The 110,957-nt window shown below is 59.8% G+C and carries 118 protein-coding genes, 1 tRNA gene and 2 pseudogenes (2 of these 121 only partly in view); 74 read left to right on the top strand and 47 right to left on the bottom strand.

Annotated elements, in window-relative coordinates:
- The 3 genes from antC to antA all read right to left on the bottom strand — a co-directional run.
- A protein-coding gene (gene antC / locus C4J85_RS22685; RefSeq protein WP_124410761.1) for an anthranilate 1,2-dioxygenase electron transfer component AntC crosses the window boundary here: on the bottom strand, positions 1–880 show its 5' portion. Its footprint begins 128 nt before the window's first position; 880 of the gene's 1,008 nt are visible here — the first part of the coding sequence; its start codon is at positions 878–880; its stop codon lies off the left edge, out of view.
- Between the two features lie 132 nt (positions 881–1,012).
- Entirely contained in the window at positions 1,013–1,504 is a 492-nt protein-coding gene (gene antB, locus C4J85_RS22680) for an anthranilate 1,2-dioxygenase small subunit (protein WP_124368337.1), read from the bottom strand.
- The gene (gene antA, locus C4J85_RS22675; protein WP_124410760.1) at positions 1,504–2,895 is read right to left on the bottom strand and encodes an anthranilate 1,2-dioxygenase large subunit; all 1,392 of its coding nucleotides are present in this window, start codon (positions 2,893–2,895) and stop codon (positions 1,504–1,506) included. The genes antB and antA overlap by 1 nt, the downstream gene beginning before the upstream one ends.
- Before the next feature lie 312 nt (positions 2,896–3,207).
- Between antA and C4J85_RS22670 the strand changes: the two genes are divergently transcribed.
- Positions 3,208–4,200, top strand: coding sequence for a helix-turn-helix domain-containing protein (locus tag C4J85_RS22670; RefSeq protein ID WP_124410759.1), 993 nt, complete (start codon positions 3,208–3,210; stop codon positions 4,198–4,200).
- Between the two features lie 131 nt (positions 4,201–4,331).
- Here the strand turns inward: C4J85_RS22670 and C4J85_RS22665 are convergent, their stop codons facing one another.
- Positions 4,332–5,207: a LysR family transcriptional regulator gene (locus tag C4J85_RS22665; RefSeq protein WP_124410758.1), complete on the bottom strand. Its 876-nt coding sequence runs from the start codon at positions 5,205–5,207 to the stop codon at positions 4,332–4,334.
- A 114-nt stretch (positions 5,208–5,321) separates the two neighbouring features.
- On the opposite strand from C4J85_RS22665, the gene C4J85_RS22660 reads away from it, so the two are divergent.
- From C4J85_RS22660 to catA, 3 genes are read left to right on the top strand one after another with little or no spacing between them, the layout of a single operon-like run.
- A complete protein-coding gene (locus tag C4J85_RS22660; RefSeq protein ID WP_124410757.1) occupies positions 5,322–6,449 on the top strand; it encodes a muconate cycloisomerase family protein in 1,128 nt (375 codons plus the stop codon).
- 12 nt (positions 6,450–6,461) lie between these two features.
- A complete protein-coding gene (gene catC / locus C4J85_RS22655; protein ID WP_124410756.1) occupies positions 6,462–6,752 on the top strand; it encodes a muconolactone Delta-isomerase in 291 nt (96 codons plus the stop codon).
- Positions 6,753–6,793: 41 nt separating this feature from the next.
- Positions 6,794–7,723 (top strand): catechol 1,2-dioxygenase, encoded by a 930-nt coding sequence (gene catA, locus C4J85_RS22650; RefSeq protein ID WP_124410755.1) that lies wholly within the window; start codon positions 6,794–6,796, stop codon positions 7,721–7,723.
- Between the two features lie 125 nt (positions 7,724–7,848).
- Here catA and C4J85_RS22645 read toward each other — a convergent pair whose 3' ends face one another.
- A complete protein-coding gene (locus C4J85_RS22645) occupies positions 7,849–8,322 on the bottom strand; it encodes an Lrp/AsnC family transcriptional regulator (RefSeq protein ID WP_124368330.1) in 474 nt (157 codons plus the stop codon).
- Between the two features lie 143 nt (positions 8,323–8,465).
- On the opposite strand from C4J85_RS22645, the gene kynU reads away from it, so the two are divergent.
- Complete coding sequence (gene kynU / locus C4J85_RS22640; protein WP_124410754.1) at positions 8,466–9,716, top strand: kynureninase; 1,251 nt, start codon at positions 8,466–8,468, stop codon at positions 9,714–9,716.
- Between the two features lie 155 nt (positions 9,717–9,871).
- On the top strand, positions 9,872–11,278 hold the full coding sequence (locus C4J85_RS22635; RefSeq protein WP_124410753.1) for an amino acid permease: 1,407 nt from the start codon (positions 9,872–9,874) through the stop codon (positions 11,276–11,278).
- Here C4J85_RS22635 and C4J85_RS22630 read toward each other — a convergent pair.
- Positions 11,224–12,120: a LysR substrate-binding domain-containing protein gene (locus C4J85_RS22630; protein WP_124410752.1), complete on the bottom strand. Its 897-nt coding sequence runs from the start codon at positions 12,118–12,120 to the stop codon at positions 11,224–11,226. The two genes, C4J85_RS22635 and C4J85_RS22630, sit on opposite strands and share 55 nt — an antisense overlap.
- A 92-nt stretch (positions 12,121–12,212) precedes the next feature.
- Between C4J85_RS22630 and C4J85_RS22625 the strand changes: the two genes are divergently transcribed.
- From C4J85_RS22625 to C4J85_RS22610, 4 genes are all read left to right on the top strand, one after another.
- Positions 12,213–12,980 carry a sulfite exporter TauE/SafE family protein gene (locus C4J85_RS22625; RefSeq protein WP_124408162.1) on the top strand — a complete coding sequence of 256 codons (768 nt, stop codon included), beginning with the start codon at positions 12,213–12,215 and terminating at the stop codon, positions 12,978–12,980.
- A 29-nt stretch (positions 12,981–13,009) separates the two neighbouring features.
- The gene (locus C4J85_RS22620) at positions 13,010–13,906 is read left to right on the top strand and encodes a LysR family transcriptional regulator (protein WP_124410751.1); all 897 of its coding nucleotides are present in this window, start codon (positions 13,010–13,012) and stop codon (positions 13,904–13,906) included.
- 103 nt (positions 13,907–14,009) lie between these two features.
- Positions 14,010–14,903 (top strand): NAD-dependent epimerase/dehydratase family protein, encoded by an 894-nt coding sequence (locus tag C4J85_RS22615; protein WP_124410750.1) that lies wholly within the window; start codon positions 14,010–14,012, stop codon positions 14,901–14,903.
- Between the two features lie 372 nt (positions 14,904–15,275).
- Positions 15,276–16,721: a SulP family inorganic anion transporter gene (locus tag C4J85_RS22610; protein ID WP_124410749.1), complete on the top strand. Its 1,446-nt coding sequence runs from the start codon at positions 15,276–15,278 to the stop codon at positions 16,719–16,721.
- A gap of 2 nt (positions 16,722–16,723) precedes the next feature.
- Here C4J85_RS22610 and C4J85_RS22605 read toward each other — a convergent pair whose 3' ends face one another.
- A complete protein-coding gene (locus C4J85_RS22605; RefSeq protein ID WP_124364376.1) occupies positions 16,724–17,098 on the bottom strand; it encodes a lysozyme inhibitor LprI family protein in 375 nt (124 codons plus the stop codon).
- 245 nt (positions 17,099–17,343) lie between these two features.
- On the opposite strand from C4J85_RS22605, the gene C4J85_RS22600 reads away from it, so the two are divergent.
- Genes C4J85_RS22600 through C4J85_RS22585 form a run of 4 tightly spaced genes read left to right on the top strand, consistent with a single transcriptional unit; the run spans position 17,344 to position 21,442 of the window.
- A complete protein-coding gene (locus C4J85_RS22600) occupies positions 17,344–18,693 on the top strand; it encodes a gluconate:H+ symporter (RefSeq protein WP_256657813.1) in 1,350 nt (449 codons plus the stop codon).
- A gap of 25 nt (positions 18,694–18,718) precedes the next feature.
- Positions 18,719–19,579 carry a MurR/RpiR family transcriptional regulator gene (locus C4J85_RS22595; protein WP_124410748.1) on the top strand — a complete coding sequence of 287 codons (861 nt, stop codon included), beginning with the start codon at positions 18,719–18,721 and terminating at the stop codon, positions 19,577–19,579.
- A gap of 1 nt (position 19,580) precedes the next feature.
- Positions 19,581–21,044, top strand: coding sequence for an amidohydrolase family protein (locus tag C4J85_RS22590; RefSeq protein ID WP_124410747.1), 1,464 nt, complete (start codon positions 19,581–19,583; stop codon positions 21,042–21,044).
- Positions 21,045–21,073: 29 nt separating this feature from the next.
- Positions 21,074–21,442 carry a glyoxalase superfamily protein gene (locus C4J85_RS22585; RefSeq protein ID WP_124410746.1) on the top strand — a complete coding sequence of 123 codons (369 nt, stop codon included), beginning with the start codon at positions 21,074–21,076 and terminating at the stop codon, positions 21,440–21,442.
- A gap of 627 nt (positions 21,443–22,069) precedes the next feature.
- Here C4J85_RS22585 and C4J85_RS28090 read toward each other — a convergent pair.
- Together C4J85_RS28090 and C4J85_RS28085 are read right to left on the bottom strand one after the other, a co-directional pair.
- Positions 22,070–22,663, bottom strand: a pseudogene (locus C4J85_RS28090) (methyl-accepting chemotaxis protein); the annotation flags it as partial.
- 309 nt (positions 22,664–22,972) lie between these two features.
- Positions 22,973–23,989, bottom strand: a pseudogene (locus tag C4J85_RS28085) (methyl-accepting chemotaxis protein); the annotation flags it as partial.
- A gap of 301 nt (positions 23,990–24,290) precedes the next feature.
- Here C4J85_RS28085 and C4J85_RS22575 point away from each other — a divergent pair.
- On the top strand, positions 24,291–24,908 hold the full coding sequence (locus C4J85_RS22575) for an FKBP-type peptidyl-prolyl cis-trans isomerase (protein WP_124364370.1): 618 nt from the start codon (positions 24,291–24,293) through the stop codon (positions 24,906–24,908).
- A gap of 135 nt (positions 24,909–25,043) precedes the next feature.
- Here C4J85_RS22575 and C4J85_RS22570 read toward each other — a convergent pair whose 3' ends face one another.
- From C4J85_RS22570 to C4J85_RS22560, 3 genes are all read right to left on the bottom strand, one after another.
- A complete protein-coding gene (locus tag C4J85_RS22570) occupies positions 25,044–25,301 on the bottom strand; it encodes a hypothetical protein (protein ID WP_124368318.1) in 258 nt (85 codons plus the stop codon).
- Positions 25,302–25,460: 159 nt separating this feature from the next.
- Positions 25,461–25,802 carry a zinc ribbon domain-containing protein YjdM gene (locus C4J85_RS22565; protein WP_017254008.1) on the bottom strand — a complete coding sequence of 114 codons (342 nt, stop codon included), beginning with the start codon at positions 25,800–25,802 and terminating at the stop codon, positions 25,461–25,463.
- 188 nt (positions 25,803–25,990) lie between these two features.
- The gene (locus C4J85_RS22560; protein WP_124410745.1) at positions 25,991–26,959 is read right to left on the bottom strand and encodes a polyprenyl synthetase family protein; all 969 of its coding nucleotides are present in this window, start codon (positions 26,957–26,959) and stop codon (positions 25,991–25,993) included.
- 239 nt (positions 26,960–27,198) lie between these two features.
- Here C4J85_RS22560 and rplU point away from each other — a divergent pair, with 239 nt between their 5' ends.
- The 7 genes from rplU (at position 27,199) to C4J85_RS22525 (ending at position 32,839) form a co-directional block, all read left to right on the top strand.
- The gene (gene rplU, locus C4J85_RS22555) at positions 27,199–27,513 is read left to right on the top strand and encodes a 50S ribosomal protein L21 (protein ID WP_003176051.1); all 315 of its coding nucleotides are present in this window, start codon (positions 27,199–27,201) and stop codon (positions 27,511–27,513) included.
- Positions 27,514–27,547: 34 nt separating this feature from the next.
- The gene (gene rpmA / locus C4J85_RS22550; protein ID WP_003176049.1) at positions 27,548–27,805 is read left to right on the top strand and encodes a 50S ribosomal protein L27; all 258 of its coding nucleotides are present in this window, start codon (positions 27,548–27,550) and stop codon (positions 27,803–27,805) included.
- A gap of 193 nt (positions 27,806–27,998) precedes the next feature.
- Positions 27,999–29,222 (top strand): Obg family GTPase CgtA, encoded by a 1,224-nt coding sequence (cgtA, locus tag C4J85_RS22545; protein WP_124364368.1) that lies wholly within the window; start codon positions 27,999–28,001, stop codon positions 29,220–29,222.
- A gap of 109 nt (positions 29,223–29,331) precedes the next feature.
- Positions 29,332–30,450, top strand: coding sequence for a glutamate 5-kinase (gene proB, locus C4J85_RS22540; protein WP_124369024.1), 1,119 nt, complete (start codon positions 29,332–29,334; stop codon positions 30,448–30,450).
- Between the two features lie 15 nt (positions 30,451–30,465).
- Positions 30,466–30,930 carry a CreA family protein gene (locus C4J85_RS22535; protein WP_124364367.1) on the top strand — a complete coding sequence of 155 codons (465 nt, stop codon included), beginning with the start codon at positions 30,466–30,468 and terminating at the stop codon, positions 30,928–30,930.
- Between the two features lie 102 nt (positions 30,931–31,032).
- Positions 31,033–31,515: a glutathione peroxidase gene (locus tag C4J85_RS22530; RefSeq protein ID WP_124410744.1), complete on the top strand. Its 483-nt coding sequence runs from the start codon at positions 31,033–31,035 to the stop codon at positions 31,513–31,515.
- A 220-nt stretch (positions 31,516–31,735) separates the two neighbouring features.
- Positions 31,736–32,839, top strand: coding sequence for an NADH:flavin oxidoreductase (locus C4J85_RS22525; protein ID WP_124410743.1), 1,104 nt, complete (start codon positions 31,736–31,738; stop codon positions 32,837–32,839).
- On the opposite strand, the gene C4J85_RS22520 is transcribed toward C4J85_RS22525, so the two are convergent.
- Both C4J85_RS22520 and cysZ read right to left on the bottom strand, forming a co-directional pair.
- On the bottom strand, positions 32,808–34,010 hold the full coding sequence (locus C4J85_RS22520; RefSeq protein WP_124410742.1) for a glycosyltransferase family 1 protein: 1,203 nt from the start codon (positions 34,008–34,010) through the stop codon (positions 32,808–32,810). The two genes, C4J85_RS22525 and C4J85_RS22520, sit on opposite strands and share 32 nt — an antisense overlap.
- Before the next feature lie 54 nt (positions 34,011–34,064).
- Positions 34,065–34,829: a sulfate transporter CysZ gene (cysZ, locus tag C4J85_RS22515; RefSeq protein WP_124368314.1), complete on the bottom strand. Its 765-nt coding sequence runs from the start codon at positions 34,827–34,829 to the stop codon at positions 34,065–34,067.
- Between cysZ and C4J85_RS27550 the strand changes: the two genes are divergently transcribed.
- Together C4J85_RS27550 and trxB are read left to right on the top strand one after the other, a co-directional pair.
- Positions 34,828–34,995, top strand: a complete 168-nt coding sequence (locus C4J85_RS27550) for a hypothetical protein (protein WP_164485271.1) — start codon at positions 34,828–34,830, stop codon at positions 34,993–34,995. The genes cysZ and C4J85_RS27550 overlap by 2 nt on opposite strands.
- Before the next feature lie 127 nt (positions 34,996–35,122).
- A complete protein-coding gene (gene trxB, locus C4J85_RS22505) occupies positions 35,123–36,085 on the top strand; it encodes a thioredoxin-disulfide reductase (protein ID WP_003194076.1) in 963 nt (320 codons plus the stop codon).
- 125 nt (positions 36,086–36,210) lie between these two features.
- On the opposite strand, the gene C4J85_RS22500 is transcribed toward trxB, so the two are convergent.
- Genes C4J85_RS22500 through C4J85_RS22475 form a run of 6 tightly spaced genes read right to left on the bottom strand, consistent with a single transcriptional unit; the run spans position 36,211 to position 39,137 of the window.
- Positions 36,211–36,552 carry a HopJ type III effector protein gene (locus C4J85_RS22500; RefSeq protein ID WP_124408148.1) on the bottom strand — a complete coding sequence of 114 codons (342 nt, stop codon included), beginning with the start codon at positions 36,550–36,552 and terminating at the stop codon, positions 36,211–36,213.
- Positions 36,545–36,841 (bottom strand): DUF1244 domain-containing protein, encoded by a 297-nt coding sequence (locus C4J85_RS22495; RefSeq protein ID WP_124364360.1) that lies wholly within the window; start codon positions 36,839–36,841, stop codon positions 36,545–36,547. Before C4J85_RS22495 ends, C4J85_RS22500 begins: the two co-directional genes overlap by 8 nt.
- Before the next feature lie 16 nt (positions 36,842–36,857).
- A complete protein-coding gene (folX, locus tag C4J85_RS22490; protein ID WP_124410741.1) occupies positions 36,858–37,229 on the bottom strand; it encodes a dihydroneopterin triphosphate 2'-epimerase in 372 nt (123 codons plus the stop codon).
- Positions 37,230–37,231: 2 nt separating this feature from the next.
- Positions 37,232–37,792 (bottom strand): GTP cyclohydrolase I FolE, encoded by a 561-nt coding sequence (gene folE / locus C4J85_RS22485; RefSeq protein WP_124364359.1) that lies wholly within the window; start codon positions 37,790–37,792, stop codon positions 37,232–37,234.
- Positions 37,793–37,811: 19 nt separating this feature from the next.
- Positions 37,812–38,522 (bottom strand): dihydromonapterin reductase, encoded by a 711-nt coding sequence (folM, locus tag C4J85_RS22480; RefSeq protein WP_124364358.1) that lies wholly within the window; start codon positions 38,520–38,522, stop codon positions 37,812–37,814.
- Between the two features lie 57 nt (positions 38,523–38,579).
- Positions 38,580–39,137, bottom strand: a complete 558-nt coding sequence (locus tag C4J85_RS22475) for an antibiotic biosynthesis monooxygenase (RefSeq protein ID WP_124371811.1) — start codon at positions 39,135–39,137, stop codon at positions 38,580–38,582.
- 211 nt (positions 39,138–39,348) lie between these two features.
- Between C4J85_RS22475 and C4J85_RS22470 the strand changes: the two genes are divergently transcribed.
- Positions 39,349–40,308: a MerR family transcriptional regulator gene (locus C4J85_RS22470; RefSeq protein WP_124410740.1), complete on the top strand. Its 960-nt coding sequence runs from the start codon at positions 39,349–39,351 to the stop codon at positions 40,306–40,308.
- Positions 40,309–40,310: 2 nt separating this feature from the next.
- On the opposite strand, the gene C4J85_RS22465 is transcribed toward C4J85_RS22470, so the two are convergent.
- Together C4J85_RS22465 and C4J85_RS22460 are read right to left on the bottom strand one after the other, a co-directional pair.
- Positions 40,311–40,916, bottom strand: a complete 606-nt coding sequence (locus C4J85_RS22465) for a hypothetical protein (protein WP_124368309.1) — start codon at positions 40,914–40,916, stop codon at positions 40,311–40,313.
- Between the two features lie 57 nt (positions 40,917–40,973).
- Positions 40,974–41,441, bottom strand: coding sequence for a PAS domain-containing protein (locus C4J85_RS22460; protein WP_124364354.1), 468 nt, complete (start codon positions 41,439–41,441; stop codon positions 40,974–40,976).
- A 129-nt stretch (positions 41,442–41,570) separates the two neighbouring features.
- On the opposite strand from C4J85_RS22460, the gene C4J85_RS22455 reads away from it, so the two are divergent.
- The 7 genes from C4J85_RS22455 (at position 41,571) to C4J85_RS22425 (ending at position 51,335) form a co-directional block, all read left to right on the top strand.
- Positions 41,571–42,026 carry a flavodoxin gene (locus C4J85_RS22455; protein ID WP_124410739.1) on the top strand — a complete coding sequence of 152 codons (456 nt, stop codon included), beginning with the start codon at positions 41,571–41,573 and terminating at the stop codon, positions 42,024–42,026.
- 189 nt (positions 42,027–42,215) lie between these two features.
- Positions 42,216–42,998: a class II aldolase/adducin family protein gene (locus tag C4J85_RS22450; protein WP_124410738.1), complete on the top strand. Its 783-nt coding sequence runs from the start codon at positions 42,216–42,218 to the stop codon at positions 42,996–42,998.
- Positions 42,998–43,900: an alpha/beta fold hydrolase gene (locus C4J85_RS22445; protein ID WP_124368306.1), complete on the top strand. Its 903-nt coding sequence runs from the start codon at positions 42,998–43,000 to the stop codon at positions 43,898–43,900. Before C4J85_RS22450 ends, C4J85_RS22445 begins: the two co-directional genes overlap by 1 nt.
- A gap of 127 nt (positions 43,901–44,027) precedes the next feature.
- Complete coding sequence (locus tag C4J85_RS22440) at positions 44,028–44,939, top strand: SDR family oxidoreductase (protein ID WP_124410737.1); 912 nt, start codon at positions 44,028–44,030, stop codon at positions 44,937–44,939.
- A 482-nt stretch (positions 44,940–45,421) separates the two neighbouring features.
- Positions 45,422–47,203, top strand: coding sequence for a DUF1302 domain-containing protein (locus C4J85_RS22435; protein ID WP_124364349.1), 1,782 nt, complete (start codon positions 45,422–45,424; stop codon positions 47,201–47,203).
- Between the two features lie 25 nt (positions 47,204–47,228).
- Positions 47,229–48,587 (top strand): DUF1329 domain-containing protein, encoded by a 1,359-nt coding sequence (locus C4J85_RS22430; RefSeq protein ID WP_124364348.1) that lies wholly within the window; start codon positions 47,229–47,231, stop codon positions 48,585–48,587.
- A 246-nt stretch (positions 48,588–48,833) separates the two neighbouring features.
- Positions 48,834–51,335: a LuxR C-terminal-related transcriptional regulator gene (locus C4J85_RS22425; RefSeq protein ID WP_124410736.1), complete on the top strand. Its 2,502-nt coding sequence runs from the start codon at positions 48,834–48,836 to the stop codon at positions 51,333–51,335.
- Here C4J85_RS22425 and C4J85_RS22420 read toward each other — a convergent pair.
- Positions 51,332–52,207, bottom strand: coding sequence for a helix-turn-helix domain-containing protein (locus C4J85_RS22420; protein WP_124411225.1), 876 nt, complete (start codon positions 52,205–52,207; stop codon positions 51,332–51,334). The genes C4J85_RS22425 and C4J85_RS22420 overlap by 4 nt on opposite strands.
- A 136-nt stretch (positions 52,208–52,343) precedes the next feature.
- Here C4J85_RS22420 and C4J85_RS22415 point away from each other — a divergent pair, with 136 nt between their 5' ends.
- Positions 52,344–53,246 carry a DMT family transporter gene (locus C4J85_RS22415; protein WP_124371803.1) on the top strand — a complete coding sequence of 301 codons (903 nt, stop codon included), beginning with the start codon at positions 52,344–52,346 and terminating at the stop codon, positions 53,244–53,246.
- A gap of 94 nt (positions 53,247–53,340) precedes the next feature.
- Here C4J85_RS22415 and norR read toward each other — a convergent pair whose 3' ends face one another.
- Positions 53,341–54,885, bottom strand: coding sequence for a nitric oxide reductase transcriptional regulator NorR (norR, locus tag C4J85_RS22410; RefSeq protein ID WP_124410735.1), 1,545 nt, complete (start codon positions 54,883–54,885; stop codon positions 53,341–53,343).
- Between the two features lie 147 nt (positions 54,886–55,032).
- Between norR and hmpA the strand changes: the two genes are divergently transcribed.
- From hmpA to C4J85_RS22330, 15 genes are all read left to right on the top strand, one after another.
- Entirely contained in the window at positions 55,033–56,214 is a 1,182-nt protein-coding gene (hmpA, locus tag C4J85_RS22405) for an NO-inducible flavohemoprotein (RefSeq protein ID WP_124410734.1), read from the top strand.
- A gap of 220 nt (positions 56,215–56,434) precedes the next feature.
- Positions 56,435–56,941, top strand: coding sequence for a disulfide bond formation protein B (locus C4J85_RS22400; RefSeq protein ID WP_124410733.1), 507 nt, complete (start codon positions 56,435–56,437; stop codon positions 56,939–56,941).
- Between the two features lie 791 nt (positions 56,942–57,732).
- Positions 57,733–58,674, top strand: coding sequence for a ubiquinol oxidase subunit II (gene cyoA, locus C4J85_RS22390; protein ID WP_124410732.1), 942 nt, complete (start codon positions 57,733–57,735; stop codon positions 58,672–58,674).
- Positions 58,675–58,677: 3 nt separating this feature from the next.
- Positions 58,678–60,696, top strand: coding sequence for a cytochrome o ubiquinol oxidase subunit I (gene cyoB / locus C4J85_RS22385; RefSeq protein ID WP_124410731.1), 2,019 nt, complete (start codon positions 58,678–58,680; stop codon positions 60,694–60,696).
- A 3-nt stretch (positions 60,697–60,699) separates the two neighbouring features.
- Complete coding sequence (locus tag C4J85_RS22380; RefSeq protein WP_010206435.1) at positions 60,700–61,326, top strand: cytochrome o ubiquinol oxidase subunit III; 627 nt, start codon at positions 60,700–60,702, stop codon at positions 61,324–61,326.
- Positions 61,326–61,661: a cytochrome o ubiquinol oxidase subunit IV gene (gene cyoD, locus C4J85_RS22375; RefSeq protein WP_124410730.1), complete on the top strand. Its 336-nt coding sequence runs from the start codon at positions 61,326–61,328 to the stop codon at positions 61,659–61,661. Before C4J85_RS22380 ends, cyoD begins: the two co-directional genes overlap by 1 nt.
- 11 nt (positions 61,662–61,672) lie before the next feature.
- Complete coding sequence (gene cyoE / locus C4J85_RS22370) at positions 61,673–62,560, top strand: heme o synthase (protein ID WP_124410729.1); 888 nt, start codon at positions 61,673–61,675, stop codon at positions 62,558–62,560.
- 101 nt (positions 62,561–62,661) lie between these two features.
- Positions 62,662–63,360 (top strand): 7-cyano-7-deazaguanine synthase QueC, encoded by a 699-nt coding sequence (gene queC, locus C4J85_RS22365; RefSeq protein ID WP_124410728.1) that lies wholly within the window; start codon positions 62,662–62,664, stop codon positions 63,358–63,360.
- Between the two features lie 235 nt (positions 63,361–63,595).
- Positions 63,596–64,681, top strand: a complete 1,086-nt coding sequence (locus C4J85_RS22360; protein ID WP_124410727.1) for a pyridoxal phosphate-dependent aminotransferase — start codon at positions 63,596–63,598, stop codon at positions 64,679–64,681.
- 197 nt (positions 64,682–64,878) lie between these two features.
- Complete coding sequence (locus tag C4J85_RS22355; protein WP_124371798.1) at positions 64,879–65,595, top strand: LuxR C-terminal-related transcriptional regulator; 717 nt, start codon at positions 64,879–64,881, stop codon at positions 65,593–65,595.
- A 250-nt stretch (positions 65,596–65,845) separates the two neighbouring features.
- Positions 65,846–66,910 carry a fatty acid desaturase family protein gene (locus C4J85_RS22350; protein ID WP_124364337.1) on the top strand — a complete coding sequence of 355 codons (1,065 nt, stop codon included), beginning with the start codon at positions 65,846–65,848 and terminating at the stop codon, positions 66,908–66,910.
- A gap of 4 nt (positions 66,911–66,914) precedes the next feature.
- Positions 66,915–67,886, top strand: a complete 972-nt coding sequence (locus C4J85_RS22345; RefSeq protein WP_124368295.1) for a proline dehydrogenase family protein — start codon at positions 66,915–66,917, stop codon at positions 67,884–67,886.
- Positions 67,887–67,899: 13 nt separating this feature from the next.
- Complete coding sequence (locus tag C4J85_RS22340) at positions 67,900–69,150, top strand: ATP-grasp domain-containing protein (RefSeq protein WP_124364335.1); 1,251 nt, start codon at positions 67,900–67,902, stop codon at positions 69,148–69,150.
- Complete coding sequence (locus tag C4J85_RS22335) at positions 69,150–70,352, top strand: MFS transporter (protein ID WP_124371795.1); 1,203 nt, start codon at positions 69,150–69,152, stop codon at positions 70,350–70,352. Before C4J85_RS22340 ends, C4J85_RS22335 begins: the two co-directional genes overlap by 1 nt.
- 1 nt (position 70,353) lies before the next feature.
- The gene (locus C4J85_RS22330; RefSeq protein ID WP_124410726.1) at positions 70,354–71,475 is read left to right on the top strand and encodes an aminotransferase class V-fold PLP-dependent enzyme; all 1,122 of its coding nucleotides are present in this window, start codon (positions 70,354–70,356) and stop codon (positions 71,473–71,475) included.
- A gap of 9 nt (positions 71,476–71,484) precedes the next feature.
- Here the strand turns inward: C4J85_RS22330 and C4J85_RS22325 are convergent, their stop codons facing one another.
- The 8 genes from C4J85_RS22325 to C4J85_RS22290 all read right to left on the bottom strand — a co-directional run bounded on the left by C4J85_RS22325 (position 71,485) and on the right by C4J85_RS22290 (position 78,520).
- Positions 71,485–72,201, bottom strand: a complete 717-nt coding sequence (locus C4J85_RS22325) for a hypothetical protein (RefSeq protein ID WP_124410725.1) — start codon at positions 72,199–72,201, stop codon at positions 71,485–71,487.
- A 102-nt stretch (positions 72,202–72,303) separates the two neighbouring features.
- Entirely contained in the window at positions 72,304–72,558 is a 255-nt protein-coding gene (locus tag C4J85_RS22320) for a Txe/YoeB family addiction module toxin (protein ID WP_124408130.1), read from the bottom strand.
- Positions 72,555–72,809, bottom strand: a complete 255-nt coding sequence (locus C4J85_RS22315; protein ID WP_124368289.1) for a type II toxin-antitoxin system prevent-host-death family antitoxin — start codon at positions 72,807–72,809, stop codon at positions 72,555–72,557. Before C4J85_RS22315 ends, C4J85_RS22320 begins: the two co-directional genes overlap by 4 nt.
- A 93-nt stretch (positions 72,810–72,902) precedes the next feature.
- Positions 72,903–74,153 (bottom strand): aspartate aminotransferase family protein, encoded by a 1,251-nt coding sequence (locus C4J85_RS22310; RefSeq protein WP_124410724.1) that lies wholly within the window; start codon positions 74,151–74,153, stop codon positions 72,903–72,905.
- Positions 74,154–74,258: 105 nt separating this feature from the next.
- Entirely contained in the window at positions 74,259–75,272 is a 1,014-nt protein-coding gene (locus C4J85_RS22305; RefSeq protein WP_124408128.1) for a diguanylate cyclase domain-containing protein, read from the bottom strand.
- A gap of 117 nt (positions 75,273–75,389) precedes the next feature.
- A complete protein-coding gene (locus tag C4J85_RS22300; RefSeq protein WP_124410723.1) occupies positions 75,390–77,282 on the bottom strand; it encodes an alkaline phosphatase D family protein in 1,893 nt (630 codons plus the stop codon).
- A 113-nt stretch (positions 77,283–77,395) separates the two neighbouring features.
- Positions 77,396–77,602: a hypothetical protein gene (locus C4J85_RS22295; protein ID WP_124410722.1), complete on the bottom strand. Its 207-nt coding sequence runs from the start codon at positions 77,600–77,602 to the stop codon at positions 77,396–77,398.
- Positions 77,603–77,731: 129 nt separating this feature from the next.
- Positions 77,732–78,520, bottom strand: coding sequence for a VacJ family lipoprotein (locus C4J85_RS22290; protein ID WP_124410721.1), 789 nt, complete (start codon positions 78,518–78,520; stop codon positions 77,732–77,734).
- A 164-nt stretch (positions 78,521–78,684) separates the two neighbouring features.
- On the opposite strand from C4J85_RS22290, the gene C4J85_RS22285 reads away from it, so the two are divergent.
- Both C4J85_RS22285 and C4J85_RS22280 read left to right on the top strand, forming a co-directional pair.
- On the top strand, positions 78,685–79,395 hold the full coding sequence (locus C4J85_RS22285) for a response regulator (protein WP_124410720.1): 711 nt from the start codon (positions 78,685–78,687) through the stop codon (positions 79,393–79,395).
- Positions 79,392–80,711 carry an ATP-binding protein gene (locus tag C4J85_RS22280; protein WP_124410719.1) on the top strand — a complete coding sequence of 440 codons (1,320 nt, stop codon included), beginning with the start codon at positions 79,392–79,394 and terminating at the stop codon, positions 80,709–80,711. Before C4J85_RS22285 ends, C4J85_RS22280 begins: the two co-directional genes overlap by 4 nt.
- Before the next feature lie 18 nt (positions 80,712–80,729).
- Here C4J85_RS22280 and C4J85_RS22275 read toward each other — a convergent pair whose 3' ends face one another.
- The 3 genes from C4J85_RS22275 to C4J85_RS22265 all read right to left on the bottom strand — a co-directional run bounded on the left by C4J85_RS22275 (position 80,730) and on the right by C4J85_RS22265 (position 84,158).
- Positions 80,730–82,973 carry an ATP-binding protein gene (locus C4J85_RS22275; RefSeq protein WP_124410718.1) on the bottom strand — a complete coding sequence of 748 codons (2,244 nt, stop codon included), beginning with the start codon at positions 82,971–82,973 and terminating at the stop codon, positions 80,730–80,732.
- Positions 82,970–83,584, bottom strand: coding sequence for a biliverdin-producing heme oxygenase (locus C4J85_RS22270; protein ID WP_124410717.1), 615 nt, complete (start codon positions 83,582–83,584; stop codon positions 82,970–82,972). The genes C4J85_RS22275 and C4J85_RS22270 overlap by 4 nt, the downstream gene beginning before the upstream one ends.
- A gap of 193 nt (positions 83,585–83,777) precedes the next feature.
- Positions 83,778–84,158, bottom strand: a complete 381-nt coding sequence (locus C4J85_RS22265; protein ID WP_124364322.1) for a response regulator — start codon at positions 84,156–84,158, stop codon at positions 83,778–83,780.
- 225 nt (positions 84,159–84,383) lie between these two features.
- On the opposite strand from C4J85_RS22265, the gene C4J85_RS22260 reads away from it, so the two are divergent.
- Entirely contained in the window at positions 84,384–84,758 is a 375-nt protein-coding gene (locus C4J85_RS22260) for a cytochrome c family protein (RefSeq protein WP_124410716.1), read from the top strand.
- Here C4J85_RS22260 and C4J85_RS22255 read toward each other — a convergent pair.
- The 3 genes from C4J85_RS22255 to C4J85_RS22245 form a co-directional block, all read right to left on the bottom strand.
- Positions 84,697–85,146 (bottom strand): hypothetical protein, encoded by a 450-nt coding sequence (locus tag C4J85_RS22255; RefSeq protein ID WP_305955166.1) that lies wholly within the window; start codon positions 85,144–85,146, stop codon positions 84,697–84,699. The genes C4J85_RS22260 and C4J85_RS22255 overlap by 62 nt on opposite strands.
- A 145-nt stretch (positions 85,147–85,291) precedes the next feature.
- Positions 85,292–85,579 carry a colicin E3-like toxin immunity protein gene (locus C4J85_RS22250; protein ID WP_124410715.1) on the bottom strand — a complete coding sequence of 96 codons (288 nt, stop codon included), beginning with the start codon at positions 85,577–85,579 and terminating at the stop codon, positions 85,292–85,294.
- 14 nt (positions 85,580–85,593) lie between these two features.
- Positions 85,594–86,757 (bottom strand): S-type pyocin domain-containing protein, encoded by a 1,164-nt coding sequence (locus C4J85_RS22245; protein ID WP_124410714.1) that lies wholly within the window; start codon positions 86,755–86,757, stop codon positions 85,594–85,596.
- 185 nt (positions 86,758–86,942) lie between these two features.
- On the opposite strand from C4J85_RS22245, the gene C4J85_RS22240 reads away from it, so the two are divergent.
- Both C4J85_RS22240 and C4J85_RS22235 read left to right on the top strand, forming a co-directional pair.
- The gene (locus tag C4J85_RS22240) at positions 86,943–87,413 is read left to right on the top strand and encodes a helix-turn-helix domain-containing protein (protein WP_124405219.1); all 471 of its coding nucleotides are present in this window, start codon (positions 86,943–86,945) and stop codon (positions 87,411–87,413) included.
- Positions 87,410–87,985 (top strand): PIN domain-containing protein, encoded by a 576-nt coding sequence (locus C4J85_RS22235; RefSeq protein WP_124371779.1) that lies wholly within the window; start codon positions 87,410–87,412, stop codon positions 87,983–87,985. Before C4J85_RS22240 ends, C4J85_RS22235 begins: the two co-directional genes overlap by 4 nt.
- Positions 87,986–88,103: 118 nt before the next feature.
- On the opposite strand, the gene C4J85_RS22230 is transcribed toward C4J85_RS22235, so the two are convergent.
- Entirely contained in the window at positions 88,104–88,475 is a 372-nt protein-coding gene (locus C4J85_RS22230) for a PH domain-containing protein (protein WP_124405218.1), read from the bottom strand.
- A gap of 136 nt (positions 88,476–88,611) precedes the next feature.
- Here C4J85_RS22230 and C4J85_RS22225 point away from each other — a divergent pair, with 136 nt between their 5' ends.
- Positions 88,612–89,247, top strand: coding sequence for a LysE family translocator (locus C4J85_RS22225; protein ID WP_124410713.1), 636 nt, complete (start codon positions 88,612–88,614; stop codon positions 89,245–89,247).
- A 1-nt stretch (position 89,248) separates the two neighbouring features.
- On the opposite strand, the gene C4J85_RS22220 is transcribed toward C4J85_RS22225, so the two are convergent.
- Positions 89,249–89,992: an NBR1-Ig-like domain-containing protein gene (locus C4J85_RS22220; protein ID WP_256657811.1), complete on the bottom strand. Its 744-nt coding sequence runs from the start codon at positions 89,990–89,992 to the stop codon at positions 89,249–89,251.
- A gap of 182 nt (positions 89,993–90,174) precedes the next feature.
- Here C4J85_RS22220 and C4J85_RS22215 point away from each other — a divergent pair, with 182 nt between their 5' ends.
- Complete coding sequence (locus C4J85_RS22215) at positions 90,175–90,981, top strand: 2OG-Fe(II) oxygenase family protein (protein WP_124410712.1); 807 nt, start codon at positions 90,175–90,177, stop codon at positions 90,979–90,981.
- Between the two features lie 25 nt (positions 90,982–91,006).
- A complete protein-coding gene (locus C4J85_RS22210) occupies positions 91,007–91,654 on the top strand; it encodes a LysE/ArgO family amino acid transporter (RefSeq protein WP_124410711.1) in 648 nt (215 codons plus the stop codon).
- Here the strand turns inward: C4J85_RS22210 and C4J85_RS22205 are convergent.
- Positions 91,616–91,945: a hypothetical protein gene (locus C4J85_RS22205; RefSeq protein ID WP_124405215.1), complete on the bottom strand. Its 330-nt coding sequence runs from the start codon at positions 91,943–91,945 to the stop codon at positions 91,616–91,618. The two genes, C4J85_RS22210 and C4J85_RS22205, sit on opposite strands and share 39 nt — an antisense overlap.
- A 190-nt stretch (positions 91,946–92,135) precedes the next feature.
- Here C4J85_RS22205 and C4J85_RS22200 point away from each other — a divergent pair, with 190 nt between their 5' ends.
- A complete protein-coding gene (locus C4J85_RS22200; RefSeq protein ID WP_256657425.1) occupies positions 92,136–92,507 on the top strand; it encodes a hypothetical protein in 372 nt (123 codons plus the stop codon).
- Positions 92,508–92,577: 70 nt separating this feature from the next.
- On the opposite strand, the gene C4J85_RS22195 is transcribed toward C4J85_RS22200, so the two are convergent.
- From C4J85_RS22195 to C4J85_RS22180, 4 genes are all read right to left on the bottom strand, one after another.
- Positions 92,578–92,913, bottom strand: a complete 336-nt coding sequence (locus C4J85_RS22195; protein ID WP_124410710.1) for a hypothetical protein — start codon at positions 92,911–92,913, stop codon at positions 92,578–92,580.
- A gap of 129 nt (positions 92,914–93,042) precedes the next feature.
- Entirely contained in the window at positions 93,043–94,152 is a 1,110-nt protein-coding gene (locus C4J85_RS22190) for an SEL1-like repeat protein (protein ID WP_124405213.1), read from the bottom strand.
- 112 nt (positions 94,153–94,264) lie between these two features.
- Positions 94,265–95,089: a GIY-YIG nuclease family protein gene (locus C4J85_RS22185; protein WP_124405212.1), complete on the bottom strand. Its 825-nt coding sequence runs from the start codon at positions 95,087–95,089 to the stop codon at positions 94,265–94,267.
- 131 nt (positions 95,090–95,220) lie between these two features.
- Positions 95,221–95,940, bottom strand: coding sequence for an endonuclease NucS domain-containing protein (locus C4J85_RS22180; RefSeq protein WP_124405211.1), 720 nt, complete (start codon positions 95,938–95,940; stop codon positions 95,221–95,223).
- A gap of 217 nt (positions 95,941–96,157) precedes the next feature.
- Here C4J85_RS22180 and C4J85_RS22175 point away from each other — a divergent pair, with 217 nt between their 5' ends.
- The 3 genes from C4J85_RS22175 to C4J85_RS22165 all read left to right on the top strand — a co-directional run bounded on the left by C4J85_RS22175 (position 96,158) and on the right by C4J85_RS22165 (position 97,874).
- Positions 96,158–96,691, top strand: coding sequence for a hypothetical protein (locus C4J85_RS22175; RefSeq protein WP_124405210.1), 534 nt, complete (start codon positions 96,158–96,160; stop codon positions 96,689–96,691).
- Positions 96,681–97,052, top strand: a complete 372-nt coding sequence (locus C4J85_RS22170) for a hypothetical protein (protein WP_124405209.1) — start codon at positions 96,681–96,683, stop codon at positions 97,050–97,052. Before C4J85_RS22175 ends, C4J85_RS22170 begins: the two co-directional genes overlap by 11 nt.
- A 513-nt stretch (positions 97,053–97,565) precedes the next feature.
- Entirely contained in the window at positions 97,566–97,874 is a 309-nt protein-coding gene (locus C4J85_RS22165) for a DUF3077 domain-containing protein (protein ID WP_124405208.1), read from the top strand.
- Positions 97,875–98,038: 164 nt separating this feature from the next.
- Here C4J85_RS22165 and C4J85_RS22160 read toward each other — a convergent pair.
- Positions 98,039–98,123 (bottom strand) — tRNA-Leu (locus C4J85_RS22160).
- Between the two features lie 108 nt (positions 98,124–98,231).
- On the opposite strand from C4J85_RS22160, the gene queA reads away from it, so the two are divergent.
- The 6 genes from queA to C4J85_RS22130 all read left to right on the top strand — a co-directional run bounded on the left by queA (position 98,232) and on the right by C4J85_RS22130 (position 104,308).
- Positions 98,232–99,281: a tRNA preQ1(34) S-adenosylmethionine ribosyltransferase-isomerase QueA gene (gene queA / locus C4J85_RS22155; RefSeq protein WP_124410709.1), complete on the top strand. Its 1,050-nt coding sequence runs from the start codon at positions 98,232–98,234 to the stop codon at positions 99,279–99,281.
- A gap of 5 nt (positions 99,282–99,286) precedes the next feature.
- On the top strand, positions 99,287–100,402 hold the full coding sequence (gene tgt / locus C4J85_RS22150; protein WP_162279259.1) for a tRNA guanosine(34) transglycosylase Tgt: 1,116 nt from the start codon (positions 99,287–99,289) through the stop codon (positions 100,400–100,402).
- Between the two features lie 43 nt (positions 100,403–100,445).
- Entirely contained in the window at positions 100,446–100,784 is a 339-nt protein-coding gene (gene yajC / locus C4J85_RS22145) for a preprotein translocase subunit YajC (RefSeq protein WP_003175975.1), read from the top strand.
- A gap of 62 nt (positions 100,785–100,846) precedes the next feature.
- Positions 100,847–102,718, top strand: coding sequence for a protein translocase subunit SecD (secD, locus tag C4J85_RS22140; RefSeq protein WP_124410708.1), 1,872 nt, complete (start codon positions 100,847–100,849; stop codon positions 102,716–102,718).
- Positions 102,719–102,727: 9 nt separating this feature from the next.
- The gene (secF, locus tag C4J85_RS22135) at positions 102,728–103,642 is read left to right on the top strand and encodes a protein translocase subunit SecF (protein ID WP_124368263.1); all 915 of its coding nucleotides are present in this window, start codon (positions 102,728–102,730) and stop codon (positions 103,640–103,642) included.
- 123 nt (positions 103,643–103,765) lie between these two features.
- The gene (locus tag C4J85_RS22130) at positions 103,766–104,308 is read left to right on the top strand and encodes a glycine zipper 2TM domain-containing protein (protein ID WP_005791197.1); all 543 of its coding nucleotides are present in this window, start codon (positions 103,766–103,768) and stop codon (positions 104,306–104,308) included.
- A 221-nt stretch (positions 104,309–104,529) separates the two neighbouring features.
- On the opposite strand, the gene suhB is transcribed toward C4J85_RS22130, so the two are convergent.
- Positions 104,530–105,345, bottom strand: coding sequence for an inositol-phosphate phosphatase (gene suhB / locus C4J85_RS22125; RefSeq protein WP_003175971.1), 816 nt, complete (start codon positions 105,343–105,345; stop codon positions 104,530–104,532).
- 145 nt (positions 105,346–105,490) lie between these two features.
- Between suhB and trmJ the strand changes: the two genes are divergently transcribed.
- The 8 genes from trmJ to hscA all read left to right on the top strand — a co-directional run.
- Entirely contained in the window at positions 105,491–106,261 is a 771-nt protein-coding gene (gene trmJ / locus C4J85_RS22120; RefSeq protein WP_124368262.1) for a tRNA (cytosine(32)/uridine(32)-2'-O)-methyltransferase TrmJ, read from the top strand.
- A 2-nt stretch (positions 106,262–106,263) separates the two neighbouring features.
- A complete protein-coding gene (gene cysE / locus C4J85_RS22115) occupies positions 106,264–107,046 on the top strand; it encodes a serine O-acetyltransferase (RefSeq protein ID WP_124371767.1) in 783 nt (260 codons plus the stop codon).
- Between the two features lie 299 nt (positions 107,047–107,345).
- Positions 107,346–107,837, top strand: a complete 492-nt coding sequence (gene iscR, locus C4J85_RS22110) for a Fe-S cluster assembly transcriptional regulator IscR (RefSeq protein WP_003194020.1) — start codon at positions 107,346–107,348, stop codon at positions 107,835–107,837.
- A gap of 50 nt (positions 107,838–107,887) precedes the next feature.
- Positions 107,888–109,102, top strand: a complete 1,215-nt coding sequence (locus C4J85_RS22105; protein ID WP_057723964.1) for an IscS subfamily cysteine desulfurase — start codon at positions 107,888–107,890, stop codon at positions 109,100–109,102.
- 99 nt (positions 109,103–109,201) lie between these two features.
- Positions 109,202–109,588, top strand: a complete 387-nt coding sequence (iscU, locus tag C4J85_RS22100; protein ID WP_003175965.1) for a Fe-S cluster assembly scaffold IscU — start codon at positions 109,202–109,204, stop codon at positions 109,586–109,588.
- 28 nt (positions 109,589–109,616) lie between these two features.
- Complete coding sequence (gene iscA, locus C4J85_RS22095; RefSeq protein ID WP_003209680.1) at positions 109,617–109,940, top strand: iron-sulfur cluster assembly protein IscA; 324 nt, start codon at positions 109,617–109,619, stop codon at positions 109,938–109,940.
- 8 nt (positions 109,941–109,948) lie between these two features.
- Positions 109,949–110,470: a co-chaperone HscB gene (hscB, locus tag C4J85_RS22090; protein WP_124410707.1), complete on the top strand. Its 522-nt coding sequence runs from the start codon at positions 109,949–109,951 to the stop codon at positions 110,468–110,470.
- Between the two features lie 51 nt (positions 110,471–110,521).
- Positions 110,522–110,957 carry the start of a Fe-S protein assembly chaperone HscA gene (gene hscA, locus C4J85_RS22085; RefSeq protein ID WP_124368260.1) on the top strand. 1,427 nt of this gene lie beyond the right edge of the window, so only the first 436 of its 1,863 coding nucleotides appear in the window; it begins with the start codon at positions 110,522–110,524; its stop codon lies off the right edge, out of view.

The raw sequence follows: 110,957 nt of genomic DNA, 5'->3' as shown, positions 1-110,957 counted from the left end.
CCCGTAATTCGGCCAGGTCGAAATGTTCGGTGAGGTAGCCGCGCTTGCCGGTCCACTGAGTCGAGGCGTCGCTGAGCACTTCGGTGTAGCGAAAATTCGCGATCTTCGACGCATAGCCATTGATGCGCGCGGCTTCGCACAGATCCTGCTCAGTGCGCACGCCATAGTAAAGGTGCACCGGTTGATCGCAGCCGCGGGCGACCAGCTCATCGAGCATGCCCAGCAACGCCGACAACCCGGTGCCGCCAGCGACCAGCACCAGCGGTTGAGTAACGTGCCGCAGGTAGAACGCCCCCAGCGGCGCGTCCATCAACACCTCATCGCCCACCTGGCACCGTTCGCGCACGTAGTTGCTCATCACCCCATCGGGCAACAGGCGCACCAGGAACTGCACTTGATCGCCCGGTAGGTTGGCGAAGGAATAGGAACGCCAGCTGTCGGTACCGGGCACCGCCAGCCGCGCGTATTGGCCCGGTAGAAAATCCAGCGCAGCGTCCACCTGCAGGCGCAGAATTGCCGTACCGGCCGACACCAACTGCACCTCGCTTACCGTGCCGCGCACCTGCACCGGACCCGGCGCGTTGCACAGGCTCGAATCGAAGTCGAAGTAGAAGGTGGCGTCGGACTGCACCCGCGTCTGGCAACTGAGCATTTTGCGTTGTTGCACGTCGAGGCTCGACAGCGCTTCTTCGTCGACATAATCCTGGGTGTAATCGCCGGATTCGCAGCGCCCCTGACAGGTGCCGCACACGCCTTCGCGGCAGTCCAGTGGGATGTTGATACCGTTGCGCAAGGCAGCGTCCAGCAGGAGTTCATGGGTGCCCACCGGGAAGAACAAGGTCTTGCCGTCGGCGAAACTGAAAGCCACTTTGTGATTCATCTATACGACTCCGTATAACCTTGTGGCGAGGGAGCTTGCTCCCGCTGGAGTGCGCAGCGCTCCCAAGCATTTGGGGCCGCTACGCTGCCCAGCGGGAGCAAGCTCCCTCGCCACAAGGTGGGATGTGCTTGATCAAAGATGATAGAAGTCCAGCACCGAGTTGATGGTGTCGTTCAGCAATAACGCGTGCTTGCGGGTGATCAGCCAGCTGTCGCCGTGTGGCTTGAGGCGGTAAGTGGCCTGCCCGTAGAACTGCTCCGAAGTCGCCAGCCGGTAGAACAGCGTGTGCCAATTCAACTTCACGTCCAGCTCGCCGCCCGCCAACTCGACAATGCGCACGTTGTTGATCAGGTGCAGGGTGCGCGGCATCGGCGTGGCCGAGGCGGCCTTGCCGGTACGCAGGCGGAATACCCGGTCCTCCAGCCCTGAGCGGTTGGCGTAATAGATCAACGACATCTCGCGCTTGGGGTCCTGGGTGTAGACATGTTCGGAGTCCCATTGCGGCAGGTGGAATTCGCTCTGTGGGTCGAACAGCTGTACATAGGCATCCCAGTCCTGGGCGTCGCACAGTGCGGATTTGCGGTAGAAGAATTGCTCGATCTGGTACTGCAACTGCGCATTCATCACTGCACCTCCCGCAGTTTCAGCGCTTGCTGGTCCAAGCCGTTGAGCAGGAATTGTTGCCAGTTGCGGTGCTGGTTGACGTACAGGCCTTCGTGGGTGAATTCGGTGCCGGTCATGGCCGGCTGGATACCGATGGCTTCGCTGTTGGGTGTCGGCCCGGTCTGCCAGCGGTGGCTGCCGCGCGAAATATCGCTCCAGCGCTCCAGGCGGCCCTGGAAACCGCGCTGGGCTTCGCGAAACTCCACCAGGTCATCCGGCGTGCCCATGCCCGACACATTGAAAAAGTCCTCGAACTGGCGAATGCGGTTTTCGCGGTCGGCGTCGGACTCGTGCTTCACCCCCAGGCACTTGCTGATGATCTCGGTCTTGTTCCACGCCAGCGGGCGGATGATGCGCAGTTGGGAGCTGATCTGGTCGAGAAAGAACAGGCTCGGGTAGATATTCAGGTTGCGCAGGCGGTGCATCATCCATTCGGCCTTCTGCTGGCCGTGTTCGGCCACCAGGCGCGGCATGATGGTGGCGTAGCCGGAGCGTACGCTGGGGTTGGGCATGTCGCTGAACAACAGGCTGTGGCCGTTGTTGAAGGCGAACCAGCCGTCATCGGTGTTGGCGTCGCCGGCGCCGAGCTTGCTGTAGTCCAGGGTGGTGCCGGCACTGGCGCCGTTTTCGCTGTTCACCTGCTGGCGATGCTGCACCGTGGCTACGTAGTTGTAGTGCACGGTGCTGACGTGATAACCGTCCAGGCCGTTTTCGTTCTGCAGCTTCCAGTTGCCGTCGTAGGTGTAGGCCGACTTGCCCGGCAGCACCTCCAACTCACCCGTGGCAGACTGCGCCACCATCATGTCGAAGAACACTTTGGCATCGCCAAGGAAGTCTTCCAGGCTGTCAGTGCCGTTCACGTCGAGGCTGATAAACACAAAGCCCTTGTAGCTGTCGATGCGCGCCTTTTTCAGGCCGCGGGTGGCTTTGTCGAAACCTTCCGGGTATTCCCCCGGCGCCTTGACCTTCACCAAGCGGCCATCGCTTTTATAGCACCAGGCGTGAAACGGGCAGGTGAACGTGGACTGGTTGCCCTTGCCCACGCGGGTGAGGGTGGTGCCGCGATGCTGGCAGGCATTGATCAGCGCGTTAAGCCGGCCTTCGCCGTCGCGGGTGATGATCATCGGCTGGCGCCCGGCGCGCATTGTCACGAAATCGTGGTTATTGGCCAGTTCGCTTTCGTGGCAGGCGTAGATCCAGTTCTTCTCGAAGATCAGTTCCATTTCCAGGTCGAACAATTCGGGCTCGGTGAACATGTCGCGGGCAATGCGGAACACTTCATCGGCCGGGCGAAAGTCCAGGCAACTTTCGATAAAGGTTTTCCACTGCTCGACGTTTCTTGCACCACTCATGGGAGGCACCTTGTTTGATCAGGGCTAATCGGTGGTTCATTAGAGGCAGCGGTGCAGGGTGCGGGCTATCCGCTTAATCGGGGAAGATGGGCCGCAAAGTTGGGCGGTAAATACCCAGCCCGGTGCGCAGCGGTGACGTGATGCGCTACTGTCATTGCGGGTAAGGGCCGAAAACAGCCGGGCGTTATCCACTTAGTCGACCTTTGCTATCCACCCAGTGAGCACTGCGCTGGCGTGGCGTGGAACTTGCTGTCGAACCCTGACGACGCGCCGCCAGAGCGCGCAAACGCCTGACCGCCGTGGGTGCACCTGATGAATAGCCAGACACGCGATATCCGTATTCAACGCTTCGACCTCGAGGGCGCCTGCAGCTGGATGTGCGGCATCTGCGGGCCCCATCGTTTGGCCACGGCCACGCCGGAACGCCTGCGCTTTCACCACAGCGCCAATGTGTTCAAGTCCCGCGCCACTACCCTGGGCGTGATCGAATACGGCACCGACGTGACCATCGACATCGAAGACGCCGAGCACTTCAGCAGCTACAGCCTGAGCCTGCCGTTGATCGGCGAACAGGAGCTGAGCAAGAACGGTGAGCGCCTGAGCTCCAACCGCGACCAGGGGGTGATCATTTCACCCCACGAACATCAGGTGCTGGCGATTTCCGGTGACTGCCGTAAGCTGCAGGTGGTGATCACACGCGCGGCCATGAGCGAGTCGCTGGAAGGTTTGCTGCAACGGCCGATCGAGGCGCCGCTGCGCTTCGAACCGGTGATGGATGCGGTCGACGGCGCCCCGGCCTCCTGGTGGCGCATGGCGCGCTACTTCATTGCCGAGTTTGAGCACGGCAGCGCGCTTTATGAGCAAGCGGCGTTTACCCGGGATCTGGAAAGCTCGCTGATCAAGGGCTTGATCCTGGCCCAGCCGAACAACTATTCCGAAGAACTGCGCGACGTGCTGGGCGTGAAGCTGCCGCACTACCTGATCCGGGCGCGCCAGTACCTGCACGACAATGCGCGCGAGGCGGTACACCTGGAAGACTTGGAGGCGGTGGCCGGCGTGTCGCGCTTCAAGCTGTTCGATGCGTTTCGTAAATACTTTGCGCTGTCGCCGATGGCGTATTTGAAGAAGCACCGGCTGGCGGCGGTGCGCCAGGAAATCCTCGAGCAGGGTGACACGCGTACCATCTCCGAAATCGCCCTGGGCTGGGGTTTTACCCACTTGGGACGGTTCTCGGCGGAGTACCGCAAACTGTTCGATGAGGCCCCCAGCCAAACCCTGCAACGCAAGCGCCTGCGCCATCTCTGAAAACCATGGAGATCAAAGGTGGGAGGGGGCTTGCCCCCGATGGCGGTTTATCAGTGACAGATGTACTGACTGACACTGCGCTATCGGGGGCAAGCCCCCTCCCACATTGGAATTGCGGTGTTTGCAAGATTTCACAGCAGCTCTTCGACCAGTTGCAGGCAATGACTGAGCCCCGGCGACTGGTCATTCACCCGTCGGCTGAGAATGATCGGCGAGGTCGCGGTGGCTTCCACTATCGGTGTGTAACCAATATCCGCCCGGTGCAGCACCTGGACCGACGCCGGTACCAGCGTCACGCCCATGCCGGCGCCCACCAGGCCGATCGCGGTCTGCAGCTCGTTGGTCCACTGCGCCACGTTAAGGCTCAGGCCATGGGCATCGAACAACGCGATCACGTGGTCGGCGTAGCTGGGTCGCGGGTTGCCGGGGTAGAGCACAAAGGGTTCGGCGGCCAATTGCGCAAGGCTCGCGGGCGCACCCAGCAGGGGATGACCACTGGGCAACACCGCTACCAGCCGGTCTTGCACCAGCACACGCTGGACGATGGCCGGGTCGTCGATGCGGATCCGCCCGAAGCCCACATCGATGCGCCCGGCCTTGAGGGCTTCGACCTGCTGCACGGTGGTCATCTCCGACAAGCCCAGTTCCAACGCCAGCGACTCATGGGTGCGCAGTCGCCGAATCAGTTCTGGCAGCACGCCGTACAAGGTCGACGGCGCAAAGCCGATGCCCAGCCAGGTCTTCTCGCCCAGGCCGATGCGCCGGGCGTTGTCGCACACCGTGCCCAATTGCTCGAGCAGCACATTGGCGTGCTCATAGAAAAACCGCCCAGCCTCGGTCAGCCGCAGCGGTCGGCCGCGTTCGAGCAGTACCACGCCCAATTCGTCTTCCAATTGCTGGATCTGCCGACTCAACGGCGGCTGGGCGATATGCAGGCGCTCGGCGGCACGGGTGAAGTTGAGGGTCTGCCCCAGCATCTGGAAATAGCGCAGGTGACGCAGTTCCATAGTGGCTCCTTTAATACCTTCAGGGTATCGAACCAGACCAATTCTATATTGGAACCCTTCAACCACGCAGCACAGAATCGGCTCAAACCTATAAAGAACCCAACGGGTATTGCTATGCCGATTTGCCCCATCACGTCGATCGAAACGGTCATCGTCGATCTGCCCACCATTCGCCCGCACACGCTGGCGATGCACACTATGCAAAACCAGACCCTGGTGATCATCCGCCTGCGTTGCGCCGATGGCATCGAGGGTATCGGTGAGTCCACTACCATCGGTGGCCTGAGCTATGGCAACGAGAGCCCCGAGAGCATCAAGGTCAACATCGACCAGCACGTCGCGCCGCTGTTGATCGGCCAGGACGCGAGCAATATCAACGCCGCCATGTTGCGCCTGGAGCGTAGCATCCGCGGCAATACCTTTGCTAAATCGGGTATCGAAAGCGCCTTGCTCGATGCCTTCGGCAAGCGCCTGAATATGCCGGTCAGCGAACTGCTCGGCGGGCGCGTGCGCGATGCCTTGCCGGTGGCCTGGACCCTGGCCAGCGGCAACACCGCCCAGGACATTGCCGAGGCCGAGAAGATGCTCGACCTGCGCCGCCATCGCATCTTCAAATTGAAGATCGGTGCCGGTGCAGTCGACCGTGACCTTGCCCACGTACTCGCGATCAAGCGCGCGCTGGGTGAACGCGCCAGTGTGCGAGTCGATGTCAACCAGGCCTGGGACGAGGCCGTAACCCTGCGCGCCTGCAAGGTGCTGGGAGACGGCGGTATCGACCTGATCGAACAGCCGATCTCGCGCAATAACCGCGGCGGCATGGCGCGGCTGAATCTGTCGAGCCCGGCGCCGATCATGGCCGATGAGTCCATTGAATGCGTCGAGGATGCCTTCAACCTGGCCCGCGAAGGCGCGGCCTCGGTGTTCGCTCTCAAGATCGCCAAGAACGGCGGCCCGCGTGCGGTATTGCGCACGGCGGCGATTGCTGAAGCGGCGGGGATCGGCCTCTACGGCGGCACCATGCTCGAAGGCGGCATCGGCACCCTGGCCTCGGCACACGCCTTTCTCACGCTGAACACGCTGGCCTGGGGCACCGAACTGTTCGGCCCGTTGCTGCTCACCGAAGACATCCTCACCGAACCGCTGCTGTATCGCGACTTCGAGCTGCATGTCTCCACCGCGTCGGGCCTGGGCCTGGCGATCGATGAAGAGCGCCTGGCGTTCTTCCGTCGGGATAAACACTAAGAGGCGCCTGCCATGTTGTTCCACGTAAAAATGACCGTGAACCTGCCGCTCGACATGCCCCCCGAGCGCGCCGCCAACCTCAAGGCCGAAGAAAAAGCCCTGGCCCGGCACCTGCAGCAAGAGGGCAAATGGCGTCACCTGTGGCGCATCGCCGGGCACTACGCCAACTACAGCGTGTTCGATGTCGAGAGCGTGCAAGACCTGCATGACACGCTGATGCAACTGCCGTTGTTTCCCTATATGGCTATAGAAGTGAATGCGCTGTGTCGGCACCCGTCGTCGATCCATGACGACGACCGCTGAGCCTTTTTTGCACCCGATAATTACAAGATGAGGATTGCACCATGTCCATCCGACTGTCCCAGACGGCCCACGCCCAGCAGTTTCTCGAACAAGCCAGCGGCAATCTCAATGATGGCGGCAACCCGCGCACCAAGGCGCTGATCTACCGGATCCTGCGCGACACCGTGAACATCATCGAAGACCTGGAAGTGACCCCGCAAGAGTTCTGGAAGGCGGTCAACTACCTCAATGAGCTGGGCAAACACCAGGAAGCCGGCTTGCTCGCCGCCGGGTTGGGCCTGGAGCATTACCTGGACCTGTTGATGGACGCCGCCGACATCGAAGCCGGCAAATCCGGTGGCACGCCACGCACCATCGAAGGCCCGCTGTACGTGGCCGGTGCGCCGTTGTCCAAGTACGAAGCGCGCCTGGATGATGGCACGGACGATGCCGTACCGCTGTTCATGCGCGGGCAGGTGCGCGACACCGACGGCAAGCCGTTGGCGGGGGCGATTGTCGATGTGTGGCAGGCCAATACCGGCGGCACGTATTCGTGGTTCGACCCGACGCAATCGGAGTTCAACCTGCGCCGACGCATCGAGACCGACGCCCAGGGCAACTACCGTTTTCGCAGCATCGTGCCGTCCGGCTACGGCTGCCCGCCGACCGGGCCGACCCAGCAGCTGCTCGACCAATTGGGCCGTCACGGGCAGCGTCCGGCGCACATTCACTTCTTCATTTCGGCGCCGGGCCATCGGCACCTGACCACCCAGATCAACCTGTCGGACGACCCGTATCTGCATGATGACTTTGCCTACGCCACGCGCGATGAATTGATCGCCGAGATTCGCTTCAGTGACGACCCGCAACTGGCGCGGGAGTTTGGCGTGGAGGGGCGGTTTGCGCAGATTGATTTTGACTTTGAATTGCAGCCCGCCACTGCGCCGATGGAGCAACAGCGCATGCAGCGAGTCCGAGCTCTCGAAGACTGAACGCGGTCAAAAAAATGTGGGAGGGGGCTTGCTCCCGATAGCGGTGGGTCAGTCAGTAAATATGTCACTGACCCACAGCTATCGGGAGCAAGCCCCCTCCCACATTTGCACAGTGGCGTTGCTGGTTATTTGCGCACAACCAGATCCAGCACCTCATCCCGATCCTTGATCTTCTGCAACACAATCTCCGAGCGGATATCCATCACCCCCGCCGTGCGGTTCAGGTGGTTAACGATAAAGTCCGAAAAGTGCTTGAGGTTGCGCGCCTGTACCCGCAGCACATAGTTGCTCGCGCCGGTGATCACATAAGCACTGGCCACCTCCGGCCAGCCCTGCACTTTCTGGATGAACGTCTCATGCCAGTCTTCCACATCCTGGCGCAACGACAGGTGCACGATGGCTTCCAGCTCAATGCCCAACTGCTCGGCATTGAGTACCGCGCGGTAGCCGCTGATCACGCCTTCGCTCTCCAGCAGGCGCAAACGGCGCAGGCAGGCGGAGGGCGACAACGCGACTTTTTCCGCCAGTTCCTGGTTGCTGATACGGCCATCCTGTTGCAGGAAATGCAGGAGGCGCAGGTCGGTGGCGTCAAGAATCATGGTTGGCATAAATCCGCGTGTTTGCAGGTTAAATTCGAATTTCCTACAGCTTAAATAGCCCTTCACCCACCACTTTGCACGAAAATTCTGTAAAAGTTCGTTCATTATTTGCTGCATATTCCCGATAAAAACCAGGACCACCCATGACCACCCGAAGCCATTGCCAAGCCCTCGATACCCAGGATGCGCTGGCGCCATTGCGCCGCGAATTTGCCTTGCCCGAGGGCGTGATTTACCTCGACGGCAACTCCCTGGGCGCGCGCCCGGTGGCGGCGTTGGCGCGGGCGCAACAGGTGATCGCGCAGGAGTGGGGCGATGGCTTGATTCGCAGCTGGAACAGCGCGGGCTGGGCGGATTTGTCCCAGCGCCTGGGCAATCGCCTGGCGCCGCTGATCGGTGCGCGGGAGGGCGAAGTGGTGATCACCGATACCACCTCCATCAACCTGTTCAAAGTCCTCAGCGCCGCGCTGACCGTGCAGCGCCAGCGCCAGCCGGCGCGCAAGGTGATCGTCAGCGAAGCGAGCAACTTTCCCACCGACCTGTACATCGCCGAGGGTCTCGCCGAGTTGCTGCAACAGGATTACTCGTTGCGCCTGGTCAACAGCCCGGACGAACTGCCCCAGGCCATCGATGAGGACGTGGCGGTGGTGATGCTTACCCACGTCAACTACAAGACCGGCTACATGTACGACATGCGTGCGCTCACTGCCTTGAGCCATGAATGCGGCGCGCTGAGCATCTGGGACCTGGCCCATTCGGCGGGCGCGGTGCCCATCGACCTGCACGCGGCCGGCGCCGATTATGCGATTGGCTGCACCTACAAATACCTCAATGGCGGCCCCGGCTCCCAGGCGTTCGTGTGGGCCAACCCGGCGTTGGTGGACCTGGTGCGCCAGCCGCTGTCCGGCTGGTTCGGGCATACCCGCCAGTTCGCGATGGAATCCAACTATGCGCCGAGCGCCGGCATCGCCCGCTACCTGTGCGGCACCCAGCCGATCACCTCGCTGGCCATGGTCGAGTGCGGCCTGGAGATTTTCGAGCGCACCGATATGAGCAGCCTGCGCAGCAAATCCCTGGCCTTGACCGACCTGTTTATCGCCCTGGTCGAAGCGCGCTGTGCCGCCCATCACCTGGTGCTGATCACACCCCGTGAACATGCCCGGCGCGGCAGCCATGTCAGCTTCGAACACCCGCAAGGCTATGCAGTGATCCAGGCCCTGATCGCCCGTGGTGTGATCGGCGACTACCGCGAGCCGCGCATCATGCGCTTCGGTTTTACCCCGCTGTACACACGCTTTACCGACGTGTGGGACGCCGTGGAGATCCTCGGGGACATTCTCGACAACACCACCTGGGACCAGCCGCAATTCAAGGTTCGCCATAGCGTCACCTGAATACACCCAGATCCAAATGTGGGAGGGGGCTTGCTCCCGATAGCAGTGTGTCAGTAGGCATATCAGTGCCTGACACACCGCTATCGGGAGCAAGCCCCCTCCCACAGGGGATCTGTGGCAACAGCAGCAATCACAATAATAAAGGGGCCCGCCACGTGACCACGCCAGACAACGGCTTTGCAGACATTACCCACCGCGAACTGGGCCTGAGGCGCCAGCTCACTTCGGGCCAGATGAGCATGATCGCCATCGGCGGCGCTATTGGGACCGGGCTGTTCATGGGCAGCGCCTATGCCATCGGCTATGCCGGGCCCAGCGTGTTGCTGAGCTACGCCATCGGGGCGTTGATTACCTTGATCTTGATGGGGTGCCTGGCGGAGATGACGGTGGCCCATTCCACCTCCGGCTCCTTTGGTGCCTACGCCGAGTTCTACATCAGCCCGCTGGCCGGGTTCCTGGTGCGGTATGCCTACTGGGCGGCAATTGTGTTGGCGGTGGGGGCCGAGGTCACGGCGGTGGCGATGTACATGAAGTACTGGTTCGCCAACGTGCCGGAGTGGGTGTGGATCGTGTCGTTTTCCAGCGTGCTGATCCTGCTCAATGCGATCAGCGTGAAGACCTTCGGCACCTTCGAATACTGGTTCTCCACCATCAAGATCAGCGCCATTGTCGGCTTCATCATCCTGGCACTGTACGTGGTGTTCGGCTCCGGCAATGCGGATTACGGCGTGCAGAACTACACGGCCCATGACGGGTTTTTCCCCCATGGGGTGAGCGGCATGTGGGTGGCGGTCATCGTGTCGATCTTCAGCTACTTGAGCGTGGAGATGATCGCGGTGGCGGCCGGCGAAGCGGCCGACCCGGAGCGGGCGGTGAAGAAAGCCTTTCGCGCGACCATCGTGCGCCTGGTGGTGTTCTACCTGCTGACCCTGGCGCTGATGCTCGCCATCGTGCCGTGGAACCAGGCCGGCCAAGCCCAGAGCCCGTTCGTCACGGTGATGCAGACCATCGGCATTCCCGGCGCCACCGGGGTAATGAATTTCGTGATCCTGATCGCGGCGTTGTCGGCGATGAACAGCCAGCTCTACATCACCACACGCATGATGTTCAGCCTGTCCCGCGCGGGTTTTGCGCCCAAGTCCATGGGCGCGTTGAGCAAGAGCGGCATCCCGCTCAATGCCTTGCTGCTGTCCAGCTCCGGTATCGCGCTGGCGACCTTGCTCAATCTGGTGTACCCGGAAAGCGCGTTCACGCTGATGATGGCGATCTCGATGTTCGGCGCGATCTTCACCTGGTTCATGATCTTCCTCACCCACCTGTTTTTCCGGCGCTACCGCAAGCGCCACGGCGGGGCGAAGTTGTCTTTCGAGCTGCGCCTGTTTCCCTACAGCACCCTGCTGGGGCTGGTGCTGATGGGCGCGGTGATGATCACCACGTATTTTACCGAGGCGTTCAAGATGACCCTGGTGTTTGGCGTGCCGTTCCTGCTGATCCTGAGCGCGGTGTACTACGGGTTTTTCCGCAAGGGCAGGGCCAAGGCGTCGAACAAGGCCCTGGCATAACCCGGCAGGTGGTCGAACGAGCGTGCGCAGAGCAGCAAGTGGCGACAGGCCCAGTCCTCCTTGAGCGGCTGGGCCTTGATGCGAACGTCCGGCGGCCAGCGGTCCAGGGCGGCCTTGGGCACGATGCCCAGGCCCGCGCCCCGGGCGACCATGCGAATCACCCCATCGAAGCCCTCGGCGCGGATCCGCGTTTGCAGGCGAAACCCCGCATGCAGCGCCTGTTCCTCCAGGTACGCCGCCAAGGCACTGCTGGCGGCGAGACCGACGTAGTCATGTTGCAGGCTGTCGATGAAACTCGCTGTGCCGGCTGCCAGCGGATGCTCCATGGGCATGATCAGCACCAGCGGATCGTCGTGAAAGGGCAGGGTCTGCAGCCCGGAGCTGTCCACCGCATCGGAGATGATCCCCAGGTCGGCCGTGCCTTGGCGCAGGGCTTGGGTGATCCGCAGGCTGGGCAGCTCCTGCAGGTCGATATCGAGGTTGGGGTGCTCGCACAGAAAATCCGCCAATCGCTCCGGCAGGTATTCGCTCAGGGCCGTGGTATTGCACAGCAGGCGCACCTGGCCTTTGACGCCGTTGGCGTACTCAGCCAGGTCTTGTTGCAGATGCTCGGCCTGTTGCAGCAGCAGGCGGGCGTGGCGGCCCAGGGCTTTGCCGGCGGGTGTCGGGGCGACGCCACGGCGGCCACGCTCCAGGCATTCGACGCCCAGTGAAGCCTCCATCGCCCGAATGCGTGCGCTGGCGGCGGCCAGGGATAAATGGCTGCGGGCGGCGCCGGCGGTGATGTTGCCGGCGTCCAGTATGTGCAGGTAGAGGCGCAGGTCGATCAGGTCAAAGTGCATGCTCAAGATTTCCTCTGCCTCACCCAAAACAAGAGGCTGCCTCAGTATATGGCGAATTTCCAACGGTTCATCAAAACCGCACAATTGTGTTCATGACGACTTTATTGGCTTTCTACCAAACCCTCGGCCCGGCCCTGACCGTGCTGGTGATCGGCACTTTCCTGCTGGCCGGCACGGTGAAGGGCGTGATCGGCCTTGGCCTGCCCACCGTGGCCATGGGCATGCTCGGCCTGGCTATGTTGCCGGCACAGGCTGCCGCGTTACTGATCATTCCTTCGACGGTCACCAACCTCTGGCAACTGGCGTTGGGCGGGCATTTGAGGACTTTGCTCAAGCGCCTGTGGCCGATGCTGTTGCTGATTTTTCTCGGTGCCGGCCTGGGCACGCTGTGGCTGGGCATGGACGCCGGGCCGTGGGTGGTGCGCGCGTTGGGCGGGGCGTTGTTGCTGTATGCGGTAAGTGGATTATGCCTGCCCACTTTCCAGGTCGGGCCGCGCACCGAGCGCTGGCTGGGCCCGCTGTGTGGGCTGATCACGGGCCTCATCACCGCGGTCACCGGTGTGTTCGTGATTCCCGCAGTGCCCTATCTGCAAGCTCTAGGCTTGAGCCGTGATCAGTTGGTGCAGGCGCTGGGGCTGTCGTTCAGCGTGTCGACCCTGGCGTTGGCCGCCGGTCTGGCCTGGCGCGGTGCGCTCGGCGGCGGTGAAGTCGGTGCGTCGTTGTTGGCGCTGGTGCCGGCCTTGCTGGGCATGTGGCTGGGCCAGGCGTTGCGCCAGCGCATCAGTGCGCTGTGGTTCAAGCGGGTTTTTTTCACCGGCATGGCGCTGTTGGGAGGCCATTTGTTGCTGAGTGGTCAATAATGAGCCCGAGCCCATAACCAGGACCGCCCGTGAAAGCCCGATCCGATGAACTGCAGATATTTGTCAGCGTGATTGAATGCGGCTCGATTTCCGCCGCCGCCGAGCAGGTTGGGCAGACGCCATCGGCGGTCAGTCGCACCTTGTCGCGCCTGGAAGCCAAGCTCGATACCACCCTGATCAACCGCACCACGCGGCGCATGGACCTGACCGAGGAGGGCCGGTATTTCTTCGAGCAGGCCAAGGTGATCCTGGCGCAGATGCAGGCGCTGGAAGAGCGCCTGTCGTCACGCCAGAAAAAACCGGCCGGGCGGCTGCGCATCAATGCGGCAGTGCCGTTCATGCTGCACGGGATCCTGCCGTACGTCGGCGAGTTTCGTGACCTGTACCCAGACATCCAGTTGGAGCTCAACAGCGACGACGTGATCATCGACCTGCTGGAGCAAAGCACCGACATCGCCATTCGTATCGGCACCCTGGCCGACTCGACCCTGCATGCCCGCGCTCTGGGTAGCACGCCGCTGCACATCCTGGCCAGCGCCGACTACCTCAAGCAACACGGCACACCGAGCACCGTCGCCGAATTGGCCGAGCATACTTTGCTGGGCTTCACCCAGACCGACACGCTCAACCATTGGCCGCTGCGCCATGGCGAGGGCGACCGCTGGCTGATCCAGCCGGGCATTGCCGCGTCCAGCGGTGAAACCGTGCGCCACCTGGCTTTGCAGGGGCAGGGCATTTGTTGCCTGTCCAACTTCATGACCCACGAAGACATCGAGGCCGGGCGCCTGGTACCGCTGCTGGAAGCATTCAACAGTGGCTATCGCCAGCCGATCCATGCGGTGTATTACCGCAATTCGCAACTGGCGTTGCGTATCCAGTGTTTCCTGGATTTCATCCAGGCCAAGCTGGCACGTTATGCGGTGTGATTCGTGACTGGCGCGCAAGAGTGAATTGGCCTGTACGGGGTTATTCGACGCCAGGGCGTGCTTGATACTGGGGTCATCACTTACCCAGTCAGGAGCACTCTCCATGAATGTATTCGTTACCGGCGCAGCCGGTTTTATCGGCGGCTCCATCGCCACCGGCCTGGTCAAGGCCGGCCACGCCGTCACCGGCCTGGTGCGCAGCGCCGAGCAAGCCGCGCAAATGACGGCACTGGGCATCACTTCAGTGATCGGCACACTGGATGACGCCGCTGTATTGACCGAGCAGGCGCAGCACGCCGATGCGGTGATCAATGCCGCCAGCAGCGACCACCGTGCGGCTGTCGAAACCCTGCTGGCCGCCTTGAAAGGCTCCAACAAGGTGTTCCTGCATACCAGCGGTTCGAGCATCGTTGGCGATGCGTCGGGCGGCAAGGCCAGTGAGGTCGTCTACTTCGAGGACTACCTGCCGGAGCCGACCGTCGACAAGGCCGCTCGCGTGGCGATCGATAACCTGATCCTGGCCGCTGCCCAGGAAGGTGTGAATTCGGCCGTGATCTGTAACACCCTGATCTATGGCCACAGCCTGGGCGTGAAGCGCGACAGCGTGCAATTGCCACGCTTGCTCAAGCAGGCCCGCAAGAGTGGAATCGTGCGCCACGTGGGACCGGGGCAGAACATCTGGTCCAACGTGCATATCGAAGACGTGGTCGCGCTGTACCTGCTGGCGCTGACGAAGAATGTGCCGGGCACGTTCTACTTCGTGGAAAGCGACGAAGCCTCGTTTATCGACATGACCACGGCCATCGCGCAAGCGCTTGAACTGGGCGAACCGCAGGATTGGCCGTTGGCCGAGGCCGAAGCCGAGTGGGGTTATGAAATGGCCAACTATGGCCTTGGCTCCAACAGCCGGGTGCGCGGCAAGCATGCCCGTGAGCTGCTGGGGTGGGCGCCGAAGCGTACGTCGGTGGTGGAGTGGATTCGCCACGAGATGGTGTGATGTTCGCTTGATATTGAGGTGAGGCTATCGGGGGCAAGCCCTAATGCCGGTCAGTTAAGAAGTAGCAGGAGCGAGAACTAACTTGTGGCGAGGGAGCTTGCTCCCGCTGGGGCGCGAAGCGGCCCCAAACAATGGGACTGCTGCGCAGTCCAGCGGGAGCAAGCTCCCTCGCCACAGGTTCGGTGTCGCCTTAACTGACTGGCATTAGGGCAAGCCCCCTCCCACACTAGACCGCGTCGCACCGGCTGTACTCGGTCAAATGTGGGAGGGGGCTTGCTCCCGATTGGCCGCGCCTCGGTCCCGAAGGCTAGCCCCGCGCCGCTCAATTCCGTACCATTCCTCGCCTCATCCCCCGCAACTCCTTGGTACTCCATGAAGCTCACCCGTCTGCGCGCCGATGCCCTGGCCGGCCTCACCACGTCATTTGCCTTGCTGCCCGAATGCATCGCCTTTGCCTTGGTGGCCCATCTCAACCCGTTGATGGGGCTTTACGGCGCTTTCATCATTTGCACCCTCACCGCATTGTTCGGTGGTCGCCCCGGTATGGTGTCGGGGGCGGCCGGTTCGATGGCGGTGGTGATCGTGGCGCTGGTGGTGCAACACGGCGTGGAATATTTGCTGGCGACGGTGTTGCTGGGCGGGTTGATCATGGTCGCTTTCGGCCTGTTGCGCCTGGGCAAGCTGGTGCGCATGGTGCCGCACCCGGTGATGCTGGGGTTCGTCAACGGCCTGGCGATTATCATTGCGCTGGCGCAGTTGGAGCACTTCAAGAACGGTGAAACCTGGCTCAGCGGTACGCCGTTGTACGTGATGGCCGGGCTGGTCGTGGTGACCATGGCCATCGTCTACCTGCTGCCACGCCTGACCCGCGCCGTGCCACCGGCCCTGGTGGCGATCCTCGGCGTGGGCCTGGCGGTGTACCTGCTCGGCCTGCCCACCCGCACCCTGGGCGACATGGCGCACATCGCGGGCGGCCTGCCGACCTTCGCCCTACCGCAGATTCCCTGGACCCTGGAAACCCTCGGCATCATCGCGCCGTATGCGTTCCTGATGGCCATGGTCGGCCTGCTGGAAACCCTGCTGACCCTCAACCTCACCGACGAGATCACCGAAACCCGTGGCTACCCCGACCGCGAAAGCGTGGCCCTGGGCGCGGCGAATATGGTCTCGGGCCTGTTCGGCGGCATGGGCGGTTGCGCGATGATCGGGCAAACCGTGATCAACCTCAGTTCCGGCGGGCGTGGACGTTTCTCCGGGGTGTTCGCCGGGGTGATGATCCTGCTGTTCATTCTGTTTCTGTCGCCGCTGATCGAGCGGATTCCGCTGGCGGCGCTGGTGGGGGTGATGTTCGTGGTGTCCCAGCAGACCTTTGCCTGGGCGTCGTTGCGGGTGATCAACAAGGTGCCGCTCAATGACGTGCTGGTGATCATGGCGGTGACGGTCATCACCGTGTTCACTGACCTGGCGACCGCAGTGCTGTGCGGCATCGTGATCGCGGCGCTGAACTTCGCCTGGCAACAGGCCCGTGAGCTGTATGCCGATGAACACCTGGAAGCCGATGGCAGCAAACTTTATCGTCTGCACGGCACGTTGTTCTTTGCCTCGACCACGCCGTTCCTGAATCAATTCGACCCAGCCAACGACCCGGCCCAGGTGACGCTCGATTGCCGGCACCTGAGCTTCGTCGATTATTCAGCGATTGCTGCGCTGATGACCTTGCGCGAGCGCTACCGCAAGGCGGGCAAGCATGTGCGCGTGCTGCATTTGTCGGAGCGCTGCAAGAAGCTGCTCAAGCGTGCGAAGGTTCAACACGACTAGGGTTACGGCCCGACCAGGTCTTCCAGTTCCTGGGCGCGGGTCTGGGTCATGTCCAGTACGCAGCCGGAGCCGTTGACCTGGTCGATGGTGCCGCCAGTGGCACTGCCGGCAAAGGCGCAATTGGCGTCACGGTATTTGATCCACAGGCGCTGCAGGTCCTGCAACTGGTCCTTGCGGTTGCCTTCCTGAGCGGCCAGCGCGGTCTTGTAAGCCTTGTTCAGCCGGGCATCCTGCACCTTGGCCTCCTTGACGTTGCAACCGACCATCTCGGCGGTGGTGTTGGCGCCGTCCATGCATTTTTTCAGCGCCGGGTTATCGGCGGCGGCGGCGCTGCCGCACAGGGTAATCAGCAGGGCGGCTAGTGTGAAACGCATCATGTTCGGTTCCTGGCAGCAGTGGATGTGCATTCTATGACTCAACCGCGTGGGTTGAGTTTCCAGCTTTTTCTGGTCCTCATGTAAGAACACTCCTCGAATTTTCATACGGCGGTGTCGGGCATATCCCACCGCGACAGCGCTTATCCCTGGGCGAAAATTACTTTCATATAATTTGAAAATCATCCTCGGTAATGATTTATGAGTTTCACAACCTATTCGACGTGACCCTTTCCGAGGAGTACCGCATGGCCGCATCACCGGGCTTCGGGCTATTGGCATACGCTGCCATCGCCATCATTGCTTTGATCGTGCTGATTGCACGTTACCGACTCAACCCGTTTATCGTTATCACGCTGGTGTCCATTGGCCTGGCGCTGATGGCCGGGATGCCGGCGGACACCATCATGGGCTCGTACGAAGCGGGGGTCGGCAAGACCCTGGGGCATATCGCTTTGGTGGTGGCGCTGGGCACCATGCTCGGCAAGATGATGGCCGAGTCCGGTGGCGCGGAGCAGGTGGCGCGCACGTTGATCAACCGTTTCGGCGAACGCAATGCCCACTGGGCCATGGTCTGCATCGCGTTTCTGGTGGGGCTGCCGCTGTTTTTCGAGGTGGGTTTCGTGTTGCTGGTGCCAATCGCCTTTACCGTGGCGCGGCGCGTGGGCGTGTCGATCCTGATGGTCGGCCTGCCGATGGTCGCCGGCCTGTCAGTGGTGCATGCGCTGGTGCCGCCGCATCCGGCGGCGATGATGGCGGTGCTGGCCTATAACGCCTCGGTTGGGCAGACCGTGCTGTATGCGATTCTGGTCGGTGTTCCTACGGCGATCATCGCCGGCCCCGTGTATGCCAAGTTCATCGTGCCGCGCATTCACCTGCCGGCGGAAAACCCGCTGGAACGACAGTTCATCGAGCGTGAACCGCGCACCCGTCTGCCGAGCTTCGCACTGACCATGGGCACCATCCTGTTACCGGTGGTGCTGATGATGATTGGCGGCTGGGCCAATGTGATTTCCACGCCGGGCACCGGCTTCAACCAGTTCCTTTTATTCATCGGCAACTCGGTAATCGCGCTGCTCGTGGCGACCCTGGTGAGTTTCTGGACCCTGGGGCTGGCCCAGGGCTTCAACCGTGAGTCGATCCTCAAATTCACCAATGAATGCCTGGCGCCGACGGCGAGCATCACCCTGCTGGTGGGCGCGGGCGGTGGCTTGAATCGCATCCTGGTGGACGCCGGTGTCACCCACGAAATCCTTGGCCTGGCCAATGCGTTCCAGCTGTCGCCGCTGGTGATGGGCTGGTTGTTCGCCGCGCTGATGCGGATCGCCACGGGCTCGGCCACGGTGGCGATGACCACGGCCTCCGGCGTGGTCGCGCCGGTCGCCCTGGGCCTGGGTTATCCACACCCGGAATTGCTGGTACTGGCGACCGGTGCGGGTTCGGTGATTTTTTCCCACGTCAACGACGGCGGCTTCTGGCTGATCAAGGAATACTTCAATATGACGGTGATCCAGACCTTCAAGACCTGGACCGTGCTGGAGACGTTGATTTCGGTGGTTGCCTTCGCTCTCACCTACGGCCTGTCTCTGGTTTTATGAGCCGCATCCTGTCACTCGGAGCCCCATGGACATCCTCTACCAGATCCGCGCCCGCCAGGCGTCCTTCAGTGCCGGCGAAGGGCGTATCGCCAAGCTGCTGCTCGATGACGTGGGCTTTGCCGCGTCGGCCAGCCTGGAAGCGTTGTCGCAACGGGCCGAGGTCAGTACGGCGACCTTGTCGCGCTTTGCCCGCAGCGTCGGTTGCCGCGACTTGCGTGACCTGCGCCTGCAACTGGCCCAGGCCAGCGGCGTGGGCAGCCGCTTTCTCGACCCGGCGGGGTTGCCGGAACAGTCGGCGTTTCATCGGCAGATTCTCGGGGATATCGAAGCGACGCTGCGCCAGCACCTGTCGGGGTTCAATCAAGACAGCTTTGTCGATGCGGTGAGCCTGTTGGGCAAGGCGCGGATGATCCACGCGTTCGGCATGGGCGGCCCGTCGAGCCTGTGCAGCGATGAGTTACAGGTGCGCCTGGTACGCCTGGGCTATCCAATTGCAGCCTGCCATGACCCGGTGATGATGCGCGTGACCGCCGCGACCCTGGGGCCGGAACACGCGTTGATTGTCTGCTCGCTGACAGGTCTTACGCCTGAACTGTTGGATGTAGTGACGCTGGCGCGCAGCTACGACGCGCGCATTGTCGTCATCACGCTTGCAGGTTCCCCGCTGGCCGAGTTGGCGGATGTGCTGCTGCCGCTGCAACCGGCTGAAACCAGTTTTATCTACAAACCCACGGCTGCGCGCTACGGCATGCTGCTGGCTATCGACCTGCTTGCCACCGAGCTGGCGCTGGCCATGCCTGACGCCAACCAGGAGCGCCTGCGCCGGATCAAGCTGGCCCTGGACGACTATCGCGGCGGCCCCGACAGCCTGCCGCTTGGAGACTGATATGAAGTACGACACGCTGATTCGCCAGGCGCAGATCATTGATGGCAGCGACACTGCGGGTTATGTCGCTGACGTGGGCGTACGTGATGGGCGCATCGAGGCGATCGGCGACTTGTCCACAGCGATGGCCGAGCATGAAATCGACGCGACAGGCCGCGTATTGGCGCCGGGGTTTATCGACGTACACACCCACGATGACACGGTGGTTATCCGCCATCCGCAGATGCTGCCCAAACTCAGCCAGGGCGTGACCACGGTGATTGTCGGTAACTGCGGCATCAGCGCCTCACCGGTCAGCCTGCGCGGCAATCCGCCCGATCCGATGAACCTGCTGGGCAACGCCGACGCTTTTGCCTACCCGCGCTTTGTCGACTATCGCGCCGCAGTGGAACGCGCCCATCCTGCAGTCAACGTCGCCGCCCTGATCGGCCACACGGCACTGCGCAGCAATCATATGGACGACCTGCACCGCACGGCCACGGCCCCTGAAATCACAGGCATGCGCATGCAGTTGCAGGCGAGTCTGGAGGCCGGAGCCCTGGGTTTATCCACTGGCCTTGCCTACGCCAGCGCCTTCAATGCAGACACCGACGAGGTGCTGCAACTGAGTGAAGAGCTGACGGCTTATGGCGCGGTGTACACCACTCACTTGCGCAGTGAATTCGAGCCGGTACTGGAGGCAATGGACGAAGCGTTCCTGATTGGCCGGCATGCCAAGGCCCCGGTGATTATTTCCCACCTCAAGTGTGCTGGTGCGGGAAATTGGGGGCGCAGTCCGCAACTGCTGGCGGCACTTGAAGCGGCGGCGAAAACCCATCCGGTAGGGTGTGATTGTTATCCCTATGCGGCCAGCTCTTCGACTCTGGACCTCAAGCAGGTCACCGATGCGTTCCGTATCACCATCACCTGGTCCACACCGCATCCTGAAATGGGCGGGCGTGACCTGCAGGACATTGCCGCCGAGTGGGATGTTTCGTTGATGGACGCAGCCCGCCGCCTGCAACCGGCGGGAGCGGTGTACTACGGGATGGACGAGGCGGATGTGCGGCGCATTTTGGCGCACCCTTTGTCGATGGTCGGGTCGGATGGGTTGCCTGAAGACCCGTTTCCCCATCCGCGCTTGTGGGGCGCGTTTCCTCGGGTGCTGGGGCATTTCAGCCGGGATGTCGGATTGTTCCCGTTGCACACCGCTGTGCACAAAATGACCGGGCTGTCGGCGGCGCGTTTTGGCCTGGCTGAGCGCGGCGAAATTCGTGAAGGGCACTGGGCTGACCTGGTGTTGTTCGACCCGTTACGCGTGCGGGATGTAGCGGACTTCAAAGAACCACAGCGGGCAGCCGAGGGCATTGATGGCGTGTGGGTCAACGGTGTGTTGAGCTACAGCGAAGGGCAGGCGACGGGGCAGCGCTCGGGTCGATTCCTGGCGCGCAACGGGGATTTGCGTCGGGGTTTTTCGCCTCTATAGTGGGTGCTTTCAAACAGGGAGCCATCGCGATGCACTTAGGAAAAGTCACCCCCATCCTGCGGATTTTCGACGAGGCCAAGGCGCTGGAATTCTATGTCGACTTTCTCGGGTTCAAGGTCGACTGGCAGCATCGTTTCGAGGCGGATTTTCCGTTGTACCTGCAAGTGTCGCTGGGCGAGTGCGTGCTGCATTTGTCCGAGCATCATGGCGATGCGTCGCCGGGCGCAGCGGTGCGTATCCAGGCGCAGGAGGTAGACGCGTACCAGCAGCAATTGCAGGCCAAGGGCTACCGCTATGCCAAGCCTGGCGTGGAGGAAACAGCTTGGGGCTCGCGGGAGATGAGTATCAAGGACCCGTTTGGGAATCGGCTGGTGTTTGTCGAGGAGGGGGAGAGCTGAGAGGTAAATTGCAGACAATAAAAAACCGCCTTAGTAGGGCGGTTTTTTTTGCAATCCAGTGAGTGGCTGGATCGCGATCTCAAAGATGCATTGACCTGCAGGCGGATATTAACCTTGGTCTTATCATCACGCAAGATTGACCGGTGGCCAGTGCCCATCGATTATCAAACTTCTCTCTCAGTCGAAAAATTCTGCAATAGATCCCACGAACAATACTGGATATTTGGCCACTGCTTGTCACACCTTCACGTGGAGTTTTGGGTAGTCTCTCCTTCGTTCCGCGTTTGTCGCTTTTGGGTGCGCCGGGTATGCGCGCGATTTTCGGACCGACCGCCACGGGCTAGTAATCCGTGCCGGATTCAAGCGGAAGGCCCATCAACCCGGCCGCCTCAAAGATGCATTGACCTGCATCCAAAGGCCCACATGTTCCGGTAAGTGCGCTGGAGGTAAGGCCCAACTCACGGAGGGCCGAGTATGTCTAAGTTTGCACGACGTACATGGAACCTCGTAGTGAACTGCCTGCGTGCTTATCACGTATGGAAGTTTCTGCGGGACAGCTTCGACGACCATTAAGGTTTGAGAAGTGGAGCCGCCTCGGTTAATCCCGAGGCGGCTTTTTTTGATTTCTTACACCCGGAAATGACTGACCATCTGCTGCAACTGGCTGCCCAAACGCGCCAATTCCACGCTCGACTTGGCCGTCTCGTCGCTCGCCGTAGCGGTCTGCTCCGACACATCGCGTACGTTCACAATGCTGCGGCTGATCTCTTCGGCCACGGCGCTCTGCTCTTCGGCGGCGGCGGCGATCTGCTGGTTCATCGACTGGATATTCGACACGGTACGGGTGATATTTTCCAGCGATACGCCAGCCTTGCGCGTCAGCTCGACGCTGCTGTCGGTGAGGCTGCGGCTGTTGTTCATCACGTTGGCCACTTGTTGGGTACCGTTCTGCAAGCCGGCCACCAGGCCTTCGATTTCCTCGGTGGATTTTTGCGTGCGCTGGGCCAGGCCACGTACTTCGTCGGCGACCACGGCGAACCCACGACCGGCTTCACCGGCGCGCGCTGCTTCAATCGCTGCGTTGAGGGCCAGCAGGTTGGTCTGTTCGGCCACGGCCTTGATCACATCCATCACGCTGCCGATCTTGTTGCTCTCTTGTTGCAGGTGGGCCATGGCGTCGGTGGAGCGCGCCACTTCAGCCGCCAGGCGTTCGATCTGGGCGATGGCCTCGGCCACAACTTTATCGCCCGCGCGCGCTTGGCCGTCGGCATCGGCGGCGGCCAGTGAGGCCTGTTCGGCGTTGCGTGCCACTTCCTGCACGGTGGCGGTCATTTCATGCATCGCCGTAGCGACCTGGTCGGTCTCGATCTTCTGGCTGTTGACGCCGGCGCTGGTCTGCTCGGTCACGGCCGACAACTCTTCGGCGGCGCTGGCGATCTGGGTCACGCCATCACGAATCCCGCTGATCAATTCGCGCAAGGTGGTGCCCATGCGCTGGATGCCTTGTTGCAGCACGCCCAGTTCATCACGGCGAGTCACCTGGATGTTGTGGCTCAAGTCGCCGGAGGCGATGCGTTCGACCACCGCCAGGGTGTCTTGCAGCGGACGGGTGATCTGGCGAGTGATCACCAGCGCCGCGATGATGCCCACCAGCAGGGCCAGCAACGTGCTGATCAATTGCAGGCTACGGGCCTGGGCGCTTTCGGCGTCGCGACGTTCCAGCTGGATGTCGTACAGCTTGTCGCTGATCGTGACGATATCGGTGCCTTGGGTGGTCATCTCGGCACGGGCGGTGACGATGTTGGCGTTGGCGGCCTTGTAGCTCTGCACGGCGCTGCGATAGGCACCGAGTGCGGTGTCCAGCGCGGCCAGCGCGGTTTGCTGGCTGGTGCCGAAGACGGCGTTGAGGCTTTTCAAGCTCGCGATGGCTTTGTCGATTTGTGCAGCGGCGCGGGCTTCGTTTTCTGCGTTGACGGTGTTGGTGTAACCCCGCACTTCGTAGCGCGCCAGCATGAACTCTTCCTTGGCGTCGGTCACGGCCTGGAACTGAGCGAAACGCTCCGGGCTGTCGGGCATTTGCTGCACGCTGGTGTCCAGGGCGTTGATTTGTGCGTTGGCGATGTCGGCTTTGTCGCCCATGACCTGGCGCGCAGCGTTGCCGTTGCGATAGGCCTCGCGCATTTTGTTCAAGGACTGCTGATAGGCCGTGATGACGGCTTTCTGTTCATTGAGCAGCTTGAGGTTTTCCGGGCTCTTGAAGCTGTCCAGCAGTTTTTGTTGCTGGGCGGCGAAGGCGTCGAGGCTGGTCTGCACGTTCTGCGCCACGGCTTCGTCACCGTTGGCCAGCATGTATTGCAGGCGCACGATGCGCAGCTTGGTCAGCGAGGCATTGAGCTGGGTGATGTCGCTCATCCAGTTGCTGCGGTCGATCAAACCGCCCAGGCTGGTCCAGCCGGTGAGTGCCAGGATCGAGGTGAGGACCAGTACCAGGCCAAAGCCCAGGCCGAGTTTGAGGTTGACGCTGATGTTACCGAACCAGCTGTTCATCGAAAGCTCCTTGAGAGTGATGTCTGTCTGCTGGACGGGGTGTTGTTGTTTGAGCCAGCCAAGATGTGTAGGGCTGTATCGGCGGCAAAGGGCAATTCTGAAATACTTTTCTCGCTGGCCGTCGAAAGGGCGCTCGATCCATGCCGGGACCGGGACAATGATCGGATACCAGCGCTACGCCCCGGCGCTTCGGCAGCCGGGGAGGGGGGCTGATCATGGGCCGGTCTTGTGTGCTAGTCTGCGGGCCCTTTTAGTTTTGGATGGCACGGGAAGCCGTGCTGTCCTACAGCGGAGCCTCTTCATGTCCGAAGTTAATCTGTCCACCGACGAAACCCGCGTCAGCTACGGTATCGGCCGTCAGTTGGGCGACCAACTGCGCGACAACCCGCCACCAGGCGTCAACCTCGATGCAATCCTGGCCGGCCTGACCGACGCGTTCGGCGGCAAGCCAAGCCGTGTTGACCAAGAGCAAATGGCGGCCAGCTTCAAGGTGATCCGCGAAATCATGCAAGCTGAAGCCGCGGCCAAAGCTGAAGCCGCTGCAGGCGCCGGCCTGGCATTCCTGGCTGAAAACGCCAAGCGTGACGGCATTACCACCCTGGCTTCGGGCCTGCAATTTGAAGTGCTGACTGCCGGTGATGGCGCCAAGCCGACCCGTGAAGACCAAGTGCGTACTCACTACCACGGCACTCTGATCGACGGCACTGTATTCGACAGCTCCTACGAGCGTGGCCAGCCTGCAGAATTCCCGGTGGGCGGCGTGATTGCCGGCTGGACCGAAGCCCTGCAGTTGATGAATGCCGGCAGCAAATGGCGCCTGTACGTGCCGAGCGAACTGGCTTACGGCGCTCAAGGCGTTGGCAGCATCCCGCCGCACAGCGTTCTGGTGTTCGACGTCGAGCTGCTCGACGTTCTGTAAGACCTGCTGTTGATCACCTGTAGGAGCGAGCTTGCTCGCGAAAAACGTCAACGATGACGCGGGCATCCTGGATGAACGCGTTGTTTATGCGGTCTTCGCGAGCAAGCTCGCTCCTACAGCATTTTGCAGGGTGGTTCATGGGTGGAACTTGCCAGTGAGCTCCGTCGCCGGGCGCAACGCTCGGGCATAGCAGAATAAAAACAGGTTCCTCACCACTTCCTTCAGCACCCCAGGCTCACTGGAGCTCAGGCCATTCACGTCCAGGTCGCCCTGGTCCTGCAGTTCATTCAACGCTTCTTCTTCCAGCACAGCACAGACTTCGCCGGTTTCCCGATGCAGGATCCGCAGGTAGGGGTGTGGGCGGTCCAGCCAGGCGTCTATCAAATAAGTCATGGTCGTTCTCCTTGATGGGTTTCAATGAGAATAATTCTTATTCGTAGAATAGCAAGTGCCTATTGGCGGTTTGCGCTTTTTTCTGTGTGGAGATTGAGGCGGGTCAAGCAACAGGGCGAAACGCCATCCCACGGCGGGCGTGGGATGGTTGCAGCACGATCAGACTTTACGCACGAACTCAGACTTGAGTTTCATCGGGCCGATGCCGTCAATCTTGCAATCGATATCGTGGTCGCCATCGCACAGGCGGATGTTCTTGACCTTGGTGCCGACTTTCACCACCAGGGAAGTGCCCTTGACCTTGAGGTCCTTGATCACGGTGATGGTGTCGCCGTCCTGCAGGACATTGCCCACAGAGTCCTTCTTCACGGTTTCATCGCCGGCTGCTTCGGCCTCGCCATTGGCGGACCACTCATGGGCGCATTCCGGGCAGATCAGCTGGGCGCCGTCTTCATAAGTGTATTCGGAATTGCATTTCGGGCAGGGTGGCAACGTGCTCACTAAAGCTCCTTGAGAGTCAGGATGGCTAAAAGTCGCACATTATATAGGGGATTGTGGTCTTGCAGGTTGTATGAAATCCAAATGTGGGAGGGGGCTTGCTCCCGATGGCGGTGTAACAGCCAACTTATCCATTGGCTGACACACTGCCATCGGGAGCAAGCCCCCTCCCACATTGGCCCGCGTGTATTTTAGTGCGTACGCGCGACCGCAAACTCACTCAGCTCAACCAATGCGTCCCGGTATTCGCTGGCGGGCAGGGCTTGCAGGCACTGGACCGCACGGGCTACGTAGTCACGCGCCAGTTGCGCGGTGTACTCCAGCGAGCCGGACGCTTCGACGGCGGCGCGAATGGCTTCCAGGTCTTCGATCCCGCCTTTCTGGATCGCCTTGCGCACCAGGGCGGCCTGTTCCGGCGTGCCTTCGCGCATGGTGTAGATCAGCGGCAGGGTCGGTTTGCCTTCGGCCAGGTCGTCACCGACGTTCTTGCCCAGAGTCTCGGCGTCGCCACGGTAGTCGAGCAGGTCGTCCACCAATTGGAACGCCACGCCCAGGTGGTCGCCAAAGGTGCGCAGCGCTTCGGCCTGTTCGGCGGTCGCGCCACACAGCGCGGCGGCGCTATGGGTGGAGGCTTCGAAGAGCATCGCGGTCTTGCCGCGAATCACTTCCATATAGGTTTCTTCGGTGGTGCTGGCGTCGCGTACCTTCGACAGCTGCAACACTTCGCCTTCGGCGATGATGCGTGTGGCCTGTGAAAGAATTTTCATCACCGGCATCGAACCCAGTTCGACCATCATTTCGAACGAGCGCGAGTACAGGAAGTCGCCCACCAGCACGCTCGGGGCGTTGCCCCACATGGCGTTGGCGGTCTCGCGACCACGGCGCATACCGGACATGTCGACCACGTCGTCGTGCAGCAGGGTGGCGGTGTGCAGGAATTCGATGGTGGCCGCCAGCAGGCGCAGGTCATCGCCTTCGCGGCCCAGGGCCTTGCCGCACAGCAACACTAATAAAGGACGCAGGCGCTTACCGCCCGCCGACGTAATGTAGTCGCCAATTTTGGCGACCAGCGGCACTTTAGACGTCAGCTGCTGCTTGATGATGCCGTCGACGGCGCTAAAATCGTCCGCGACCGCGCGGTAGAAAGCTTGGGGTTGCATCAGCGACAGTCGCTCCAGAAGGGTTGCGCGGCATGCTAGGACCCATGCCCCTGGGTGTCAAGGCGCGATGGACGGCCTCTTGCAACGCGTCTATTGCTTGCGTACAATCGCGCACCCTGAACTTCCTGGGCAGCACCTGCCTTACGCAATTGCATTCGGGACGTCCATCCCATGCAGCCATGCCAGCCAATACCTCTTCTTATAAAGCGCTGGGTGAGCAGGATTATCGGAGAAATACCATGTCGTACGCAGTAATTGTTACTGGTGGCAAGCAATACAAGGTCGCCCCAGGTGAATACCTGAAGATCGAAAAACTGGAAATCGCTACTGGCGAATCCGTTACTTTTGATCGCGTTCTGTTGGTCGCCAATGGCGATGACGTGAACATCGGCGCTCCAGTTGTTGCTGGCGCTACCGTTGTGGCTGAAGTGATCTCCCAAGGTCGTCACGATAAAGTCCGCATCATCAAGTTCCGTCGTCGTAAGCACCACATGAAGCGTATGGGCCACCGCCAGTGGTACACCGAGATCAAAATCACCGGTATTCAGGCTTAATTTCAGCCTAATTCCTCACTAGGAGAATTGACTCATGGCACACAAAAAAGCTGGTGGTAGTACCCGTAACGGTCGCGACTCAGAAGCCAAACGCCTTGGCGTGAAGATGTATGGCGGCCAGAAAATCATTCCGGGCAACATCATCGTGCGTCAGCGCGGCACCCAATTCCACGCCGGTTACGGTGTTGGCATGGGTAAAGATCACACCCTCTTCGCGAAAATCGAAGGCGTGATCAAGTTCGAAGTAAAGGGCGCGTTCAACCGCCGTTACGTGAGCGTTGTCGCAGCTTAATTGCGAGATCGCTGGAAAAGCCCTGTCTTGCGACGGGGCTTTTTCGTTTGTGGAGTGAGTCTCTTGCAAAGCTGTTTGTAATGGCGAGGGCAGCAGGTTTTGCAGTCGTTGCTTGAGGTCGCTGCGCTCATTTTTGCAAGAGTCTTATGTCTTGGTTTCTTAAGCTCGTCCGTGCGGCGAGAGGCGTTTTGTTATGAAGTTCGTTGATGAAGTTTCCATCCGAGTAAAAGCAGGCGACGGCGGTAACGGTTGCATGAGTTTCCGTCGCGAAAAGTTCATTGAAAACGGTGGCCCAAACGGCGGTGACGGCGGCGACGGCGGTTCCATCTACATGATGGCCGACGAAAACCTCAACACCCTGGTCGACTACCGTTACACCCGGCACTTCGATGCCGAGCGTGGCTCCAACGGCGGCAGCACCGACTGCACCGGTAAAAAAGGTGAAGACCTGGTACTGCGCGTACCGGTCGGCACCACGATCATCGACTCGGCCACCCAGGAAGTGATCGGCGACCTGACCAAGGCCGGCCAGAAGTTGATGGTTGTGCAGGGCGGCTGGCACGGGCTGGGTAACACCCGGTTCAAGTCCAGTACCAACCGTGCACCGCGCCAGACCACGCCGGGCAAACCGGGCGAGCAGCGCGACCTCAAGCTGGAAATGAAAGTACTGGCTGACGTAGGCCTGCTGGGCCTGCCGAACGCCGGCAAAAGTACCTTCATCCGCTCGGTGTCGGCCGCCAAGCCGAAAGTCGCCGACTACCCGTTCACCACCCTGGTGCCAAATCTGGGCGTGGTCAGCGTCGACCGTTGGAAAAGCTTCGTGGTCGCCGACATTCCTGGCCTGATCGAAGGCGCTTCCGATGGCGCGGGCCTGGGGATTCGCTTCCTCAAGCACTTGTCGCGCACCCGTTTGCTGCTGCACCTCGTCGACATGGCGCCGCTGGACGAAACCAATGCTGCCGATGCCGCCGAAGTGATCGTCAGCGAACTGACCAAGTTCAGCCCGGCCCTGGCCGAGCGTGATCGTTGGCTGGTGCTGAACAAGTGCGACCAGATCCTTGAAGAAGAGCACGAAGAGCGCGTCAAGGAAATCGTCGACCGCCTGGAGTGGGAAGGTCCGGTCTACGTGATCTCGGCCATCGCCAAAGAAGGCACCGAGCGCCTTTGCCGCGACATCATGCGTTATCTGGAAGACCGCGCCGACCGCCTGGCGGCCGACCCGGTCTTCAAGGCCGAACTCGCCGAGCTCGACCAGCAGATCGAAGACGAAGCCCGTGCCCAGCTGCAAGCGCTGGACGACCAGCGTGCCCTGCGCCGCAGCGGTGTGAAGTCGGTGCATGACATCGGCGACGATGATTGGGACGAGGAAGACGTGGATGATGAAGACGGTCCGGAAATCATTTACGTGCGCGACTGATTCGTTGCGATAAACTTGAACGCCGCTCCTTTGGAGCGGCGTTTTGGTATCCGGGTATAACGTTATGGCGGCGCTGGGTCGCGCGGCCCCCACTCTAAGGTTGAAGATGATGCGGAGCAAAGTGACAGGTGCGCAGCGCTGGGTCGTAAAGATCGGCAGCGCGTTGCTGACGGCCGATGGCAAGGGGCTCGATCGCGCAGCCATGAGCGTCTGGGTCGAGCAGATGGTGGCCTTGCATGAGGCCGGTGTCGAGTTGGTGCTGGTCTCGTCCGGGGCGGTTGCCGCCGGGATGAGCCGCCTCGGCTGGACCGCGCGACCCAGCGCGATGCACGAACTGCAAGCCGCCGCCGCCATCGGCCAGATGGGCCTGGTGCAAGCCTGGGAATCGAGCTTTGCCGAGCACGGCCGCCACACGGCGCAGATCCTGCTGACCCACGACGACCTGTCCGACCGCAAGCGCTACCTCAACGCCCGCAGCACCTTGCGTGCGCTGGTGGAGCTCAAGGTCATCCCGGTGATCAACGAGAACGACACGGTGGTCACCGACGAAATCCGCTTCGGCGACAACGACACCCTGGCTGCCCTGGTGGCCAACCTGGTGGAAGCCGACCTGCTGGTGATTCTCACCGACCGCGACGGCATGTTCGACGCCGACCCGCGCAACAACCCTGATGCCCAGCTTATCCATGAAGCGCGCGCTGATGACCCGGCGCTGGACGCCGTGGCCGGCAGTGTCGGCGGCGCCTTGGGCCGTGGTGGCATGCAGACCAAGCTGCGCGCCGCCCGCCTGGCCGCGCGCTCCGGTGCCCACACCATCATCGTCGGCGGGCGCCTGGAGCGCGTGCTGGACCGTCTCAAGGCCGGGGAGCGCATCGGTACGCTGCTGTCGCCCGAGCGCGGCATGCTGGCGGCGCGCAAGCAGTGGCTGGCCGGGCACCTGCAAACCCGTGGCACCCTGGTGCTCGACGCGGGAGCGGTGTCGGCGTTGTCCCAGGGCAACAAGAGCCTGCTGCCGGTGGGCGTCAAGTTGGTGCAAGGCAGCTTCCGCCGCGGCGAGATGGTGGTGTGCGTGGCGCCGGATGGTCGTGAGGTCGCCCGCGGCCTGGCCAACTACAGCGCCCTTGAGGCGCAGAAGATTATTGGACAATCGTCTGAAGCGATTGTCGGACTCTTGGGCTACATGGCGGAACCGGAACTGGTGCACCGCGATAACCTCATTCTGGTTTAAACGAAGGAATACCCGATGCGCGTAATGAAGGGATTGCTTGGCCTGTTGCTCGCCATGCCACTGCTGGCCTCGGCCGAAGAGATTGCCCAGGTCTCGACGGTGTTCAAGTTTGTCGGCCCCAACGACCGGATTGTGGTCGAAGCGTTTGACGACCCCAAGGTCGATGGTGTGACTTGCTATCTGTCCCGTGCCAAGACCGGTGGCGTCAAAGGCGGCCTGGGCCTGGCCGAAGACCGCGCCGAAGCCTCGATTGCCTGCCGCCAGGTCGGCCCGATCCACTTCAAGGGCGAGCTCAAGGACGGTGACGAAGTGTTCAAGGAACGCACCTCGCTGGTGTTCAAGACCATGCAGGTGGTGCGTTTCCTCGACAAGAAGCGCAACACGTTGGTGTACCTGGTCTACAGCGACCGCCTGATCGAAGGCAGCCCGCAGAACGCGGTGACGGCGATCCCGATCCTGCCGTGGCCGACCGCTCAGTAACCTGCAGGCGGGTTTTGTTACGGGCGTCTATAATTGCGGGCTTGCGGGTTGTAAGCTCAAGGCGTCGCGAGGCGTAGAAAAATAGGATATCTGGAGTTCGTCATGAGTGCTTTCCACGACCTGAAACTCAAAGCGTTGGATGGGCAAGAGCTGCCGCTGGCGCCTTTCAAGGGGCAAGTTGTGCTGGTGGTCAACGTGGCCTCCAAATGCGGCCTGACCCCGCAATATGCGGCGTTGGAAAACCTCTATCAGCAGTACAAGGACCGGGGTTTCACCGTGCTCGGCCTGCCGTGCAACCAGTTTGCGGGCCAGGAACCGGGCACCGAGGAACAGATCCAGCAATTCTGCAGCCTCAACTATGGGGTGACCTTTCCCCTGGGCAGCAAACTCGAGGTGAACGGGCCGGAGCGTCACCAGCTCTACCGCCTGCTGGCGGGCGAGGGCGCTGAATTTCCTGGGGATATCACCTGGAACTTCGAGAAATTCCTGCTCGGCAAAGATGGCCGCGTGCTGGCGCGTTTTTCGCCACGTACGCCACCGGACGATCCATCGATCATCCAAGCCATCGAAAAGGCCCTGGGCTAAGCCGCACTCACTGTAGGAGCTAGCTTGCTCGCGAAAATCGCCAACGATAACGCGTGTGCTCTGGATATGCGCGGCGTCCTCGGGTCTTTCGCGAGCAAGCTCGCTCCTACAGGTATTCGGTTGCTTTTATTGCCTTAATCACCCAGATCAATAGTGCTACCCAGTCCGTTGCGGCGCCCATATTATCCACATCATAAATCCGTCTTATGTGGAGTGCTCCATGCCTGTCCAAGCCTTGTTCAAACCATTCCAGCTCGGTGCACTGCAACTGTCGACCCGCGTGGTCATGGCGCCAATGACTCGCTCGTTCTCCCCGGGTGGCGTGCCCAACGCCCAAGTGATCGAATACTACCGCCGTCGCGCCGCCGCCGGTGTAGGGCTGATCATTACCGAAGGCACCGTGGTCGGCCATCAAGCCTCCAACGGCTACCCCAACGTTCCGCACTTTTACGGCGAAGCGGCGTTGGCCGGCTGGAAGAAAGTGGTCGATGCGGTCCACGCCGAAGGCGGCAAGATTGTTCCGCAGTTGTGGCATGTGGGCGCCGTGCGCCGTATCGGTACCGAACCTGACGCCAGCGTGCCAGCCTACGGCCCGATGGAAAAACTCAAGGATGGCAAGGTAGTCGTCCATGGCATGACCACCCAGGACATCAAGGACGTGATTAATGCGTTCGCCCAGGCGGCCAAAGATGCTCAACGCATCGGCATGGACGGTGTGGAAATCCACGGCGCCCACGGCTATCTGGTCGATCAGTTCTTCTGGGAAGGCAGCAACCAGCGTACCGATGAGTACGGCGGTAGCCTGACCAACCGTTCACGTTTCGCTATCGAACTGATCCAGGCCACCCGTGCTGCGGTCGGCCCGGATTTTCCGATCATCCTGCGTTTTTCCCAGTGGAAGCAGCAGGACTACACCGCGCGCCTGGTGCAAACTCCCGAGGCGTTGGGCGAATTCCTCAATCCGTTGTCCGACGCTGGCGTGGATATTTTCCACTGTTCCACGCGCCGGTTCTGGGAGCCCGAATTCGAAGGTTCCGACCTCAATCTGGCCGGCTGGACCCGCCAGCTGACGGGGAAACCGACGATCACCGTGGGCAGTGTCGGCCTGGATGGCGAGTTCCTGCAGTTCATGGTCAACACCGACAAGGTCGCGCAGCCGGCCAGCCTGGAGAACCTGCTGGAGCGTTTGAATAACGACGAATTCGATCTGGTCGCCGTGGGTCGTGCGCTGCTGGTGGATCCGGATTGGGCCGTGAAGGTGCGCGAAGGTCGCGAGGCCGACATTCTGCCGTTCAGTCGTGAGGCGTTGACGAGCCTGGTGTAAGCGACGCCAGGGCGGGCACCGGAGGCCCGTCCTTGCATACATCGCGCAGCTGACGCTCGAATTGCTCGATGATCGCCGGCCATCCTTGGCGACTGGCGTGTTGCCGGGCATTGAGCCGCGCTCGGCGCAGCGTCTCGCGCTCTTCCAGCAGCCACACGGCCGCATCGCAAAACGCGTTCTCATCCCCCGGCATCGCCAGCACACCGTTGTAGCCGTGGCGAATATGCTGGGTCGCGGCTGCCTGGTCGTAGGCCACCACACCCAGCCCGGACGCCATGGCTTCCAGCACCACATTGCCGAATGTTTCGGTCAGGCTGGGAAACAGAAATAGATCGCCCGAAGCGTAATGCCGCGCCAGTGCTTCACCGCGCTGGGCGCCGCAGAACACCGCGTCGGGCAAATCGCACTGCAACAGGCTGCGCTGCGGGCCATCGCCGACAATCACCAACTTGAGCCGCCGCGATGGATAGGTGGTCTGCAACGTATCGAAACAGCGTTTGAGCAGCCCGAGGTTTTTCTCTTGGGCCAGGCGTCCTACGTGCAGCACTACAATGTCGTCGTTCTCCAAACCCCAGCTCGCACGCAAAGCATCGTCGCGTTTGGCCGGATGGAACAGTTGGCTATCGACCCCCCGCGACAGCATGCCAAGACGCTCGAAGTGCCGGCGCTCCAGCTCCAGGCGCTGACTCGCGCTGGGAACCAGGGTCAACGTCGACCGGTTATGAAACCAGCGCAGGTAATGGGTGACCAGGCGACTCAACAGGCTCAAGCCGTACTGGTTCGAATACTGTTGAAAGTTGGTGTGGAAGCCGCTGACCACGCTGATGCCCAAGCGCCGCGCCGCGCGTAACGCCGACAAGCCCAACGGCCCCTCGGTGGCGATGTACAACACATCCGGACGCTGCCGGGTCCAGCGGCGCAGGAGTTTGTGCATCGACGATTGGCCCCACTGCAGCCCTGGATACCCCGGTAACGGCCAGCCGCGGCACAGCAGCAACTCATCGTCACTCGGCCGGCTCTGGTCGACGCCTTGGCGGGGACGCACCAGTTCGACTTGATGGCCGCGCGCGCGCAAACCGTCGCACAGGCGGCCAAGGGTATTGGCCACCCCGTTGATTTCCGGCGGGAAGGTTTCGGTGATCAGGGTGATGTGGAGCGAAGCTGTCGTCATGACCCACAGTGTCGCTGCGGGCCATGTCTTCATTGTGTCACTGGGATGATGGATTTATGACCGGGCCACCTGTTGCCCGGCCATCGCTTCGGCACCTTGCTCGCGCACCCAGAACAACGTCGCCCCGGCCACCGCCGCCGGCATCATCAGCAAGTTGACCACCGGCACCAGCAGCACCAGGTAGACGATCCCGCCAAAACTCATGCTCTGCCAGCGCTTCTGGCGCAGCCAGGCGAGCATTTCGTTCCAGCCCAGCTTGTGGTTGTCGGCCGGGTAGTCGATGTATTGGATCGCCATCATCCACACGCCGAACAATAGCCACAATGGCGCGGCGATCAGGTTGACCACGGGAATGAACGACAGGATGAACAGGCCGATGGCCCGTGGCAGGAAGTAGCCGAGCTTGCGCATTTCCCGGGCCAGGGTGCGCGGGATCATCGCGATCAGCTCGGCCCAGCTGAACGGTGGGAAGTCGTCGGTGCCACGCACCACGATCTCGACTTTCTCCGCGAGAAAACCATTGAATGGCGCGGCGATGATATTGGCGAGCATGGTAAAGGTGAAAAACACCATCAACACCACCAGCACCACGAACAGCGGCCACAGCAGGTAATTCAAAAAGCTCAGCCAGCCGGGCAGCGTGGGCATCAGGTGGTCGACCCACAGGCTGAATTGGTGGCCTGCAAAGTAGATCAGGCCGACGAACAGCACCAGGTTGATCGCCAGCGGCAGCAGTACGAACAGGCGCAGGCCGGGGCTCAACACCAGTTTGAGGCCTTCGCGCAGGTATTGCGGGCCGGAAAGAGCGGGGGCAGGCATGGAAGACTCCGAGCAGAAGGGCGAACGCGCCGACCTTACCGGCTTTGCCGTGGCGGTGAAAGTAGCGACATCAGCGGTTACACCTGAGTGGACAAGAAGGTCGATCAAACCGGTCGACTGCATAGAGACCACCTATGAGCTGGATTGTTATTCCGTATTTCCTTAATCTTGCCCCCCTCTATACGCTGCACCCATTATTTTCAGGATCTGCGAGTTCAAGCCTTCCCCAAGTGCTTCGCGGTCCTTTTTTATTCCAGCCGTCTTGTTGTCCGGGCGGTCGATAGGAGTGAGTCATGTCTGATACCCGTCATTCGCGAGTGATTATTCTCGGTTCCGGCCCTGCCGGTTACAGCGCTGCGGTCTACGCTGCCCGCGCCAACCTCAAGCCGCTGCTGATCACCGGCATGCAGGCGGGCGGTCAGCTGACCACCACCACCGAAGTCGACAACTGGCCGGGCGACGTCCACGGCCTGACCGGCCCGGTGCTGATGGAGCGTATGAAAGAACACGCCGAGCGCTTTGAAACCGAGATCGTGTTCGACCACATCAACAAGGTCGACTTTTCCAAGAAGCCTTACAGCCTGACAGGCGACAGCGGCGTGTACACCTGTGACGCGTTGATCATCGCCACCGGCGCCAGCGCCCGTTACCTTGGCCTGCCATCGGAAGAAGCGTTCATGGGCAAGGGTGTTTCCGCCTGCGCGACCTGCGACGGTTTCTTCTATCGCAACAAGCCAGTGGCTGTGGTCGGTGGCGGCAACACTGCGGTGGAAGAGGCGCTGTACCTGGCCAACATCGCCAGCACCGTGACCCTGGTGCACCGCCGCGAAACCTTCCGCGCCGAGAAGATCCTGATCGACAAGCTGCACGCCCGTGTCGCTGAAGGCAAGATCATCCTCAAGCTCAACGCCACGCTGGACGAAGTCCTGGGTGACAACATGGGCGTGACCGGTGCGCGCCTGAAGAACAACGACGGCAGCTTCGACGAGCTGAAAGTCGACGGCGTATTCATCGCCATCGGCCACACCCCGAACACCTCGTTGTTCGAAGGTGTGCTGGAAGCCAAAGACGGTTACCTGGTGGTGCAGGGCGGCCGTGAAGGCAATGCCACTGCTACCAACATCGAAGGCATCTTCGCGGCCGGCGACGTGGCTGACCACGTCTACCGCCAAGCCATCACCTCGGCCGGCGCCGGTTGCATGGCGGCCCTGGACGCCGAGCGTTACCTTGACGGTCTGAAAGACGCCTCGTTCTAAGCAGCACTGCAAAACAAATGTGGGAGGGGGCTTGCTCCCGATAGCGGTGGTCCAGTACCCAATGTACTGACTGACACACTGCTATCGGGGGCAAGCCCCCTCCCACATTTTGATTTGTGTATGACTCAGGATCTGCGCGTCAGTGGCTGTGCGGTGAATTTCACACCGGCCAGACCATGGGCGATCAACGCGCGGATATTTCCGTGGTCACTGCCCTCCGGCGTAGCCACCACTGAGCGGTAATGCTCGCCAAACGCCAGCAACGCTTCCTGATCGCTCAACCCTTCCAGCAACGCCAATCCAAGTGTCTTGCACGAACCTTCGTTCTGGCCGGCGGCGTTTTCGACATCGCCGTTGGTGAATGCTTGTGGCTGGTAGTCATAACCGGTGGCGACGAACGCCAAGGTGTCGGCGAAGGCATGGGTACCGCTGGTGAGGCTGGCGCGCAGGGTGTTCAGGTCAGTCATGGGCTTTTCCTTTGGCAAACGCCGCGTGTTGGTCGGCGCTGGCTTCTTTCTGGTATTGGGCTTTCCACTCGGCGTACGGCATGCCGTACACCACTTCACGGGCGTCATCGAGGCTCAGTTCGATCTGGCGCTCATCGGCCTCGGCCTTGTACCACTTGGACAGGCAGTTACGGCAGAAGCCGGCCAGGTTCATCAGGTCGATGTTCTGTACATCCTTGCGGCTGTCCAGGTGTGACACCAGCCGGCGAAAGGCGGCGGCTTCGAGTTCGAGGCGTTGTTGGTCGTTCATAGGGCTCACTTGACTATCAGCGGCTGGCCGCCAGAGTGATCGAAACCGACTCGGCGAAGCGCAGCGCATGGGGTTTGTCGACTTCGACTTCGGCGTACAGCACCGAGTCGTTGCTCATCACCAGGTCGAGCAGCTCCTGGGTCAGGCGTTCGAGCAAGGCGAAGCGGTTGCCTTCGACGTGGGCAATGATGGCCTTGGTGATGGTGCGGTAGTTCAGCGCGTGGTCGATGTCATTATCGCGCACGGCTTCCTGGGCGGCATACAGGATGGTCAGGTTGATCAGCACATCCTGCTTGTTGAGGATTTCGTCCTCGTTGATGCCGATAAAGGTGCGCAGGCACAGGTCCTTGACCCGGATGCGCGCCATGCCTGGTTGAAGTTGTGGCATTGCTACTTGCTCCGTCCAATCAGTTGCAGGAACTCCATGCGCGTGGTGTTCGACTCGCGGAACGCGCCGAGCATCACCGAAGTGTTCATGGTTGAATTCTGTTTTTCCACGCCGCGCATCATCATGCACATGTGCCTGGCTTCGATCACCACCGCCACGCCGGCGGCCTGGGTCACGTCCTGGATGGCGTCGGCAATTTGCCGCGTAAGGTTTTCCTGGATCTGCAGGCGCCTGGCGTACATGTCGACGATGCGCGCCAGTTTCGACAGGCCCAGCACCTTGCCGGTCGGAATGTAGGCCACATGGGCCTTGCCGATAAAGGGCAACAGGTGGTGCTCGCACAGCGAGTACAGCTCGATGTCCTGGAGGATCACCATCTCGTCGTTATCGGAGGCGAAGAGCGCGCCGTTGACGATTTCTTCCAGGTTCTGCTCGTAGCCATGACACAGGTATTGCATCGCCTTGGCGGCGCGCTTGGGGGTGTCGAGCAAACCTTCGCGTTCCGGGTCTTCGCCCAGGCCTTTGAGGATTTCGCGGTAATGGTGGGGCAGGGACAAGGTCATACAACATCCTCAAAACGGCTTACTTGATATGCCGCCCGCCGTTGACGGTCAGGGTGGTCCCGGTGACATAGGGGTTGTCCAGCAGGTAACGCACGCTCTGGTAGATCACCTCAGGCCCGGGTTCGATGCCCAGCGCCGACTTGGCCAGGACCTTGGCACGGTAGGCCGCGTCGTCGCCTTCATTGAACATCACCATGGCCGGCGCGATGCCGTTGACCTTGATCAGCGGCGCGAACTCTGCGGCGAACGACAAGGTAAGGCTGTCGAGCCCGGCCTTGGTGGCGCAATACGCGATGTGCTGGCGGCTGCCCTTGCGTACCACGTCATCGCTGATATGCACGATATCGGCCGGTGTCGAACGTTGCAGCAGGGGTGAACAATGCCGGTTGATCAGGTACGGCGCAAGCATGTGCACGCTGAACATGTCGGTAAAGGCGTGGCTTTCGTCGTCAGGCGTTTCCGCGATCCAGGCCGAGGCGTTGTGGATGATCGCGCGCAGCGAGTCGGTGTGGGCCTTCAACTCAGTGATGAACGCCACAATCCCCGCTTCGCTGGAAAAATCGGCAAACAGGCCGACCGCACCGCGTTCGCGCAGCAGTTGCACACCTGGGCGTTCGCTGCGGTAGCTGAAGATGACCGATTGCCCTGCATCCAACAGACGCTCGGCGCAATACAGGCCGACGCGCTGGCCGGCACCGGTGATCAGGATCGGGGCGTTGGTTGCAGTCATGGGAGGCTCTAGTCGCTGGCAGGTGGAAACTATACCAGCGACCCGTCTCCCCTGTACTCAGGCAGCGGCTTCGCTGGCCTTGCGCGGTGGCGTGGGATGCAGCCAGTTCGCCAGCAAGTGCGTCGACAGCGGAATAAAGAAGTACACCATCAGCGGTGTGAGCGCCAAGGTGCTGACCAGCACCCGGCTGAACAGGTCCAGTTCGCCGAGCAAGGGTGCCAGGCCAAAATTGAACAGCAGCGACACCGGGAAAAACGCCAGCCAGATCGCCACCGCCTGTTTCCAGCGGGGTGGGCGGGCTCCCACAGCGCCAAACCAGCCATCGATGCCGCTCACGCGGTGCTCGGACGGGTCGGCAAACAGTTCGCTGCCACGGCTCAGCCAGGCACTGCGCGAAGCGGAAAATTCCCAGGCATGCAGGGTTTTTTCGTCGGCGAAGCGGAAGATGATCTGGAATTCATCGTCATTGGGCGGCGGGGCCAGCACGCCGGAACCCAGGTAACCGGGGAAGTCGGTGGCCAGTTGTTCGCCTTCGCGCAGCCAGGCCATCAGCTCTTCATAGCGACCTTTGGCCACGCGGCGCGCGACCATCAAGGTGACGGGTGAGGTAGACATGGTATATCTCCAAATGTACGGGTGCGCTGAACCGGGTAGGTGGCGCACAAAGAGGCGGCCGGGTGAGGCCGCTCTCTTAAAAAACAGGCAAGGATTATTCCTCTTTTGCCGAAATACACCAGAGACGTTGGTCCGATAAGTACGGCCTTGAAAAAGACAGGTTGATAAGCGTTAAATACCCTTCAGCCAGCATTGCCACATTTGGTCACCAATGCCCTTGATTACTGCTCCGATTGATAGCCTTTCGCGTCTGATTTCGACAGATTCAGATCAGCTTTTTCCGATTCGGGAAGTCTCGAGATTGACAGGCGTAAACCCGGTCACGCTGCGAGCGTGGGAGCGGCGCTACGGGCTGATCCAGCCCATGCGCACCGAAAGCGGGCACCGTCTCTACTCCGCGGCCGATATTGAGACGGTCCAGCGTATCCTTGATTGGACTGAACGCGGCGTAGCGGTGAGCAAGGTTGGCAAGATTCTGGCGCGTGACGATCAACAGATCGAAGCGATTCGTGCCGAGCGCCACGCGGCCGAAGACAGCGAATGGCCGCAGTGGCGAGCCCGGCTGATGCATGCCATCAGTGCGTTCGACGATCGTCAGTTGGAGAGCGTGTACGGCCAGATTTTCGCTACCTATCCCCTGAGCATTGCGTTTCAGGACATTCTGATGCCGTTGTGGCGCGACTTGCTGCGCTACCAGGGCCGTTTCGGCCAGGCCAGTGAATGGCTGTTTTTCGATTCTTTTCTGTGCATGCAGACGTTGCTGCGCGCGCAGGTGGCAAGCGCATCGCCCGCCCCCCAGGTATTACTGAGCGCCCTGCCGGGCGAGTGCCGCAAATTGGAGCTACTGGTGGCGGGGCTGTTGATGAGCCGGGAGGATTTGCCCGTGAAAGTGCTGGGCTTGGACCAGCCGGTCGATGAGTTGACCCTGGTCTGTGAAAAGATCCGCCCCCAGGCGCTGGTCATGTTCTCCAATCACTCGCATAAGCATGACCTGGCTGCGCGTCTGAACCGCTTGGCGTTGACCCTGGACTGCCCGCTGTTTCTCGCAGGCGCTGCATCGGACCTGTTGCAGGCCGATCTGGCCGGCACGTCCATCGGCTGCCTCGGCAGCGAAGGGCGCCAGATGCAGCGCCGTTTGCAGCAGTTTCTCAGTGGCGGCCTGGATACCTGATCTCAGGCATGCACATGGGGATGCACCAGACGATGCTGGTGCAGGATGAATTGGCGCAGGCGCTCGATTTCACCTGCGTCACTCTGATTCAGACGGTAGGCAAACAGGCCCCGGGCGGTTTCCCGCTCCAGCGTGCCACGCAACGCAATACGTTCGTAACCGGACGGACTGAACCATAAAGAAAAGGTTTTCGGCGGTCTGGCTCGGCCACGCCCTTCCACCAGCACACCCTTGAATGACACTTCGTGCACCCACAGCGCACTGGCGTAGCCCTTGATGTTCTCCAGGGCCACCGGTGTTTCAAGGGCCAGGCGCCACGGGCGGATCATCGGCCCGTCTTCAAAGATACTCGGCACGCCCAGGCGCAGATGCACCGCATGAAACTCATCTTCCACCAGGTGCAGGGGAAAGGTCAGTTGCTGGTTATCGAACTGCGCCTGGATGGTGACTTGGTCGTGAGCGGCCAAGCGCGTGAGCAAATCGCGAATCTGCGCACCGCCATTCACCGTCAGGCTCGACCATGCATCCCGCAGGTTGAGCTGCGGGTTGTGCTGCATGTCCTGGATAAACGCCAGTTCGTCCTGGGTCAAAAGAGCATCGCGGTGCATGGATATAGCTCAAAGTTGGGCATTAAAAGGCCATTATCGCTCTAAAGAGCGCCATTTTTACAGCTTGTTAATTCCACTCGTCACCTTGAGCGCCGCCAGCTCAGCTTTAAGCTCGGCTACCTGGGCTTCCAGCTGGGCGACGCGTTGCTGCGCTTTTACCTGGACGGTGACGTCTTTTTGCACGCCGACGAAATACGTCTGCTGGTCGGCCGCGTTGTACACCGTTGACAGTGATAACTCGTTCCAGAAATGTGTGCCGTCCTTGCGGTAGTTGCGCAGGATTTCCCGGCACGCGCCACCGCTGTCGAGCGCCTCGCGGATCGCCATCAGGCCTGGCTGGTCACGGTCGCCCGCCTGCAGGAAACGGCAATCCTGATAAAGGATGTCGTCCAGAGTGTAGCCGGTCAGGCGTTCGAAGGCCGGGTTGACGTAGATCAGTGGCTTGTCTTCGCCTTCTCGTTCGGCGACGACAATCCCGTCGTTGGAGGCGTTGATGACCATTTGCATCAGCTTGGCGTTGATCATTGAGCGGTCCATGGCTTGTTGTTGAGGTCTGAAGTTTATGACACGTCTTGAATGTTGCACGGCGCGCGCTGAGAAAACTGCGCCAGCTGCTAATATCCTACGCTTTCGCTCAATTACAGGATCAGATTGATGAAAGTCGCCATCCTTTCCGGCTCGGTCTACGGCACAGCTGAAGAAGTCGCTCGCCACGCCGAAAAAATCCTCAAAGCAGCGGGTTTTGAAGCCTGGCACAACCCGCGTGCCACGCTGGCCGACGTGCAGGCCTTCGCGCCCGAGGCGTTCCTGGCGGTCACATCGACGACCGGCATGGGCGAGCTGCCCGACAATCTGCAACCGCTGTACTCAAGCATTCGCGCCCAGTTGCCCGCCGCCTGGCGCGGCCTGCCCGGTGCGGTCATTGGCCTGGGCGACGCCAGCTACGGCGATACCTTCTGCGGCGGCGGCGAGCAAATGCGCGAAGTGTTCAGTGAATTGGGCCTGCGCGAAGTGCTGCCGATGCTGCGCCTGGACGCCAGCGAAAGCGTGACCCCGGAGACCGACGCCGAGCCGTGGCTGGCCGAGTTGATTACTGCACTGCAGCGCTGACCGACCCCGTGAGGCGCTGTCCGCGTGTTTTTATTGACGGCGCTTCTCTGACACCGTTTGTACTATTCTCCAGGCTGACTCGCTCAGTCATCAAGCTGGCTGCGAAGGCAACTCCGCAAGCCAGGGCGTCTGACTAGACTGGCTCATCACTTAAAAAATAATAATAAATGCGCCAAGGAGGTCATTATTGTGAGCCTAGCCCCCGTTCTATCGTCACAGAATGTCAAAGATCAGGTCAGCGCGGCCGAATGGCAAGCCCGTGTCGACCTGGCGGCCTGCTATCGCCTGGTGGCGATGCACGGTTGGGATGATCTGATCTTCACGCATATTTCCGCCAAGGTGCCGGGCACCAATGATTTCCTGATCAACCCCTATGGGCTGATGTTCCACGAAATCACCGCCTCAAGCCTGGTCAAGGTGGACCAGGCCGGCAACAAGCGCATGGACAGCCCCTACGAGATCAATCCCGCGGGCTACACCATCCACAGCGCCATCCACGAAGTGCGCCACGACGTGACCTGCGTGCTGCACACCCATACTGCCGCCGGCGTCGCCGTGTCTGCGCAAAAGCAGGGCGTGTTGCCGATCAGCCAGCAATCGCTGTTTGTGCTGTCGAGCCTGGGCTATCACGCCTATGAAGGCGTCGCCTTGAATCACGATGAAAAGGCGCGCTTGCAAGCGGACCTGGGCGACAACAACTTTCTGATGCTGCACAACCATGGCCTGCTGACGTGCGGCGCGACCATCGCCGACACCTTTCTGATGATGTTCACGTTCCAGCGTGCCTGTGACATCCAGGTACTGGCGCAGAACGGTGCTGCCGAGTTGATCACCATCGAGCCGCAGATTCTGGCCGGTGCCAAGGCGATGGTGGCGGCTGTCACAAAAAGCGCCCAAGGTATGGGCGGTGCGCTGGCCTGGCCGGCGCTGCTGCGCAAATTGGATAACCAGGACCCCGGGTATAAAAGCTGATGCCACTTGCCGAGATACCGCTCAGCGCCTGGCGCAAACGCGGCCAGGATTTCGTCTTTCGCGGCCGCTCCATTCGTTATTGGGTGGCCGGGCAGGGCGAGCCGCTGCTGCTGATCCATGGCTTTCCCACGGCCAGTTGGGACTGGCATTACCTGTGGCAACCCCTGGCCCAGCGCAATCTGGTGATCGCCTGCGACATGCTCGGCTTCGGCGAATCGGCCAAACCGCTGGATCACGAGTATTGCCTGCTGGAGCAAGCCGACCTGCAACAGGCATTGCTTGAACACCTGGGGGTGGCAGAGCCGGTGCACATATTGGCCCATGACTATGGCGACAGCGTGGCCCAGGAACTCCTGGCCCGGCATTACGAAGGCCGGTTCCAGATGGCCAGTTGTGCGTTTCTCAACGGTGGGCTGTTCCCCGAAACCCATCGCGCAACCTTGGTGCAGAAATTATTGCTCAGCCCCCTGGGCTGGATGATCGGCCGAGCCTCTGGACGAAGTAGCCTGGCCAACAGTTTTAACCAGATTTTTGGTCCCCGGACGCTACCGAGCGAAAGCGCCCTGGATGATTTCTGGAGTTTGATTGAACACAACGACGGCCCGCGCATCCTGCACAAGCTGATCAACTACATTCCCCAGCGCCGTCGCCTGCGTGACCGCTGGGTGGCGGCAATGCAGCGCGGCGACGTGCCGTTGCGGGTCATCGACGGTGAGGTCGACCCCATTTCGGGCGCGCATATGGTGGAGCGCTATCAACAGCTAGTGCCGAATGCCGATGCGATCTTGCTGGCCGATATCGGCCATTACCCACAGATCGAGGCGCCGGTCCAGGTGCTCAGGCATTACCAGGCGTTTCGCGAGCGTATTGGCCTGCGGTCAGCGCGTGCGGCCTATTCCTGAGCCTTGCGCCAGGCGGCATCATCCCGCTGCCTTATCGAGCACCATTCAGCGTCGGCCGTATTTATTGTGACCCAAGGCCCGGTGCCTGACACTCTGCCCATTGCCATCGTCGCCCAAGGAGTTCGGTATGAGTCAGTCAGTGCAGTTGCAGGATAAGGTCGTGATCGTCACCGGCGCTGGTGGCGGATTGGGCCGCGCCCACGCGCTGCTGTTCGCCCGGCATGGGGCCAAGGTGCTGGTCAATGACCTCGGTGGCTCGACCCAGGGCGAAGGCGCCAATGCCTCGGCGGCCGACCGTGTGGTGGCCGAAATCCGCGCAGCGGGTGGCATTGCGCACGCCAACCATGACTCCGTCACCGATGGCGATAAAATCGTACAGAACGCACTGGATGCCTTCGGCCGTATCGATGTGGTGGTGAACAACGCCGGTATCCTGCGCGACAAGACCTTCCACAAGATGGACGACAGCGACTGGGACCTGGTTTACCGGGTGCATGTCGAAGGCGCCTACAAAGTCACCCGCGCCGCCTGGCCGCATCTGCGCGAGCAGGGCTATGGCCGGGTGATCTTCACCGCGTCCACCTCGGGCATCTACGGCAACTTCGGCCAGTCCAACTACGGCATGGCCAAGCTCGGCCTGTATGGCTTGACCCGCACCCTGGCGCTGGAAGGGCGCAAGAACAACATCCTGGTCAACGCGATTGCGCCCACCGGCGCCACGCGCATGACCGAGGGGCTGATTCCGCCGCAGGTGTTCGAGCGCCTCAAGCCGGAACTGATCAGCCCGTTGGTGGTGTACCTGGGCAGCGACGCTTGCCAGGAAACCTCAGGCTTGTTCGAAGTGGGCGGCGGCTGGATCGGCAAGACCCGTTGGGAGCGCAGCCTGGGCGTAGGCTTTGACCCCGAAGCGGGCTTTTCGCCGGATGACGTGGCGGCGCACTGGCAGCAGATCTGCGACTTCGAAGGGGCGGCGCACCCCAAAGACACGATCGAGGCATTGAAGGAGATGATGGCCAACTTGCAGAAGTTCAGCCTCTGATCGTTGCGTAAAAATACTGAATCCCACGGGGCGTCAATGGCGCCCCGTTTTTATTCCAGGCATAAAAAAGGCCGCTGCACAGGCAGCGGCCGAAGTAAGACGTTGGATCAAGGAGCGATAAATCAACGTCAGTGAACACTGGTAACAGATTGAATGTCTTGGCAATCCGTTGAATTCAAGCTTTTCTCCAGAACCTCGGAGCGGGCTGTTTGCCCTGAAAGCGAAGTAAGCATAGTCGGTTGTAACAGAATGAGTAATAGCGGTTCAGGACAAGGACTGTTACCAAAACGACAATAATTCGGCGCATGCCATCGATGCTTCTGATAGGCCACCATCCATCCAATCCATGACGCACGCCGCACCCATGGCCCGCGCGGCCCGTCATCCTTTCGAGCTACAACACGAATACCTCCTTGGTGCGCTTATCGCTCCTCCTGGGCAGCAGTAGGGTGGGGCCTTCTGTCACTCACCGGGGAAGACGCATGACAAAAACAACAATGCGCGCCATCTTCACGCCACAGGCGCTGGCCGCTGCGGTTGCCTTGGGTTGCTGTGCCCAGGCCCACGCTGTTTCGTTCAACATCGGCGAGATCGAAGGGCAATTCGATTCCTCGCTATCGGTCGGTGCGAGTTGGGGCACGCGGGATGCCGACAAAAGCCTGGTCGGCACCGTCAACGGCGGCACGGGCCAGGCGTCCACCGGGGATGACGGGCGCCTGAACTTCAAGAAGGGCGAGACCTTCTCGAAAATCTTCAAGGGTCTGCATGATCTTGAACTGAAATACGGCGACACCGGTGTGTTCGTGCGCGGCAAGTACTGGTACGACTTCGAGCTCAAGGACGAAGACCGCGAGTTCAAGCAGATCAGCGACCACAACCGCAAGGAAGGCGCCAAATCCAGCGGTGCGCAGATTCTCGATGCCTTCGTCTACCACAACTATTCCCTGGGCGACCTGCCCGGTACCGTGCGCGCCGGTAAGCAAGTGGTCAGTTGGGGTGAAAGTACCTTCATCGGTAACTCCATCAACAGCATCAACCCGATCGACGTGTCGGCGTTCCGTCGTCCGGGGGCCGAGATCAAGGAAGGCTTGATCCCGGTGAACATGCTGTTCGCCTCCCAGAGCCTGACCAATCAGCTCACCGTGGAAGGTTTCTATCAACTGGAATGGGACCAGACCGTGCTGGACAACTGCGGCACCTTCTTCGGCGGTGACGTAGCGGCGGATGGCTGCACCGGTAACTACACGGTGGGCAGCCCGGGGATTGCACCGCTGCAACCGATTGCAGCGGCACGTGGTCAAGGCTTTGTGGTCACCCGCGAGGGCGTGGTGGTGCAGCGCGCCGCGGACCGTGATGCGCGTGACTCCGGCCAGTTCGGCGCCGCCTTGCGCTGGCTGGGTGACGACACCGAATACGGCCTGTACTTCATGAACTACCACAGCCGCACCCCGACCGTGGGCACGATTACCGCCAATACCAACCTGGCAACCATCGGCGCCATTGGTGCCGCCGCTCCGCCGGGCTTTGGTGGGGCCCTGGCCCAGAGCACCATGCTCGGGCGTGGCCAGTACTACCTGGATTACCCGGAAGATATCCGTCTGTTCGGTGCCAGCTTCTCCACCACCTTGCCCACCGGCACGGCGTGGACCGGCGAAATCAGCTATCGGCCAAATGCGCCGGTGCAACTCAACACCACCGACCTGACCCTGGCGCTGGTCAACCCGATTGCCGGCAACACCGCGTCGCCGATCCGCAGTTCGTTTGGCGCCGACAACAAAGGCTACCGTCGCAAGGAAATCACCCAGATCCAGAGCACCATGACCCAGTTCTTCGACCAAGTGCTGGGCGCCGAGCGCCTGACCCTGGTGGGCGAAGCGGCCGTGGTGCACGTCGCCGGCCTGGAAGACAAAACCCGACTGCGTTACGGCCGTGACTCGGTGTACGGCGCCTATGGGTTCCAGGGTGACACCGACGGTTTCGTCACCTCCACCTCCTGGGGTTACCGCGCGCGGGCGATCCTTGATTACAACAACGCGATTGCCGGGGTGAACCTCAAGCCCAACCTGTCCTGGTCCCATGATGTGGCCGGCTACGGCCCCAACGGCCTGTTCAACAAAGGCGCCAAGGCGATCAGCGTCGGTGTGGATGCGGACTACCGCAGCACCTACACCGCCAGCCTCAGCTACACCGACTTCTTTGGCGGCGACTACAACACCCTGACCGACCGTGACTTCCTCGCCCTTAGCTTCGGCGTGAACTTCTGATCTGGCTTAAAGAAGGACAAGAACTATGCGTAAGACAATTGCAGCGTTGGCCCTGAGTCTGCTGGCCGCCCACGTGATGGCCGCGGTATCGCCTGAAGAAGCCGCCAAGCTCGGCACCAGCCTGACCCCGGTGGGCGCCGAAAAAGCCGGCAACGCCGATGGCTCGATCCCGGCCTGGACCGGCGGCATTCCGAAAAATGCCGGCGCGGTGGACAGCAAGGGCTTTCTCGCCGACCCGTTTGCCAGTGAAAAACCGCTGTTCGTGATCACCGCCGCCACCGTCGACAAGTACAAAGACAAACTCTCCGACGGCCAGGTGGCGATGTTCAAGCGCTACCCCGAGACCTACAAGATCCCGGTGTACCCGAGCCACCGTACGGTCAACCTGCCGGCGGATATCTACGAGTCGATCAAGCGCAGCGCGCTGAACGTCAAGGCGATCAACGACGGCAACGGCCTGGAGAACTTCACCGGTAACCGTTACTACGCGTTCCCGATTCCCAAAAACGGCGTGGAGGTGTTGTGGAATCACATCACCCGTTACCACGGCGGCAACCTGCGCCGCATCATCACCCAGGCCACGCCACAGACCAACGGCAGCTACACGCCGATCCGCTTCGAAGAGGAAGTGGCGGTGCCGCAGGCCATCCCCGATATCGACCAGGCCAAGGCGGCCAACGTGCTGAGCTATTTCAAGCAATCGGTCACGGCGCCGGCGCGGCTGGCTGGCAACGTGCTACTCGTGCACGAAACCCTCGACCAGGTGAAGGAGCCACGCCTGGCCTGGATCTACAACGCAGGCCAGCGCCGTGTGCGGCGGGCGCCGCAGGTCTCGTATGACGGGCCGGGCACCGCCTCCGACGGCCTGCGCACCACCGACAACTTCGACATGTTCTCCGGCGCGCCCGACCGCTATGACTGGAAACTGGTGGGCAAGAAGGAACTGTACATCCCTTACAACAGCTACAAACTCGATTCGCCGACCCTCAAATACGACGACATCATCAAGGCCGGGCATATCAACCAGGACCTGACCCGCTATGAACTGCATCGCGTCTGGGAAGTGGTCGGCACCGTCAAGCCGAGCGAGCGCCACATCTACGCCAAGCGCCACATGTACATTGACGAAGACAGCTGGCAGGTCGCCCTGGTGGACCACTACGACGGTCGCGGCCAACTGTGGCGCGTCGCCGAAGGCCACGCGCAGTTCTATTACGACCACCAGGTACCGGCCTACACCGTGGAAACCCTGTACGACCTGATCGCCGGGCGTTATCTCGCGTTGGGCATGAAGAACGAAGAGAAAAGCAGCTTCGTCTTCGGCTTCGCGGCCAAGGCAGCGGATTACACCCCGGCGGCGCTCAGGTCTGAAGGCGTGCGCTAAAGATCATTCCCACGCTCCCGCGTGGGAATGCAGCCCATGACGCTCTGCGTCACCTGTGCGCGACGGTTTGCGGGACGCGGAGCGTCCCAGGAGGCATTCCCACGCAGAGCGTGGGAATGATCATTCGGGGGCCCCCTCCCACATTGGGTTTTGCGCATGTCTTTCAATCACCCCGCTGAATACTTCTTCAACAACCGCCCACCACAGGACTAGGGTTGCATCACAATAAAAAAGCAGGATGCAGCAATGACCGCCATGACACGCTGCCTGGACCGTCCTGGATTCATGCCCCGGCTGTCCGCTCACCATCTGCTGCGCCCGCGCCTGGCCGCGCCTTTGCTCGCGGCACCGGCGCGGGTGAAGCTGCTGTGCGCGCCGGGCGGCAGTGGCAAGAGCGCGTTGCTTGCCGAGTGCGCGTTGCAGGCGCCGCCTGGGTGCCAGGTTCACTGGTTGGCGCTCAATGGCGTGGTTGCATGCCCCGTGGATTTCTCCCGGCGCCTGGCCCACAGCCTTGGGCTGGCTTACACCGATGAAGCGACGTTATTGCTGGACCTGGGGCGTTGGCAACACACGGCGTGGCTGTTCCTCGACGATTTTTGCCGCCTGCCCGCGCCTGCGCTGGACGCGCTGCTGGACCGGTTGCTCACCGCCAGCAGCCCGGCGCTGACCTGGTGGCTGGGCGCGCGGCGGCGGCCGGCGTGCAATTGGCCGCGCCTGTTGCTCGATGACGAATTGTTGGAGTGCGGCAGTACCGAACTTTCGTTCAGCGCGACGGAAATCCAGGCGTTGCTCGGCCCAGGGCAGAGCGTCGACAACATCATGCAATTCAGCGCCGGATGGTGCGCCGGGGTGCGCATTGCGCTGCTCGGTGACGGCCATCCCGATAAAACCCTGCTCGATTATCTGCAACACGAAGTGTTCAGCAGCTTGCCGGCGGAATTGACCGAAGCCTGGCGGGTGCTGGCCAACCTGCCGCGCTTCAATACCGGCCTGTGTGAACACCTGTTCGGCTCGGGTGACGGCGCTCAGTACCTGCGCGAGCTTCAAGCGCTCGGTGCGTTTATCCAACCCTGGGAAGGCACCACCGATTGGCTGCACATTTTTGCGCCCCTGGCGCGTTTGCTGCGCGAAGAACCCTGGCCGGCCAAGCGCGCCTGGCACCGGCGCGCGTGCCAGTGGTTCAGCGCCGAGCAGGACTGGCAGGCGGCCTTCGAACAGGCGCTGCTGGCGCAGGAATATGAGGGCGCGGTGAGCCTGTTGCAGCATTTCAGTTTCGAAGACTTGTTCCGCGGGCAAAATGCTGTGCTGCTGTTGCGCCTGCATGAGCAGCATGGCGATGAACTGATGCTCGGCTCGGCACCGCTGGTGGGCCTGGTCACGGCGGCATTGCTGTTTGCCGGGCGGTTCGAGCAGGCGGCGGTGTGCATCGACCAGTTGGCTCGATTCGCGCCGCGACCGACGGCGGCGGCGCAGCGTCATCTGGTGGCGCGCTGGCAGGCGCAAGCCGGCTGGTTACTGCACCTGAGCGGCGATGCCGAGCGCTCCCGCGAGCATTTCCTCGAGGCCCTGCAAGCCTTGCCCGAGAGCGCCTGGACGTCACGCCTGATGTGCCTGTCGGGCCTGACCCAGCAAGCCATGCTGCGCGGTGAGCTGGACGTGGCCCAAGCGCTGAATCGCGAAGCGCTGTGCCTGGCCCGCGCCCACGGTTCGCTGGTGCTGGAGGCCTTGCTCGAGTTGGATCACGCCCAATTGCTGGAACAACGCGGCGCGCCTTACCGGGCGCAGAGCCTGTTGGAAAGCGTGCAGGCGATGCTGGTCGAGCAACGCTTGCAGGCTGGGCCGCTGATGGGGCGTATCGCCCTGCGACGCGGGCATCTCGCCTTGCGCCAAGGGCAGGACGCCTTGGCGCATGAGTGTTTCGAGGCCGGTTTGAACATCTGCCTGCACAGCCAGGACAAGCGGGTGCTCTACGGGTTTCTCGGGCTGGCGCTGCTGGCGGCGAATCGCGGTGATTACGCCCAGGCGTTTATCCAGTTGCGCGATGCCGAGCGGCTGATGCAGCAGCGCCATGTCCCCGACCTGGTGTACCGCGCGGTCCTGTTGTTGGTCAGCGCGCATTTCTGGTTGCAGCAAGGGCGCGCGGAGTTGACGGTGCAAGCGATGCGCCGCGTGTTGCGTCACTTCCATGGGCCCTGCGCCAAGCAGGCGCCGCCGGCCACGCTGGAATTGATCCCGCGTCTTGAGTACCTGTTGGTGCTGGCCGAGGTCAGGCTGGGCTGCGCCGAACACCCGCTCGAGCGACTTGGTGCCTTGCTCGACAGCACCAGGCAACGCGGCATGCTCTGCCTGGAAACCGAACTGCAGCTGGTGCTGGGGGAGGTGGCCTGGCGGCTGGGCGAGCCGGCGCGGGCGCGCGTGGCCCTGCAAGCCGGCCTGGAACTGGCGGCGCGTTGCCAGGTGCAGCAGGCGGTGCGCGAGTTGCGTTTACGTGCGCCGGGATTACTCAGTGAGTTGGGGCTGGAACCGCAAGCCGCGCCAGTCGGCGCCACGCAAAATCCGCTGAGCCTGCGCGAACTGGAAGTGCTGCAGTTGATCGCCCTGGGCAACTCCAATCTGGAAATTGCCGAGCGCCTGTATATCTCCCTGCACACCGTCAAGACCCATGCGCGGCGTATCCACAGCAAACTCGGGGTAGAGCGGCGCACCCAGGCAGTGGCCAAGGCCAAGACGCTGGGCTTGATGGGCTAAGTGCGAAAGGCCTGGCGATAGTCCCCAGGCGCCGCCCCCATGGCTTGGCGGAAGCGCTGGTTGAAATGGCTGGCGCTGGAGAACCCGCACCGCCAGGCAATCTCACCCACGGCCAGGGCGCTGTTGCGCAACAGCGCCCTGGCACGGGCCAGCCGGCGCGCCAGCAGGTATTGGTGGGGTGGCAGACCGAAGCTTTGCCGGAACATGCGGGCGAAATGGTATTCCGACAGCGCGCACAGGCCGGCCAGTTGGCCAAGGCTGATGGCGTCCTGCAGGTGATGGTCGATGTACTCCACCAAACGCCGTCGCTGGTGCGCGGCCAGCCCACCCTTCACCCGCAGCCCCTCGCGCACGCCGACCTGGCTGAGCAGGGTGTGACTGAGCATTTCATGGGCCAGGCTGCTGGTCAGCAGGCGTTCACCGGGCTCCTGCCAGTTGAGGGCAATCAACTGGTGAAAGCGTGCGGCCAGGCTGGCGTCTTCGAGGAAGGTGCTCTCGCGCAGCTGCAGTTCACGGGGTTCGCGGTCGAGCAGAGTGACGCAGCCGAGGGCGAATTGTTCGGGGCTGAAATAGACATGGGCCAGGCGAATCTGGCCATTGATCACCCAGGCCGATTGGTGCTCGGCCGGCAGGATGCACAGTTTGTCGGGGCCGCCCTTGGTGCCCGGTTGGTCACGGCGAAAAGTGCCGGTGCCGCCGCCGATGTAGCACGACAAAGTGTGATGGCTGGGCGCCTGGTAATCCTGGGAGTCGTGGTGGTTGCTCCACAACGCCGCAGACAAACCGTCACCGAGCTCGGCGCAGGCTTCCAGGCGTGCGTTGGGCGAGCGGTTAAGGGCTTGAAAGACGTGCAGCGATTGCAGCTCTGGCATGGTGTGTTCTCCGACGTTTTGCATCCTACTCCGCCGTCATGGCGCTGTGAGCCCCGCCCCCTGAAAAAGCGCAAGAATGTGCAAGAGCGTCGCACAGGGAAAACGCGACACTGTGGCTCACTCACCGGAGCCCGCTATGAACCTTTTCCTGTATGTACTCACTGTACTGATCTGGGGCACGACCTGGATCGCGCTCAAATGGCAGTTGGGCGTGGTGGCGATTCCCGTGTCGATCGTTTACCGCTTCGCCTTGGCGGCCCTGGTGCTGTTCGTGCTGTTGCTGCTCAGCCGCCGGCTGCAGGTGATGAACCGGCGCGGGCACCTGATTTGCCTGGCCCAGGGCCTGTGCCTGTTCTGCGTCAACTTCATGTGTTTTCTGACCGCCAGCCAGTGGATTCCCAGCGGCCTGGTGGCGGTGGTGTTTTCCACGGCGACCTTGTGGAACGCGCTGAATGCCCGGGTGTTTTTCGGCCAGCGGGTCGCGCGGAATGTGTTGATGGGCGGCGGTCTTGGTTTGCTCGGCCTGGGCTGTTTGTTCTGGCCCGAATTGGCAGGGCACGCCGCCAGCCCACAGACCTTGCTCGGCCTGGGCCTGGCCTTGCTGGGCACGCTGTGTTTTTCGGCGGGCAATATGCTCTCGAGCCTGCAACAGAAGGCCGGGCTGCGGCCCTTGACCACCAATGCCTGGGGCATGGCCTATGGTGCGGCGATGCTGGCGGCGTATTGCGCAGTACGCGGTATTCCGTTCGAGATGGACTGGAGCACGCGTTACATCGGCGCCTTGTGGTACCTGGTGATTCCAGGCTCGGTGATCGGCTTTACCGCCTACCTGACGCTGGTCGGCCGCATGGGGCCGGAGCGGGCGGCGTATTGCACTGTGTTGTTTCCGGTGGTGGCGCTGAACGTATCGGCCTTTGCCGAGGGTTATCAGTGGACGGCACCGGCCCTGGCGGGGTTGGTGCTGGTGATGTTGGGTAATGTGTTGGTGTTTCGCAAGCCCAAGGGTGTGAGCCCGGTCTTCAAGGCAAAGGCAGTCTAAATGTGGGAGGGGGCTTGCTCCCGATAGCGGTGGGTCAGCTGTAAATGTGCTGGCTGACACACTGCCATCGGGGGCAAGCCCCCTCCCACATTGGCTATCTCATTCCAAGGCGCTTGGCCATGCGGCCAAGGTTGGCGCGGTCCAGGCCCAGTTCTCGGGCGGCGCCGGCCCAGTTGTGTTGATGGCGTTCCAGGCAGGCGTTGATGATCTGGCGCTGGTAATGCTCGGTGGCCTGGCGCAGGTCGCCGGTGACGTCGCGGGCGACAGCGGCCGGTGCTTCGATGGCGGCTGCGCTGACATCAGGCAGGTCCAGATCCGCCGCGCTCAGGCTGAGAATCTTCGGCCGCTCACGGCAATGCCCCAGGGCTTTGAGCGCACTGCGTCCGATCAAATGTTCCAGCTCGCGCACATTGCCCGGCCAGTCGTAGGCCAGCAGCGCCGCCTGGGCATCACTGGTCAGGCGCAGGCTGCCCAGGCCCATGCGTGAGCGGTTGTGTTCCAGAAAGAACCCGGCCAGCAGCAACACGTCGCGCCCGCGTTCACGCAACGCAGGCACTTGCAGCGGGTAGACGCTCAAGCGGTGGTAGAAGTCGGCGCGGTAGCGGCCATGGCGCACTTCTTCGGCCAGGTCTCGGTTGGTGGCGGCAATCAGGCGCACATCCACCTGATGCTCTTTGTCCGACCCCAGGCGCTGCAACTGGCCGCTTTGCAGCACCCGCAGCAGCTTGGCCTGCACGCTCAGCGACAGCTCGCCGACTTCATCCAGAAACAGCGTGCCGCCATTGGCCAGTTCGAATTTGCCCCGGCGCTCACTCAGCGCGCCGGTGAAGGCACCGCGCACATGGCCGAACAGCTCGCTTTCCACCAGGGTTTCGGGCAGCGCGGCGCAGTTTAGGCTGATCAGCGGTTTGTCGGCACGCGACGACGCGGCGTGGATCGCCTGGGCGACCAACTCCTTGCCGACCCCGGTTTCACCGGTTATCAGCACGGTCAGGTCACTGCCGCCCACCAGGTTGATTTCCTCGACCAGGCGCTTGTGCGCCTTGCTCTGGCCGATCATTTCCTTGTGCTGCTGGCCGCTGGCCTGGCGGTAGATCTCGGCGCGCTGGTGTTCGTCTTCGGCGCGCAACGCCAGGCGCTCAATGCGCTCGGCGACGTTGACCGTGGCAGCGGCGAGGCTGGCGAAGGCTTGCAGGGCGTCGAGTTCGACCCGTTCGAAGCGCTCGGTGTCGAGGGCGTCCAGGGTCAGAAGGCCCCACGGCTGGTCGTCGATAAATAACGGGCAGCCCATGCAGTCGTGGACTTCCAGCTGCCCGTGCAGGCCCTCCACCAGGCCGTCGTAGGGGTCGGGCAATTCGCTGTCGCTGTCAAAGCGGGTAGGGCCGGGGCTGCTCAGCAGCAGCGCAAAACGCGGGTGTTCGCTGATCTTGAAGCGTCGGCCCAAGGTATCGGCGCTCAAGCCATCCACGGCCAGCGGCACCAGCCATTCGCCCTCCAGGCGCAGCAAGGCGGCGGCATCACACGGCAGCAGGGCGCGCATGGCATGCAGCAGGCGTCGATAGCGCTCGCCTTCGGGCAAGTCCCGTGACAGGTCGGCCACGAGGGGCAGCAGGGTGGTGAGCAGCGATTGTGCAGTCATAATGACTCCTTGTAGTCCTTATGACTATAAACTGTAGGAAGTCATTCTGACTACGCGGTATTTAAGTTGCTGAAAATCATGGATTTATTAGTTGGCATGATTACTGAGTACCTGAGGGCAACGAATGAAAAGACCCAGGAGTCTCCCATGCTGAGCGCCCAAGACCGTGCCATCGTCAAATCCACTGTGCCCCTGCTGGAAAGCGGTGGCGAAGCGTTGATCACCCATTTCTACCGCATGATGCTGTCCGAATACCCCGAAGTTCGCCCACTGTTCAACCAGGCCCACCAGGCCAGCGGCGACCAGCCGCGCGCCTTGGCCAATGGCGTGCTGATGTACGCGCGGCATATCGACCAGTTGGACCAGTTGGGCGACCTTGTGGCCAAAATCATCAACAAGCACGTGGCCTTGCAGATCCTGCCGGAACACTACCCGATCGTGGGGACCTGCCTGCTGCGGGCGATTTCCGAAGTGCTGGGCAGCGAGATTGCCACCCCTGAGGTGATGAGCGCCTGGGGCGCGGCGTATGGGCAGTTGGCGGACATTCTGATCGGTGCCGAAGCGGCTATTTACGACGAGAAAGCCCAGGCGCCCGGCGGCTGGCGCGGTGCGCGGCCGTTCCGGTTGGTCAAGCGCGTGGAGGAGAGCAACGAGATCACCTCGTTCTACTTCGCCCCGGTGGACAACGGCCCGATCCTCAGCGCTGCGCCCGGCCAATACATCGGCATGAAGCTGGTGCTCGACGGCGAGGAAGTCCGTCGCAATTATTCCCTGTCGGCCCTGAGCAATGACGGCCTATACCGCATCAGCGTCAAGCGCGAAGCCGGTGGGCGAGTGTCCAACTATTTGCATGACCAGTTGCACGTCGGCGCGACCCTTGACCTGTTCCCGCCCTCGGGCGAGTTCACCCTGGCCGCCAGCGACAAGCCGCTGGTGCTGATCAGCGGCGGGGTGGGCATCACGCCAACCCTGCCGATGCTTGAAGCGGCACTGGCCACCGAGCGCCCCGTGCACTTTATCCACTGCGCGCGTAACGGCGGGGTGCATGCGTTCCGTGATTGGGTCGACACCCTGGCGGCCCGGCACCCGCAGCTCAAGCGCTTCTACTGCTATGCCGAGGATGACGGCGTAAGCCCGGCGGCGGACAAGGTCGGCCTGTTGAATCAGGAACAACTGGCGGCGTGGCTGCCCGAGGCGCGCGACATCGATGCGTACTTCCTGGGGCCTAAAGGCTTCATGGCAGTGATCAAGCGCCATCTCAAGGCCCTGGGCGTACCCGAGAAACAAAGCCGCTACGAATTCTTCGGCCCGGCTGCTGCCCTGGAGTAAGTTCTTCACAGCAACAGTGAACCAGTGTGGGAGGGGGCTTGCTCCCGATAGCGGTATGTCAGTGACAGACAAGCTGACTGATCCACCGCTATCGGGAGCAAGCCCCCTCCCACATTTAGCTCTTCATTTTTCCTGATTAATCCGTTGTTAACTCCTCTCTGTTTTAACGGGTGCCTGTGTGTAAACTTGTTGCCACTGGCACAAACAAAGGAAAACGGGGATGAGTGACGAATTGCGTTTGGGCAGGGAGCGGCGCTTTCTGGTGTTGCTGGGCATCATCTGCCTGGCGCTGATCGGCGGAGCGCTGTACATGCAAGTGGTGCTGGGCGAAGCGCCGTGCCCACTGTGCATCCTGCAACGCTACGCCTTGCTGTTGATCGCGATCTTCGCGTTCCTCGGCGCTGCCATGCGTAGCAAGGGGGCGGTCACGTTCTTCGAAGGGCTGGTGGTCCTCAGCGCCCTGGGCGGTGTGGCGGCCGCCGGGCACCATGTGTACACCCAGTTCTTCCCCCAAGTCAGCTGCGGCATCGATGTGCTGCAACCGATCGTCGATGACCTGCCCCTGGCCAAGGTGTTTCCCCTGGGCTTCCAGGTCGACGGCTTCTGCAGCACGCCCTATCCGCCGATTCTCGGCCTGTCCCTGGCGCAATGGGCATTGGTGGCCTTCGTGCTGACGGTGATCCTGGTGCCCCTGTGCATCTATCGTAATCGTCACCCCAAAGCCTGAACCCGTTGAATAAAACGCCCCGGTCTCCTTGAGTGAGGGCCGGGGCGTTTTTGTTTGTAGGAATATGTGAAAGCGCCGTGACAAGCGGCAACAAAAGGTGTGCGCAGCGTGCGACATGTTGTCACACGGAGGTTGCCGCAGGACGTTTCTGACTGGCCGAACCGGCCGCCAAATTTGCATCCGGTGCACAAATTGTGCTGTCAGTTTGTGGTTTGAAAGACACCCCCCGGCGCATCAGGTTTCGACACCGGAGCGCTGTGCAAATGCCTTGTTTTATGGGGACTTTGCTTCGTTTGCCATGCCCTTACAGCGCGTAAGGGGAGTGGCACTCTGCCCAATAACAGCGCAATTTTTGTGGTTTTTGTTGAGAATTGAACGCGATAAGATCGCGAACCCTTGCGGGAATGGTGAAGTATTATTGCTGTAATCGATAAAAATTATTTCTTTATCAGACATGGTTTATACATCGCTAGCTAACTACAATCGCCCGCACTGAATGTCCGGTGCTGTTCAATATTTGAGCATTGGAGCGGTCGAGGAGCAGATGGAAGGCTCTGTGCGATCCCAGGTTCCGGCAGCCTTTCAACTTTCCGCACCAAATGGAATTGGTCTGTAACAAGGCCTTTAGCCACGAAATCGAATAAGAACTCACCGCAGGTCCGTGCAACGTACAGCTATGACGTAACGGGCAGGCTCTTATTCAATCGAAGAGAAATGCCAACCCTTGGCAGGGTGAAGTGTTGGCGATCAAAACCCAACTGCATTGCGCAAGCTGCTTTAGAGGTCGTGAGATGAGTAAAAACAGGTACCCCCGATTACTAGGCTTTTTGCCGCTGCTTGGCATGATGTTAATGCTGGGAGGCTGCAAGTGGACCTTGATGGACCCTAAAGGACAGATCGGTCTGGATCAACGAAACCTGATCATCACCGCCACGCTGCTGATGCTGTTGGTGGTGGTGCCTGTGATCATCATGACCTTCGCCTTCGCCTGGAAATACCGCGCGTCGAACACCAGCGCGACCTACGCGCCGAAGTGGTCGCACTCCACCAAGATCGAAATCGCGGTGTGGCTGGTCCCGATCCTCATCATCATCGCCCTGGGTTACATCACCTATAAGTCGACCCACGAGCTGGACCCGTACCGTCCGCTGGAGTCCGACGTCAAGCCGATCAACATCGAAGTGGTCGCGCTGGACTGGAAATGGCTGTTCATCTACCCGGACCTGGGCATCGCCACGGTCAACCAGATTCGTTTCCCGGAGAACACCCCGCTCAACTTCCGGATCACCTCCGACGCCGTGATGAACTCGTTCTTCATCCCTGCCCTGGGCGGTCAGATCTACGCGATGGCAGGCATGCAGACCCGACTGCACCTGATCGCCAACGAAAAAGCTGAAATGGAAGGCATCTCCGCCAACTACAGCGGCGCTGGCTTCACCGGCATGAAATTCAAAGCGATCTCGACGAGCCAGGAAGATTTCAACGCCTGGGTAGCCGAAGTCAAGGCCGCACCTAAACAGCTTGATCAAGCTGAATACGACGCCCTGACCAAACCAAGCCAGAACAACCCAGTCGCCCTGTACTCCGCGTACGAGCCGAACCTGTTTCAGAAAATCGTCGACAAGTACGAAGGTATGAAGCCAGGCAAGCCGGTCAAGCACGAGAAGAAAGAAGTGGCCGCGGTTGAAGGTTCTGACACAGGCGCGCATTCAACTGCTGGGGCAGAGGAGTAAACGATGTTTGGTAAATTAAGTTGGGATGCGGTCCCGTTCCACGAGCCGATTGTGATGATTACCATCGCCATGATCGCGCTGGGTGGTCTGGCACTGTTTGCAGCAATCACTTATTTCAAGAAGTGGACCTACCTGTGGACCGAGTGGCTGACCTCGGTCGACCACAAGAAAATCGGCGTCATGTACGTCATCGTTGCCATGGTCATGCTGCTGCGTGGCTTTGCCGACGCCATCATGATGCGTACCCAGTTGGCCATGGCCACCGAGGGTTCGCCTGGCTACCTGCCGCCTGAACACTATGACCAGATCTTCACCGCCCACGGTGTGATCATGATCATCTTCATGGCGATGCCATTCTTCACCGGCTTGATGAACCTGGCCTTGCCGCTGCAGATCGGCGCGCGTGACGTTGCCTACCCGTTCCTGAACTCCCTGAGCTTCTGGCTGCTGGTATCGGGCGTTGTGCTGATCAACGTGTCCCTGGGCGTCGGCGAATTCGCCAAGACCGGTTGGGTTGCGTATCCGCCATTGTCGGGCCTGCAATACAGTCCGGGCGTGGGTGTGGACTACTACATCTGGGCGCTACAGTTATCAGGACTCGGGACGACATTGACGGGGGTCAACTTCCTGGCCACCGTGCTGAAAATGCGCGCCCCTGGCATGAAACTGATGGACATGCCGATCTTCACCTGGACCTGCACCTGGGCAAACGTGCTGATCGTGGCTTCGTTCCCGATCCTGGCCGCTACCATGGCGCTGCTGTCGCTTGACCGTTACCTGGATTTCCACATTTTCACCAATGAACTTGGTGGCAATCCAATGATGTACGTGAACCTGTTCTGGGCATGGGGTCACCCTGAGGTGTACATCCTGATCCTGCCAGCGTTCGGTATCTTCTCCGAAGTGATCTCGACCTTTACCGGCAAGCGCCTGTTCGGTCACCACTCGATGGTTTATGCATCGGGCGCGATTTCGGTACTGGGCTTCATGGTGTGGCTGCACCACTTCTTCACTATGGGTTCGGGGGCCAGTGTCAACGCCTTCTTCGGCCTGGCGACGATGCTGATTTCCATCCCGACGGGGGTGAAGCTATTCAACTGGCTGTTCACCATCTACCACGGTCGTCTGCGCATGACCAGCCAGGTCCTGTGGACTCTGGGCTTCATGGTGACCTTCGCCATCGGCGGCATGACCGGCGTACTGCTGGCCATCCCGGGTGCTGACTTCGTACTGCACAACAGCCTGTTCGTGATTGCTCACTTCCACAACGTGATCATCGGTGGTGCGGTATTCGGCTACATCGCTGGTTTCAGCTTCTACTTCCCGAAAGCGTTCGGCTTCAAGCTGCACGAAGGCTGGGGCAAGGCTGCATTCTGGTTTTGGATCTCGGGCTTCTTCGTCGCGTTCATGCCGCTCTATGCACTGGGCTTCATGGGCATGACCCGTCGCCTGAACGCCACCACCAACCCTGAGTGGGTGCCTTACCTGTACGTCGCCATGTTCGGTGCGATCATGATCGCTGTGGGTATCGCCTGCCAGTTGATCCAACTGTACGTGAGCATCCGTGACCGTAAGCAGAACGCTTGCGACTCCGGCGACCCATGGAATGGCCACACCCTGGAATGGTCGACCTCGTCGCCACCACCGTTCTACAACTTCGCCGTGATCCCTACTGCGAACACCATCGATGCGTTCACCGAAGCCAAGGAAGACGGTACTGCGTACCAGCGTCCGAAGCACTACGAACCGATCCACATGCCAAACAACACCGCCACTGGCGTGGTGATGGGCGCGCTGTTGACCGTGTTCGGTTTCGCGATGATCTGGCACATCTGGTGGCTGGCGATCGTGGGCCTGGTGGGCACTATCGGTTACTTCATCATTCACGCTGCCCGTGATGATCAAGGCTACATGGTGCCGGTCGAAACGATCGAACGCATCGAAGCCGAGCAGCACGCTCGCCTGGTAGCCGAGAAGAAGATCCCGGCCAACCGTGTAGAAACCTCGTTGGAACAGGCTTAAACCATGTCGAACTTAGTGACCAATGCTGGACACGCCCATGTCGATGACCATGGGCACGATGACCATCACCACGACTCGGGGCCGATGACCGTTTTCGGTTTCTGGCTCTACCTGATGACCGACTGCATCTTGTTTGCGTCGATCTTCGCGGTGTACGCGGTACTGGTAAACAACGTTGCGGGTGGCCCGTCGGGCCACGACATCTTCGAACTGCCCTACGTGCTCGGCGAAACCGCCTTGCTGTTGTTCAGTTCGATCACCTACGGCTTCGCCATGTTGGCCTTCTACAAGGGCAACAAGAAAGGCGTGCTGAGCTGGTTGGCACTGACCTTCCTGTTCGGCCTGGGCTTCATCGGCATGGAGATCAACGAGTTCCACCTGCTGATCTCCGAAGGCTACGGCCCGCACCGTTCCGGCTTCCTGTCGGCGTTCTTCACGCTGGTAGGCACCCACGGTCTGCACGTAACGGCCGGCCTGCTGTGGATGGCGGTGATGATGTATCAGGTCAATAAGCACGGCCTGACCAACACCAACAAGACTCGCCTGAGCTGCCTGAGCCTGTTCTGGCACTTCCTGGACGTGGTCTGGATCTGCGTATTCACCGTCGTTTACTTGATGGGGACTCTGTAATGGCTAATGCACACTCCCATGACAGCCACGATGCAAGCCACGGCAGCGTTAAGTCTTACGCTATCGGCTTCATCCTGTCGGTCATCCTGACGCTCATCCCGTTCGGCCTGGTGATGTACCCGACCCTGCCGAAGTCGATCACCTTGATGATCGTATTGGCGTTCGCGGTGATTCAGGTGCTGGTTCACCTGGTGTACTTCCTGCACCTGGATCGTTCGAAGGAGCAGCGCGATAACGTGATTGCGTTCGTGTTCGCCGGCCTGGTCATCCTGCTGCTGGTTGGCCTGTCGATCTGGATCATGTTCAGCATCCACACCTTCATGATGGCGAAGTGAGGTAAGACCCGATGTCGCTTAAGCACTTTATCCAAATCACCAAACCGGGGATCATTTTCGGTAACGTGCTTTCTGTGGCGGGCGGTTTCTTCCTGGCCTCCAAGGGACATGTCGATCTGGCCATCTTCCTGGCTGCGATGATCGGTACGTCCCTGGTGGTTGCTTCCGGTTGCGTGTTCAACAACTGCATCGACCGTGACATCGACATCAAGATGGAGCGCACCAAGAATCGCGTGCTGGTCCAGGGGCTTATCTCCCTGAAACTGGCACTGATCTTCGCGACCGTCCTGGGTGTTGCGGGCGTGGTGTTGTTGTACAAGGTGGCCAACCCGCTGGCGGCGCTGTTTGCCGTGATCGGTTTTGTCATCTACGTCGGCCTCTACAGCCTGTACCTCAAGCGCAAGTCGGTGCACGGCACGCTGGTGGGCAGTCTGTCAGGGGCGATGCCGCCGGTGATTGGTTATGTGGCTGTAACCAATAGCTTCGACATGGCCGCGCTGGTGCTGCTGGTGATGTTCAGCCTGTGGCAGATGCCGCATTCCTACGCCATCGCGATTTTTCGCTTCAATGACTACCTGGCTGCGTCGATTCCGGTTCTGCCGGTCAAGCGTGGCATCCAGGTGGCCAAGAAACACATTCTGCTCTACATCCTGGCCTTCCTCGTGGCGACCCTGATGTTGACCTTCAGTGGCTACGCCGGCATGAGCTACCTCGCCGTCGCCGCGGCCATGGGTATGTACTGGTTGTACATGGCCTGGACCGGCTACAAGGCGGTGGATGACACCGTCTGGGCGCGCAAGCTGTTCGTGTTCTCGATCTTCACCATCACCGCGCTCAGCGTGATGATGTCCCTGGATTTCCAAGTGCCGAAAGAGCTGTTGCTGACGTACGCGCCCTGAGTGGTCTGGCAGTGAAAAACCCCGCCTTCGAAAGAGCGCGGGGTTTTTTATTGAGTGGCCTTTAAACTATTCCCCATTCTTCGAAGGCAGGAAGCAAAGCAATGAGTAAAAAAGCCGTGATGGTGTTCAGTGGCGGGCAGGATTCGACCACCTGCCTGATCCAGGCGCTGAAGCTGTATGACGAAGTGCACTGCATCACCTTCGATTATGGTCAGCGCCATGTGGCGGAAATCGAAGTCGCCCGGCAGTTGGCCAGGCAATTGGGCGCCACCGTGCACAAAGTGATGGACGTGTCGCTGCTCAATGAGCTGGCGATCAGCAGCCTCACCCGTGACAACATTCCGGTGCCGACCGTGAACAGCTCAGGCGAAAGCCTGCCGAGCACCTTCGTGCCGGGCCGCAATATCCTGTTCCTGACCCTGGCCGCGATCTACGCCTATCAAGTGAAGGCTGAGACCGTCATCACTGGCGTGTGCGAAACCGACTTCTCGGGATATCCGGATTGCCGTGACGAGTTCGTCAAGGCACTGAACCAGGCCCTCAAGCTGGGCATGGAATACGACGTACGTCTCGACACCCCATTGATGTGGCTGAACAAGGCCGAGACCTGGGCCCTGGCCGATTACCACGGGCAACTGGAGCTGGTGCGCGAGCAGACGCTGACCTGCTACAACGGCGTCATTGGCACCGGCTGTGGCGAGTGTGACGCGTGCAACCTGCGCGCCCGGGGCTTGAATGAGTACCTGCAGAACAAGGGGGATGTGATGCAGAGCCTGAAGCACAAGTTGCAGCTGAAATAACTCGATCCAGAGCCAGGTGAGGTCTACCTGATAGAGGACGATCAAAATGTGGGAGGGGGCTTGCTCCCGATGGCGGCCTGACAGCCGACCAGGATGCTGAATCAGAGCGAGTACATATCCGTTGCTGCGGTAACGGCGGCTAATCCGGTGGTGCTAAATCGGGCGGCATTTTTCTCGTCATACTCCTCTGTATGACCCGTACGAATCCCCCGTCCGCCTACAAGGAGTAGTCACCATGGTCAGCGTCAGTCGTCGATCCCTTCTCGCCCTGGGCGCGGCCTTGCCTGTGCTCGGGCATCTCGATTGGGCAGTCGCAAGCCCTGCGCCTGCGGCCTCTGACGATGTATTGCTCAACTACAACGAAAGCCCTTATGGGCCGTCAAAAGCGGCGCTTGAGGCGATGCAGCGTGGTATTGCGGCAGCCGGGCGTTATCCCTACCCGCACATGTACGCGCTGGCTGCGCTGTTTGCCCAACAGCAAGGCATCAGCGAAGACAATGTGGCGGTTTTTGCCGGCTCCATGGCCGCGTTGCGCTATGCCGTATTGGCATTCACCCACCCAACCCGTGGCCTGGTGATGGCCACGCCGTCCTACGAAGTTCCGCGCCAGGCGGCCGAATCGAACAAGGCGCCGGTACACGAAGTCAGCCTCGATGCCCAGCATGCCCATGATGTACCGGCGATGCTCGCGGCTGATCCCCAGGCCGGCATGCTGTACCTGTGCAACCCCAATAACCCGACCGGCACCCTGACGCCGACCGAGGCTATCCGTCAGGCGCTGGAGAACAAACCCAAAGGCAGCGTGCTGGTGGTGGACGAAGCCTATATCGACTTCTGCGACGCCCCCAGTTGCGTGAGTTGGATCAAGGACCATGACGATCTGCTGGTACTGCGCACCTTCTCGAAAATTTACGGCATGGCCGGTGCGCGCCTCGGTTTGGCGATCGGCCATCCCTCGCTGTTGGAGCGCCTCGCGGTGTTTGGCGGCGACAATGTGCCGGCCGGTGCCAGCCTGCTGGGTGCCCATGCCAGCCTGGAAGACGTCAAGCTGCTGGGCCAGCGCAAGGCGCTCAATGCCGGCGTGCGTGACGAGACCATCGCTTGGCTGAAGGGCCGGGGCTATAGCTGCACGGCTTCCCAGAGCAATTGCTTCATGATCGACGTGAAGCAGCCGGCAGAGCAGGTGGTTGCGCGTCTGGCTGCACAGAATGTGCTGGTAGGGCGTGTCTGGAAGGACTGGCCGCAGTGGGTGCGGGTGACGGTAGGTAATAAGCAGCAAATGCAGCGGTTTCGCGAGGTGTTTGCGACACAGATAGCCTGACCAGACACTGCTGCGCCTGCTCGCGGTCGGTTCAGCGCTGGAAGCACTGGACAAGGTTGGTAGGCATGTTTCATTCTTTCCCTGGTATAGAGGAATTTTCCTACGGTGTAGGTCGATTTTGATCGGAAGCTTACGGATTGAAGCACTCCGGTCAGGTCGCTAACCTCACCCGTTGTCACTCATCAGGGACGATAGTCATGCGAAGCGATGGTCAAGCCAATAACAATACGCTCATGCAGCCCACCGATGTGCGCCAATTGCTCGATGTTGAGCTGAGCCGACGCGGCCTCGGGCATTTCGAGGTCTATCAATGTGGGCCGACGCTGGATGAAGCGGAAATCATCACTAACTACCCCGACGCGCTGGACCGTGGTGACGCTGCAGATGACTTTTACCAACGCGGTCAATTGCTGTCCTTGTCCAAACGCCGCATAAAACCGTTTTTCTGGAGCGATGAAAACATTCTTGCGCCCGCTGCAGACGCGGTCCCGGTGCCAGGGCCCTGTGCCCCCGTCGGCGAGGGCGCCAGTTTTATCGTGCATGGTAATCGGGGCTTCTATTCCATCCTCAACCTGTGCAGCTTTGGCGAACATCAACAGTTTCGCGAGCGAGTGCTGGCCAACAAAAGTGAACTGCAGATGCTGCTGGTCTCGGTTTACGACGAGGCGTTGGAAAGCAGTACCACCATGCCCCCTCCGGTTGTACCGGAAACCGTGCTGACACCCCGGGAAACGCAGGTGTTGTCCTGGACCAGTCAGGGCAAGACCTATAACGAAATAGCACTCCTGGTCTCAATGAGCCCGCGTACGGTCAAGTTCCATATGAAGAATATCTTCAGCAAGCTGAATGTGCCCAACGGCAAGTCCGCCATTCGCAAAGCCTTGCAGCTGGGCTATATCCGCGAACAGGCCTGATTCGCCGGTACTTCTTTTTCCATTGCCACGCCCGCCGATGATTTATTACCGGCGGGCGTGCGCGTGCGCGTGTGATTTGGCGCTACCTGTCTAAAAGGGCAGCTTGTTCACTTTCAAGCGGTGCTTTAGTTTTTTTGCAGCCAATGAGTTTAGCTCAGGCAAAAAAAACAAGAGCCGCAACATCCCAAAAAATCATCGTCGCTCTAGGCGATAGGCGTGTTGCAGCGTGCCGCTTAATTATGGAGTGATTATGCTGGTCGATAAAAACAAAGAGCCAGGTGGCCAAAACGCTGCGGGTATTTCCCGTGAAACCTTCGGGATGCTCAAGCACCTGTGCAAGAAAGATAACTACCATTGGGCCATCGCACTGGGTAAGGATTATTCAATCATCGCCTTTGCCATTTATCTGTCCGTAGGCGTCAGCTATTGGTTTTATCCCGTTTCGCTGTTTCTCATCGGTACCACTCAACGTGCCCTGGCGAACGTGTTGCACGAGTCAAGTCACAAACTGTTGGCGAAAAACCGGGCGATCAACTGGTTTGCCGGTACCTTTCTCTCGGGGTACCTGATCTTCCATCTTTACCAGTCCTACAGCACCTCGCACGTCAAAAACCACCATGTGCACCTGGGGCACCCGGAAAAAGACCCGGACTACAATTTCCATCTCAAGTGCGGCCTGTACGACCTCCAGCAAAGCGAGCGCGAGTTCTTCCTGAAGAACGTGGTGATGGCGTTATCGGGTTACCGCACCCTTCAATACATCAAGTACATCGTCAAGGACCGGCTCCAGGGCCAGGACGCACGCATCCGCAAGGAACGCGTGCTGATGTGGGCCTACTGGGCAGTGATTTTTGCAGTGGTTGCCTGGTTTGGCCTTGCGGTTGAACTGGTGCTGTTCTGGTTCGTGCCGCTGTTCACGGCCGCCGTGGCTGTGGGCTGGATCATCGAGCTGGCCGAGCACTATCCGTTGCCCGCCGTTGAAAGCGAAAAGCTGCTGCTGACCCGTAACCGTAAAGGCAACGCGCTGGAAAACTTCTTTTTTGGCCGCCACGACGATAACTACCACCTTGTGCACCACCTGCACCCGTCGATTCCTCATTGGAACATGCGCAAGGCCCATAAGCTGCTGATGTCGCACCCCGAGTACGCACGCTGGGACAACCTGTGGGCGGGGATTTTTACCCGTGACCGGCATAGCCGCCACAAGGAAACCCTGCTCAGTTACGCGGCCAAATTCCGCGCCCACAAGATCGCCAACCACACCGACGATTCGAGTTTCGCACGTCGCATGCTCAACCAGTCCTACGGGGTTTAATGCCATGAACACGACAGATAACAGCCTGCTGGCAACCCTGGCCCTGAAGAAACTGGCGGCGAACAAGACCTACCGCGACTTGTTCCTGGAGAGCGAGACGCTGCGTGATTTCCTGCGACCTGCGGCGCTTCGCTACATCATTTCCGAAGATCGCCTGGAGATGCTCGACAAGCTTGGGGCCCTGTTGGCCAAAGGCTATCGCACCGGTGTCGAGTTCGTCGGCGAGGAAGCGACGACGCTGGCCGAGGTGACCACGGCAACCGATGAATACCTGCAGCTGATCGACTTGATCGCCCAGCATCCCAAGCTCGGTGAACCTCCTCAGTTGGGGTTCGATTTGTCGAACGTCGGTACCATCATTTCCCGCGAGCTGGCAGTCGAGAACTGCTCGAAGATCCTCGCCCATGCAGCCGATAAGGACGTCGGCGTGATCATCAGCATGGAGCGCTCCCAATGGACGGATTCGATCCTCGAGATCTTCCTGCACCTGAGCGGGCGTTTTCCCAACGTGGGCATCACCCTCCAGGCGCAGTTGAACCGAACCCCGGATGACCTGGGAGCGGTGCTGGAAACCGGCTGCAAGGTGCGCCTGGTCAAAGGCGTCTATGCTGAGCCTGCCGCCATTGCTTTGCCCCGTGGCGAGGCGCTCAACGAGCGTTACCTGGGGCTGCTGGACCGGATCAATGGTGGCCGCGGGCAGTTTGCTTTCGCCACCCAGGACCCGCTGCTGGTTGAAGAAATCCTCACCAGCCGCATCGCCGACCGAGGTGAACTGGAGATGCTCCACGGCGTGCGCCCTGAGCTGATCAAGGCGGTAAAAGACCAGGGCCAGGTCAAGGCCCGGGTGTCGGCGGTTTACGGCACCAACTGGTACTTGCACCTGTTGCACCGTGTGGCTGAGTTCCCGCAGAACATTTTCCTGGCGCTGGATGACGTGGCTTCGCCACGGGCCTCTGAAACCGCCACTCATTACTGAAAAGGACATTCTTATGAAGCAGTACGTCGCATTGGTGGATGTCTACTCGAGCGGTAATTTCCTGCCGCAGTATTTCCGGGATGCCGGTTTCAGCCTGATCCATGTACAGAGTACACCCGAGCTGATGCCAAGCATGCTCGGGCCGAACCTGTCTGAGTTCGAGCACAACCTGGCACTCAACGACAACGCCGAGGATATAGTGCGACGCTTGCGTGAGTTCAACGTAGTCGCCGTCATTGCCGGCCAGGAGCCGGGCGTGCCATTCGCCGATTACTTGAGTGAACAGTTGCAACTGTCCACCTCCAACGGCAGTGCAGGCTCACGCGCTCGCCGCGACAAGTTTGAAATGATCAACAAAGTCGCCGCCGCAGGCCTGTTGACCGCACGCCAGATCAAATCCTCGGACCCCGCCGAGCTGCTGGCCTGGGTCGAGGCCGGTCAGGTGTTTCCCTGCGTGATCAAACCGCTGAGTTCGGCATCCACCGACGGGGTTTCGATCTGCCACAACCTCGAGGACGTCAAGCGCGCCTGTGAGGAGGTAGTGTCCAACCCGGATATCTTCGGCCTGCCCAACACGGAAATTCTTTGCCAGTCCTACCTCAAGGGCCCGGAGTACATCGTCGATACCGTCAGCCGTGATGGGCAGACTTACGTGTGCGGGATCTGGCGCTATGTGAAGCGTGAAATCAGCGGCGGCAAGAACATCTACGACCGCGACGTGCTGATTGCCCCGGACAGCGCCGAGGCCAACGTGCTGGTGGACTACATCGTGAAGGCGCTCAAGGCGCTGGGTATCGATAACGGCCCGGCCCATTCGGAAGTGATCCTCACCGAAGCCGGCCCCGCGCTGGTGGAAGTCGGTGCTCGCCTGAACGGCAACATGGAACCAAGGTTCCATGACATCAGCCTGGGCGGCAACCAGGCGCAGCTCACCTACCTGGCGTACTGCGACGGTGAGGCGTTCAAGGCCAACTACGCCGGCAAGCGCTACCACAAGCTCAAGGAAGCCTGTGTCATCAACACCGACACCACGCTGCAAGGCGAGGTCACCGGCTTCAATGAATCGGCCATCCACCGGATCGAGGCGTTGCCTTCGGTGCACAAGCTGAGCGTCAAATACAAGGCCGGCAAGCTGATGAAAAAGACCGTGGACCTGCTCAGCAGCCCGCTGCGGGTGTTTCTGGTATCGGATAGCCAGGGCACTATCGACCAGGATTACGAGCAGATCCGCCAGTACAAAGACAACGTCTATGTGATCCGCTGATGATAGGCACTTATCGCGCGTTGCGCGGGCTCAACGCTCGCTTGCAGTTGCTGTTCCTGATCACCCTGGTGTTCCGCATGGGCACCATGGCGTTCCCTTTCTATGCGGCTTACCTGATTCATCAGCACGCCGTGTCGGCGGCAATCGCAGGGTTGCTGGTGGGCGTTTATGGCGCGGGCGCATTGTTTGTGGACTTGATCATCGGCGGGGTGATCAAGCGGTTTTCCGCCAATCGGGTGATCCTCGGTTCGTTGCTGCTTAACGCGGTGCTGCTGCTGATCATTCCGTCGGTGGATAACACGGCGCTGCTGTTTGTGCTGTCGTTTCTGTGGGGTGCCTGTTACGAGGCATTCACGCCGGCGACATTCTCCGAAACAGTCACCCACAGCAGCAGTGAATCGCGCAAAGTGGCGTTCTCTTGCAACCGTTTGGCGATCAACATCGGCATGGCGATCGGGCCGCTGTTGGGCAGCCTGATTTTCTTGAGTAACGCCGACGCGGTGTTCTACCTCAACGCGGCGTTGTCCCTGGTGGCCTTCGTTGCCTGCCTGCGGTTCGGGCGTGCGGTGCCGGTGGCCCAAGGGGCTGCCGTCGTCAGCAAGGGCAACGGCTTGCCGGAGAGCGCAGTGCACGAGCGCTCGCGCTTGCTGGTGATTCTGCTGGCGGCATTGCCGGTGCACGTGGCCTATGCGCTGCCGCCGACGTTTCTGTCGGCCTACATCATCAATTACACCGAGTTGCCGGCGTACTACGTCGGGATCATCTTTTTCATCAATGCACTGCTGGTGATTCTGTTCGAAGTGCCGATCAACCAACGTATGTCGCACCTGTCGAGCAGCCGCTCGCTGGTGGCCGGGTTTCTCGTAGCCGGCGTGGGGTTTTTCCTGATGGGCTTCAGCCAGGTCGGCGCGCTGTTGCTGGTGGCCACCGTGCTCTGGAGCCTGGGCGAGATGATCGTCTTTCCCGGCATCACCCATTACGTCAGCAGTATCTCCAGCCGTCACACCGTGGACCGCAACCTCGGCTATTACTCGGCGGGGGTGAACATCGGCGTAATGATCACGCCTTCGCTGGCGTTCATGCTGGTGTCACAGCCCTCGCTGCCTTCGCCGTGGCTGCTGGCGGGCACGATATTGCTGCTGTTCGCGGTGGCGGTAGGCGTAATGAAAGGCTCGGCTGTCTTGTGGAACAAGGAAGCATGAAATGAACAGGATTCATCTGAACACCGCCGGCGCGGGCCTGATGTCACCGGCCACGCTGAATGCGATCCAGGGTTTTACCGCCACAGAAGCGCAAATGGGCAGCTATGAAACCGAGCTGGCCTACGAGGCGTTGCTCAACGACGACCTGTACCGCCTGGTGGCCAAGCTGTTGAATGCAGAGCCTGCGCAGATTGGCTTTTTCAGCAGCGCCACCGAGGCCTGGACCAGCATTCTCGGCAAGTTGCAATTTCCCCGAGGTAAGCGGGTGTGGGTGTCGACCTCGGAATACGCCGCGAACCTGATCTTTTTCAACTACCTCAAGCAATCGCGTGAGATTCGCGTTGAAGTGATCCCAACCACGGCCACCAGCCCGCTGGACCTGGATTGGGTGCGGCATCATCTGGACGACGATGTGTTTCTTGTCAGCGTGTCGCACCTGCCGTCCTGCTGCGGGGTGATCAATCCGGTGGAAGCGCTGGGTGCGCTGCTCAAGGGTTCGAACGCACTGTATGTGGTGGATGCGTGCCAATCGCTGGGGCAGTTGCCGCTGGATGTGCGGGATATGCACTGTGATTTATTGACAGGCGCGGGGCGCAAGTTTCTCTGCGGGCCCCGTGGCAGCGGGATTGCTTATGTGTCGCCACGCCTGCTGGGCCAATTGCAGCTGAATTTTGCAGACCTGCACGCCGCCAGCACCGATGGCCAGGTCAACCAGGTGGATGCGTCCGGCGCTCGGGTGCTGGAGATCGCAGAAAAGAGCCTTTCGGCCCTGGTGGGTTTGCACACGGCGGTGCAGGAATACCTGCAAGTAGGCGGCGGGCAGGTGAGCACGGAGCCCTATGCGCTGCTGGCGCAGGCGTTGCGGCGCCTGCCGCAGTTAACGCTGATGTGTGACCAGTTCGAACAGACCGGGATTGTCTCGTTCGTGCCGCATAACGTGCCGGCCAAGGTATTTGTCGACCAAGCCCGCGCGCTGGGGCTCAACCTCTGGGCAGGCACTGCCGCCCATACCCCGTTGCTGCTCAAGGACCTGGGCGTCAGCCACTTCGTGCGTGCCTCGGTGGGCCGGCATATCACCCTCGCCCAAGTCGAGCAGGCGCTGGTCATCCTGCGCAGCCTATAGCTTCGGCATTTACTGGGCGGCGATGGAGTAACCGACAAAAGCGCTTTGCTGTTGCAGTGCGGTCACAATGCTCTTGCGCGTGACCGGCTGCTCCACGCCGCTGTTGTCAACGAAGGTGTCACTTTCCAGCTCCGCCTCGCTGCCTTCACCTACAAAGGTAAGGCCCAGGAACTCCAGCGCTTCGCGGTCCACATTGAGCTTGGAACGCGGCGTGCGCAGCGGCAGCGTGACGCTGATGCCATCCTTGCTGATCACAAATACCTCGGCTTCCTTCTTGGCGCGTGCGGCCTTGCCCTTGCCGGCGCTCGGGTTGCTGATGGCCTGGTGCGACTGGTTCAGCACCTTGAGGGCCAGGCCGTAGACCAACTCCTGGAATTCAGGGTCGTCCTTGAAGCTGGACAGCAGGCGGCTGATGGAGAACTTGCTGCTCAGGTCTTCCAGGGCAGCGTTGTCGGCGGCTTCGGCGTCCTTCAATTGCTTGAGCTGGCCCATGAGGTCGTAGGCTTTGTCATCGTCGAAGGCGTCATGGGCCTGACGAATGGCCACGCGCAACTCGCGGATCTGGTCGCTTTCCTTGGAAGTGTGAAACGCGTCCAGCACCATTTCGCTGATGATCTTGGCCGCTGGCACATGCTGTGAAAGATTGATGGCGTTTTCATACTCGGCTTTGGCGTGCGAGACGACGACGGAGGCTTCGGCGGATTCAGCGGTGTACGAATCGGACATTGAAATTTCACTACTTCAGTAAACGGGGAGAGACAAAAAAGCGTCGGGCATTTTCAGGGGGCCGGGGAGTCAGGTCAAGGCGCCTCCTGAAGGTGGACCCGGTCAGTAGTGATAACGGCACATGAGGATCTGTACTTCATCCTCCTCGATGCCATACACCAGACGATGCTCTGCTGTGATTCGCCGAGACCAGTAGCCGCTCAGGTTGTGTTTGAGGGGCTCAGGTTTTCCAACACCTTCAAATGGGTCTCTTTGAATCGCTTTGATGAGCAGGTTTATACGCTTGAGCCCTGCCTTGTCGTTTTGTTGAAACCACAGATAATCGTCCCAGCCCTCAGGGGTAAAGAGTATTTTCATTCTTCAATCAACTGCCTTGGCTTGGCTTTGCCGGCTCGTAAGCTGTTGACTGAGTTGATGAGGCGTTCGGCATTTTTTGGCGAGCGCAGTAAATAGGCTGTTTCCTCGAGAGCATTGAATTCTGACAACGAGATCATCACCACCGGTTCGCCTTTTTGTCGGGTCAGGAGCAGTGGAATGTGATCTTCATTAACGCGGTCCATGGTTTCGGACAGGTGCGCACGCGCATGGGTGTAGTTGATAGTTTCCATGAAAACATCCTCGTTTTAAGCTTTGAACGTACAGAAATACGTACATATCTACAAGAGGCATCCTATCAGCGGTCGAATTTGTGGACGCATGCATCAGTCCAGCTGCTTGAGGCACGCTTCGAGCTTATCCAGGCCTTCCTCCAGCACGGCCGGCTCGATGGTCAGCGGTGCCAGCAAGCGGATGATATGCCGTGACTTGCCGCTGGGCATCAGCAGCAGGCCGGCAGCCCGCGCCAGGCTCAGCAATTGGGTCAGTTGCTTGGCGGCGGGCGTGCCGTCGGCATGCGCCAGTTCAATGCCGCGCATCGCGCCGACACCGGTGAGGCGGCCCAGATACGGCGACAGGTGCTGTGCGCGCCATGCTTGGTAACGTCGCACGATCGCCTCCTCCTGCCGGGAACCCCATACCTGCAGGTGTTCATCGGTCATCACATCGAGGGTTGCCAGCGCGGCGGCGCAGGCGATGGGATTGCCGGAATAGGTACCCCCCAGACCGCCCTTGGGCAGGTTGTCCATCAGTGCCTTGCGCCCCACCACCGCCCCCAGCGGCACACCGCCGGCGATGCTTTTGCCGAGCAGGATCAGGTCAGGTTCAATGCCCAGGCGCGAGAAGGCGAATCGCTGCCCGGTGCGACCGAAACCGGACTGGATTTCGTCGGCGATCAACAGGATGTTGTTCTCGTCACAAAAACGGCGCATGGCCTGGGCGAATTCGGTATCCAGGGCGAGGAAACCGCCTTCGCCCTGTACCGGTTCAATAATGAAACAGGCTACGTCGTTGACGTCGATTTCCACGCTGAACAGGCGGTCCATAGCCTTCAGCGCTTCGGCACAGGTGACGCCGTTGTCGGCGCTGGGGTAGGGCAGGTGATACACCGGGCCGGGCAGTACGCCGACTTTTTGCTTGTACGGCGCGACCTTGCCATTGAGGTTGAGGGTGGCCAGGGTGCGCCCATGAAACGCTCCGTCAAACGCAATCACCGCCGTGCGGCCAGTGGCGCCGCGCACAATCTTCAAGGCATTTTCCGCGGCCTCAGCGCCGCTGTTGGTGAGCATGCCGCTGACCGGATAGCTCACCGGAATAAACGCGGTCAGGCGCTCCATCAAATCGATATAGGGCATGTGCGGCGCGGCGTTGAACGCGTAGTGGGTGAGTCTGGTCGCCTGCTCGCGAATCGCGTCCACCACGGCCGGGTGACAATGGCCGAGGTTGAGTACGCCGATGCCGCCGATAAAATCGATATAGCGCTTACCTGCGGTGTCCCAGACCTCAGCGTTTTTTCCATGGCTGAGGTTGATGGGATGGACGATGGAAATCGATTGGCTGATCGTTTCGCGGCTCATGAATCGTTGACTCGGCAGTAATGGGCTCGGTTTATCTAAGCTGCGTGAGCGCCTCTGCCGCAAACGAAATAAAGTCGCCGGGTCATTATTAAAAGTCGGGATCATTCATTCCGAGACTCCATTCTTCCCCGCCGCCTTGGATCGATATAACGCCTGATCGGCGCGCGCCATCAGGGCTGCCGGTGACTCCCCCACCCGCCGTTCCACCACGCCCAGGCTCAGGGTTATCTTGGGATCAGCGACGGCGAACAGGTTCTGGATTGTGTGGCGCACACGTTCGGCCTGTTCCTTCGCCGTCTGCAGGGTGCTGTTGGGCAAGACCAGCATAAATTCATCGCCGCCCCAGCGGGCCAGCACATCACCGGCACGTACGCAGGTTTCCAGGCCTTCCACTACCTGGACCAGCGTCTGGTCGCCTACGCCATGGCCATATCTATCATTGATCGGCTTGAAGTCATCGATATCCATAGCCACCAGCGCCAATGGCAAGCGAAAGCGCTCGGAGCGGTCGCATTCCTGGAGCATCACTTTTTCCAGGCGATAACGGTTGGCGATGCGCGTCAGGGCATCCCGTTCGGCCAGGGAGCGGTTTTCGACCAGTTGCAATTGCAACTGCTGATTGACGCGCGACAATTCAAGGGTGCGCTCGAGCACCAAGGTCTCAAGGGAGCGGTTACGCTTTTGAAGACGTTCAATCGAGCATTTGCGTGCATGGATATCGCGGTGTGCGCCCACCATGCGCGCTACCGAAGTGTCGGGATTGCGCGTAATGATGTAGCCACGGTCCTCGATCCAGAGGTACGTGCCGTCGTATTTTCGACAGCGGTATTCGGCTCGGTACAGGGGCGCGCGTTGGCAGACATAGTCATCAAATCCGGCCATCACATGGGGATAATCCTCGGGATGGATCACGCTTTCCCAGGTGAATACGCTGTTTTCCAGGGAGTGGCGCGGGTAGCCAAGCATTTCGTACCAGCCGGGATTGCGGTAGACGAACCCGGTATTGGCATTCCAATCCCATATCCCGTCGCTGACCAGTTCCATGATGGCATGCAACATGTCGGTGCTGATATTGGCAAGGTCATTACGCAGCGGTTCGGTGCCGGCTGTATCGTCCATTACACGCTTCCTGCATGAGCGGGCTTTCAAGGCCAGCTTTCGTTGACGCCGATACTCCGTGGCTGACGCTACTGTACAACGTGGTTGGCGGCCTTTGAATAGGGCAGGCAGACTGTTTCAGGAGCGCGGCGCAATCATTTTCGTCCGAGGCTTGCCATCCGCGTTGTGCTGGTAAATCGCCTCGGGCTGGCCCTGCCCGTTGAAAAACACTTGGCCGATCCCGGCTGAATTCCATAGCCGCTCGCCGGCTTCGGCATGTTCCGGAATGTGCGGTACCACCTGCATGGTGCGGCGCCGGGTAAACCAGTTCAGCGGCGAGCGTGGGGAGTAGAGCCAGCGGTTGAGACGGTCGAACCATTCGAGCAGGCGTGGTGGAAATTCGTTCTTGATGCCGCTACTGGTGATTTGCCAGATCCTGGGGCCACCGTTTCGGTGGCGGATCAACACTTCGTAGACGAACGAATAATGCACGTCGCCCGACAGAATCACGTAGTTACCCGGTGTGCGGGAGTGGCGGAAGATGTTGAGAATCACCTGGGCGGCGCCGCGATGGGCCATCCAGTTTTCAGCGTCTACCAGCAGCGGGTAACCGCACCAGCTGAATACTTTTTGCACGGTCTCGATCAGCTTCACGCCGAAAACCGGTGCAGGCGAGACGATGATGGCCGAAGGGTGGTCGAGCAGCTCCTGCTGCAGTTCGCTCAGGGCTTCCCAATCCAGCAGGCCGGAAGGTTGCTTGAGAGTGAACTCGCTGCGCCAGCGTCGGGTACGGGTGTCGAGCACCACCAACGCGGGGGTGGTAGGCAGTACGTAGTGCCAGTGTTGGAATTTACGCAGCGCCTCGAGTAATTCGTCCTGGGCGGCTGCGTCCAGGTGGTTGGCCTGGGCCTGGGTGGTCAACGCTTGGGTCTGGCTCACCAGTTCGACAAACGCATCCGGCTGGTTGCCCCAGCCCTGGCATAACAGGTAGGCCAGCAGGGCGTTGCCGATGATGCGTTTGGAGAAGGGGTGGCCGTAGGCGGTTTCTTCCCATTGGGCGCTGAGGTTCCAGTCGTCCGTGATGTCATGGTCGTCAAAGATCATCAAGGTCGACAGGTGGGCAAATACCCGCGCGACACCGGGCAGGCTGTCGCGGAATCGCTCGATCTGGACCTTTTCGCGGGTGTAGCGCTGCTGTCGTTCCAGGCTCAGCGGCGGGCCCTGAAGCGTGGTCAGCGTCCAGGGCGTGGGCGACCACACCAGCAGGTACATCGCGATGACTTCGGCAAAGGTCACCAGATGGTTGTCGGCGGTGCTGCTGGTGAAAATCGGCTTTTTCACGCCGCCAAAGAAGCGCTCGCGCAAGGTCTCGTTGCTGTCCAAGGCCGGCAGCAAATCGGCACGGTGATAATAACTGGCCGGATGCCCATAGAGGCTGGCGCTGTCATCGACCACAGCGCCTTCGAGGTATTCATCGAACAGGCCCAGCCGTGCTATCAACCCATGAATTGCCCGCAGCATCGGCCCGGCGACATCGTCGGCATAGACCTGATCGCCGCTCATCATCAACAAGGCCGGACGTTCGGCCGGGGTTTTGGCCTCGGCCAGCAGACGGTCGACGCACAGCAATCCTTCGTCGGCACTGTGATGGGGTTTGCGGCATGAGCCGTGCACCAGCTGATGGATTCGGCTATGCAACACGAAACTGGGGTATTGAGCATTCGCGTACAGCAGGTGCGGTGCCCAGTCGGCGATGCCGGTGTCGTCAAACAGCAGGTCGTAGCTGATCGCCACGTCCAGGGGCAGCGCTTCGTGCAGCGCCACATCGATCAAATGAATAAACGCCTGGCGCCCCACGGGTACCACCTGGCACTGGTCCAGGGCGATTTCCAGTGTTTGCGCCGGCAGGTGCAGCTTCAGCGTCAGTGCCAGTGCTCGACTTCCTACCAGCCACAACACCAGGCGCCGAGCTTCGAGACGTCGTAGCAGTGGGCCGGCCAATACGGCGGGCAGTGTGTCGGAGTGCGGCATGCAGACAGTGGCCCCAGGCTGGATTGAACCGGCGAGTTTAAGCGAGTGAATGTGATGGTTTTGTTAAGGAGGGATGTACGAAGGGCCGTGCACTGCCCTTCGTACGCGGCTAGTTAAAGAAGGTTGCCTTGACCCAGGCTGTCGAGCCCACCCCCTCTGTTTTTGCGTCGGTCATTGGTCGCCATGCCATCAGGCTCGGCGGCGTTGAACTGCATGTGGGTGGTGTCGATGCTACGTTTCCTACGCTGGGGCTCTGCATCATCCTGTTGCAGAGGTGGGTATTGAAAGCTGCCCAGTGAGGGGTTGATTCCGCTGACCATGGATGTTTCCTTCTATGAGGAGAGGATGCTTCGCCCGTCGGGACGAAGTAAGGCCAACCTTAATAGCGGCAGAAACGAGGCTGCTATAAACGCACTGCTGCAAGATATGACTGTGGCTGACGAGCCTCTTCAGAAATCATCCGCAGGGCGGTTAGCGCAGTTGTCCATTCCCGCAGAGGTCGCGCCTTCCGCGCCTTCCTGCACAAAAGCCGCGCGATGTTCCGCCACCACATTACGCAACGCGCTGTAGTAATCCGGCAGTTTTTGCAGGCTGTCGGTGAGCGGCAACAGCGACGCGCGGGTGTCGACAGTACCGCCGACCAGGCTGATGGTGCCCAGGGTCTGCACCGTATCGCTGTCGCCCAATGGCGAAACCAGGAAGCTCAATACCTTGCCTGCAGCATCCCGGCTGTTGTGGGTGCCCAGCAGTGGCAGTTCGACAATGGGGCCGTTGCCCACGCCCCACACGCCGAATGTCTGGCCGAAGTCGGCTGTATGGCGTGGGATGCCCAGGCGATCCGACACATCGAACAGCCCCACCACGCCCACCGTGGTGTTCACGGCGAAGCGCCCCAGGGTGTTGACCGAGCGCCGAGGGTTGCCTTGCAGCAGGTCGTTGATAAATACCTCCGGCTCACTGAAGTTGCTCGCGAAGTTATGCACACCCGCCTGGAAAAATTCCGGCAGGTAACGGTAACCGCGCGCCACAGGCGCCAGGGCGTAGTTATCCACAGCACGGTTGAACGCAAATACCCTGCGGTTGACCGGTTCGGCAGGGTCATACACCGGATTGTTCACCTGCGCGCAGCGGGTGGTGGGTGTCAAGGGTGGAGGGCTCGCACAGCCCGCCAGGTAAGACACAGTCAGTAACAGCACGGCGTGGCGGGCCAGGTGCCGTGGGTTGGTCAACGCGTGCATGGGCACAGTCTCCGCAAAAGGGAGGCCGATGCTGGCATTGCCGCCTTGCGCAAAGATGTCTGCTTTATTGCGTTGCTGACGCTTTATTGCACGATTGAAATATATGACGGAGCGCGTCGAATAGTTTTAGATGGCGCCTTGACCCAGTCCAGTGAAGCCTGCCGGTGAGCAACCTGTTAATCGTCGACGATGACCTTGAAGTCCTCGCCCTGCTGAAGAAATTTTTCCTGCGCCATGGCTATTCGGTAGAGACTGCGGCCAGTGGCGCTGAGCTGTGGGCGGCCATGGAGCGCCAGCCCGCCGACCTGATTATCCTCGACCTGATGCTCCCCGGCGAAAACGGCCTGCTGCTGTGCCAGCGCCTGCGCCAGCAATACGCTACACCGGTGATCATGCTCACGGCGATGGGTGAACTCAGCGACCGCGTGGTGGGCCTGGAAATGGGCGCCGACGATTACCTGAGCAAACCCTTCGATGCCCGCGAACTGCTCGCCAGGGTGCGTGCGGTATTGCGCCGGGCGGGTGAAAGCCGGCCGCCGATGGGGGAGGCCGCGCGCCCGCTGATCCGTTTTGCCGGCTGGCAACTGGACGTTATGCGCCGCGAGTTGCGCTCGCCCGACCAGGTGATGATTCCGCTGTCGTCCGGCGAGTTCGATCTGCTGCTGGTGTTTCTCGAACATCCGCAACGCGTGCTCACCCGCGAACAGTTGCTGAACCTGGCGCGCGGCCATAGCCATGATGCCTTCGACCGCAGCATCGACGTGCAAGTGAGCCGCCTGCGCCGCAAGCTGGAATTCGATACCAAGCGCCCGGCGATGATCCGCACCGTGCGCAATGGCGGCTATCAATTCACCGCCAGCGTGACCCGTTCATGATCCAGCGTCCGCGCGACACGGTGGCGCGCTGGATCGCACTGACCGTGCTGGTCGCGATGATCACCGCGCTGGGATTCAATGCCTTGTTCGTGCAACTGGCGGGGGTATGGGCCAGGCCGCCGTTGGCTGAAACCGGCCTGCTGGAAAAGGTCGCGGTGGTGGTGCGCGTGATCGAGGCGTCCGAACCGACGCAGCGAGCGCATCTCGCCCAGGTGATAGGGGACGGGTCCTTCAGGGTGACGTGGGCGGCGCAGCGGGCGGCGTTTAATCTGCCGGTGCTGGCTGACCCGGATTTCAACACCGGCGAGCAGGTGTTCAAGCACCTGCTTGAAGGCCCGACGCGCCCCATGGAGGCCTATGAACCTGCCGACTGGCCCGACGGCAACGGCCAGTACGTGCTGTTGATGCAACTGACCGACCGATCCTGGCTGATGTTCAGCACCGGTACTCGCAGCTGGGGCCTGGACGATGGTGTGCGCAGCCTGATTGTGGCGCTGCTGGTGCTGGTCTCCACCGCCTTGGTCACCCTGGTCGCGACCCGACGCCTGGCCCACCCGCTGCAACACTTCGCCCGAGGTGCGCGGCGTTTTGGCAGCGACTTTCGCGCGCCGCCGATCGAGCCGGTGGGGCCTCACGAAATCCGTCAGGCGATTCTTGCCTTCAACAGCATGCAAGCGCAGTTGCGCCACTTCATCCAGGACCGTACCCAAATGCTGGCCGCCATCTCCCACGACCTGCGTGCGCCGCTGACCCGCCTGCGCCTGCGCGGTGAGTTCATCGAGGATAGCGACCAGCAACAGCGACTGTTTCGCGACGTGGATGAAATGCAGGCCATGATCAACACCGCCCTGGAATTTTTCCGCGATGACGCGCGCCTGGAACAGGCCACCCAATTGGACCTGGCGGAGTTGCTGCAGACCCTGATCGACGATTATCGCGACCAGGCCATCGACTTCACGTTTAACGGGCCGCCACGTCTGGTGTATTTCGGCCGGCCCCTGGGCCTCAAACGCGTGATGACCAACCTGATGGACAATGCCATCCACTACGGTGCGGCGCCGCAAATCGAGTTGCAGCACAAGCAGGATACGGTGGTGATTCGCGTGCTGGACCGTGGCCCGGGCATTCCCGCAGCGCATCGGGAGGATGTATTCCTGCCGTTCTATCGCTTGGAGGGGTCACGCAACAAAAGCACCGGCGGCGTAGGGCTTGGGCTCTCTACCGCACGAGCGATCGTGTTGGAACATGGCGGCACCCTGACCCTGGCCGAGCGCCAGGGGGGTGGGTTGGAGGCGATGGTGATCTTGCCGATATGAGATTTACCAGGCAACGCTTCAGATAGGCGAGCCTTCAATCACCCTGGGCACCGTGAACCGGAATTCACTGCCCCGGCCCACCTCACTTTTGGCAGAAATTTCGCCGCCATGGGCCTGGACGATGCCTTGGGTGATGTACAGCCCCAAACCGCTGCCGGTGGGGTTGTTTTCGGTTTGTGTCCAGTAGCGCTCGAACACGTGAGGCAACTGCTCCGGTGCAATGCCTTCACCGGAGTCGCGCACCGAGAACACGATTTCTTCACCGTTGCTCATGGCGCTGACGCCGATATTGCCCAGGCGCGGGGTGAATTTGATGGCGTTGCCAATCAGGTTCGACAACACCTGGAACAGGCGCTCCGGGTCGGCATTGATCAGCAGGCCGGGCTCGGCGTTGAACGACAGGTCGATGCCTTTTTCCAGCGCCAACGGTGCGAGCAACGAATAAGCCTCATCGAACATATGGCTCACATCCAGCGGCACGGGTTTGACGACATAGCGTCCGGCCTCGATTTTCGAGGTGTCGAGCAGATCCTCCAGCAGCACGTTCATGCGCCCGGCCGCCTGTTGCATGGTGTCGATAGCCGAGGAGATGCGTCGCGAGGTGTGCGGGCCCTCGGAGCTGAACGCTTTTCGCATCATGCCGCAGAGCATGGAGATGACGGTCATCGGGTTACGCAAATCGTGAGACACCACGGCCACCAGGTCATCACGCGCCCGCACGGCCTGCTGCTCACGCTTTACCTGGCGTGCCAGGTCGTTTTCCAGGGCCGAGCGGCGCAGGTCGTTGGCGGCGAACAGGTCGCCATGGCTCCACTTGGTGGAAATGCCCGCCATGACCACTTTCCACACTTCAAATGAGGTACGTGGGCGAAGGTGCAGGCCCGCGTGGGAGTTTTCCAGGCCCAGGGGCTTTTGTGGGTCACCGCTCCAGTGGATGTTTTCCTTCACCTCCGGGCGGAACCACAGCACACCGTTATCCACAGGCTTGGGCAGCTGCAGGGCCAGGACGCCGCTGGCCAACTGCTGGAACTCGGCGGCCGGCGGGTATACCGAGGCCAGGTTGTGGCTGGCGAATACCGGTTCGTCGCGCTCTTGCAGCCACTTGTGCAGTGCGCGGATCTGCGCCGGTTCCGGGCAGTGGCCGTAGCAGTGCAATTGCTTGCCCTCGATGATCGCCACGCCGCCTGCCTCTGTCAGCTCCATCAGCAACTGACTTTGTTGGGCAAGGCCGTCGAACACACTGTCCTGGGAGGCCTTCAGCGCTTGATCGAGAAGTGCCAGCGCCTGAACTTTTTCCTCGCGTTGACGGCTCAGTTCCAGGGTCTCCATGGCGCTGATCTGCAACGACAGTACTTGGCCGATGGTCTGGCAGGCGGTGCGCAACTCGTTCGGCACCAGCAGCGGCTCGCGGTTGCCGCAGCTGATCAGGCCCCATAGCTTGTCGCCCTTCATCAACGAGATGCTCATGGACGACAGTACGCCCATATTCTTCATGTATTGGCAGTGAATCGGCGACACGCTGCGCAGGGTGGCGAAGCTCAAGTCCAGCGGCTCGCCGGTGTCTGGGCGCAGCTTGGGCAGCAACGGCACTGGCTCGTAGGCCGCGTTGGGGATGATGCGCAGCCAGTTGGTGCGATACAGCTCGCGGGCCTGTTCCGGGATGTCGGAGGCGGGGAAAAACAGCCCGTTGAACAGCTCCATGGACGGCGCTGACGCTTCGGCAATCACCTGGCCGTGGCCTTCCTCTTCGAAGCGGTAAATGAGCACGCGGTCGTAACCGGTCATGGCCTGGATTTCATTCACGCTGATTTCGTACAGCGCTTGCAGGGTTTTCGCCGCCTGCAAACGTTGCAGCATCTTGCCCAGGTTACTGGTGCGACCGTTCAGCGCGCGTGGGCGGAAATCCTTGATTCGCGGTTCGAACTCCAGCACCAGCACGCTCTGGTGGCGGTGCAGCAAGCCTTCGAAGGCTGCGCCATTGAGCGTGACGTGCAACGGTGGCATGTCGAAGAATGTGTCGGTTTGTGCCATGACCTGCACCGCCTGGGCGTGCTCTGCGCCGATCAAACTGTGCAGCGGCTGGCCGAGCAGCGCTTCGGGCGCCTGGCCGAACAGGCTGCCGACGTTGGCGCTGACCTGGATGATCTCCAGGCCGGGTTCCGACAATGTCAGCAGCACTCCGTGAGGCTGGATCGCTCCGGGAAAGCGGATGGGCTCGTCGGCGCAGTTGGCAAGCAGCTCTTCAAAATCGTCGGGTTTCATAGCAGTACCTCCTGGCTGTCGAGCCATTGCTCAAAGCCGCTGAATGTGGAGCGGGCAGCCATTACTGCGCGCGCCCTGGCTGTTGTGTCCAACGGCAGGCGACCCAGGTAGTCGAGAAACTCTTTCCAGCGTCGGCCGGTCTCGGCGCCATAAATATCGAGAAACGCACCGCCGTTGTCGGCATCGATCCCCAGGCGCAGGGCCATTTCGCGGCGCAACACTTGCCCACCGAGGGTCGCGCCTTCCAGCACATACAAGGCGCCAAGGCAGGCAGCGGGTGTGTCCAGAGGCGGGAGTCGGGTGCAACGGGGCAGGGTGCTGATGGTGTGCTCATTCAGGCCGAGGGCGCGAAGATCACTGACCAGCGTCGGCGTTTTCGTACGCAATGCGGCGTCATATCCATGGGGAATCAAGCCGCCGTCATACAGCACCGCTTCCATCGGCTGATAGAAACCGTAGTAGGCCTGGAGCAAGCGCCGGTACCAGTTTGTATCCAGGCGTTCGGAAAAAAATGGCAGGCGCTTTTCCAGCGCGACATGCAACAGCCCGGTGCCTGTGCGCAACGTTTCCAACAAGGATGGCGCACCAACGTCATGGGCTTCTGAGTGCATTAATGAGCTCGAACTGTGGGCCTCTCGGCCATGAATGACGCATGAAAATGGGCGACGATTCTACACAATTCATTGTCGTCAGCTTACGCAATAAGCGAAAAGGCTGACCGGTAGATCAGAAAAGTCACTCCTTGTAGATAAAATGACCGCAGGCCTTGGCACGAAGTTCGGGTTGAATGATATCGCCGCGCTATTAATGCACAGACGAACCTTGCTGGGTCAATGCTTTTTGCACGCACTCAAGCAAGTGGTCGGTACTCCAGGGTTTGGGCAAAAACCGCACCGAGCCACCCAGTTGCGACGCTATCGTGGTGTTGCCGGACGTCAACACCACCTGAACCTCAGGCCAACGATGCGCCACCACTCGGCTCAAGTCATAACCATTGAGCAAGCCGGGCATCTGAATATCACTGACAATCAGGTCCACGGGGTCATCGCCCCGCTCCAGATAAATCATCCCTTCATCCGCCGAAGGGAACGACTTTACCAATGCGCCGAAGTCCTCCAGCACATCCACCATCAACGCCCGAATGATCTCGTCGTCTTCCAATACTAAAATCGATGGCTGAGCCATGATCCTTACTCCACCATCAGGGTTCAGTAGGGTGGAGTGGAGGCGGGGCATATAGGTTCGATTGGATGTTTTTTAAACGATGGGTGGTCGTTTGGTGGTCTGCAGGAACGTGGCCGGGGGGCCCCAGTTCATAGCACAGGCCCGCACGGTTATCGTAAAGCGGCTGGGGAAACGGCTATTTAAACAGGGCATAATTGTCGGCAACACTCGATGCGGAGCCCTCTGATGAAGTACGCCTGGTTGACCCTTGCCCTGATCTTCAACACACACGGGGCCTTTGCTGCCGGCGATGCCGAGGCGGGCGGCAAGCTCTTCACCAAGACTTGCGGTGGCTGCCACAGTGTGGGCGAAGGCGCACGCGGCGGGTTCGGACCGCAGCTCAACGGCATCATCGGCCGGCCTGCGGGCACTACTACGGATTACCAGTATTCCGACGCGATGAAAAACTCAGGCGTGGTCTGGACCCGTGACAAACTTGCCGCCTACATCGAAGCGCCGAAGAAAGTGGTAAGCGGTACGCGGATGATCTTCTGGGGGATCAGTGATCAGGAGAAGATTGAGAATATATTGGCGTATTTGGAGACGTTTCAGCCCGAGTAAGCGTTGAGGCACCGCGGACCACCTTTGGGAACTGTCGTGCCAGCGCCTGCTGTTCGCGCGGTAAAGCCTGTGCGAACACCACGCCGTTGAACGTTTGGGTGCAGCAGTCGCAGAAGGGTTTCATGTGCTCGGGCGTCAGCTGTGGGTTGACCTTTTGCAACAGGCCAGCCTCGTCCACCCACAATCCGCTGTAGCAGCTATTCTCGCCCGTACTCACGTATTCCTGCTTGTCGCTTTCATGCAGCGCAACCATCCAGAACACCGGATCCGGACGATCCAGGCGGGCCTTGGCTTCGCTGAAAACCTTGCTCCAGGGGTGGCCGACTTTGGACAGGAGAAAACGGAATAGAGGCGTGTAATCGTACCCGTGTCTTTGATGGCTGTGCATTGAGCCACGGGTTGATAGCGCTCGCTTTTCGCTTTTGCTGTGTCGTTCATATCTGTAAGCACAGCAACTCCCATGGCGTACGCCATGGGTTCGGGTGTTGACTGAGCGATAGAGGAGAGGCTTTTGCAGTGTAGGTCTCATTGCATCAAGACCTCTTCTTAGGTTGATTCGGAGGCGGTGGCCACGCGCCTTGGTAACGGAAGGAAATCTGGTAGTCGAGGTGGTCGGGTTCGATCATGTGCTGAAAATATGGCTGAATAATCGTTATCCAGTTAGGCAGCATATTGAATACATCGGCATATATCGCGGTTTCCTCGCCTAAACCCAACGCTTTGAGAATGCTGTCTGAGTCCTCGATATCTGCTGAATACTCATCCGCCTTCAAGTTATTACTGTGTTTTTCGTACCACCGCAATCTGATTTTCATGACCATTTCCATGTTCCTCTTTATCGGTAAATTCGGCGTTTGGGGTCAGCCGGTCCTCGACGTTCGGCTGTATAGGGGTCAAAGGCACCGAGGTGTTCTAAATCACTGTTTCGATAAACTTCCAGCTCGCCTTTCTTGGAATCCCATTCAAGTATTTTCCTTCCTTTTGCGTCTATCCATCGTTCACGTAAGCCCGCTCCGCCTTTTCTTCGTGTCACAGGCTTTTGGGGAATTAAACCAGGGAAGCCTGTTATGTCCTCGGTTTCGGGCGCAGGGAAGTAATCATGATCTGGGTTTCTTAGCCCCTTTCTTGGCTCATTAACCACCACATACAACGGCCGAACCCCGGACTCCGCCGGAAACACCAGAATAAAATCCCGATACTCCGGCGGATAAACTGGGTTCACCAGAATCTGCGCCGCCTTCTCCGTCGGCGGGTAAATCCAGATCACTGGCGCTTGCGGCGCCGCTTCCAATGCAGGAATACCCAGCGTGTCCCCCGGATCAACCGCAGGTGTCCAGATCAGCTCAACGCCCTCGCCCAAATCCGCCACGAGCTGATCGCCACGGCTTTGGAACTGCACCACATCGATCATCTGCCAGTTCGGATGGTTGCCGGCGTAAAACCCATACCCCTTGAGCGTGCCGTCCTCGCGTTGCTCGATATGCAAACGCATCTGCGACCGCGCCTGCGCCATCGAGCGCAGTTGCTCTTCGCTGTAGAGCGCGCTATCACCCAGTTCAGACGGCCAAGCCAGCGCCACCAACCCCGTCAACAGGCCACCAGCGACAGAGCCGACGGCAGTCACCGCCGACTCCCAAGCCGCCGAACGCAAAGCCAACTGCCCCAAACCAGCGGGCAATGCGCTCCCGCCGATCTTGCGCAAGGCCACCGCGCCTCGCCCGTCCACCTCGCGCCCGCCCAACAGGCTTAAATGCGCGTACTCCTTGACCAACTCCAGCGGGAAATAACCGGTGGAGTCAGCGTAACGGGTGAAGCCGTCAGGCAATTGGCAGGGCTTGATGAAGACGCAGCCGGGAGGTTTGGTTGGCGTGGGAGTTGGGGCCGGAGATGGCTCGAATGGAACAATCGCCAGCGAATAGGGCACGCGTGACGGTTGCGGGGTCAGGATTCGTTGCCTGCGTAGCTGTTCTTCAGTCGGTGGATAAAAACGTTCTGACATGACCGGCTCACTTCCTTGTGCGAGGGAGTGAGCCTACGGGGGGTGATCAGGGGGCTGGAATTGGCAGTATTCGACGGTGGGCGTGGGAAAAGTAGACAAAAATATCACTGGGTTTCGAATATTGCGATTTTCGTTTGTTTCGTTTAGGTTGAGCCCGTTGAGTTAAGTTACGACGGAGCAGCATCATGATCACCAATCACCTTCCCAAAACAATTCCTCCGCTGGAAAAGGAAGTCGAAGCCGCTGTGCAAGGCCAACGCGAGCTGGCTTCGTTGCTATCGACCAAATTCGAAACCCAGCGCATCGACATCTTCGACAAAGAAGACAAGCCCCACACCCTTGTACTCCCCACATCCGCGCTGCGCCTGCTGGTTGATATTTTGGGTGAGCTGGCGCTGGGTAATGCCGTCAAAGTTGTACCCGTCCATGCTGAATTGACCTCCCAGGAAGCTGCCGACCTGCTTAACGTTTCACGCCCGCATCTGGTCAAGATGCTTGAAGAAGGCGCCATTCCCTTTACGAAGACCGGTCGTCATCGGCGTATTCGATTTTCCGATTTGATGGCGTTCAAACAGCGCCGCGATGAAGAAAGTCAAGAGGCGATGGAGGAACTGGTACGGCAGACCCGGGAGTTGGGATTGGGGTATGACGAATGAGATGTTCGCCTTTCACTGCGGTTTACGACGCCTGTGTTCTGTACCCGGCGGCTCTCAGGGATTTGTTGATGTGGCTTGGTTTATCCGGGTTGTACCGGGCGCGATGGACCCGACAGATTCATGAAGAGTGGAAGCGTAACGTCCTCAAGAACCGACCTGATCTCACTCCCGACCAGGTAGATAAAATTTCGGCATTGATGGACAAGGCCATACCGGACGCGTTGGTAACAGGGTACGAAGACTTGTGTTCAAGTTTGGATTTGCCTGATCCAGATGATCGTCACGTACTGGCCGCGGCGATTCGGAGTAAGGCGGAAGTTATCGTGACCTTTAACTTGAAAGACTTTCCAGTGCGAGTACTCGCGGCTTATGACATAGAACCGATGCATCCCGACGACTTTATCTCGGACCTTTGGGACTTGGATCAAGCGGCCGTGTTGGCGGCAGTGCAGAAGCAGAGGCGTGCACTGGTTAGGCCGCCGATGAATGGGGAAGGGTATCTCGAGATGTTGATGCGGCAGGGGCTAGTGCAGACCAGTAAGCTGCTTGGGCCTTATGAGGTAATGTTGTAGTTTTAGACTACGATTGCTGTACTTAACCAGCTCCCCATTTTGATCGGGATACATCGTTTAATCCGTGTGCAGGCAGTAAAAAAGACCTTGGGAAGCCAGGGTCTTTTTCGCCCGCAGATCAAATAAGCAAGTGCTTGGAAATCAACCGTGAAATTTCCACAATCGACGTCTTGCCGGTGAACTCGAACTTCACCTTCCCCAGCGACGAAAAGTAAATCTCCAACTCCGAATCCAGATCAAACGTCCCCGACGTTTCCACCGAATACGCCACGATGTTCTTATACGGCAGCGACGTGAAATCCTTCTTGCTGCCGGTAATCCCCTGTACGTTCACCGCGATGATGCGCTTGGTGGTGAACACCACGCCGTCGCGCATGGCCTTGTACGCGTCCACTACCTCTTCGCCATCCAGCAGCAATGAAGCCACGCGTTCGGCGTACTCGTTGTTTTGTTTGAGCTTGAAGAAGCCTTTGTTATTGAAGTCAATCATGTGCCTGCCCCTGGGTGAATGGTGTGGACGGTGTATGACGTTTTGATCACGAATCTGTATCTGACGCGCGCATTTTGAACGCCCTACCATGGCGTCCAACCCTACAACGTTGACCAAATATTTCGGGAGCCTGACCATGCCTGAACTGTCCAGTTGGCTTGCCTATGCGCTGATATCACTCGGCATGGTGCTGACGCCCGGTCCGAACATGATTTACCTCATTTCGCGCTCGATTTGCCAGGGGCGCACCGCCGGGTTTATTTCCCTGGGCGGCGTTGCGTTGGGCTTTTTGGTTTATATGCTGTGCGCGGCCTTGGGCATTACGGCGCTGGTGATGGCGGTGCCCTTTGCGTACGACGCCCTGCGGTTTGGCGGGGCGCTGTACCTGGCTTATCTGGCCTGGCAGGCGATCAAACCGGGTGCCCGCTCGCCGTTCCAGGTGCAGCGCCTGCCCCAGGACAGCCCGCGCAAACTATTCACCATGGGCCTGGTGACCAACCTGCTGAACCCCAAGGTGGCGGTGATGTACCTGTCGTTGCTGCCGCAGTTCATCGACCCGAACGGCCACGGCAGTGTGCTGATGCAATCCCTGGTGTTGGGCTTCACGCAGATTCTCATCAGCGTGAGCGTGAATGCGGTGATTGCCACGCTGGCGGGGTCTATCGCAGTGTTTTTCGTTACACGGCCGGGATGGCAGGTGGTGCAGCGCTGGTTGATGGGGATGGTGTTGATGGGGTTGGCGGTGCGTATGGCGGTGGAAGGGCGCAAGTAGATCAGCGCGCCATCACGTTTACGATCACATGCAAAATGAACTCAGGACCGTAGCACGGTTGCCCATGTTCATCCTCGATCCGCCAGATGGAAGTGACCGTACAGGTCTCCTTGGGGGCGGCGAACTCTACGGTGATATGCACCGGTTGGCCGGGCAGTGTATCGGCGATAGAGGTTTCGTTGTTAAGGCTGCGCAGATGCGTGTCCATCACGACTTCCAATGGCGCGCCCGTGGCGGTGCGTCGGGCTATGACATATTCACCGTCAACGCGTACCAGTTTTCGACCCCGCCACGGGCGTGTGCCGAGGTTCTGGATCTCCCATGTTTTCTGAAAAATTTCGCCAGGCAGCACGACGGTCTGGTCGGGCGTGGTGACGTCTGCGTTGAAGACGGCGATGTCGCTTGAATCACGCAGGCCTACAGCCCGGTTGGTGGTAGCCATTGAGTTGGAGTCAACCGGAGCGCCCGCCAAGTCGGCGAAGTAACGAAACAGCAACAGCGGGGAAACCTGCAGCACTTTGGCCAGCTTGATTAATGTGCGTACCGAGGGATCTTGTGAGGCGCCGCCTGCCAGCCCGTATAGGTAGGTCCGGGAAATGCCGGCCTCCTTGGCCAGGGTTGTCATGGACTTACCCAGTTCCCGGCTGCGCCGTACGACCAGGGCTCGGAGGGTGTCGCGTGTCTTGATACTCATATTCGGTTGTGATCCCCAGTCCTCGGCGAGGCTGCTCACCTTGTTCGTCAAAAAGAACAACCTGCTCGCCGCTACGTGTAATGAGCAATGCACACTCACTCCCAGTTGGCGACGTTGTGAAGGACATGGATAGGTCCCTATTTTTGGTTGGCTATATCCAGTGTCGCGGTTTCTCACATGCTTGCGAACCTAGTGTGTGTTGCATTCCTTTACATCTATCTTTGGATATAGCTATGACTCAAATAAAAAAATGCTGTGAATCCATTGTTCGATCAGGCTTCGGTATCTTGCAAATACCTGAAGTCATGCTGGGAAACTACAAACAAATTGTTGATGGATACTCGTCAATCTCCCAAGCAACCAAGGCAGAATTTTCGTTCAGTCAGGACACAGACGGTTTTTTCCCATTTGGTGCTGAGTATTCAGGTATTGACGACCAGCCTGACCTCTGTGAGCGATTCTGTTACTGGCCTGCGCATGCGTCCAAACGAATAGGTTTTGAATTCGCCCGAAGTGGTTTTTTCGCGGCGGTGGATATCTTTGAACAACAGATCAGCACGTTGGCGCAGGAGTTAATGGACGGCATCTGCGACGAGTTTGGAGTAGCCCCACTTGCCCCATTTCGCTTGGCTTCCTACGTGCAGTTATGTGTCTACGGTGCTCAGGCTGTAAATATTGAGCGTCGATTCGCCCAAGATCCTCATGAAGACGGTCATATGTTGTCTTTTATCAAACCTACCCGCGAAGGGCTGGTTTTGGTGAAAGGGGGCTCGCTTGAACCTGTGCGTCTTTTGGAAAATGAGATTGCGGTGCTAGCAGGGTCTCTGCTGACTGAGCTGTCTGACCATGCAATTCCTGCGGCTTATCACGCGGTTCTCGCGCCTCAGAGGCCGATAGCCAGAAGCTCGTTGATCTACTTTGCGAACCCGAGCCCAGGGCATGTGCTAACCAGTTTTTTCCGCAGGCAGGCAATTGACATGAGTGGCGCCGTAAACGCCCGTCACATCCGGTTTGGTAACCAGCCTATTCAGCTCCTCTAAATGTGCCCATGGGCACGGATACTTTATGGCTCCCTACTTCAGTGCGCTCTACCTCGAAGGCTTGCTCCTGGGCATCGGTCTGTTCGCAGCCCCAGGCCCGAAAGACACCTTGGTCATCCGCCAAGGTGTCAGCCGTGGCCCCATCTGGGGAGTGGTCGCCGTCTGCGTAGTCTCCGATATGCTGTTGATCGCCGTGGGCATTACAGGTTTGGGTTCGCTATTGGACAGCCGTCCCAAGCTGGTAGCGCTGTTGCTACTTTCCGGCGCGGCCTATTTGCTGTGGTTCGGTGGCCAGCGCTTGCTGGCTTGCCTGCGTGACCAGTCCATGCCGGACACCCAGGTCGGCCATTCGCAACGAGGGCTGTTGCGTGCGGCAATGGTGCTGGGTTTTGCCAACCCCTACGCGTGGCTCGATACCGTCGTGCTGATCGGCTCGATCGGTGCCGCTAAACCGGCAGGCCAGCAAGCACTCTTTGCGACGGGGGCGATGACCGCGTCGCTACTGTGGTTTGTAGTGTTGGCGCTTGGCTGCCAGCGCTTGACGAGGTTGTTTCGAACGCGGGTGGTGTGGCGCTGGCTGGATGCGGGGGTGGCGGTGTTGATGGTGTATCTCGCCGGAATGCTGATCACCGATTCACTGGATGTCTTTCAGGTAGTCCTTGAGGGTGGTTAGCGGTGCGACCAGTGCGTCGAGCTGGTCCGTATTGTGTACGGCGGTTGCCAGTCGTTGCAGTTCGCGCCCCATTACCGTATCGGTTCCACCCAGTGCTGTCAGCGCCTGCCTGATGCACTCATCAATTTTGAGCTGAATTGTCCCCACATCCCCCTGGCGCACCAACAACCCAAACACCTCGCGGTCATACGCTTGCATCACCAGATCATCTCGCAAAACCGGACTGCCGCCGTCTGTCTCATGCACCAGCTTCAGTGCAAAAAGCGCAACCGCTTCCAGCGTCAATTCCATGGTCTCTGTTCCTGGGGCTTTAGGGGAGGGCGATGATCACTGTTCTGCGCGTGAAAAAAAAGACCCCTTGTTGTGAAGCGTTTGGCAGTTGTTAGAGGCTTATTGGATACGTGGAGTAAGTCTTGCCCATATTGCTCGCCAGCTTTTGATGAGGTATTACAGCGGTCAGTTATTTGAAAGGAGGCAAACAATGCGTTGTTTAGTTGGCTTTATGGTCTTGTTGTCATCAGCGGCCGCCCTCGGCACAGAAGCGCAACTGAAGCAGTGGGAAAAGATGGATCGCTGCTCAAATGCCGCTTTTATCGCGGTATCTATCGTTGAAGAGAGTGCCGACACCTACAAACAGGCGCTCGCACTGCATGGAGCCATTGGCGGGCTCAAAAACAATACAAAACTGGGGGAGGCGACCCCGAGTGAAAGCGAAGTCACGGGTGCCCACAGAATGGCACTTCGGGTCTCTGCCGGGATGCCACGGCCCTTCGCCAAACGTGATCATGACTGGCTGATCGCCCAGGCCGCAACATCGTGCACATTGTGGGTGCCTGACGCCAAGCCTGAGTGAGGGCGCTGGGTTCATAGCTTCAGCGACTATTTTCCAACCGTCTAATTTTTAAGAAAGAACCACCAGGGCCTTATGGCGTGGTGTAGGCCTGCCGCACTTTGCCGGCGAGCCAAGATAGCGTTATCGCCGGAATTGAGAGAACAGCCGCATACAGGATACCGACACCCAGCAACGGGGAAGCACCAGAAGTAACCAAAATCACCGGGATCTGAGCAAGCATTACGACGGCGCCTGCGGACCACTGGGCGCTTTTTAGCACGGCTCCAAGAAGCGCTGACAACGCAAGCGCGGCGGGATAGATGATGGTCCAATAACTGGCCAGGTCCCAAGGCTCCTCAGCTCCTGTGATTAATGAAACAACAGTCCAAAAAAGCAGGGACACAACGCAGGTAAAAGTGAATGCCATGATTTCCTATGTTACTTCGTCGAAAGACTGTTGGACGCAATCGAAACCCGAGAAGGGGACGAATTTATTTTTCTAAGAAATAAATTTGTCCCCTTTGTTCTTATGAACGCTATTTTCGCTTTGGCCTGCTTACTGCCCGCTCGTTATATCTGCCATCAGTCCTTCAAGCCCTTCCGGAGTTGAATAGAGGTTTTCCAGCGCCGAAACCTCGTCCAACTGGCTTGGCGATAGGGCTTTTTCTTCGCGCTCAAGCTGGCTGCGCATTTCATCTTCATTTTTAGGCAGCTTACGTCTCAACGCTACGCGTAAAAGCCCGCACGCCTTGAGCTTGTTAGGTTCAAAACCTCGGCCGGTGTCCATCTGCACAGCGAGGATCGCGGTTGCAAATGCGTGTCCCTGCGCCGCAGCTTTGAGCAGCCACCGATTACCTGTCGGGTAGTCGACCGGTATTTCATCACCCCTGCTATAGAGAAAGCCGAGAATGAACTGCGCATCGGCCCGGCCTTGCTCGGCAGCACGGGTAAACCACTGCACTGCGGCGGGCACATCCTTGGGCGTGCCGCTGCCACTGAGCGTCGCGGCGCCCATCATTTCGTAAGCCTTGGCATTGCCGGTCTCGGCTGCTTGGGCAAGTAGCTTGACCGAGCCCTCAAGATCAACGGGTACGCCTCTGCCATGCGCGTAAAGCGTTGCCAGTTGTATGAGTGACTCGGCATCTCCTTGAGCACTGCCCTTACTTGCCCATGCGAACGCCTGCTGATCGCTGACCTCAACGCCATCACCTCGGTAATAAAGCCTGGAGAGGTCTCCTTGCGCTCTGGCATGTCCTTGTTCGGCGGCTTTCTGAAACCACATGGCTGCCTGGGCAAAACTCCTGGGTTGATCCTCGCCCGCAATATTGGAAATACCCAGGAAATACTGCGCATCCGGGTTTCCATGCTCAGCCGACCGAGTGATCCACTCCAGGCCCTTGGAATGATTTACCGCTACGCCACGCCCGTAGTAAGTGAAAATGCCGGTTTTATACTCAGCGACAGCCTCGCCGTTTTCAGCGGCGCGCAAATACCACTCTGCAGCCTTGACCGGGTTTTTATTGACCACGATGCCTTCGTCGTAGAAAGCACCAATCAGCAGCGTGACGCTTTGCGGACTGCGCCATACGGTGATAGCGAACGTGATTATGAGATAGGCCAGGAAGCCAAGGAGCAACGCAAGCAATGGAAGGGCAAACCGGCGCAATTTCGAATCCATTCGTGAGGTGTGGAGGGGCAGTGTAGCGATGCTGGTGTGCAGGGGTGTGGCGTTGCACAAAAGTATGAACGGAAGGGGAAAGACTATTTTTCCCTAGATTTCAGTTTCCGTTCAACCCGCTATCGTGAGTCAGCAGGCGGCGTTTCCAGTGGACCTCCTTCAGCATCATTTCTTCTTTGCCGGTGTGCTTGTCTGCGATTTCAAGGATGCTGAATCTGAAATTTTCCGCGAAATCCTTTCCACGCTTCGTATGTAGATCTCTGATTCGAACGTTTCCACCATGCCCGCTATTGGCGTAATTCGACCATCGATCCCAAAGACCGCCCGTGCCGGTCGCCGAGCCAACATAAAGTTGTTCTTCACCCTTCGTGCGGTCAGAGATCAGGTAGACGCCCGCCACGCTGGACAGGGCTGTTTGCCAGGATTCCAAGGCTTGGTTGACTATGATTTTCAGCTCAGCGTGGGACACGTCCACTTCCTTGAAACCCGGGAACCTGCCGACAGTCATTGGTTTTTCCAGAAGGGAGGACACGACCATGCTTTTGAGGCAGGTTTCCAGCCAAAGGTAATTGCCTCGGGGCTTTGTGTAGTCGAGGATCAAACGTCCTTCCAGTTCGGCAAACTCAGGCACACGGCGGTAGTCGTAAACGAAGTCCCGGTTCTCCTTTTCGCCCTTCGTGTCATTCAGCTTCAAAGAGTCGTACACGCCTGCCAGGAGCCATTTCTTCGTGCCCGGCAACTCGACCAGACCAATTACATACTCACAATCAAAATTGCGTCGGGACTGCCACGATTGCCACTCGTCAAAATCTCCCGCTAAGTACACGTCCATTGGATGTTCAAGTCCGTCGTGCTGGGCGAGATGCACCTTCGTGTTTGGGATTGTGAGAGAGGGTAGGAGGCTCGTTAGAAGTTGAATCAGCATGGGGTGGCTCTGGTGAGTAGTGGGCTGCAATTGCCAACGATTCGCTTGAATCCCGTAGGCCTTCGAGGCGGTTCAAAATAGTTGGTAGATGCCTGTGATGACGTACGTCGAGCTAGGGAAAGCGGTTAAAGCTACTCACGCTTCGACCCTGGTCCATCTGCTTCAAAGATTTGGTTCAGGCTGAACGCTACTTCATACTCAAAAAGCGAGACGTTAGGCATCGCCACGATGGCGTGACGTAGGTTTGAGCTGATGGATTTCGCGACGATGATGCCCTTCACTATCTTCCCTTGCGCAAGGTTCTTCTTGATCCAGCCCATGTAGCGGCTGATCTGACCGATAGCACGGTCTGCCACACGTCCGCGTTTCAGTTCGAAGATCACGAACGAATCATCTGAATCCAGTGCGAGAATGTCGATTGGACCGACGCCCGTAGGGTATTCAACTCCATCACGACCTTGAGAATCGACGTAAAGGCGAAGGGGGTTGCCTTCCAGTTTCAGTGATTCGATGTTGTGAGATATGAAGTCGCGTAGCTGCCATTCCAGTTCAAAAACCGTCTCTCGGTCTGAGTCGGGCGTGTCTTGGTCTTCAAGAGCCAGGTCTTCGTCTTCGATGGCTTGGATAGCGGTTTTAGGTGTGCCGGGATGCAGGACCAGAACCTGTGTTTCAGTTTCCTCAGTGACCCAGCCCATGCGAGTGAATGCACGACGAAGTTGCTGAGAGTTTGTACTTGGATCGAAAGGTGGTGCTTCATTTGGGTTCTGACGGCACCATTCTTTCATCGGATAGAGCGTGTGCCCACCATCCAAATCTACCAAAACAACTGAGTATTTCTTAGGTGGCTGCATTTAAATTGGGTCCATGACTGATGGTGTTGGATAGTTAGGGTAGCTGGTGGGGCGTAGGGCCACCACTATGGCCGTGCTCTTGACCGACTGAACAAATTTTAAGCTATAAAAACTTAGCGCATTGGCGGCGTGAAAGCGGACAAAGATCACTAGGCACCTATGGGGCAAAGTGGCATCATGGGTGAAATAGGTGCGGGTCAGCCATAGGAAGGCCATGATGTTTGACAGCTTCAACCACTTTCTCGAAATTTACCGCATCGGAGATTATGCTGGACTTCTCGGGTTGTTAATTTCTTTTGTTGGTTTTTCCATTACCTATCGGGCTGCTGCTAAATCCAAAACCGCATCGGAATTAGCTGCTGCAACTGTTGCAAGTATCCATATTGATATAAAGCGCAGCGAAACAGTAGAGTCTTTCGCGACGGCGTTGGCTGTGATGGATGAAATAAGAAGGATGTATTTGTCTGATAATATGTATTATCTGCCTGAAAGATGTAATAGTTTGAGGAGTCATCTGATAGCTATACGTGCAGGTAGTCCTTTTTTAACTAATGATGATTTAATAGTTCTTCAGTCTGCAATCACTAGATCATCTTCCATGGAAAAGGCGGTTATAGATTATCTCGTAAAAAAAGTGCCTGTAGAGCGTGACAGATTAACTCGGTCAATTTCAAAAGACTATGATGCGCTCCAGACGGTTTTCGTTAGGGTTCGAAATGATATTGGGAGTGGAGGTTTAAATGGCGGATGAAAAAGTTGTTAAACTTATTAGAGGGCTTCGCAAGCAGACTCTAGCAGGTAAGGTTGCTTGGGAGGCTACAGATCGCGAAGGGGTTTTTCAGGTTTCATATCCAAATTATTCTATTAGAATTAGTATTAAGGAGGCGGCTGGAGGGGATGATATATGGTTGACCATAATTAATGATATTGGCGATGTTGTGGAAAGTGTGTCGGATGTAACTATCAAGAATAGTATGCCGAGTGCGTTCGGCGTTATGAGTAATATTTACTCTGAGGCTCGGCGAATTGCAATGGGTGTAAATGCAGCAATCGATGAAATTCTTTGTGATATGGGAATTGATGGTGAGGAAGAGGAAGACATACCATTCTAGGCGGCGGTGGTGTGAAAAAAGCTTCAGCGCTTAAGTTCGATATTAGGCGTGTAAAGGTGGGTGCGATGGTTTTGGTGGGGAGTATCGCGGCTTGACTTCGATTTCCCCTTGCCGACGCTCGCAAACACCAGGTTACTTGCCGGAAACTTTTCGCCACAGATACGGGCTTCCAACCCAAATCACTCCTGCGCTACCTTCCCTCCGTCGCTTCCAACCCAGCGACCGGACTTGAGAATCCGAGAAACAATAGGCGCATAGACGCCACCATCCATTAGACTGTTGGCGCTTTTTTGTGCTCGCATGTCTGTGTAATGGCGGCTATGCGTGGGAGGCCTTCGGGTCTGCCGGGTTCCTATTGTCCCGGTTTCTCAACCCGCGCATAGCTGCCACCCATTCGCATGAGAAACGAACGTGGCAGCTCACTACATTAGGAGCTTAAGCAATGAGCGTTTCTGATAGGTCGTACCCTGGCAGTACCGCAATCGACACCGCCGCTCAGATCGGAGGTGCCCAATGATCAACCCACCCCTCAACAAAACCCTCGGCGTCATCACCTTTTCCACCTGCGGCAAACAGCCCAGCCTCCACCGGCTATTCCGCGTCAATTCTGGCGTGCCCATCCGTGATGCCCTGGAGCATGCCTCCGAGCTTCTCCACTGTTCAAAAATGCTGGCATTGGATGCAGCCATGGACAAAAGCGCCGATCGCTACGCCTGGGCCGCGCATTATTTGGGCGAGATGGCGAAGGCGGTGGTGGATGATTTGGCTAATGGGATGTTGCCGAATGGGGTGACGGAGGAGGGGGATTCGGTGGGTGTTTAGGCGGGTGGTTTGAGGGTGTGTGGGCTGGCGTTTTCGCAGGCAAGCCAGCTCCCACATTTGGACTGTTTCAGGCTCGGAGTGGGCGGTGAGCGATGAATCAGCCGGCCACCCACTTTTCTACAGACGAAAAAAAAGACCTTGAATTTCAAGGTCTTTTTTTAAGATGGTGCCCCGAGGGAGACTCGAACTCCCACTCCTTTCGAAAACGGATTTTGAATCCGCCGCGTCTACCAATTCCGCCATCAGGGCTCAATGGCGGCGAAGTATAGAGATGAGATTACCGTTGGTCAATCACGTTTCATGGTCAATTTTCACTATTTCCGCTAGACTTCCCGGCCCTGCTAGACGAACCCCATCATGCGCGTTGCTGACTTTACTTTTGAGCTCCCTGATTCGCTGATCGCTCGCCACCCGTTGGCCGAGCGTCGCGCCAGTCGACTGCTGACCCTGGACGGGCCGAGCGGTGCCCTCGCACACCGTCAATTCACTGATTTGCTTGAGCATTTGCGCCCGGGCGATTTGATGGTGTTCAACAATACCCGGGTGATTCCGGCGCGGCTGTTTGGCCAGAAAGCCTCCGGCGGCAAGCTGGAAATTCTGGTGGAGCGGGTGCTGGACAGCCATCGCGTGCTGGCCCATGTACGCTCCAGCAAGTCGCCGAAACCGGGCTCGGTCATCTTGATCGATGGCGGTGGCGAGGCCGAGATGGTCGCGCGCCACGATGCGCTGTTCGAGCTCAGGTTTGCCGAAGAGGTGTTGCCGCTGCTGGAACGCGTCGGCCATATGCCGTTGCCTCCTTATATAGACCGCCCCGACGAAGACGCGGACCGCGAGCGCTATCAGACGGTGTACTCCCAGCGCCTCGGTGCGGTGGCGGCGCCGACGGCCGGGTTGCATTTCGATCAGCCGCTGCTGGATGCGATTGCCGCCAAGGGCGTCGAAAGCGCCTATGTGACCCTGCACGTGGGGGCCGGGACGTTTCAGCCGGTGCGTGTGGAGAACATCGAAGACCACCATATGCACAGCGAGTGGCTGGAAGTCAGCCAGGACGTCGTGGATGCGGTTAACGCGTGCAAGGCGCGCGGCGGACGGGTGGTGGCCGTGGGCACCACCAGCGTGCGCTCGCTGGAGAGTGCGGCGCGCGATGGTGTGCTCAAGCCGTTCAGTGGCGACACCGATATCTTTATTTACCCGGGCCGGCCGTTCCATGTGGTCGATTGCCTGGTCACCAATTTCCATTTGCCGGAATCCACGCTGTTGATGCTGGTGTCGGCCTTTGCCGGTTACCCGGAAACCATGGCGGCTTATCAAGCGGCCATCGCCAACGAGTACCGCTTTTTTAGCTACGGTGATGCGATGTTTATCACCCGCAACCCGGCGCCGCGCGGCCCTGAGGACAACTTATGAGTCGTATGTCGTTTGAATTATTGGCCACCGACGGTAAAGCTCGTCGTGGTCGCGTGACTTTCCCGCGCGGCACCGTGGAGACCCCGGCGTTCATGCCGGTCGGCACCTACGGCACCGTCAAGGGCATGCTGCCCCGTGACATCGTTGCCACTGGCGCCGAGATCATCCTCGGCAACACCTTTCACCTGTGGCTGCGCCCGGGCACGGAAGTGATCAAGAAGCATGGCGACCTGCATGACTTCATGAAGTGGCAGGGCCCGATCCTCACCGACTCCGGTGGTTTCCAGGTGTTCAGCCTGGGCGCCATGCGCAAGATCAAGGAAGAGGGCGTGACCTTCGCCTCGCCGGTGGACGGTTCCAAGGTGTTCATGGGCCCGGAAGAATCGATGCAGGTGCAGCGCGACCTGGGCTCCGACATCGTGATGATTTTTGACGAGTGCACGCCGTACCCGGCTGACGAAGACGTCGCGCGTATTTCCATGGAGCTGTCGTTGCGCTGGGCGCAGCGTTCGAAGAATGCCCATGGCGATAACACCGCGGCGTTGTTCGGTATCGTCCAGGGCGGCATGCATGAAAGCCTGCGCAAGCGCTCGCTGGAAGGCCTCGACAAGATCGGCTTTGACGGCCTGGCCATCGGCGGATTGTCGGTGGGCGAGCCCAAGCATGAAATGATCAAGGTGCTGGATTACCTGCCGGGCCTGATGCCGGCTGACAAACCTCGTTACCTTATGGGCGTTGGCAAACCGGAAGATCTCGTAGAGGGTGTGCGCCGCGGTGTGGACATGTTCGATTGCGTGATGCCAACCCGTAATGCCCGCAATGGGCATCTGTTCATCGATACAGGCGTGCTGAAGATCCGTAACGCGTTCCATCGCCATGATGATTCGCCGCTGGATCCCACCTGTGACTGCTACACCTGCCAGAACTTCTCCCGTGCTTATCTGCACCATCTGGACAAGTGCGGGGAAATGCTGGGTAGCATGTTGAATACCATCCACAATTTGCGTCATTACCAAGTCCTGATGGCTGGTTTGCGCGAGGCTATTCAACAGGGTACATTGGCCGCCTTCGTCGATGCCTTCTATGCCAAGCGCGGGCTCCCTGTGCCGCCCTTGGACTGAGTTTCCCGACCCTAAGATTCACTATTTGCAACTGGAGTGCTAAATGAGCTTTTTTATCTCTAACGCCATGGCTGACGCCGCTGCGCCTGCCGCTGCCGGCCCGATGGGCGGTGGTTTCGAGTGGATTTTCCTGGTCGGCTTCCTGGTCATCTTCTACCTGATGATCTGGCGTCCACAGGCCAAGCGCGCCAAAGAGCAGAAAAACCTGCTGGGCAGCCTGCAGAAAGGCGACGAAGTCGTGACCACTGGCGGCATCGCCGGCAAGATCACCAAGGTTTCCGATGCTTTCGTGGTACTGGAAGTCTCCGACACCGTGGAAATGAAGTTCCAGAAGGGCGCCATCGCCGCCACGCTGCCTAAAGGCACGCTCAAAGCGATCTAAGTAACAACCTTTACCAATCGACGGGGCGCGCAAGGCGCCCCGCGTTATAAGCGGGCGGCGTGATGCTGAACAAATACCCTCTGTGGAAATACGTACTGATCCTGGCGGTGCTGGCGGTCGGTTTTATTTATTCCGCTCCCAATCTCTATCCTGATGACCCGGCGATCCAGATCTCTGGCGCCAGCACTTCGTTGCAGGTCAACCAGGCTGATCTGGAACGCGCGAGCAAAGCGCTCAACGACGCGGGCATCCAGGTTAAAGCGGCAACATTGGCGGCTGGTGCGAAGGGCGGCTTGTTGCGCCTGACCAAGCAAGAAGACCAATTGCCGGCTAAAGACGTCGTGCGCAAGGTCATGGGTGATGACTATGTTGTCGCACTCAACCTGGCACAGACCACGCCACAATGGTTGCGCAGCATTGGCGCGCACCCGATGAAGCTGGGTCTGGACTTGTCCGGTGGTGTGCACTTCCTGCTGGAAGTCGACATGGACAAAGCCCTCGACGCACGCCTGAAAGTCTATGAAGGCGACGTGAAGAGCCTGCTGCGCAAAGAGAAGCTGCGTTATCGCAGCCTGCCGCAGCTCAATGGCGCCATTCAGTTGGGCTTTGCTGACGAAGCATCCCGCGAACAGGCCCGTGCGCTGATCCGCAAGAACTTCAACGATTTCGACATCGTGCCAGCCGACTTGAATGGTCAGGCGGTGCTGCGTCTGGCGATGAGCCCGGTCAAGATCGCGGAAATCCGCGAATACTCCATCAAGCAGAACTTGACCACGGTGCGTAACCGCGTCAACGAGCTGGGTGTGGCCGAGCCGATCGTGCAGCGCCAGGGCGCCAATCGCATCGTGGTTGAATTGCCGGGCGTGCAGGATACCGCTGAAGCCAAGCGTATCCTGGGTAAAACCGCCAACCTGGAATTCCGCCTCGCGGCTGAGCCGGGTGCTTCGCGCGCGACGTCTGAAGAATTCGAATTCCGTGAAGGTAACCGTCCTCCGGCGCTGATCGAGCGTGGCTTGATCATCACCGGTGACCAGGTCACTGACGCCAAGGCTGGTTTCGATTCGCAGCACGGCACCCCTGAAGTGAACATCCGCCTGGATGGTCACGGCGGCGAACTGATGAGTCGCGCCACGCGCAGCAACGTCGGTCGCAGCATGGCGGTGATCTTCATCGAGCAGCGCCCTGTTACCACCTACACCAAGCAGATGGTCAACGGCGTCGAGAAAGACGTGCCGGTGCAGACCTTCAAGGAAGAGAAGAAGATCATCAGCCTGGCGACCATTCAGTCGCCGCTGGGTGCGCAATTCCGCATCACTGGCCTGAACGGCCAGGGCGAGTCCTCCGAACTGGCGCTGCTGCTGCGTGCCGGTGGCCTGGCCGCGCCGATGTACTTCGCTGAAGAACGCACCATCGGCCCGAGCCTGGGTGCCGACAACATCACCAAGGGTGTCGATGCGGCACTGTGGGGCATGCTGTTCGTGTCCTTGTTCATCATCGCCATCTATCGCTTCTTCGGCATCATCGCCACCGTAGCCCTGGCGGGCAACATGGTGATGCTGCTGGCGCTGATGTCGCTGCTGGGCGCTACGCTGACCCTGCCGGGTATCGCCGGTATCGTATTGACCATGGGTATGGCGGTGGACGCCAACGTGCTGATCTTCTCGCGGATTCGTGAAGAGATCGCTGCCGGCATGACCGTACAGCGTGCAATCAACGAAGGCTTCGGCCGGGCATTTACCGCGATTCTCGACTCCAACCTGACCACTTTGCTGGTCGGCGGGATTCTCTTTGCCATGGGCACAGGCCCAGTCAAAGGTTTTGCGGTGACCATGTCCCTCGGTATCTTTACCTCGATGTTCACGGCCATCATGGTGACCCGCGCAATGGTCAACCTGATCTTTGGCGGACGTGACTTCAAGAAGTTGTGGATTTAAGGGGCTGCCATGTTACGTACAATCAACTTCATGGGCGTTCGCAACATTGCGTTCGGCGCCACTGTGCTCCTTACCGTTCTGGCCTTGTTCAGCTGGTTCCATAAGGGCCTGAACTACGGCCTGGACTTCACCGGCGGTACGCTCATCGAGCTGACCTACGAGAAGCCGGCCGACGTCACCCTGGTGCGCAACGAGCTGGTCAAGGCCGGCTATCACGAGGCGGTGGTGCAGAGTTTTGGCGCCACTACCGACCTGCTGGTGCGCATGCCTGGCGAAGACCCGCAACTGGGTCACCAGGTAGCCGAGGCCTTGCAGAAGGTCGGTGGCGACAACCCGGCATCGGTCAAGCGCGTCGAGTTCGTCGGCCCGCAAGTGGGTGAAGAGCTGCGCGACCAGGGCGGCCTCGGCATGCTGATGGCGCTGGTCGGCATCATGATCTACCTGGCGTTCCGCTTTCAGTGGAAGTTCGGTGTCGGCGCCATTGTGTCGCTGATCCACGACGTGATCGTGACCGTGGGCATCCTGGCCTACTTCCAGATCACGTTCGACCTGACGGTGTTGGCGGCGGTGCTGGCGATCATTGGTTACTCGCTCAACGACACCATCGTGGTATTCGACCGGGTTCGCGAGAACTTTCGCGTACTGCGCAAGGCGACGCTGATCGAGAACATCAACATCTCCACCACCCAGACGCTGCTGCGGACCATGGCCACGTCGATCTCCACCTTGCTGGCGATCGCGGCATTGATGATCTTCGGGGGCGACAACCTGTGGGGCTTCTCCCTGGCACTGTTCATTGGTGTTTTGGCCGGTACCTACTCGTCGATCTACATCGCCAACGTGGTGCTGATCTGGCTAAACCTGAACAGCGAAGACCTGATCCCTCCGGCCAGCACTGGCAAGGAGGTCGACGACCGTCCTTGATGGGCGTTTGTTGATCAGCGGTTACAAGAAAGGCGCGAGATTGAACTCGCGCCTTTTTTTTGGCTCCAAGGCTGGGTATAGCGCGGATCTTTCGGTCCGTTTGTGATGGTCAGGAGGTTCAACGTGAACAAGTCGTTGCTGGTTGGTGCGGTATTGGGTGCTGTCGGTGTGACTGCCGGGGGTGCTGTTGCCACCTACAGCCTGGTAAAAAGCGGCCCTGAGTATGCGCAAGTGCTGGCGGTGCAGCCGGTAAAAACCCAGATTAAAACCCCGCGTGAGGTCTGCAAGGACGTCACAGTGACCCGGCAGCGTCCGGTGCAGGATCAGCATCAAATCGCCGGTACCGTGGTCGGCGCCCTTGCTGGTGGACTGTTGGGTAATCAGATCGGTGGCGGTAACGGCAAGAAGCTCGCCACCGTAGCGGGTGCGGTCGGTGGTGGTTATGCCGGTAACAAGGTTCAGGAAGGCATGCAGAACCGCGATACCTACACGACGACCCAGACGCGTTGTAATACCGTGAACGACATCAGTGACAAGGTGGTTGGCTACGACGTGCGTTACAACCTGGACGGCAAGGAAGGTACCGTGCGTATGGAGCGTGATCCAGGTGGTCAGATTCCAGTGGACAAGGAAGGGCGTCTGATCCTCGGTCAGAACCAGCAGTAATCTGAGTCGGACGCAGGCCTCAAAGCTTGTGAGCTTCATAATGTGGGAGGGGGCTTGCTCCCGATAGCGGTGGATCAGTACCAGATATTCTGACTGACATACTGCAATCGGGGGCAAGCCCCCTCCCACACTTGTTAAGTGTTGCTGCTGATACATGGACCTGGCTCAAATCCCAGGCATAAAAAAAGCACCCCGCGAGGTGCTTTTTTGTGCCCGCTCGCTTAACGCTTCAGCGAAGCCGGCAGGTGCGGCTGGATCGCCGTCAGCACTGCCTTGAAGCATTTGGTGTTGCCGGCAACCACATGGCCTTTCTCCAGGAAGTCATGACCGCCGGTGAAGTCGCTCACCAAACCGCCCGCTTCCTGGATCAACAGGGCGCCCGCCGCCATGTCCCACTCCGACAGGCCCGACTCCCAGAACGCATCAAAACGACCAGCGGCAACGTAAGCCAGGTCCAGGCTCGCTGCGCCAGCGCGACGGATACCCGCGGTCTGGCCAACCAGGGCGCGGAACATGCCCAGGTAGTTTTCCAGGTTGTCCATTTGATCGTCACGGAACGGGAAGCCAGTTCCCAGCAAGGCGCCATCCAGGCTGGTGCGCCCGCTCACGCGCAGGCGACGGCCATTGAGCTGGGCGCCACGGCCACGGCTGGCGGTGAATTCTTCCTGGCGAACCGGGTCGAGAACGACGGCGTGTTCCAGGCGGCCACGGTATTTGCAGGCAATGCTCACAGCAAAGTGCGGGATGCCGCGCAGGAAGTTGGTGGTGCCATCCAGTGGGTCGATGATCCACAGGTAGTCTTCGCCTTCACCGCTGCCTTTGTGCAGGCCGGTCTCTTCACCGAGGATGCCGTGGGTAGGGTAGGCCTTGCGCAGGGCGTCGATGATTTTCTGTTCGGCGGCGCGATCCACCTCGGATACATAATCCTTGGCGTCTTTTTCGTCGACCTTGATGGTATCCAGGCGCTCGATAGAGCGGAAGATCAATTCACTGGCGCTGCGGGCGGCGCGCAGCGCGATATTCAGCATGGGCTGCATGGATGTGTCACCTAAGGTTGTTAAAGAAAGCCGGGCATTCTAGCAGAAACTTTCTGCAGGTGAAGGACGACGTTAGCTTTCATGGCATAACCTTGGGCGGTTCTGTAAGATTTGCTCCCCTTTCCCGTGTCCGAGAGCGCCTCCCTTGCTGCAAAACATTCGTGTCGTCCTGGTCAATACCAGTCATCCCGGCAACATCGGCGGGGTGGCGCGAGCCATGAAAAACATGGGGCTGACGCGCCTGGTGCTGGTCGAGCCGCGTGTGTTTCCGCACCACGAGGCCGATGCCCGCGCATCCGGTGCCAATGACCTCCTGGAAAACGCCCAGGTTGTCGCCACTCTGGAAGACGCTCTGGTCGGCTGCAACTTGGTGCTCGGCACCAGCGCCCGTGACCGTCGCATTCCCTGGCCGCTGCTGGATCCGCGTGAGTGCGGCACCAAAGTGGTGGAAGAGGCGGCGGGCGGTGCAGAAATCGCGTTGGTATTTGGCCGTGAAGACTCCGGCCTGACCAATGAAGAGCTGCAGCGATGTCATTACCACGTGCACATTCCATCAGACCCTGAGTTCAGTTCGCTGAACCTCGGCGCGGCGGTGCAGGTGCTGACTTATGAAGTGCGCATGGCCTGGCTGGCGGCTGCCGGTCAGCCAAGCAAGATGGAGAAGGACGAGGTTGCGTCGACCAAAAGTGGCGAGCTCGCCACCATGGACGAGCTGGAACGCTTCTATGAGCACCTGGAGCAAACCCTGGTGGCCATCGAGTTCCTCGATCCTGAAAAACCACGGCACTTGATGGCGCGCCTGCGTCGCCTTTACGGGCGCAGCTCGGTCAGCCGGGCGGAAATGAATATATTGCGTGGCATCCTCACGGAAACCCAGAAAGCGGCCCGTGGCGAGCTCCTTAAGCGGAAGGATTAAAAATGTTCGAGCGTTTGCGAGAAGATATCCAGAGTGTTTTCCACCGTGACCCGGCGGCGCGCAACGCCTTTGAAGTGCTGACCTGCTACCCGGGCATGCACGCGATCTGGATTCACCGTTTGTCCGGCGCCTTGTGGGGTATGGGCTGGAAATGGCTGGCGCGGCTGGTGTCGAACTTCGGGCGCTGGTTGACCGGGATCGAGATTCATCCGGGTGCCAAGGTCGGGCGTCGTTTCTTTATCGACCATGGCATGGGCATCGTGATTGGCGAGACGGCTGAGATTGGCGATGACGTGACGCTCTATCAGGGTGTCACCTTGGGCGGTACCACCTGGAATAAAGGCAAGCGCCACCCGACCCTGGGCGACGGCGTGGTGGTGGGTGCGGGTGCCAAGGTACTCGGCCCGTTCACCGTAGGCGCCGGTGCCAAGGTGGGCTCCAATGCGGTGGTGACCAAGGCAGTGCCGCCCGGTGCCACGGTTGTGGGCATTCCTGGACGGATCATCGTCAAGCCGGAAGTGGGCGACGAGCAGGAGGCCAAGCGCAAGGCCATGGCCGAAAAGATCGGCTTCGATGCCTACGGCGTCAGTGAAGACATGCCCGACCCGGTCGCGCGCGCCATCGGCCAGTTGCTTGACCACCTGCAAGCGGTGGACGGCAAGCTGGACGGGATGTGCGGCGCGCTGAAGGAATTGGGCAGCAGCTACTGCGCAAAAGACCTGCCTGAGCTGCGCGAAGAAGACTTCGCCGAGATCAAGAGTGAAGCGGCCACCAAGGCCAGCTGAAGTCTAAGACCCGCCGCAATAACCCTGTGGGAGGGGGCTTGCTCCCGATAGCAGAGTGTCAGCCACCAGAGTTTTGGCTGATCCACCGCTATCGGGGGCAAGCCCCCTCCCACATTTGGTCTTCATAGTGTCTGGAATTGCTGACCGTCCGCTGCCGCTGTTCCTCCCCACCCCATCCTGCTATGATTCGCGCGCCCTTTTTACGGGTAATCCTGACTAAAGTACTAGGTCTTATAGTTGACTTAAATACTCGGGAATCGCATACTTGCTCCCATTCTGAAACACCTTGGTACTTGTCCATGAGACTGACTACAAAAGGCCGATACGCGGTGACTGCCATGCTCGACCTGGCTTTGCACGCGCAAACTGGGCCGGTGTCCCTGGCCGATATCTCCGAGCGCCAAGGCATTTCCCTGTCCTACCTCGAGCAGCTGTTCGCCAAATTGCGCCGTAGCAACTTGGTTTCCAGCGTGCGGGGGCCAGGTGGTGGCTATCAGTTGTCCCGCGACATGCAGGGCATTCAGGTAGCCCAGGTGATCGATGCGGTCAACGAATCCGTCGACGCCACCAAATGCCAGGGCCTGGGTGACTGCCACGCCGGCGACACCTGCCTCACGCACCACTTGTGGTGTGATTTGAGCCTGCAGATCCATGAGTTTTTGAGTGGTATCAGCTTGGCTGATCTTGTGACTCGCCGTGAGGTGCAAGAAGTAGCCCAGCGTCAGGACCAGCGCCGTTGCAACACCAAGGCGCCGCGTCTGGACAAGATCGAAGCGTCCGCCGTCGAGTGACAGCCGCAGAGCTAACGGCACGCCAGCCAGCCTGATTTAGGAGAAAGTCCATGAAATTGCCGATTTACCTTGATTACTCAGCGACCACCCCGGTTGATCCGCGTGTCGCGCAAAAAATGAGCGAATGCCTGCTGGTTGACGGAAACTTCGGCAACCCGGCCTCCCGTTCCCACGTATTCGGCTGGAAAGCCGAGGAAGCGGTCGAGAACGCTCGTCGCCAGGTCGCCGACCTGGTTGGCGCAGACCCGCGTGAAATCGTCTGGACCTCCGGTGCCACCGAGTCCGACAACCTGGCAATCAAGGGCGCGGCGCATTTCTATGCGACCAAGGGCAAGCACCTGATCACCACCAAGATTGAGCACAAGGCTGTCCTCGACACCATGCGCCAACTGGAGCGTGAGGGTTTTGAGGTTACCTATCTCGAGCCGACCACCGACGGTATCGTCACCCCGGCCATGATCGAAGCCGCGCTGCGTGAAGACACCATCCTGGTTTCGGTGATTCACGTGAACAACGAAATCGGCACCATCAACGACATCGAAGCGATTGGCGAACTGACCCGTTCCAAGGGCATTCTGCTGCACGTCGACGCCGCTCAGTCCACCGGCAAGGTCGACATCGACCTGTCCAAGCTGAAAGTCGACCTGATGTCGTTCTCGGCCCACAAGACCTACGGCCCTAAAGGCATCGGCGCGCTGTACGTGAGCCGCAAGCCACGGGTGCGTATCGAAGCGACCATGCATGGCGGTGGTCACGAGCGCGGCATGCGTTCCGGCACCCTGGCGACACACCAGATCGTCGGCATGGGCGAAGCCTTCCGCGTCGCCAAGGAAGACATGGCGGCCGAAAACGTGCGCATCAAGGCCCTGAGCGATCGCTTCTACAAGCAGGTCGAGAACCTTGAAGAGCTGTACATCAACGGCAGTATGACTGCCCGCGTACCGCACAACTTGAATTTGAGCTTCAACTACGTCGAAGGCGAGTCGCTGATCATGGCGCTCAAGGACCTGGCGGTTTCGTCCGGTTCGGCCTGCACCTCGGCGTCCCTTGAGCCTTCGTATGTATTGCGCGCCCTGGGCCGCAACGACGAACTGGCGCACAGCTCGATCCGCTTTACCTTCGGCCGCTTCACCACCGAAGAGCAAGTCGACTACGCCGCGCAGAAAGTCTGCGAAGCCGTCAACAAGCTGCGCGTTCTGTCGCCGCTGTGGGACATGTACAAAGACGGTGTCGACATTTCCAAGATCGAGTGGGCGGCACACTAAATATAGAAGCCGCCACCCAAGCTCTGTAGGAACGTGGCGGTCAACGCAGGCGTTTCTACAGGGTTCCAGAGCGGCCCTGATGAGTGAGGATTCAGTACCATGGCTTACAGCGAAAAGGTCATCGACCACTACGAAAACCCGCGCAACGTCGGCAAGATGAACGCGGAAGATCCTGATGTCGGCACTGGCATGGTTGGCGCTCCGGCGTGCGGCGATGTGATGCGCCTGCAGATCAAGGTCAACGACGCTGGCGTTATCGAAGACGCCAAGTTCAAGACCTACGGCTGCGGTTCGGCCATCGCCTCCAGCTCCCTGGCGACCGAATGGATGAAAGGCAAGACCCTGGATGAGGCTGTCACCATCAGCAACACCCAGCTGGCCGAAGAACTGGCCCTGCCGCCGGTGAAAATTCACTGCTCGGTACTCGCCGAAGACGCCATCAAGGCGGCCGTTCGCGACTACAAGCAGAAGAAAGGCTTGATCTAAGTATTTGGCGACGAGTAAGGAGTCAACGATGGCTATCAGCATGACAGAAGCGGCTGCGCAGCACATTCGCCGCTCCCTGAATGGGCGCGGTAAAGGTGAGGGGATTCGTCTGGGTGTTCGCACCACGGGCTGTTCCGGCCTTGCCTACGTGCTGGAGTTTGTCGACGAGGTGGTTGAAGAGGATCAGGTGTTCGAAAGTCACGGCGAGAAAGTGATCATCGACCCGAAAAGCCTGACCTACCTGGACGGCACCGAGCTCGATTTCGTCAAGGAAGGGTTGAACGAAGGCTTCAAGTTCAACAACCCCAACGTACGCGGTGAATGTGGCTGCGGCGAAAGCTTCAACATCTGAGGCTTCTTGTGGGTATTCCTTGTCATTTCGCTTTATTCGAGTTGCAACCGAGCTTTCGGCTGGACCTCGAGCAGCTTGCCACGCGCTATCGAGAATTGGCGCGTGGCGTGCATCCGGACCGTTTCGCTGACGCTTCCGAGCGTGAGCAGCGCCTGGCGCTGGAGCAATCGGCCAGCCTCAACGAAGCCTATCAGACGCTGAAAAGCCCCCCCAAGCGCGCGCGTTATTTGCTCGCGATGAAAGGCGGTGAGTTGCCGATGGAAGTCACCGTGCATGACCCGGACTTCCTGATGCAGCAGATGCAGTGGCGCGAAGAACTTGAAGAGTTGCAGGACGAAGCCGATGTGGCTGGCGTCGCGGTCTTCAAACGGCGTCTGAAAACCGCCCAGGATGAGCTCAACGAAAGCTTCGCAGTCTGTTGGGATGATGCGGCGCAGCGCGAGCAGGCCGAGCGCCTGATGCGGCGCATGCAGTTTCTCGACAAGCTCACCTACGAAGTGCGCCAGCTAGAAGAGCGCCTCGACGATTAACCCAGTGCTGCCCGTGATGCACGCCTGATAGACAGATAAGACCTGATTACCATGGCTCTACTGCAAATCGCCGAACCCGGCCAAAGCCCTCAACCGCACCAGCGTCGCCTGGCGGTCGGGATTGACCTGGGCACCACCAATTCCCTGGTCGCCGCCTTGCGCAGCGGCCTGTCCGAACCACTGCCCGATGCCGATGGCCAGGTGATCCTGCCGTCTGCGGTGCGCTATCACCCCGACCGCATCGAAGTGGGCGAGTCGGCCAAGCTGGCAGCGTCTACCGACCCCTTGAACACCGTGCTGTCGGTCAAGCGCTTGATGGGCCGTGGGTTGTCCGACGTCAAGCAATTGGGCGACCAGCTGCCGTACCGCTTTGTCGGCGGCGAATCCCATATGCCGTTCATCGACACCGTCCAAGGCCCGAAAAGCCCGGTGGAAGTGTCAGCCGATATCCTCAAGGTGCTGCGCCAACGTGCGGAAACCACCTTGG

The organism is Pseudomonas sp. R4-34-07, from assembly GCF_003852375.1.
In the GTDB taxonomy this organism is placed as follows: domain Bacteria; phylum Pseudomonadota; class Gammaproteobacteria; order Pseudomonadales; family Pseudomonadaceae; genus Aquipseudomonas.
The sequence above is the reverse complement of the archived record's forward strand: the minus strand, read 5'-3'. Positions and strand labels throughout refer to the sequence as shown.

Bases quoted from the DNA above. Each gene is read 5' to 3' on its own strand.
- C4J85_RS22600 (WP_256657813.1), top strand. From the start codon at position 17,344: ATGGCCGCATCACCGGGCTTCGGGCTATTGGCATACGCTGCCATCGCC.
- C4J85_RS22525 (WP_124410743.1), top strand. From the start codon at position 31,736: ATGCCTGTCCAAGCCTTGTTCAAACCATTCCAGCTCGGTGCACTGCAA.
- C4J85_RS22470 (WP_124410740.1), top strand. From the start codon at position 39,349: ATGCCCTTGATTACTGCTCCGATTGATAGCCTTTCGCGTCTGATTTCG.
- folE (WP_124364359.1), bottom strand. From the start codon at position 37,792: ATGACCTTGTCCCTGCCCCACCATTACCGCGAAATCCTCAAAGGCCTG.
- C4J85_RS22535 (WP_124364367.1), top strand. From the start codon at position 30,466: ATGCGCGTAATGAAGGGATTGCTTGGCCTGTTGCTCGCCATGCCACTG.
- C4J85_RS22215 (WP_124410712.1), top strand. From the start codon at position 90,175: ATGACTCAAATAAAAAAATGCTGTGAATCCATTGTTCGATCAGGCTTC.
- C4J85_RS22340 (WP_124364335.1), top strand. From the start codon at position 67,900: ATGAAGCAGTACGTCGCATTGGTGGATGTCTACTCGAGCGGTAATTTC.
- suhB (WP_003175971.1), bottom strand. From the start codon at position 105,345: ATGCAGCCCATGCTGAATATCGCGCTGCGCGCCGCCCGCAGCGCCAGT.
- C4J85_RS22355 (WP_124371798.1), top strand. From the start codon at position 64,879: ATGCGAAGCGATGGTCAAGCCAATAACAATACGCTCATGCAGCCCACC.
- secF (WP_124368263.1), top strand. From the start codon at position 102,728: ATGTTACGTACAATCAACTTCATGGGCGTTCGCAACATTGCGTTCGGC.
- C4J85_RS22530 (WP_124410744.1), top strand. From the start codon at position 31,033: ATGAGTGCTTTCCACGACCTGAAACTCAAAGCGTTGGATGGGCAAGAG.
- C4J85_RS22310 (WP_124410724.1), bottom strand. From the start codon at position 74,153: ATGAGCCGCGAAACGATCAGCCAATCGATTTCCATCGTCCATCCCATC.
- C4J85_RS22335 (WP_124371795.1), top strand. From the start codon at position 69,150: ATGATAGGCACTTATCGCGCGTTGCGCGGGCTCAACGCTCGCTTGCAG.
- C4J85_RS22290 (WP_124410721.1), bottom strand. From the start codon at position 78,520: ATGCACGCGTTGACCAACCCACGGCACCTGGCCCGCCACGCCGTGCTG.
- C4J85_RS22295 (WP_124410722.1), bottom strand. From the start codon at position 77,602: ATGGTCAGCGGAATCAACCCCTCACTGGGCAGCTTTCAATACCCACCT.
- C4J85_RS22260 (WP_124410716.1), top strand. From the start codon at position 84,384: ATGAAGTACGCCTGGTTGACCCTTGCCCTGATCTTCAACACACACGGG.
- cysZ (WP_124368314.1), bottom strand. From the start codon at position 34,829: ATGCCTGCCCCCGCTCTTTCCGGCCCGCAATACCTGCGCGAAGGCCTC.
- C4J85_RS22425 (WP_124410736.1), top strand. From the start codon at position 48,834: ATGACCGCCATGACACGCTGCCTGGACCGTCCTGGATTCATGCCCCGG.
- folX (WP_124410741.1), bottom strand. From the start codon at position 37,229: ATGCCACAACTTCAACCAGGCATGGCGCGCATCCGGGTCAAGGACCTG.
- C4J85_RS22350 (WP_124364337.1), top strand. From the start codon at position 65,846: ATGCTGGTCGATAAAAACAAAGAGCCAGGTGGCCAAAACGCTGCGGGT.
- cyoA (WP_124410732.1), top strand. From the start codon at position 57,733: ATGAGTAAAAACAGGTACCCCCGATTACTAGGCTTTTTGCCGCTGCTT.
- C4J85_RS22255 (WP_305955166.1), bottom strand. From the start codon at position 85,146: ATGCACAGCCATCAAAGACACGGGTACGATTACACGCCTCTATTCCGT.
- trxB (WP_003194076.1), top strand. From the start codon at position 35,123: ATGTCTGATACCCGTCATTCGCGAGTGATTATTCTCGGTTCCGGCCCT.
- catA (WP_124410755.1), top strand. From the start codon at position 6,794: ATGTCCATCCGACTGTCCCAGACGGCCCACGCCCAGCAGTTTCTCGAA.
- C4J85_RS22420 (WP_124411225.1), bottom strand. From the start codon at position 52,207: ATGCCAGAGCTGCAATCGCTGCACGTCTTTCAAGCCCTTAACCGCTCG.
- C4J85_RS22440 (WP_124410737.1), top strand. From the start codon at position 44,028: ATGAGTCAGTCAGTGCAGTTGCAGGATAAGGTCGTGATCGTCACCGGC.
- C4J85_RS22660 (WP_124410757.1), top strand. From the start codon at position 5,322: ATGCCGATTTGCCCCATCACGTCGATCGAAACGGTCATCGTCGATCTG.
- cgtA (WP_124364368.1), top strand. From the start codon at position 27,999: ATGAAGTTCGTTGATGAAGTTTCCATCCGAGTAAAAGCAGGCGACGGC.
- antB (WP_124368337.1), bottom strand. From the start codon at position 1,504: ATGAATGCGCAGTTGCAGTACCAGATCGAGCAATTCTTCTACCGCAAA.
- iscR (WP_003194020.1), top strand. From the start codon at position 107,346: ATGAGACTGACTACAAAAGGCCGATACGCGGTGACTGCCATGCTCGAC.
- hmpA (WP_124410734.1), top strand. From the start codon at position 55,033: ATGCTGAGCGCCCAAGACCGTGCCATCGTCAAATCCACTGTGCCCCTG.
- C4J85_RS22180 (WP_124405211.1), bottom strand. From the start codon at position 95,940: ATGCAGCCACCTAAGAAATACTCAGTTGTTTTGGTAGATTTGGATGGT.
- C4J85_RS22185 (WP_124405212.1), bottom strand. From the start codon at position 95,089: ATGCTGATTCAACTTCTAACGAGCCTCCTACCCTCTCTCACAATCCCA.
- C4J85_RS22170 (WP_124405209.1), top strand. From the start codon at position 96,681: ATGGCGGATGAAAAAGTTGTTAAACTTATTAGAGGGCTTCGCAAGCAG.
- C4J85_RS22360 (WP_124410727.1), top strand. From the start codon at position 63,596: ATGGTCAGCGTCAGTCGTCGATCCCTTCTCGCCCTGGGCGCGGCCTTG.
- C4J85_RS22270 (WP_124410717.1), bottom strand. From the start codon at position 83,584: ATGCACTCAGAAGCCCATGACGTTGGTGCGCCATCCTTGTTGGAAACG.
- C4J85_RS22325 (WP_124410725.1), bottom strand. From the start codon at position 72,201: ATGTCCGATTCGTACACCGCTGAATCCGCCGAAGCCTCCGTCGTCGTC.
- cysE (WP_124371767.1), top strand. From the start codon at position 106,264: ATGTTCGAGCGTTTGCGAGAAGATATCCAGAGTGTTTTCCACCGTGAC.
- rplU (WP_003176051.1), top strand. From the start codon at position 27,199: ATGTCGTACGCAGTAATTGTTACTGGTGGCAAGCAATACAAGGTCGCC.
- C4J85_RS22300 (WP_124410723.1), bottom strand. From the start codon at position 77,282: ATGCCGCACTCCGACACACTGCCCGCCGTATTGGCCGGCCCACTGCTA.
- norR (WP_124410735.1), bottom strand. From the start codon at position 54,885: ATGACTGCACAATCGCTGCTCACCACCCTGCTGCCCCTCGTGGCCGAC.
- C4J85_RS22305 (WP_124408128.1), bottom strand. From the start codon at position 75,272: ATGGACGATACAGCCGGCACCGAACCGCTGCGTAATGACCTTGCCAAT.
- queA (WP_124410709.1), top strand. From the start codon at position 98,232: ATGCGCGTTGCTGACTTTACTTTTGAGCTCCCTGATTCGCTGATCGCT.
- C4J85_RS22455 (WP_124410739.1), top strand. From the start codon at position 41,571: ATGAAAGTCGCCATCCTTTCCGGCTCGGTCTACGGCACAGCTGAAGAA.
- C4J85_RS22445 (WP_124368306.1), top strand. From the start codon at position 42,998: ATGCCACTTGCCGAGATACCGCTCAGCGCCTGGCGCAAACGCGGCCAG.
- C4J85_RS22250 (WP_124410715.1), bottom strand. From the start codon at position 85,579: ATGGTCATGAAAATCAGATTGCGGTGGTACGAAAAACACAGTAATAAC.
- C4J85_RS22575 (WP_124364370.1), top strand. From the start codon at position 24,291: ATGTCCGAAGTTAATCTGTCCACCGACGAAACCCGCGTCAGCTACGGT.
- C4J85_RS22625 (WP_124408162.1), top strand. From the start codon at position 12,213: ATGACGACTTTATTGGCTTTCTACCAAACCCTCGGCCCGGCCCTGACC.
- tgt (WP_162279259.1), top strand. From the start codon at position 99,287: ATGTCGTTTGAATTATTGGCCACCGACGGTAAAGCTCGTCGTGGTCGC.
- cyoD (WP_124410730.1), top strand. From the start codon at position 61,326: ATGGCTAATGCACACTCCCATGACAGCCACGATGCAAGCCACGGCAGC.
- C4J85_RS22430 (WP_124364348.1), top strand. From the start codon at position 47,229: ATGCGTAAGACAATTGCAGCGTTGGCCCTGAGTCTGCTGGCCGCCCAC.
- C4J85_RS22570 (WP_124368318.1), bottom strand. From the start codon at position 25,301: ATGACTTATTTGATAGACGCCTGGCTGGACCGCCCACACCCCTACCTG.
- C4J85_RS22230 (WP_124405218.1), bottom strand. From the start codon at position 88,475: ATGATTGACTTCAATAACAAAGGCTTCTTCAAGCTCAAACAAAACAAC.
- C4J85_RS22610 (WP_124410749.1), top strand. From the start codon at position 15,276: ATGAAGCTCACCCGTCTGCGCGCCGATGCCCTGGCCGGCCTCACCACG.
- C4J85_RS22615 (WP_124410750.1), top strand. From the start codon at position 14,010: ATGAATGTATTCGTTACCGGCGCAGCCGGTTTTATCGGCGGCTCCATC.
- secD (WP_124410708.1), top strand. From the start codon at position 100,847: ATGCTGAACAAATACCCTCTGTGGAAATACGTACTGATCCTGGCGGTG.
- C4J85_RS22670 (WP_124410759.1), top strand. From the start codon at position 3,208: ATGAATAGCCAGACACGCGATATCCGTATTCAACGCTTCGACCTCGAG.
- cyoE (WP_124410729.1), top strand. From the start codon at position 61,673: ATGTCGCTTAAGCACTTTATCCAAATCACCAAACCGGGGATCATTTTC.
- iscA (WP_003209680.1), top strand. From the start codon at position 109,617: ATGGCTATCAGCATGACAGAAGCGGCTGCGCAGCACATTCGCCGCTCC.
- C4J85_RS22330 (WP_124410726.1), top strand. From the start codon at position 70,354: ATGAACAGGATTCATCTGAACACCGCCGGCGCGGGCCTGATGTCACCG.
- C4J85_RS22500 (WP_124408148.1), bottom strand. From the start codon at position 36,552: ATGACTGACCTGAACACCCTGCGCGCCAGCCTCACCAGCGGTACCCAT.
- C4J85_RS22560 (WP_124410745.1), bottom strand. From the start codon at position 26,959: ATGCAACCCCAAGCTTTCTACCGCGCGGTCGCGGACGATTTTAGCGCC.
- C4J85_RS22265 (WP_124364322.1), bottom strand. From the start codon at position 84,158: ATGGCTCAGCCATCGATTTTAGTATTGGAAGACGACGAGATCATTCGG.
- C4J85_RS22585 (WP_124410746.1), top strand. From the start codon at position 21,074: ATGCACTTAGGAAAAGTCACCCCCATCCTGCGGATTTTCGACGAGGCC.
- rpmA (WP_003176049.1), top strand. From the start codon at position 27,548: ATGGCACACAAAAAAGCTGGTGGTAGTACCCGTAACGGTCGCGACTCA.
- C4J85_RS22595 (WP_124410748.1), top strand. From the start codon at position 18,719: ATGGACATCCTCTACCAGATCCGCGCCCGCCAGGCGTCCTTCAGTGCC.
- C4J85_RS22590 (WP_124410747.1), top strand. From the start codon at position 19,581: ATGAAGTACGACACGCTGATTCGCCAGGCGCAGATCATTGATGGCAGC.
- C4J85_RS22165 (WP_124405208.1), top strand. From the start codon at position 97,566: ATGATCAACCCACCCCTCAACAAAACCCTCGGCGTCATCACCTTTTCC.
- C4J85_RS22225 (WP_124410713.1), top strand. From the start codon at position 88,612: ATGCCTGAACTGTCCAGTTGGCTTGCCTATGCGCTGATATCACTCGGC.
- C4J85_RS22435 (WP_124364349.1), top strand. From the start codon at position 45,422: ATGACAAAAACAACAATGCGCGCCATCTTCACGCCACAGGCGCTGGCC.
- C4J85_RS22280 (WP_124410719.1), top strand. From the start codon at position 79,392: ATGATCCAGCGTCCGCGCGACACGGTGGCGCGCTGGATCGCACTGACC.
- C4J85_RS22210 (WP_124410711.1), top strand. From the start codon at position 91,007: ATGGCTCCCTACTTCAGTGCGCTCTACCTCGAAGGCTTGCTCCTGGGC.
- kynU (WP_124410754.1), top strand. From the start codon at position 8,466: ATGACCACCCGAAGCCATTGCCAAGCCCTCGATACCCAGGATGCGCTG.
- C4J85_RS22345 (WP_124368295.1), top strand. From the start codon at position 66,915: ATGAACACGACAGATAACAGCCTGCTGGCAACCCTGGCCCTGAAGAAA.
- C4J85_RS22400 (WP_124410733.1), top strand. From the start codon at position 56,435: ATGAGTGACGAATTGCGTTTGGGCAGGGAGCGGCGCTTTCTGGTGTTG.
- cyoB (WP_124410731.1), top strand. From the start codon at position 58,678: ATGTTTGGTAAATTAAGTTGGGATGCGGTCCCGTTCCACGAGCCGATT.
- C4J85_RS22200 (WP_256657425.1), top strand. From the start codon at position 92,136: ATGCGTTGTTTAGTTGGCTTTATGGTCTTGTTGTCATCAGCGGCCGCC.
- C4J85_RS22495 (WP_124364360.1), bottom strand. From the start codon at position 36,841: ATGAACGACCAACAACGCCTCGAACTCGAAGCCGCCGCCTTTCGCCGG.
- C4J85_RS22315 (WP_124368289.1), bottom strand. From the start codon at position 72,809: ATGGAAACTATCAACTACACCCATGCGCGTGCGCACCTGTCCGAAACC.
- C4J85_RS22320 (WP_124408130.1), bottom strand. From the start codon at position 72,558: ATGAAAATACTCTTTACCCCTGAGGGCTGGGACGATTATCTGTGGTTT.
- C4J85_RS27550 (WP_164485271.1), top strand. From the start codon at position 34,828: ATGGAAGACTCCGAGCAGAAGGGCGAACGCGCCGACCTTACCGGCTTT.
- C4J85_RS22665 (WP_124410758.1), bottom strand. From the start codon at position 5,207: ATGGAACTGCGTCACCTGCGCTATTTCCAGATGCTGGGGCAGACCCTC.
- C4J85_RS22235 (WP_124371779.1), top strand. From the start codon at position 87,410: ATGAGATGTTCGCCTTTCACTGCGGTTTACGACGCCTGTGTTCTGTAC.
- C4J85_RS22245 (WP_124410714.1), bottom strand. From the start codon at position 86,757: ATGTCAGAACGTTTTTATCCACCGACTGAAGAACAGCTACGCAGGCAA.
- yajC (WP_003175975.1), top strand. From the start codon at position 100,446: ATGAGCTTTTTTATCTCTAACGCCATGGCTGACGCCGCTGCGCCTGCC.
- C4J85_RS22605 (WP_124364376.1), bottom strand. From the start codon at position 17,098: ATGATGCGTTTCACACTAGCCGCCCTGCTGATTACCCTGTGCGGCAGC.
- C4J85_RS22195 (WP_124410710.1), bottom strand. From the start codon at position 92,913: ATGGCATTCACTTTTACCTGCGTTGTGTCCCTGCTTTTTTGGACTGTT.
- C4J85_RS22240 (WP_124405219.1), top strand. From the start codon at position 86,943: ATGATCACCAATCACCTTCCCAAAACAATTCCTCCGCTGGAAAAGGAA.
- folM (WP_124364358.1), bottom strand. From the start codon at position 38,522: ATGACTGCAACCAACGCCCCGATCCTGATCACCGGTGCCGGCCAGCGC.
- C4J85_RS22380 (WP_010206435.1), top strand. From the start codon at position 60,700: ATGTCGAACTTAGTGACCAATGCTGGACACGCCCATGTCGATGACCAT.
- proB (WP_124369024.1), top strand. From the start codon at position 29,332: ATGCGGAGCAAAGTGACAGGTGCGCAGCGCTGGGTCGTAAAGATCGGC.
- queC (WP_124410728.1), top strand. From the start codon at position 62,662: ATGAGTAAAAAAGCCGTGATGGTGTTCAGTGGCGGGCAGGATTCGACC.
- iscU (WP_003175965.1), top strand. From the start codon at position 109,202: ATGGCTTACAGCGAAAAGGTCATCGACCACTACGAAAACCCGCGCAAC.
- C4J85_RS22205 (WP_124405215.1), bottom strand. From the start codon at position 91,945: ATGGAATTGACGCTGGAAGCGGTTGCGCTTTTTGCACTGAAGCTGGTG.
- antA (WP_124410760.1), bottom strand. From the start codon at position 2,895: ATGAGTGGTGCAAGAAACGTCGAGCAGTGGAAAACCTTTATCGAAAGT.
- C4J85_RS22175 (WP_124405210.1), top strand. From the start codon at position 96,158: ATGTTTGACAGCTTCAACCACTTTCTCGAAATTTACCGCATCGGAGAT.
- C4J85_RS22105 (WP_057723964.1), top strand. From the start codon at position 107,888: ATGAAATTGCCGATTTACCTTGATTACTCAGCGACCACCCCGGTTGAT.
- C4J85_RS22275 (WP_124410718.1), bottom strand. From the start codon at position 82,973: ATGAAACCCGACGATTTTGAAGAGCTGCTTGCCAACTGCGCCGACGAG.
- catC (WP_124410756.1), top strand. From the start codon at position 6,462: ATGTTGTTCCACGTAAAAATGACCGTGAACCTGCCGCTCGACATGCCC.
- C4J85_RS22460 (WP_124364354.1), bottom strand. From the start codon at position 41,441: ATGATCAACGCCAAGCTGATGCAAATGGTCATCAACGCCTCCAACGAC.
- C4J85_RS22415 (WP_124371803.1), top strand. From the start codon at position 52,344: ATGAACCTTTTCCTGTATGTACTCACTGTACTGATCTGGGGCACGACC.
- C4J85_RS22465 (WP_124368309.1), bottom strand. From the start codon at position 40,916: ATGCACCGCGATGCTCTTTTGACCCAGGACGAACTGGCGTTTATCCAG.
- C4J85_RS22630 (WP_124410752.1), bottom strand. From the start codon at position 12,120: ATGCACTTTGACCTGATCGACCTGCGCCTCTACCTGCACATACTGGAC.
- C4J85_RS22645 (WP_124368330.1), bottom strand. From the start codon at position 8,322: ATGATTCTTGACGCCACCGACCTGCGCCTCCTGCATTTCCTGCAACAG.
- C4J85_RS22475 (WP_124371811.1), bottom strand. From the start codon at position 39,137: ATGTCTACCTCACCCGTCACCTTGATGGTCGCGCGCCGCGTGGCCAAA.
- C4J85_RS22520 (WP_124410742.1), bottom strand. From the start codon at position 34,010: ATGACGACAGCTTCGCTCCACATCACCCTGATCACCGAAACCTTCCCG.